We start from the raw sequence: 115,343 nt of genomic DNA, 5'->3' as shown, positions 1-115,343 counted from the left end.
GTATTTTAGTTAATCAAGTTTAGCCACTCATTTATAAAGGTGACATCCTAAGTGATGTCATCTTCAATAAGTGATCGTTTCAGTCATAGAAGTTTAGTTGGAGGAAGGGGATCATTCATGCGTAAGGTACAGAATATGACGATTGTAAGTCAACAATCAATTGCTAAAAATATTTATGAATTAGTTTTAAGTGGAGATTTAGTTCAAGCGATGTTACAACCTGGACAGTTTGTGAATATCAAAATTAATGAAGTGGCGTATCCTCTTTTAAGACGTCCTATCTCTATTTGTGACATTGATCATGAACGCAATCAATTTACGGTTATTTATCGTGCAGAAGGTGAGGGAACAACCCTTCTTTCTCAAAAACAGGCAGGTGAAACCGTCGATATTTTAGGACCACTTGGAACTGGATTTGATATTGAAGAAGTGAAAGCAAATGAAACAGTTGTACTAGTAGGTGGAGGAATTGGAGTGCCTCCAATGTATGAAATGGCGAAAAGATTACATGAAAAAGGTCATTCAGTTATTGCTGTTTTAGGATTTGCCTCCGCTTGTGATGTTTTTTATGAAGAAGAATTTAAAGCTTATGCAGATGTACATATCGCAACAATGGATGGAAGCCATGGTTTCAAAGGGAATGTTGTGGAATTAATGAATGAAAAGCAATTAAACTTCGACTGGATTTACGGATGTGGACCAAAAGTGATGCTAAAAGTGATTGAACAACAATTTGGTCAAAGTAAAAAAGGATATTTATCATTTGAAGAACGTATGGCCTGTGGAATTGGGGCATGTTATGCCTGCGTTTGTCAATTAAATAATGGAAAAATGGCACGTGTTTGTAAAGAAGGACCGGTATTCAAGCTTGGGGAGGTTACATTATAATGAATCGTTTAGCAGTTAAATTACCAGGATTAGAACTTAAAAATCCAATTATTCCAGCATCAGGATGTTTTGGATTTGGACGTGAATTTGCAGAATATTATGATTTATCACGTCTAGGATCAATTATGATTAAGGCAACGACTGAAGAACCACGTGTAGGAAACAAAACACCACGCGTTGCTGAAACACCAGGTGGAATGTTAAATGCGATTGGATTACAAAATCCAGGTGTGGATGTCGTGATGGAACGAGAGTTACCTTTTTTAGAACAATACGATTTACCAATTATCGCGAACGTTGCAGGTAAAACATTAGAAGAATACGTTACAGTTGCTGAAAAAATTTCTAAAGCACCAAATGTTGCTGCATTAGAAATTAACATTTCATGTCCAAACGTTAAAGAAGGTGGAATTGCTTTTGGAACGGATGCTAAAGTAGCGGCGGAATTAACGAAAGCGATTAAAGAAGTTTCAAGTGTGCCGGTTTACATTAAGCTTTCTCCCAATGTCACTAATGTCGTAGAAATTGCGAAGGCAGTTGAAGCAGCGGGAGCAGATGGATTGACGATGATTAATACCTTACTTGGGATGCGTTTTGATTTAAAAACAGGAAAAACAATCTTAGCAAATGGAACAGGTGGATTATCAGGACCAGCTATTAAACCAGTCGCACTTCGTATGATTTATGATGTCTATAAAGCTGTTAACATTCCAATTATCGGGATGGGTGGCATTGAAACAGCAGAAGATGTTTTAGAGTTTTTATATGCAGGAGCAAGTGCGGTAGCAGTAGGAACAGCTAACTTTATTAATCCATATGTTTGTGTTGATATTATCGATCGTTTACCAGAAGTTTTAGACAAGTATGGATTTGAAACATTAAGTGATGCGATTGGACATGCACATAAGTAAATCAATCAAAAGAGAGGGAGAAATTGCTCTAATCCTCTTTTGCTTTTACAAGTTATGTTGAGTATGGATAATTTTTGAATTAACTAATTTGAATAGTTGACAAAAAATAGGGTATCTTCTATAATTACTTGAGAAAGCTTTAATTCGGTCCCGTGAGGCTGAGAAGAACACGTTTATATTAAAAATATTTCCTATCTGTTTTATGGAATTCGTGTATCCTCTTTTAGCATACGATCGGGCTAAAAGAGGATTTTTTTGTATAAGAGGCTGAAAGCTACGCTTAGATATTAGTACTCTTTCGAATTTTATAAACATCAGATGAGGTTACTAGAATTAAAGCAATGATTAAGGAGGAATTTTGATATGAATAAGGCAGTAATCATCGCGTTAGATTTTAAAAACTTTGAAGAGACAAAAGCATTTATCGATCAATTTGAAGAATCGTTATATGTTAAAGTTGGGATGGAGCTGTTTTATGCCGAAGGTCCTCAAATTATTAATTATTTAAAAGAAAAAAATCATAAAATTTTCTTAGATTTAAAATTGCATGACATTCCAAATACAGTAAAAAGTGCGATGAAAAACTTAGCGCGCTTAGGGGTGGATATGGTAAATGTTCACGCAGCAGGAACGGTACCAATGATGAAAGCGGCGATGGAAGGGTTAATTGAAGGAACGCCAGAAGGTAAACAACGTCCATTATGTATTGCCGTGACTCAATTAACTTCAACAACAGAAGAAATCATGAAAGAGCAAATTTTAATTCATGAAACATTGCCAAACACAGTTTTAAAATATGCACAGTTAACAAAAGAAGCTGGGTTAGACGGAATTGTCTGTTCAGCATTAGAAACAAAAGAAATTCATGAAAAATTAGGATTAGATTTTGTCACATGTACACCTGGAATTCGTCAGGCAAGCGACAGTACGGATGATCAAAAACGTGTCGTCACACCAGAAAAGGCGCGTGAATTAGGATCAGATTATATTGTTGTTGGACGTTCAATTACAAAATCACCAAATCCAGTTGAAACTTATCGATTAATTAACAAGCAATTTTTAGGATAAAAAATTTGATTATATATAAAGGGAGAATCGTTATGAAACAAACAATCGCTAAACATTTATTAAATATCAATGCAGTCTTATTACGTCCGGAAAATCCATTTACATGGACATCAGGAATTAAATCACCAATTTATTGTGATAATCGTTTAACGTTATCATATCCAGAAGTTCGCCGTGATATTGAAGCGGGATTATGTGAGATCGTTAAAAAACATTATCCAGAATGTGAAATGTTAATGGGAACAGCAACAGCAGGAATTCCTCATGCAGCAATTATGGCTGATCAATTAGACTTACCAATGGGATATGTTCGTTCATCAGCTAAAAAACATGGACGTGGAAACCAAGTAGAAGGTTTAGTTAAAGAAGGAATGAAAGTTGTTGTTGTTGAAGATTTAATTTCAACAGGAAAATCTTCAATTGAAGCAGTTGAAGTTTTACGTGAATTAGGATGTGAAGTATTAGGAATTGTTTCAATTTTCTCTTATGAATTAGAAACAGGATTAAAAAACTTAGAAGCTGCATCATGCAAAAATGTTTCATTATGTAACTATCAAACATTAGTTGAAGTAGCAGCTGAAATCGGAAAAATCTCACCAGAATCAATTGCAAAATTATCAGCATGGCGTCAAAATCCAAGTGATGAAAGCTGGTTAACAAAATAATCTAAAACTTAAAAGGAATCGACTTTTTGCGGTTCCTTTTGTTATATATATAAGTCCAGATAAGTTTTTCATATGGGAAAACTTTTAGCTGGACTATAGGATGCCTTAATATTAAAGCGGCTTACCAACTAAGACTGGTGTAGCATTATAAAATACATTTCTGTTTATATATAGGAGATGAAATGTAAATTTCTATTTTTTTACATTTTTGATTGTTTGAAATATTGACAAATAAAGTGTTTGACGGCATTATAATGATGAGTAAGTTATTTTGAAATGGGATTTAATTGTCAGAATATGAGATAACAATAAACTTACTGTGAGAAAATGTAAATTGTTTGTAGGGTGAGAAAAGGGTGGATTTATGGGAGATCGTGTTATTATTGCGTCGCAATCAGATAAGTTAGTATCATCAATTAGATCTCAAGTCATGAATAGTGGTTATGAAATCGTTGGGATATCAACAGATGGATATGACTTAATTCGGCGGTCAAAGGCGTTATCACCCGAAGTTGTGATTGTAGATGAAGATTTACCAGGCATGAGTATCGTGTCCTTGGTGGAGACGTTAATTCATGAACGACAAGCCGTTTTATTAGTTGGGAAGTCTTATCAGAAGTTTTATTATCGTCAAGACCCGTATTTTGAATTTTGTGAGAAACCTGTTCAGTCCATTGTATTAACAACGATGTTGCATGTCTTAAGTAAATATGGACAAACGGTTCGTCAGCTTGAGTCAAAAGTTAATCAACTAGAAAAAGAAAAAATGAATGAAAAAACAATCCGCTTAGCTAAACGTGCGTTACAACAACACGAAAAGATGACTGAAGATGAAGCACACCGTTACATTCAAAAACGAAGCATGGAGTTACGTATTAGTAAGTTAGAGCTTTCAGAAAGAATTATTAAAAGCTATAAAAAATAGTTGATTTTTAATAAAAAATAACATATAATGGAAATATAGACAACGGCGTCTTTATAAAATAATAATTTAACGATTCGATGTGAACAATGGGGTTCATTAAACAGCGTGTTAAGTTTAACACTTGTTTAATGAGCCTTTTTTTGATTTGATCTTTGTAGATTTAATTAAAAAAAGGAAGATAGGCATCGATTCATCAGAGAAATATCATTCATTGTGAATGATGAGGAGGAGTGTCATGATGGTAAACTTAACAAAAGAGGAAATCTTACGTAATGCACATGAAGAAGGGGTAAACTTTATTCGTTTAATGTTTACGGACTTATTTGGGGTTGTTAAAAATGTTGAAATTCCTTTATCTCAATTAGAAAAAGCATTAAATAATCAAATGATGTTTGATGGATCATCAATTGAAGGATTTACGCGTATTCAAGAAAGTGATATGCATTTATATCCAGACTTAAGCACATGGTTAATCTTCCCTTGGACACCAGGAGAAGCGAAAATTGCACGCTTAATTTGTGATGTTTATAATGTTGATGGAACACCATTTGCTGGGGATCCACGCTCTAATTTACGCCGTGTTTTAGGAGAAATGAAAGAGTTAGGATTTGCTAAGTTTAACTTAGGGCCAGAGGCTGAATTCTTCTTATTTAAATTAGATGAAAACGGAATGCCAACAAGAGAATTAAATGATCATGGTGGATACTTTGATTTTGCACCATTAGACTTAGCAGAAAACTGCCGTCGTGATATTGTCATTGAACTTGAAAGATTAGGATTTGAAATCGAGGCATCTCACCATGAAGTTGCTCCAGGTCAACATGAAATTGACTTCAAATATGATGATGTATTAGCGGCATGTGATAAAATCCAAACATTTAAATTAGTTGTAAAATCAATTGCACGTAAACATGGATTATATGCAACATTTATGCCAAAACCAATTGCAGGAATTAATGGTTCAGGAATGCACTGTAATGTCTCTTTATTTAACGAAGATGGATCAAATGCGTTCTATGATCCTGAGGGAGAATTAAAATTAAGTGAAACAGCTTATCATTTCATGGCGGGAATTTTAAAACATGTTCGTCATTTTACAGCAATCTCTAATCCAACAGTTAACTCTTATAAACGTTTAACACCAGGTTATGAGGCACCAGTTTACGTGGCATGGTCACCATCTAATCGTTCACCATTAGTACGTGTACCGGCATCTCGTGGAATGGGAACCCGCTTAGAAGTACGTTCAGTTGATCCATCAGCGAATCCATACTTAGCATTAGCTGCTATTTTATCAGCAGGACTTGATGGAATTAAAAATAAATTAACGCCTCCTGCATCAGTTGAGGAAAATATTTTTGAAATGACTCAAGAAGAATTAGATGCACATTCAATTACAGCTTTACCAGGAACATTATCAGAAGCTTTAATGTTATTAGAACAAGATGAAGTCATTAAAAATGCGTTAGGAAATCATATTTTTGAAAAATTTGTTGAAGCTAAACATGCAGAATACGATGAGTATCGTTTAGCTGTTCATGATTGGGAATTAAAACGTTACATGAGCTTGTTATAATTTGTATATATAATTAATTAGACAGTTAGGGAGTATAACATAAAGTCTGTTACTCTTCTGAGGGGAAGCAGAAGAGTGAGTTAATAAAAAAGATGGATAACCTAAAAATAGGAGTATCCATCTTTTTTTGTATAAATGAAAACCACCTGCTATGCGGGTGGTTCTAAAAAGCTTTTAGCGTGGTAATAAATATAAAAAAACCTCCTAATGTATAAGATAAAAAAGGTTTCCCGACCACTTTATTAATACATTAGGAGGTTTATCCATGAAGGACAACAACAGTTTAGCACATACAACTTGGAATTGTAAATATCATCTAGTGTTTGCGCCAAAATATAGAAGACAAGCTATTTATGGAAAATATAAAGCGAGTATTGGACAAATCATTAGAGAACTCTGTCAAAGAAAAGGTGTAGAAATTATCGAAGCAAATGCATGTCGTGATCATATTCATAGGTTAATAAGTATTCCTCAAAAATTGAGTGTATCGGCATTTATGGGCTATTTAAAAGGAAAAAGTAGCTTAATGATTTTTGATAGACATGCCCATTTAAAGTATCGATATGGAAATCGAAAATTTTGGTACCGAGGATATTATGTCGATACAGTAGGCAGGAATAGACAGAGAATAGAACAATACATCAGAGATCAACTTCGAGAAGATCAGATAGCAGATCAGTTAACATTATTTGAAGAATATGATCCATTTACAGGACAAAAAAATCCAAAGAAAAAATAAGAGATCCTTTTAGGATCGGTGAGTAAAAGTGGTGCAGAAGGGAAACCGATTCAGAGGGCCTTTGGCCCTGGCCGGTAACAAAGGCTTTCAGCCGCAGAGAAAACCACCAGTTCTACTGGGGTTTTTTTTTTTATGATTCTTTAAATGACTAAAATATTAGGCTTTTTTCTTAAAAAAGAGTAAATCATCAGGACTTCTTGTTATAATAAAGATAGACATAAAATAGGGAGTGAAATCGATGAAATTAATGTTTGCCTCAGATATTCATGGATCAGCTTATTGGGCTAAAAAAGTGTTAGAACGTTTTGAAGAAGAGAAAGCTGATTATTTAGTGTTACTTGGAGATTTATTGTATCATGGACCAAGAAATCCACTGCCACAAGATTATAATCCACAGATTGTAATTAAGTTATTAAACAGCGTGAAAGATAAAATTATTGCCATTCGTGGAAACTGTGATAGTGAAGTCGATCAAATGGTACTAGAATTTCCTATGATGGCTGACTATAATATCATTCCATTAAAAAATAGAAAGCTAATGGTATCTCACGGTCATCTTTATAATGATGCAAAACTTCCGAGTTCGCTAGTCGAAGGTGATGTATTTATTTTTGGTCATATTCATGTACCGGTATTAAAACAGCAAGACGGAGTCTACATGTTAAATCCAGGATCAACAACTTTACCTAAAGAAAATCATCCGAACTCATATGGAGTGATAGATCATGATTCATTCAAAGTAAAAACTTTTGATGGAAAAGTTTACAAAGAGATTAACTTAAAATAAAAGCTCGTCAATTAGACGAGCTTTTATTATGATAAGAATAAATTAGGGGTTGAGTTTAGTAAAATTGAAGTAGAATCAAAATCATCATTTAATTCTCTACTAATGAGATTAAAAGGCTATTAATCAGTGATTCGTTTCAATGGTTTAAATTTTAATCCATAGATACATAACGTATACCCAAGATATGTACCAAGGGTGTTCATAATAATATCGTCAATTTGAACAAATCGTCCAGTAAACGTTTGAAGGAATTCAATTAGAGACGTAAATAAAAGACCTATTAAAATACCGTAAATCCACTTTGTTTGACTTCTTTTAAAGACAATAGCAGAAAGAAATCCAAATGGAATGAATAAGATAATATTTAAAATAGTAGCCGTACTTAATCCTTCTGCTAAGAAATCAAAGCTAATAACAGCAGTACCTTCTATCAAAGAAGTAGTTCCGAATTGGCCACCGAGGATTCCTGTAATCGAAAGAATAGATAGAACAATTGCCACCCAAGCTACCTCAGCGATCGTATTTAAAGGTGTAATAGAATTCTTTTTACCCAGTAGAATCTTTACTCCTAAAAATAACGGAATCATCACTATGGCGAGTATAATACCATAAAAAAAAGTTGGAAAGCCTCTGTCTAAATAATTAGCTAACACAAATAGTTCCTCCTTTTTTGTAAGATTATTTATATTTTATATCAAAAGGGAATTTTTAACGATTATTGCCGCGGAAATACCTTGCATCCTCGCTATTACTTAGAAGAGATTAGAACAATGAATTATTTTTAAAGCATCAAGTATAATACTATAAATAGCTTTTACAACAAAAAAATGCAGTTTATAATAACTGCATTTTTTATTGTAATTTTAATAACTATTCTACTTTAACAAGTAATAGATATTTTATTAAAATTTTATAAGTAAAAAATGATGTAATTTACTTTTTTTCATTCTAAAACTGAAACTAATGCGAATTATCGTATTGCTTTTCTTCTTATTAAAAAACTTTTCATAGATATAAGATAAGAAAATCTTATGCTAAGCGAGATACGCCAGTTTTCTTTGCAATCTCTTTGACTGCATCTGCCACACGTTCAGCTACTTTTGGATCAAATGGTGAAGGAATAATGAAATCTGCACGTAGTTCTTCTTCAGGAACACATGAAGCGATTGCCATAGCTGCCGCTAATTTCATTTCTTCATTAATTTTCGTTGCACGGGCATCTAAAGCGCCTCTAAAAATACCTGGGAATGCTAACACGTTATTAATTTGATTTGGAAAATCAGAGCGTCCCGTTCCAACGACTAAAGCCCCACCTTCCAAAGCATCTTCTGGCATAATCTCTGGATTTGGATTAGCCATCGCAAAGATGAATGGATCTTTATTCATTGAACGAACCATCTCTTGAGTCACAATGTTTGCAACCGAAACTCCGATAAATACATCAGCTCCAACTAAAGCAGAGGCTAGAGTATCGTCTCCAATGAAGTTATCCGGATTTGTCATTTCAACTAATTCTTTTGTTAAGAAATCATAACGTTCCATTTTGTCGCGATGAACAATTCCATCAATATTATATCCGATAATATTTTTAACACCTAATTGATTTAACATTTTAATAATCGAACTTCCCGCTGCACCGGTTCCACTAACTACTATCTTTAAATCTTCTAGTTTACGATCCGTTAATTTACAAGCATTGATTAAAGCTGCACTGACTACGATAGCTGTTCCGTGTTGATCGTCATGAAAAACTGGAATATCCATCTCTTCAATGAGACGACGTTCAATTTCAACACAGCGAGGAGCTGAGATATCTTCTAAATTAATTCCACCAAGAGATGGGGCTAACAATTTACAAGTTTGAATAATAAGTTCAGGATCTTGAGTATCTAAACAAAGGGGGAAAGAGTCCACTCCTGCAAATTGTTTTAATAAGATAGATTTTCCTTCCATAACAGGTAAAGCAGCTTTAGGACCAATGTTTCCAAGTCCTAATACAGCAGAACCGTCAGTAATAACAGCGACCATGTTTCCTTTACTTGTGTAAGTGTATACGTCGTCTTCATTAGAAGCAATGGCACGACAAGGCTCTGCAACTCCAGGAGAGTAAGCTAAGCTTAAATCTTCTTTTGACTCTACTTTAACTTTAGAATGAATCTCGATTTTTCCACGAGCCTTTGCGTGTAACTCTAATGATTGTTCAAAAACATCCATAATCTATCCTCCAAATAGTTTTACAATTAGTTTTGAGTTGAATAAAGACTGTTACCATGACAATCCGTTGCGACGATAACAGGAAAATCTTCTACAACTAAGCGGCGAATCGCTTCAGTTCCTAAATCATCAAATGCAATAACTTCTGCTTCTTTAATGTGTAACGCAAGAAGTGCTGCTGCACCACCAACAGCGGCAAAATAAACAGCATCGTTACGTTTCATAGCATCAATAACAAGTGAATTTCGAGGCCCTTTACCAATCATCCCTCTTAAACCTAAGTCTAAAAGTGTAGGAGTATAGGCGTCCATTCGATAACTCGTCGTTGGTCCTGCTGATCCAATGACAGCACCTGGTTTTTCAGGGGTTGGTCCAACGTAATAAATGATACTATCCTTTAAATCAAATGGTAAGGGTTCATTAGCTTCAAGACGTTCAATTAATCGTTTGTGAGCGGCATCGCGTGCTGTATAAATAACCCCAGATAATTTAATCAAATTCCCAGCTTTTAATGTTTTTGCGATTTCTTTCGTTAACGGTAAGTTAATTTTCATCATCTTCATCCTTTATCCTTAAAAAATTTCTGTCACATGTCGTGAAGCATGACATTGAATATTAACAGCTACAGGTAAAGAAGCAATATGACATGGATAGGCATTCACTTTAACCGCAAGAGCAGTTGTTTGTCCGCCAAATCCCATTGGTCCAATATTTAAGTTATTGATTTCAGTTAATAATTCTTTTTCAAGACGAGCACAGATGTCATCGGATGAGACATCGTCTATTGGGCGCATTAAAGCTTGCTTTGAAAGAAGGGCGCATTTTTCAAAGTTCCCGCCGATACCGACACCGACAATAATCGGTGGACAAGGATTTCCTCCCGCTTTTAAGATCGTATCTAAGACGAATTTTTTTACACCATCATAACCATCTGAAGGTTTTAACATACTAACAGCACTTACGTTTTCACTTCCCGCACCTTTAGGCGCAAGCGTAATCTTAAGTTGATCTCCCTCAGTCCATTGATAATGAATAATAGCAGGTGTATTATCTTTTGTGTTAACACGATTCAGTGGATGCTTTACGACTGATTTTCTTAAATAACCTTTTTCATAACCGCGTCGAATTCCTTCATGAATTGCTTCTTCTAGATTTCCGATGAGTTGAAGATTAGATCCGATTTCAACAAAAACAACAGCAATTCCAGTATCTTGACACATTGGAACTTGTGATTGTTTAGCAATTTCATCATTTTTAATGATTTGGCTTAAAATATTTTTTCCAAGTACAGATGTTTCACTATTTTGTGCTTGTTTTAACGTGTCCATTAATGTCGGACTGACATTATAGTTTGCATCAATACACATGGCTTCAATCTTAGAGATTAGACTTGATACTTCAAGTTTTCGCATGAATGAACTCCCTCCTAACATCTAATATTTTACAGTAAATGACAATAGATGAAAAGAAAAAGCCGATTGAAGTTATAATTGGTAAAAATGGATGTTGTGTTTTAAGATAAATTAGAGATTATTGTAATTGAAAATTATTTTATTATTTAAAGCTGATTTACTGATAGATAAAATATTGAAAATAAAAAGCGATTTCGTGTCGAATGGGGCAAAAATAATTAATTATTATAAGAATTTGAAAAATTTGCGTATTAAGCACTATAAAAGGTAAAAATATCTTTAACAACTTAGGCTAAAGTTTGATATAATACAATAGGTATTGCTGTAAAACAGAAAGGAAGAGCGTCGATGGAAGTGATTAAAATAGAAGGAGGACGTCCATTAAATGGAACTGTCCGAATTGATAGTGCTAAAAATAGTACAGTTGCTTTAATTCCTGCGGCCATTTTAGCTGATTCTTCAGTTATTTTAGAAGGTGTTCCACAAATTGTTGATGTTGAGCATCTAGGTATGATGATTGAGCAATTAAATGGTACATATGAAATAGATAATGACGAGTTAATTATAGATCCTACAAACTTAATCAATACACCGTTAGTAGAAGGTGCTGTTAATAAATTACGTGCTTCATATTACTTTATGGGAGCACTACTTGGAAAATTCAAAGAAGCAGTCATTGGAATGCCAGGAGGATGTTACTTAGGTCCACGTCCCATTGATTTACATTTAAAAGGATTTGAAGCGTTAGGAGCAACGATTACACAAGAAGCAGGGGCTATTCGCTTAAAAGCTGAACAATTAAAAGGTGCTAAAATTTATTTAGATTTTGCCTCTGTAGGAGCTACCATTAATATTATGTTAGCTGCTGTTAAAGCCGAAGGAACAACTGTGATTGAAAATGCGGCTAAAGAACCAGAAATCATTGATTTAGCGAATCTTTTAAATAGTATGGGAGCTAAAATCAAAGGAGCAGGGACGGGTGAAATCCGTATTCAAGGAGTGTCATCACTTCATGGAACACGTCATGCGATTATTCCTGATCGTATTGAAGCGGGAACATACATTACTTTAGCCGCAGTAGCGGGTGAAGAAGTCAAAATTGATAATATTATCCCTCATCATTTAGAAGCGTTAATTGCAAAATTACGTGAGATGGGTGTAGATATTGAGGTGCATGCGGATCATGTGATTGTACGTGGTCGCAAAGAAATGAAAGCTGTTGATTTTAAAACAAGTACATATCCAGGACTTGCAACAGATTTACAACAACCATTAGTGACTTTATTAACACAAGCAACAGGTGTTGGAATGGTAACCGATACAATTTATACTGATCGTTTTAAAAACTGCTTTGAGTTAAATAAAATGGGAGCTAACATTAAAGTTCAAGCAAATTCTGCTATTATTCAAGGACCTACGAAATTACATGCAGCTCGCGTTCAAGCAACTGATTTACGTGCAGGTGCGTCATTAGTCATCGCTGGTTTAATTGCAGAAGGTATAACTGAAATCGGAAATACATATCATATTGATCGTGGTTACTCAAATATTGAAGAAAAACTAAATAATATTGGTGCTAAAGTTTGGCGTGAAACGGTAACTGAATAATAAAAACTCAAATCATAAAATACGTCATATATTTAACTAATTTTATATGAAATGTTAAATTTTAATTTGATGATTCCGAAAGTTTTTATTGCACGAGTAGTTTAAATTTAGTATAATTCTATTGTTATATATAGACTTTCTCTGATTAAAGAACTAATCAGGGCCGAAGGAGTGAACTAGAATGAAACAAGGAATCCATCCAGAATACAACCGTATTAACGTAGTATGTACAACTTGTGGAAACGAATTCGAAAGCGGATCTGTTAAGAAAGAAATTCGTGTTGACACTTGCTCAAACTGTCATCCATTCTACACAGGACGTCAAAAATTCGCTCAAGCTGATGGACGTATCGAACGCTTCAACAAAAAATACGGAATCAACACTAAATAGTTTTGATTTTAAAACACCACCTTATGTGTGGTGTTTTTTTTATTCTTTTTAAGTGAATTATTTAATAAGCACCTGAATTTAGTATATATAGGAACAAAATGTATAAAATAAAACTATTATATTAGAAAGCTTATTAAAAATAGTTCATGAACATTGAAAGGAATAAAAAAATGAAAAATATTACAAAAACAATCAAATCATTAATTGAACAGGATGAGTTAGAGATTGCTGTTGATCGTTTAGTTGATGATTCAAAAAATATAGAACAGTTAGTCTTATCTTATATATGGTCAAAACAACGTCTTCAACAGTTGATTTTAAATAAATCAATCGAAACTTTTATGCATTGGAATTCTTCATATGATCTTATAGCGAATGTAGAAAATATAAACGCTGATTGGTTTTATCGAGATGAAGAGGGAAGTTTTTATAATGTAAATAGCGATCACTTAAATGAGTTATTAATTAGGATTGAACTTATGACACAAAGTGAATAATTAGCGATCCTATTAATTACAAGTATTCTTTAATAAAATGGAATTCTTTTATCTTTTTTCAAAATGTTAAGATAATAAACTTATCCACATCATTTATATTGATGATGAATAAGTATCCAATGATACTCACTTATTATCTAGTTCAATAAAAAAACTGTCCTTTACTTAAAGGGCAGTTTTTTTAAAAATTAGGATTGACTTTTACGTTACGTTAATGAGTAAGATAAACAGGTAAGGGGTGATGACCTTGGAATATACGATTCAAAAATTGGCTCACCTAGCGGGAGTTAGTACGCGAACATTACGTTATTATGATGAAGTGGGTATCTTAAAGCCTAAACGTCTAAGTTCATCAGGCTATCGAATTTATGGATCAAAAGAAGTTGACCGATTACAACAGATTTTATTTTATCGAACGCTTGATTTAGGAATTGATGAAATTAAGCAGATTTTATTCGATCCATCTTATGATGAACTAAACGCTTTAACAAATCATTATCATAAATTGCTTGAAAAAAGAGCGCAATTAGATTTAGTTATCGAAACGATTAAATTAACCATTTCTTCTAAAAAAGGAGAGAAACAAATGAGTAATGAAGAAAAATTTAAAGGTCTAAAACAACAAATGATTCAAGAAAATGAAGAAAAATACGGAGATGAACTTCGCCAATCTTATGGTGATGAAAGGATAGAAGCAGCTAATAAAAAATTTTATCATCTAAGCGAAGAAACATTCCAGGAAATGAACGAACTTGGAGAAAATATTTTAAATCAATTAAGTGTAGCGATGAAAAGTCATGATCCCCAAGGGGAGTTAGCGCAAGAAGTGGCTAAAATGCATCATCGTTGGTTAATGTATACGTGGCCAAGCTATAGCAAAGAAGCTCATGCAGGCTTAGCGCAAATGTATGTTGCTGATGAGCGATTTACCGCCTATTATGATGATGCAATTGGTAAAGGAGCAGCTCAGTTTTTATGTGATGCTATTTTATTCTATACTTCTTATGAGAAATAAAGACCTGATGTTAAATACTATAACTAAAAAGAAGGCTAAATAGTTTGAGAAAGAGTAGAAAATCTTAACGATTTTCTACTCTTTTATGTTATGAGGGAGAAAAATATCTTGTTGACTATACATTTTTTAAAGCACTACTAGCATATAATGAACTATCTTATGAGATAGGAGGATTAAAGATGTATCAAAGAGTGCAAGAGATGGTAGAAAAGATTTATCCACAACTTGTAAGTATTCGACGAGATTTACATCAACATCCTGAACTTGGTTTAGAAGAATATCGAACATCAGCTTTAGTTTTAGATTTTTTAAAGCAGTGGAATATAGAGGTAACACAACGAATTGGAGAGACGGCAATTGTTGGATTGATTAAGGGACAACAAGGAAATAAAACGATCGGATTAAGAGCGGATATGGATGCTCTTCCGATTGAAGAAAAAACAGGGGTTCCGTATGCTTCGGTGTATGCTGGAAAAATGCATGCTTGTGGACATGATGTTCATACGACTATTTTACTCGGAGCCGCCTATATCTTAAAACAACTAGCAAATGAGTATAACGGGAATGTTAAGTTATTCTTTCAACCAGCAGAAGAAACTGTGGGTGGAGCAAAACCGATGATTGAAGCGGGGTGCATGGAAAACCCAAAAGTTGATCATGTTTTAGGACTTCATGTTCGTCCAACGTTAAGTGTTGGTGAGGTCGGATTTCACTACGGGAAGTGTCATGCAGCTAGTGACACTATTACACTAACGATTCATGGAAAACAAGCACACGGGGCCTATCCACAAGATGGAATAGATGCTATTTTGATTGCCTCTCATACAATTACAGCGTTACAAAGTTTAGTGAGTAGAAACTTATCACCTTTTCAATCAGCGGTCTTAAGCTTAGGAATGATTGAGGGGGGAAGTGCAGGGAATGTGATTTGTAATCAAGTGACCGTTCGAGGAACATTAAGAACACTTGATCAAGAAACACGTACCTTTATGAAAAAAAGAATCGTTGAGGTTGTAGAAAATACAGCTAAAGCATTTGGGGGAAATGCTCAAGTAACGATTGAAGAAGGATATGCACCACTGATAAATGATCGTGTGATTACTGATTCTGTGATTGAGACAGCAACGAAACTTTTAGGTGAAGACAAAATTGTTATTTTAGAACACCCAAGTTTAGGAGTTGAAGATTTTGCTTATTTTGCACAGGCAGTACCTTCTTGTTTTTATAACCTAGGAACGGCTAACTTAGAGAATGGAATACAAGCTAGTTTACATGAAGACACTTTTAATGTTGACGAAGAAGCAATAAAAATTGGTGTCTGTTTACAAGTGTTAGCGACACTTCAGTTATTACAACAATAATCGGGGGGAAGAGAGCATGATTGAACCAAAACCATTAAAAAGGGGAGGAAAGATTGCGATTGTTGCACCTTCAGGCCCTTTAGAAAGTGAAACAGTATTTAAAGGGGAAGAGCTATTAAAAGAAATGGGTTTTGATGTCATTATTGCTCCAAGTTGCTTTGAAGGCCAGGAATATTTAGCAGGATTATCCGATCAACAGCGGGCAGAAGACATTATGATGATGTTTGCTGATGATGAAGTAGAGGCCATTTTATGTATGCGAGGAGGATATGGTTGTAATCGAATTATCCCTCATTTTAAAAATTTTAAATTTTCAAATTATCCAAAACCTCTGATAGGATATAGTGATGTGACTTATCTTCATTTATTTTTAAATCAATATCATCATCTAATCACTTATCATGGACCGATGATTAAAGATTTACTTTTAAAAAATGAAACAACAACGAATCATTTTTTAGAAACGTTGATGGGAGAAACAGAATTTGATTTGATTGATGTCCCTTATTATAATAAAGATGCTTGCCAAGCCTCAGGGATTTTAGTGGGTGGAAATTTAACGATTATCTGCTCAACACTTGGAACACCTTATGAGATTGATACACGCGGAAAAATCTTATTTATTGAAGAAGTCAATGAACCCGTTTATGCAGTTGATCGCTTACTCACTCAACTCATTTATAGTGGAAAGGTGAGTGATGCAGCGGGAATCATTCTAGGAGATTTCAACGTCTATGATAAACATGAAACGAATAAATTACTAAAACGCACGTTTAGAGATTGTACTAAACCTGTGGCATATAATATTCCTAGTGGACACTGCAATCCAATTATCACTTTGCCATTAGGGGCTTATGTGACTTTAGATTCAAGTACCAATAGCTTATCCATTCAACAAGGATGTAGTCGAAAAAACGAAAAGACGATTCAATCGTAACTGATTTTATCGTCTTTTTTTACGTGGTTTAGAAAACATTTAGAAAATAAAATGTTCGCTTGAATCCTTAAATAATTATCTGTTATAATTATCAAGCTGTTCAAATTTTGCTAGATAAAATAGATAAATGTCAGATAGACTGAAAGGTGGGTTCATAGAATGTATGATGTTCGACAAGAAGGTTGGGTAGAAGCAATTTGTGGTAGTATGTATGCAGGGAAAACCGAGGAATTAATCCGCCGTTTAAAAAGATTAGATTTTGCTCGACGTCCATATTTTTTATTCAAACCAGTTATTGATAATCGCTATAGTGAAGATGAAGTCGTATCACATAGTGGATTAAAAATGCCATCAATCCCAATTGAACACCCAGTTGAAATTTTAGATTATATTAAAGAAGATACATACGCAGTTGCCATCGATGAAGTTCAATTCTTTGAAGAAAACATTGTTGATGTCGTTGAGTATTTAGCTGATAAAGGAATTCGTGTCATTGTTGCGGGTCTAGATAAAGATTTCCGTGGAGAACCATTTGGAACGATGCCGACCTTATTAACAAAAGCAGAATTTGTGACGAAGTTAACTTCGATTTGTAGTGTTTGTGGAGCACCTGCAACACGTTCACAACGTTTAATTAATGGACAACCCGCTTCATATTTTGATCCAATTATTCAAGTAGGAGCGAAAGAGGCTTACGAGCCACGTTGTCGTCACTGTCATGAAATTAAAGATCGTCCAGACCATTTAGGATTAAGAAAATAAAAAAATTTTAAAATATCATTGACAATATAGTTATAAATCGATATAATCTATATTGTTGATACGGAGGAATACCCAAGTCCGGCTGAAGGGATCGGTCTTGAAAACCGACAGGGCGTGAAAGCGTCGCGGGGGTTCGAATCCCTCTTCCTCCGCCATAACAAGATAATAATTCACACATTACGTGTGATTTTTTTTTATTGTTTGTAAAAAAATATCGTGATAATAGTAGGGTACAAAAAAGGGCTTCAGAAGAAGCCTTTTTTTATTTGAAATGAATAACTGTGGATAAGTTTTCATTGATTTGCTATTAGAAGGAGACAATCGATCAAAGTATAAAAGTTGAATGTAAGAAGTAAACTATGATAAGATGAAAGAAATACTGAATATAGGTTTGCACTAGAAGTAATGTCGTTTCGTTTAATAGACGTTTGATGAAATAAATTAACGATTCATCAATTTAAATACGTGTAAATCGTCAAGACTTTTAATCATTGTTATTTATTGATTTTCTTTGAAACAATATAGTTTTAAAAGTATGGTTTGTTTTGGGGATGACGATCGTGGTTAAACTAGAGATAATAATGATAGATTTAAATTTTGAGATTGGGTGGGTATATGAAATTACAAGAGTCGGGTGAAAATTACTTAGAAACAATATTAATTTTGAATAGAAAAAATGGTTTTGTTCGTTCGATTGATATCGCTAATGAATTGAACTATTCAAAACCAAGCGTTAGTCGAGCGATGGGGATTTTAAAAAAAGCGGGATTGATTACGATTGAAAAAAATGGTCAAATTGAATTGACTGAAATGGGTCATAATCAAGCAACGGCTATTTATGAACGTCATTGTCTCATTAAACAATTTTTAATTCAAACGCTACAAATCGATGAACAATTAGCGGATAAAGATGCTTGCCGCATTGAACATGTCATTAGTATGGAAACATTTGAAAGAATGAAAGAAATGTTAAAAAACTAAAGTGAATGCTTAAGATACAATCTTTGGGCATTTTATTGATAAAAATATTTACGATCAATAAAAAAAGAGATTATCTGTGGATAATCTCTTTTAAATTAAGAAAAATAAGTCATTATAAAATATGAAAAATAGTGAAACTTGTTAAAAGATCGCTTTAACGAACAGTATAACCTAAGTGGTTGAATGCATCTAAAATATATTTCGGGGAACCAATCCCTTCATTATAATGAACAGAAACTAATTTTAAAGAAAGATTGATATCTAACTTTTCCACACCCTCTAAATTTGTTTCAAAATAAGATTTAATTTTTTCGATATCTTCATTTGAACTTAAATTCTCCACATTTAGCATAAATGTTTTAGCCATCATCCTCACCTCAGACTTCCTTTATTTAGTCTTGATAACAAACTTATTTTATCATAGAATAAATTAAAAAAGAATAAATAACGGGTGATTATTATGGAGCACATCTTATTTATGCAAAAAGCCATCGAAGAAGCTAATAAAGCTAAAGCAATTGGAGAGGTGCCCATTGGTGCTGTGATTGTCAAAGATGGACAAATTATCGCAAAAGCTCACAATTTAAGAGAAAAAATTCAACTTTCAAATGCTCATGCCGAAATGCTTGCGATTACAAAAGCAAATGAAGTGATTGGATCTTGGCGATTAGAAGATTGTATCATGTATGTCACGCTCGAACCTTGTCCAATGTGTGCTGGAGCAATCGTTCAATCTCGAATTCCAACAGTTGTTTATGGAGCAAAAGATCCTAAAGGTGGATGCTGTGGAACAATTTATAATTTACTTAATGAATCACAGTTTAATCATCAATGTGAGGTTATTTCAGGTGTTTTAGAAGAAGAGTGTGGTAAGTTATTATCAGATTTTTTTAGAGAGTTAAGACAGAAAAAAAAAGCAACAGCGTCTTGACAATCAAGGGTGAAATTGATATACTGAACGTGTATCAATTGAAACTCTCTTTTGGTACCCTTATTCAATAGGACGGTGTGAACCAGGTCAGGACAGGAATGTAGCAGCCTTAAGCATTTAGTTTTATGTGAGTAAGGGTACCAAAGGGGAGTTTTTTTATTTCTATCGATAGTCATTAACAAAAAATTAACAGAAGCGATAAGAGGATTATGATAAAATAAACATAATTACATTTGATTTTGGTGGTGTTAGTTGATGGGAAAAAAAGTATTAGTGGTAGAAGATGAAATTTCTATTCAACGTATTTTACAATATGACTTAATGCAATCAGGATTTTCAGTCGATCTAGCTTCTGATGGAGAAGAAGGATTACAAAAAGCATTAGCAAATCAATATGATGTGATGCTGCTTGATATCATGTTGCCAAAGCGTGATGGATTTTCAGTGTGTAAAGAATTACGTCAACATGGAAATTCCACTTATATTGTCATGTTATCAGCACGTGATGATGAACTCGATCGTGTGCTTGGCTTAGATGTGGGGGCCGATGACTATATGACGAAACCTTTTTCCTCAAGGGAAGTGGTTTCTAAAGTTAAAGCGATTATTAGACGTAAAGATGTTTTATCAGCTAAAGAGAATAAAATGTATTTAAGTTATCAACAAATTAAATTAGATAGCAGTCGTTTTGAGGTGTTAGTTGATGAGCAAGTGGTTGACTTTACCTTAAAAGAATATGAATTGCTCGAATTTTTAATTAAAAATAAAGGTAAGGCTCTTTCTCGAGATATTTTACTTGATCAATTATGGGGATTTGAATATGACGGGGATACACGTATTGTTGATGTTCATATTTTTAAAATTAGAGATAAGTTAAAACCATATGGCATTAAAATTAAGACAATTCGTGGAGTTGGATATATGTTAGAGGACGAAACAAATGATAGATAGCCGACATGAACTCATCTCGTTTTATATTGTTTTTACTCTTTTATTAGTGGCTAATCTTTATAGTCAACAAGATAGTGAAGTGACTCTTTTATTTTTATTTATCTTACTTATTTTAATGACGATGCAGTATAAACGTTCGTTAACTTATTTAAATCAATTGAAGCGTTATGATGAAGTAGCTGCTAGTATTCAAGAGCATAAAGACTGGAGTCATATTGCTCCACTTGTTATTGAACAACAAGAGATTTTAGGAATTCAATACAATAAATTAATGAGATTTATTCAAAAACAAGAATTTAGAAATCGTCGAAATATGCAAATTATTAGTATTATTACAAATAGTATTCAAGATCCGATGGTTATTTTAAATATTAATGGAGAGCTTGAATATGCGAACAATCGGTTCAAAGAATGGGTCAATATGTCAGCTTTAAAAAAGATTACGTTTCAAGATGTTAAAAATGAACCGTTACGTAAAATTCTTGAAGATGCACTTATTTGTGAATCCACCAGAAAAAAACAACTAGAAATTAATCAAAAATATTACAATTCAACAGCTCATCCTATTTTTAATGAGAATGAAGATTTTAATGGGGCTGTTGTATTGTTTCATGATATAACGGAATTTAAAAAATATCAGATCTTACAAAAAGAGTTTTTTGGAAATGTTTCACATGAGCTTAAAACACCAATTAGCGCAATTAAAGGTTGTACGGAGATTTTAATTAACGGTGCCAAAAATGACTCACAGGCATGCGATGAGTTTTTAAATATCATTAAAGAAGAGAACAATCGGATGGAGCAACTTGTTAAAGATTTGCTTCTAATTAATCGTTATGAGTATGATCAAATCAAACACAACACGGATCAGATTTGCTTAAATGAATTATTAACAGATTGTATTGTTCAAACATTAAATATTGCAAATTTAAAAAATCAAAAAATAACGCTTGAAGCATCAGGAACGTGTTATGTCCAGGGGGATTATATTAGATTGCAACACTGCTTTCTTAATTTAATGACTAATGCCATTCATTATTCAGGTGAGAAAACGACTATTACAATCAAACTGAGGCAGCGTAGTTCAATAATTGAGGTTGAAGTCATCGATCAAGGGATTGGGATTCCTAAAGCAGATATTCCGCATATTTTCGAGCGCTTTTATCGAGTGGATAAAGCAAGATCACGACACACGGGTGGAACAGGACTTGGATTATCTATCGTGTTATCAATAATTGAGGCGCATGGAGGAAGTATAAAGGTTAAAAGTGAACTTAATCAGGGAAGTCGATTTATTGTCACATTACCCGAAAAACAAAAGAAGTAAGCTAAGCTTACTTCTTTTTTGTATAAAATGGTTGATGAATTGCAAGCTAATATTAATCATAATTTAACTGTTTCTTAACAGAAAATTAATATTCAAATCATTCATTTATATTAAAATTAGTTTATCAAGAAGACAGAGGAAGTCATGGAGGAATGAAGATTATGAAAAAATTATTAAGTTTAGCTGCAGTAGCAGCAGTGACATTTTCAATGACAGCTTGTGGATCAAGCAATCAAAATTCAGAGCAAACCAATCAAACGGAGGTCGTTCAAGGGGCGATTGACGTCGTTAGTCGCGAGGCGAGTTCCGGAACACGTTCAGCATTTGAAGAAATCATCGGATTTAATGGAGAAGACCAAGAACCATTAACAGCTAATGCGACGATCAAAGATGGAAATGGCGTGGTAGCCACTTACGTAGCGGGAAATGATGCTTCAATTGGATACGTTTCGTTTGTAACCTTAGAAGAAAATCATGATAAAATTAAAGGATTAACGGTTGAAGGGGTAGAACCAACGGCTCAAAATGTTTTAGATGGAACATACGCTGTCTCACGTCCATTTGAAATGGTGTATATGGAAGAAAATATAACAGATGTTGAACGAGCATTTATTGAGTTTACTTCATCATTAGATGGATTAGAAATCTTAGAATCAAAAGGAACGATCGTTGATACAGAAAATGCTGAAGTTTTTGATGTGACAAAATATGAAAACTTATCTGGAAATATTATTATGGGAGGTTCAACTTCAACAGAAGAGGCTGTTAAAGAATTAGCAAAAGAATTTACAGCTTTATTCCCGAATGTTACTTATACATATGATGCAACGGGTTCAGGAACAGGAGTAAAAAATGCCATTGATGGAACTTATACACTAGGATTTGCTTCTCGTGAAATTAAAGAGTCTGAATTAGAGTCAGGACTAGAAGTAACAACATTATGTAAAGATGGAATTGCAGTCGTAGTCAATCCATCAAATGAGGTTTCAGATATTACTAAAGATCAAATTAAAAATATTTATACTGGAAATATTAATGAGTGGTCAGAATTAGATCAATAAAGATAAAAAAATCATCAACTATGTTGGTGATTTTTTTATGTAAAGAACAGAGATGACATTAGTTTTTGGATGCTAAAAAAGAAATGTTAAGAAATTGTTAACAACCGTTAATTTTCTGTTAATAAACCAGTGTTTTTCAAGTTGAGGTGCTACAATGACGATATAACGAAATAGTATTGATCAATTTGAAATAAAACGAGGTGTTTGGTATGAAAAAAGACATGACGCTCAATCGTAAACGCGTGTTTTTAGAGAAATTTTTTCATGGGTTATTTCTAATGGCGGCACTTTTTGCTGTTCTTAGTGTCTCATTAATTATTATTTTTATTTTTGGAAAAGGATTATCACCCTTTATTCCAAGTAATCAATTCGGAACGTATCCTTTATTAGATTTTCTGACCGGATTAAAGTGGACCCCTCAAAGCGGAGAGTACGGAATTGGGTATATGATTATTAGCTCGATTTTAGCGACACTTGGAGCTATTTTAATTGGAGTTCCAATTGCGATTTTAACTTCTGTATTTATTGCAGAAGTGGCCCCTAAACCATTAGCCAATCTTGTTCGTCCAGCTATTGAATTATTAGCAGCGATTCCATCCGTTTTATACGGAGTTTTTGGTTTTGCTGTTATTACACCGTTAGTTAAGCAAATTTCACCTTATCCGTCGGGAGATTCATTGTTAGCCGTCATCATCGTCTTAACCATTATGATTTTACCGACGATTGTAGCGGTTGTTGAAACAGCTATTCGTGCTGTTCCCAAAAGCTATAAAGAGGGGTCATTAGCTTTAGGAGCATCAAAAATGCAAACGATCTTTAAAGTTGTTTTACCAGCAGCGAAATCAGGGATTTTAACTGGAGTGATTTTAGGGATTGGACGTGCGATTGGAGAAACAATGGCAGTTATTTTAGTAGCGGGGAATCCAGAGTCAGGACTTCCGAAAACGATTTTTGATCACGTCCGTTTATTAACAACAAATATTGCTTTAGAACAAGGATATGCAGCTGAACTTCATGAACAAATGTTATTTTCAACAGCTGTTGTTCTATTCATCTTTATTATGATCATTAATTTAGTCTTATCACGTATTCAAAAAAAGGCAGGTGATCGTTAATGTCTCGAAAATTAAAAGATAACTTATTAACAGGTCTTATTTGGCTATCAGCCGCTTTTTCCGTTGGAATTTTAATTATGATTATTGTCTTTATTTTTTCAAACGGATGGTCAAAAATTTCATGGGACTTTTTATTAAATAATTATGAGTCACAAACTCAATATGTCAATATTAGCAGTGATCAATCATATATCGCACCAAGTTCATTATCAAGTGATGCATTATTTTCAGAAAATTTAGGAATTGCGATTGAAGCAAATGAGGATGGCTACGAGGTCATTTGGATTGATGAAAATTCTCCTGTAAAGCTTGCAAAAAATAACGCAGGCGAAGCATTTCCAATTAAAAAAGGATATCAACTAGAACAAGTTAACAGTGATTCATCCAGGTTAAAAATTAATCATAAGACTAAAGGTAGCGAAATTATCGAAGTTTTAAATGAAAGTGATGATTTAACGATTAAAGTCGTTTCACCTGGTGGGGGGATTTTCCCAATGATTATTTCAACCTTAATGTTAATTTTAGTTGCTTTATTGTTCTCAGCACCGGTGGGGGTATTAGCAGCTATTTATCTAGTTGAATATGCGAAACCAGGAAAGTTAGTGAATATGATTCGCTTTGCTACTGAGGTTTTATCAGGAATTCCTTCCGTTGTCTATGGATTGTTTGGAATGTTAATCTTTGCAAATACACTAAAGCTTGGTATGTCTATTTTATCTGGGGGATTAACTTTAATGATTTTATTATTACCAACGATGATGCGTACAACAGAGGAAGCTTTAAAAGCAGTTCCTGTTAGCTATCGAGAAGCATCATATGGACTAGGTGCCAATAAAATTCAAACGTTATCTAAAGTGATTTTACCAAGCGCTATTCCAGGTATCTTAGTCGGAGTGATCTTATCCATTGGGCGTACGATTGGAGAATCTGCAGCCTTATTATTCACCGTTGGAACATTTGCTAAGCTACCGATTAATCCAACAAGTGGTAATTTATCGTTATTTGAAACAGGAACCTCATTAACAGTACGTGCCTATGTTGAAGTTAAAGAATCAGGTAACATTGAAATGGCAGCAGCGATCGGAATTGTTATTCTGATGATTGTTTTTACTTTAAATTTAATCTCACGTTTAATTTCTAAAAAATTCAGTAAAGCAAACTACTAGGAGAGTGAAACGGAATGCAACATAAATTCAACGTCACAGATTTAAATCTTTTTTATGGGAACTTCCAAGCCTTACATCACATCAATATAGAAATTCCACAGCGTCAAGTGACAGCTTTTATTGGACCATCAGGGTGTGGGAAATCAACGTTTTTACGTACATTAAATCGCATGAATGATCTAATTGAAACGGTCAAAATTACAGGAAGTGTCACATTAGATGGGGATGATATTTATTCAGACATTGATGTGATGAAATTACGTACACGTGTCGGAATGGTATTTCAAAAACCTAATCCTTTTCCGATGAGTATTTATGACAATATCGCTTACGGACCACGTTGCCAAGGAATTAAAGATAAGAAAAAATTAGATGAGATTGTGGAAAAGTCACTTCGTGGAGCGGCCTTATGGAATGAAGTCAAAGATCGTTTAAATAAATCAGCCATGGGATTATCAGGAGGACAACAGCAACGTTTATGCATCGCTCGTGCCATTGCCATGGAACCAGAAGTCATTCTTATGGATGAACCGACATCAGCCTTAGATCCAATTGCTACTCAAAAAGTTGAAGAGTTAATTCAACAATTAAAAGAAAAATACACAATTGTTATTGTCACTCACTCAATGCAACAAGCCGCACGTATCTCGGACAAAACGGCATTCTTCTTAATGGGAGAGCTCATTGAATTTGATGATACAGATAAAATATTCACTAATCCAAAAGATAAGCGAACAGAGGACTATATTACCGGTAGATTCGGATAGTATTGGAGGGGAATTGGAATGAAAAAGACAAAATTAGAAACCGATTATGAAGCCTTACTTCAAGGTGTGGAAAAATTATCAAACTTAACCGTTCAGTCTTATGAAAACACATTAAAAGCATTAAAAACATTAGACTTAGAAGTTGCTTTACAAATCATTAAACAAGATCAAGACATTGATGACTTACAAGAAGATATTACGGAAGAAGCTACAATTTTTATTATTCGTCAGCAACCAGTAGCAAGTGATTTACGTAAAATTTTAATGGTCATGCGACTAGCAACTGAGTACGAACGAATTGCTGATTACACCAAAAACTTAGCTGAATATATCATCTTAATTAAACAAAATGAATCACTTGAACACTATGAGAAAAACGTTGATAAACTTGTCCACATGTTAGAACTTGTGATTCAAATGTTAAAACTTGTGATGGAAGGCTTAAGAGAAGAAGATAAAACAAAAATTAAAGAGGCGGCTGACATGGATAAGCAAGTCGATGAAGTGTATAATGAACTTCTTGCGTCTTTAATTACTCACATTCAGGTAGTTGACGGAAAAGTTTTTGGAACGGCATATGCTATCTTAATTAATAAGTACATTGAACGAGCAGGAGATCACATCACAAATATTGCAGAAGAAATCTTATATGCTCTAAAAGGACGTCGCTATCACCTAAATTAAAATAAAACGCGTAGAATGATCTACGCGTTTTATTTTTGAATCCAATTAGTCTATATTAAAAAATTCAAGCTAGACTAATAATAAGTTTGTTTTTCTTCAAGATTTTTTAGATGATCAACAATCTAATTAAGGATAATATACATGACAGCTGTTAAACCTAAAAAGTAAGTAACATTAAGGATTAAACGAATAAAATCTTTCACTGTTTATAAATGGATTAAAACCAGGGGAACTAAAACAAGAAGATAAAAAAGTTTATTTGAATCATAAATATGTAACAAGTCGTCATACAAGGTCAATAATTATGATATAATCAAGGTAATTTTCAAACTAGAGAGTAGGAGTTTTCTTATGTCTTATCATGCATTATACCGCGCTCATCGTCCTCAAAAATTTAGTGATGTCGTAGGACAAAAACATATTGTAAGAACGATACAAAATGCTCTTAAACACGAGCGCTTATCACATGCATATTTATTCTGTGGGCCACGAGGAACAGGAAAAACGTCTATTGCAAAAATTATTGCAAAAGCTGTTAACTGTATAAATTACCCTACGGCTGAACCGTGTAATGAATGTGTAAACTGTACAACAATTACAAACGGATCCAATTCTGATGTTTTTGAAATTGACGCAGCAAGTAATAACGGCGTCGATGAAATCCGTGAAATTAGAGACAAAGTTAAATATGCTCCGACGATGGGGCGTTACAAAGTATATATTATAGATGAAGTCCATATGTTATCAACAGGTGCCTTCAATGCGCTGTTAAAAACATTAGAAGAACCGCCTAAGCATGTGATCTTTATCTTAGCTACAACAGAACCACATAAAATTCCCCCAACTATTATTTCTCGTTGTCAGCGATTTGATTTTAAACAAATATCAACTAAAGAAATTTATCAACATCTGATCGAGATTGTGAAACAACAAAATCTAGATTATGAAGAGGCGGCCATTCAACTCGTTTCAGAATTAGCTGAAGGTGGAATGCGTGATGCCTTAAGCTTACTTGATCAAGTTATTTCATATTCAGATGATAAAATCATATTAGATGATGTACATGCTTTAAGCGGGACGATTGCTAGTCATCAATTACTACAGATTATTAAAGGAATTGAGAACCTAGATTTTTCTAATGTCATTGATTTAATTAAGGATATGACAGAAAACGGAAAAGAGCCTAGTCGAATCATTGATGGACTCATTTCTGTTTATCGAGATTTACTTGTTTATCAAAAATCTAAAATTTTAAAATCAAACTTGTTAATGAATGATCCAATGTTTGAAGAGTTAGTTGAAAGTTTAAAATCAAATGATGTCATCAACTACTTATTTAAATTAAATAAATTGCAATCAGAACTTAGATATTCTAATCATCCTGAATTAATGCTTGAAGTTGGATTATTAAGCTTAGTAGATGGAAACGATGAATCAGCAAGTCATAAAGATTATGAAACAGAGATTAGCGACTTGAAACAAGAAGTGACCTTATTAAAACGACTCGTAAAAAAACTCGAACAAACACCGACAGTAAGAGTAGAAGAGCCTTCAATCACTAAAACAGACACGCAGTATAAAATGAATTTATTTAGTGAGCCAGAAGTAGTAGAGTTAAAACTACCAAAAGAACCGGAGCGTATTATCTTACCTGAACATGTAACAAAAGAAATGTTAACGATTGAACAAATCTTATCGAAGGCGACCAAAGAAGCTCGTGATCGTGTTTTAAGTAAATGGTCACAAATTAGCCCGCTTTCAATGCCAGAATATAAAGAAGTTGTTGCTTTATTACAGGATGGACAAGTGGTGGCAGCTTCAGATGAAGGATTCATTTTAACGTATAAACATGAACCTGGTTGTAAACGATTATTAAGAGAAGATAATCGTAAGGTTGCAGAACAAATTGTGGATTATTTATTTGATGCATCTTATCCGTTCACTGTAATGCCAGAAGCTTTTTGGTTAGAACAACGCCAAAGTTATCTTGAACAAAAAAAACGTGGAGAAGAACCACGCTTAAAACAATATAGTCAGGATATTAAAAATGTGATAAATTATAATGAGGAAAGCCAAACTAAGGATAATAGCTTTGTTAATAATATCGTAGAAATGTATGGAGCGGACTTAGTAAATATAATCGATGAATAGGAGTAGTGAAGAAGTATGAACCCAATGATGATGAAAAAAATTCAAAAAATGCAACGTGACATGGTGAAAGCACAACAAGAGATTGAACAATCAGTATTTACAGGAACTGCAGCTGGTGGAATGGTTACAGTTGAAGCAACAGGAACAAAACAAATTAATAAAATTAATATTAATCCATCTGTTGTTGATCCAGAAGATGTTGAAATGTTAGAAGACATTATTTTATTAGCTTTAAATGACGCATTACGTCAAGTTGATGAAAAAACTGAATCAACAATGGGTCAATTTACAAAAGGGATGAACATCCCAGGATTATTCTAAGGAGATATCATGCAATATCCACAACCAATTACAAAACTAATTGAAAGTTTTAGTAAACTACCTGGAATAGGAAATAAAACAGCCGAAAGATTAGCCTTTCATGTTATCAGTTCAATGAAAGAAGATGATGCTACTACATTTGCTAAAGCATTAATTGATAGTAAACGTCAGTTGTTTAAATGCCCGATTTGCGGTCATATTACAGATACTGATCCTTGTGGTATTTGTGCCGATCAACATAGAGATCGCTCAATCATCGCTGTGGTACAAGATCCTAAAGATGTTATCGCCATTGAACGTATGAGAGGATTTAAAGGATTATATCATGTGTTAAATGGTGTTCTTTCACCGCTAGATGGAATGGGACCAGAAGATATCGGGATTCCTGCATTAATTGAACGATTAAAAGATGAAAATATAAAAGAGTTAATTCTAGCATTAAGTGCAACGCTTGAAGGAGATGCTACGTCACAGTACATTGCTAAACTTTTAAAAAATACAGATGTTAAAGTGACGCGTATTGCACGCGGATTAGAAATGGGACGTTCAATCGAATATGCCGATGAAGTCACGTTAATTCGAGCGCTAGAAGGACGTAGAGAATTATTCTAGGAAAAAATAGTTACTGTATTAAGCAGTAACTATTTTTTTATTTTATTAACTATATTCTCCCGCTGATTTGAGTTATATCACGCCTTAGCCTTGCATATGATTTCAAATAGGAAGGGAGGTGACTTGTTATAAAGCATTGTGTTTTATAACAGCATTATGAAATTAATCGGATGGTTGATCAAACGTTTTATTATAGGAGTATTTGCGCTATATCTATTTAATATTGTAGGAGTTTACTTTAGTGCATCAGTTCCTCTCAATTACATTACTTCGTTTATAACAGGTACCTTAGGAATCCCAGGATTTATTTTGGTTTATGTTTTAACTAAAATAGTTTTAGTTTAAAGGGACTGTCTCAAAATAGATGGCCCTTGAATTAAAAATCTAAAAGATACAAAAAAAGGCAGTCCCATTCGGGACTGCTTTTTTGTATACTTTTTTTATGCGTAATCAAGAAAATATACATCAAGATTATACAACTTATTCAGCTGGATATCAACTCTCTTTAACGATGGATATTCAAGTTTATATTCCACCTCATGATCCTGTACGTTTGCTTAATCAATTATTGGAGGGATTAGATGATAAAAAATTATTAGGCACTTACTCTGATAAAGGGAGAAATTCTGTCGTACCACCGGTGATCATGTTTAAGATTTTAATTTACGCGTACATGAATCGCTCTTTTTCTTCACGAGAAATTCAGCGACTTTGTCAACGGGATATTCATTTCATCTGGTTATTAAATGGATATCCAGCGCCTAGCCATCATACGATTAATCGATTTAGAAAACATCATTTAAGCGATGGTGTCATGGAAGATTTATTTGATCAATTCATTGAGTGTCTTCACACCTTAGATGAAATTCATTTTAAGAACCTATTTATTGATGGAACAAAAGTTGAAGCCAATGCCAATCGCTATTCGTTTATTTGGTTAAAATCAGTGACTAAAAATGAAGCGAAGCTCCAGGTCAAAATAGAAAAACTCCTTCAACAAGTGAATGACAGCTATCTCACTTCCTATTCATTTGATGTTAAGAATCCATTACCTGTGTTAGAGGCTTGTTTATTGAATTTAAAAGAAAAAGTCATCGAACAATCTCTTGAATTTGTTTATGGGAAAGGGAAGCGAAAAACAGAGCTTCAACGTCAGATTGAAACACTTGAAGCATTCATAGAGAAACAAATCATTTACTTGGACTATCAAAAAATGATCGGTTCAACCCGCTCAAGTTGTTCAAAAACAGATCCGGATGCCACCTTCATGCGAATGAAAGAAGATCACATGAAAAATGGGCAACTCAAACCTGGGTATAATGTCCAGATTGGAGTTGAGGCCGAGTATATCGTAGGTGTGGGCGTTTTTCAGTCAGCTAACGATGTCCCCACACTCATTCCATTTTTAGATTCCCTGAAAGGTCGGCTTTCCAGAACGTTTAAACAAATCATTGCGGATGCTGGATATGAAAGTGAAGAAAATTATGCTTATTTGAAGGAAAACCATCAAAAAGGTTTCATTAAGCCCCTCAACTATGAAACCTCAAAAACAAGAAAATATAAAGCTCAACTGGGGAAACGAGAAAACATGACGTACGATGAACTCAACGATACCTATACGTGCGCAAATGGCAGAACGTTAAAACCGATCGAAGTTAAAATTCGAGAAAGTCAGACCGGTTATCGAAAAGAAGTCACGATTTATGAATGTGAAACCTGCCAAGATTGTCCTTTGCGTTTAAAATGTACAAAAGCGAAAGAAGGAAACTCAAAACGATTGGAAGTGTCTAAAAAAATGCTTTCGCTAAGAACAGAGTCCCTTAAAAATATCCAAAGTGAAGAAGGGATTCTGTTAAGAAAGAATCGTTCGATTCAAGTCGAAGGTGCTTTTGGCGTGTTAAAACAAGATTACGGCTTCAGAAAATTTTTAACCCGTGGAAAAATTCAGGTCACAGTCGAACTATTGCTTCTATGTTTTGGATATAATGTACAAAAATTACATAACAAAATTCAAAGCCATCGTTGCGGACAACAACTTCATCCAGGGAAAGTGGCTTAAAAAATCAGAATAGACTGTCGTTTTGAAGGAAAGAAACGTCCTTCTTTTCGTCGTGCTTAAAATTAAGTCTAACCCATAAAATTAAATTTACAGACTGATTTTTTTACGATGAATAGCCAAAAAAAGGAGCATGTCGCTCCATGACTATAAAATTTTAGTCATTTTGATACAGCCCCTTTTTCTATATAAAGAACCAAAAATTGATTATTCATATCCTTTAGTGATGATGATATAATCAAGAAGTAAATAATGAAAAATTCAAGGTTAAAAGATAAAGTAATTATTTTAAGTTTAATATCGAAAGTTGAGATTAAATTGTCTAGAAAAAAGAATAATTATTTCTAAAAACACTTGAAAAAAGTAAGACTATGGGGTAAAATATCTAACGGTACATTTTCTTTATTTTCACAAGAAAATTTGAGCCCCAGCGAATTTTCATATGAAAAATAACTTAAGCGAAAGAAGTAGGAGGCAGGACAATGCGTACAACATTTATGCAAAAATCTCATGAAGTAGATCGTAAATGGTTTGTTGTAGACGCTGCAGATAAAACTTTAGGACGTTTATCTACAGAAGTTGCAACACTTTTACGTGGAAAACATAAACCAACTTTCACACCACACGTTGATTGTGGAGACTATGTGATCGTTATCAATGCTGATAAAATCACTTTAACAGGAAATAAATTAGAAAACAAATTATACTACCGTCACTCAGGATACCAAGGTGGATTAACAGTTCGTACTGCAAAACAAATGCGCGAAAATACACCAGAGCGTATGTTAGAGTTATCTATCAAAGGTATGTTACCAAAAGGACGTTTAGGACGTGCAATGGGTAAAAAATTATTTGTTTATGCTGGATCTGAGCATCCACATGCAGCACAAAAACCTGAAGTTTACGAACTTCGTGGATAATTAAGAGGGAGGTAACACTATATGACAGTACAATACTTAGGAACTGGTCGTCGTAAAAGCTCAGTTGCACGTGTACGTTTAGTACCTGGAACTGGAAAAGTAATTATCAACGGTCGCGAATTTGAAGATTATATTCCTTCTGCAGCAACTCGTTTAGATATCATGCAACCATTAACATTAACTGAAACAACTAATCAATATGATGTATTAGTAAACGTTAACGGTGGAGGTTTAACAGGACAAGCTGGAGCTATCCGTTTAGGAATCTCTCGTGCATTATTAGAAGTTGACGCTGAATACCGTGCAACTTTAAAACCTATGGGATTATTAACTCGTGATTCACGTGCTAAAGAACGTAAAAAATACGGACTTAAAGCTGCTCGTCGTGCACCACAGTTCTCAAAACGTTAATTTTATTATTGGAACCACATTTGTGGTTCCTTTTTTTTATTATCGAAAGTGCCTGTAAAGTTAGATGGTGTAATGAAATATCGGTAAGAACTAAGAGAGATAAATTCTAATTTAGTGATATATGTTTTTGAGGTTTGAATTAGCCCCTACATAGAGGTTTATAATTAACATAGAGTAATCTTAAGAGAAGTAGTAATGGGGAATGGCCGGTTAGAAGTAAATTTAATCTTAATATAAGCATTAAAATGAGAAAGATAAACATATTCGTTGATCTAGTAATAAAAAAAATTCAATGAAGTGTAAAAAAATAAAAATAACTGTTGACGATGAAAAAATGTAATGATATTATATTTAAGTCGCCAAGAGCGATAAATAAAAAATAACAGAAATCGAAAAGATTTCAAAAAAAAGTTTAAAAAGTGTTTGACAGAAAAAGTGAGACATGATAAACTAATAAAGTCGCCAAGAGCGATAAACAAAAACAATAGAAATCAAAAAGATTTTTAAAAAAAGTTTAAAAAAGTGTTTGACAGAAAAAGTGAGACATGATAAACTAATAAAGTCGCCAAAACAAGGTGATGAGAAGTTCTTTGAAAACTAAACAGAACGTCAAGAAACATTTACTTTTAAGATAAAGTTTCGAACAGAAGCTTAGGATAAAAACAAACATTTAATATGGAGAGTTTGATCCTGGCTCAGGATGAACGCTGGCGGCGTGCCTAATACATGCAAGTCGAGCGAACCACTTCGGTGGTGAGCGGCGAACGGGTGAGTAACACGTAGGTCATCTGCCCATCAGACGGGGACAACGATTGGAAACGATCGCTAATACCGGATAGGACGAAAGTTTAAAGGTGCTCCTGGCACCGCTGATGGATGAGCCTGCGGCGCATTAGCTAGTTGGTAGGGTAACGGCCTACCAAGGCGACGATGCGTAGCCGACCTGAGAGGGTGAACGGCCACACTGGGACTGAGACACGGCCCAGACTCCTACGGGAGGCAGCAGTAGGGAATCTTCGGCAATGGGCGAAAGCCTGACCGAGCAACGCCGCGTGAATGATGAAGGCCTTCGGGTTGTAAAATTCTGTTATAAGGGAAGAACGACTTTAGTAGGAAATGGCTAGAGTGTGACGGTACCTTATGAGAAAGCCACGGCTAACTACGTGCCAGCAGCCGCGGTAATACGTAGGTGGCGAGCGTTATCCGGAATTATTGGGCGTAAAGAGCGCGCAGGTGGTTGATTAAGTCTGATGTGAAAGCCCACGGCTTAACCGTGGAGGGTCATTGGAAACTGGTCAACTTGAGTGCAGAAGAGGGAAGTGGAATTCCATGTGTAGCGGTGAAATGCGTAGAGATATGGAGGAACACCAGTGGCGAAGGCGGCTTCCTGGTCTGTAACTGACACTGAGGCGCGAAAGCGTGGGGAGCAAACAGGATTAGATACCCTGGTAGTCCACGCCGTAAACGATGAGTGCTAAGTGTTGGGGGTCGAACCTCAGTGCTGAAGTTAACGCATTAAGCACTCCGCCTGGGGAGTACGGTCGCAAGACTGAAACTCAAAGGAATTGACGGGGACCCGCACAAGCGGTGGAGCATGTGGTTTAATTCGAAGCAACGCGAAGAACCTTACCAGGTCTTGACATACCGTTGACCGTCCTAGAGATAGGATTTTCCCTTCGGGGACAATGGATACAGGTGGTGCATGGTTGTCGTCAGCTCGTGTCGTGAGATGTTGGGTTAAGTCCCGCAACGAGCGCAACCCCTGTCGTTAGTTGCCAGCATTCAGTTGGGGACTCTAACGAGACTGCCAGTGACAAACTGGAGGAAGGTGGGGATGACGTCAAATCATCATGCCCCTTATGACCTGGGCTACACACGTGCTACAATGGTTGGTACAAAGAGAAGCGAAGCGGTGACGTGGAGCAAACCTCATAAAGCCAATCTCAGTTCGGATTGTAGGCTGCAACTCGCCTACATGAAGTTGGAATCGCTAGTAATCGCGAATCAGAATGTCGCGGTGAATACGTTCCCGGGTCTTGTACACACCGCCCGTCACACCACGAGAGTTTACAACACCCGAAGTCAGTGGCCTAACCGCAAGGAGGGAGCTGCCTAAGGTGGGGTAGATGATTGGGGTGAAGTCGTAACAAGGTATCCCTACCGGAAGGTGGGGATGGATCACCTCCTTTCTATGGAGAAAGCGACGTTCTGTTTAGTTTTGGAAGAATTTCTTCCGATAAAAGAAACATGTATGGGCCTATAGCTCAGCTGGTTAGAGCGCACGCCTGATAAGCGTGAGGTCGATGGTTCGAGTCCATTTAGGCCCACCATACATGGGGACTTAGCTCAGCTGGGAGAGCGCCTGCCTTGCACGCAGGAGGTCAGGGGTTCGATCCCCCTAGTCTCCACCAAAAACGTTGATCTTTGAAAACTAGATATCTTCATTCAGAAGAAACAATCAATAGATTTAAAATAGGTTAAGTGAATAAGGGCGCACGGAGGATGCCTTGGCACTAGGAGTCGACGAAGGACGCGACAAACGGCGAAACGCCTCGGGGAGCTGTAAGTGAGCATTGATCCGGGGATATCCGAATGGGGAAACCCGCTAGTGGTGATACGCTAGCACCATCTGGTGAATACATAGCCAGATTGGAGACAGACCCAGGGAACTGAAACATCTAAGTACCTGGAGGAAAAGAAAGAAAGATCGATTCCCGTAGTAGCGGCGAGCGAAGTGGGAAGAGCCCAAACCGGACTTGTCCGGGGTTGTAGGACCTTCAGAATTGACAAATCATGATAGCCGAATGGTCTGGGAAGGCCAACCGTAGGGGGTGAGAGTCCCGTAGGTGAAATTGTGAAATGCATGGAAGGAATCCTGAGTACGGCGGGACACGTGGAATCCCGTCGGAATCAACGAGGACCATCTCGTAAGGCTAAATACTACCTAGTGACCGATAGTGAACCAGTACCGTGAGGGAAAGGTGAAAAGAACCCCGGAAGGGGAGTGAAAGAGAACCTGAAACCGTGTGCCTACAACTAGTCAGAGCCCGTTCATGGGTGATGGCGTGCCTTTTGTAGAATGAACCGGCGAGTTACGATATCGTGCGAGGTTAAGCAGAAGATGCGGAGCCGTAGCGAAAGCGAGTCTGAATAGGGCGATGAGTACGATGTTGTAGACCCGAAACCGTGTGAGCTAGCCATGAGCAGGCTGAAGGTCAGGTAACACTGACTGGAGGGCCGAACCAGGGCACGTTGAAAAGTGCTTGGATGACTTGTGGCTAGGGGTGAAATTCCAATCGAACACGGATATAGCTGGTTCTCTCCGAAATAGCTTTAGGGCTAGCCTCGATGTTAAGTCTACTGGAGGTAGAGCACTGAATGGGTGATGGCCCCACCTCGGGGTACTGATCTCAATCAAACTCCGAATGCCAGATAGATATCATCGGGAGTCAGACTGTGGGTGATAAGGTCCATGGTCAAAAGGGAAAGAGCCCAGACCGCCAGCTAAGGCCCCCAAGTGTCCGTTAAGTGGAAAAGGATGTGGAGATGCACAGACAACTAGGAGGTTGGCTTAGAAGCAGCCATCCTTTAAAGAGTGCGTAATAGCTCACTAGTCGAGTGACTCTGCGCCGAAAATGTACCGGGGCTAAACGGACCGCCGAAGCTGCGGATTGACTTTAGAGTCAGTGGTAGGAGAGCGTTCTAACAGCGGAGAAGCAGTACCGGAAGGAGCTGTGGAGCGGTTAGAAGTGAGAATGCCGGTGTGAGTAGCGAAAGATAGGTGAGAATCCTATCCATCGAAAGCCTAAGGTTTCCAGGGGAAGGCTCGTCCGCCCTGGGTAAGTCGGGACCTAAGGTGAGGCCGAAAGGCGTAGCCGATGGACAACAGGTTGATATTCCTGTACCACTTATTAAACTGATGGAGTGACGGAGAAGGCTAAGTTGAGCGTGTGAATGGATTCACGTGTAAGCAGTGAGGTGGTCATGTAGGCAAATCCGCATGGCATAACATTGAGCTGTGATGCCGAAGCCAATAGGCGAAGTCAACTGACGTCACGCTTCCAAGAAAAGCTTCTAGGGTTAATTTAGTAAGTGCCCGTACCGATAACCGACACAGGTAGGCGAGGAGAGAATCCTAAGATGAGCGAGAGAACTCTTGTTAAGGAACTCGGCAAAATGACCCCGTAACTTCGGGAGAAGGGGTGCTTGTGAAAGCAAGCCGCAGTGAATAGGCCCAGGCGACTGTTTATCAAAAACACAGGTCTCTGCTAAACCGCAAGGTGATGTATAGGGGCTGACGCCTGCCCGGTGCTGGAAGGTTAAGAGGAGAGGTTAGCGCAAGCGAAGCTTTGAATTGAAGCCCCAGTAAACGGCGGCCGTAACTATAACGGTCCTAAGGTAGCGAAATTCCTTGTCGGGTAAGTTCCGACCCGCACGAAAGGCGTAACGATCTGGGCGCTGTCTCAACAAGAGACTCGGTGAAATCATAGTACCTGTGAAGATGCAGGTTACCCGCGACAGGACGGAAAGACCCCGTGGAGCTTTACTGTAGCTTGATATTGAGCACTGGTGGCACATGTACAGGATAGGTAGGAGACGAAGAAACCAGGACGCCAGTCTTGGTGGAGTCGCTGTTGGGATACTACCCTTGTGTTACTGGGGTTCTAACCCGTGGCCCTCATCGGGTCAGGGAACAGTGTCAGGTGGGCAGTTTGACTGGGGCGGTCGCCTCCCAAAGAGTAACGGAGGCGCCCAAAGGTTCCCTCAGAATGGTTGGAAATCATTCGAAGAGTGTAAAGGCAGAAGGGAGCTTGACTGCGAGACCTACAAGTCGAGCAGGGACGAAAGTCGGGCTTAGTGATCCGGCGGTACCGAATGGAAGGGCCGTCGCTCAACGGATAAAAGCTACCCCGGGGATAACAGGCTGATCTCCCCCAAGAGTTCACATCGACGGGGAGGTTTGGCACCTCGATGTCGGCTCATCGCATCCTGGGGCTGTAGTCGGTCCCAAGGGTTGGGCTGTTCGCCCATTAAAGCGGTACGCGAGCTGGGTTCAGAACGTCGTGAGACAGTTCGGTCCCTATCCGTCGTGGGCGTAGGAAATTTGAGAGGAGCTGTCCTTAGTACGAGAGGACCGGGATGGACACACCGCTGGTGTACCAGTTGTTCTGCCAGGAGCATCGCTGGGTAGCTACGTGTGGACGGGATAAACGCTGAAAGCATCTAAGCGTGAAGCCCCCCTCAAGATGAGATTTCCCATTCGAAAGAAGTAAGATCCCTTGAAGACGACGAGGTGGATAGGTCAGGAGTGGAAGTGTGGTGACACATGGAGCGGACTGATACTAATCGATCGAGGACTTAACCAACGAAACTGAAGAAGATATCTAGTTTTGGAAGATTAACGAATCTTTCAGAGGTCTAGTGATGATGGCAAGGAGGGCACACCTGTTCCCATACCGAACACAGCAGTTAAGCTCCTTAGCGCCGAGGGTAGTACGCAAGTGCGAGAGTAGGACGTCGCTGGGCCGAATAAATGCCTCAATAGCTCAGTTGGTTAGAGCACTTGACTGTTAATCAAGGGGTCCTAGGTTCGAGTCCTAGTTGGGGCGCCATTAAATAAACTTAATGGCCCGTTGGTGAAGCGGTTTAACACACATGCCTTTCACGCATGCATACACGGGTTCGAATCCCGTACGGGTCACCATTAAGTGGAGGATTAGCTCAGCTGGGAGAGCATCTGCCTTACAAGCAGAGGGTCGGCGGTTCGAGCCCGTCATCCTCCACCATAATTAAATAACAGCCGGAATAGCTCAATTGGTAGAGCAACTGACTTGTAATCAGTAGGTTGCGGGTTCAAGTCCTGCTTCCGGCACCAGTTGGTGGGGTAGCGAAGTGGCTAAACGCGGCGGACTGTAAATCCGCTCTCTCCGAGTTCGGCGGTTCGAATCCGTCCCCCACCACCACTTAAATGATGGGCTATAGCCAAGCGGTAAGGCAACGGACTTTGACTCCGTCATGCGCTGGTTCGAATCCAGCTAGCCCAGCCAATGATGTCCTGCTAGCTCAGTTGGTAGAGCATCTGACTTTTAATCAGAGGGTCAGAGGTTCGAGTCCTCTGCAGGACACCATTTTTATGAAAAGATAAGGTGCGTGCCTTGAAATAAAAAATGCCTGGGTGGCGGAACTGGTAGACGCACAGGACTTAAAATCCTGCGGGTGGTGACACCCGTGCCGGTTCGATTCCGGCCCTAGGCACCAACTTAAAAAGCGCCCATAGCTCAATTGGATAGAGCGTTTGACTACGGATCAAAAGGTTAGGGGTTCGACTCCTCTTGGGCGCGCCATAAAACGGGAAGTGGCTCAGCTTGGTAGAGCACCTGGTTTGGGACCAGGGGGTCGCAGGTTCGAATCCTGTCTTCCCGACCATTAAAATAATATCATGGGGACTTAGCTCAGCTGGGAGAGCGCCTGCCTTGCACGCAGGAGGTCAGGGGTTCGATCCCCCTAGTCTCCACCAATTAAATTGAATAAAAGCAAACAAATCAGGCGGAGTAGCTCAACTGGCTAGAGCGTACGGTTCATACCCGTGAGGTTGGGGGTTCGAGTCCCTCCTCCGCTACCATGAGAAAGACCCGGACCCTTAGCTCAGTTGGTTAGAGCTATCGGCTCATAACCGATCGGTCGTAGGTTCGAGTCCTACAGGGTCCACCAGTTTGCTAAAAGATATACGGAGGAATACCCAAGTCCGGCTGAAGGGATCGGTCTTGAAAACCGACAGGGCGTGAAAGCGTCGCGGGGGTTCGAATCCCTCTTCCTCCGCCATATATATCAAAAAACATCGCGGGGTGGAGCAGTTGGTAGCTCGTCGGGCTCATAACCCGAAGGTCGCAGGTTCAAGTCCTGTCCCCGCAACCAAAAAGGTCCAGTGGTGTAGCGGTTAACATGCCTGCCTGTCACGCAGGAGATCGCGGGTTCGATTCCCGTCTGGACCGCCATTTAAGAAGGCTTGGTAGCTCAGTCGGTAGAGCAAAGGACTGAAAATCCTTGTGTCGGCGGTTCGATTCCGTCCCAAGCCACCATCAAGTGGAGGATTAGCTCAGCTGGGAGAGCATCTGCCTTACAAGCAGAGGGTCGGCGGTTCGAGCCCGTCATCCTCCACCATAAAAGTCCTGCTAGCTCAGTTGGTAGAGCATCTGACTTTTAATCAGAGGGTCAGAGGTTCGAGTCCTCTGCAGGACACCATTTTATGCGGGTGTGGCGGAATTGGCAGACGCGCTAGATTTAGGCTCTAGTACCTTTGGTGTGCAGGTTCAACTCCTGTCACCCGCACCATTTATTTAAATAAACTTAGGTAAGATTTTTATAAGTTTTATCTTTTTTTATTTTCAGAAAAAAATATACCATTGCATATTAAAGAAACCAGTTATATTTAAATAACTGGTTTTTTTATATTATTTTAGTAGATTAATAAGATCTATTTGACACACAATCTAAGACATCAATCGTTTTTCTTGTGTTTACGAGATAATGATTGATGTCTTTTTTATTTAGGATATAAACTAAGTGAATTATTAGAAGTTTATCTGTTGACTTTATATTGAAAGAAATATATAATAACAATATCGATAATGATTACTATATATGAGGAGGAAATAATTATGTCATTAATCAATACTGAAGTTAAAGAGTTTGCTGTTCAAGCATATCATAATGGAGATTTCAAAGAGGTTACTTTAGAATCAGTCAAAGGAAAATGGTCTGTATTCTTTTTCTATCCAGCAGACTTTACATTTGTTTGTCCAACTGAATTAGGAGATTTAGCTGATAACTATGCTAAATTCCAAGAAATTGGGTGTGAGTTATATTCTGTATCTACAGATACTCACTTCGTTCACAAAGCATGGGCAGATGCTTCTGAAACAATCGCAAAAATTCAATATCCAATGTTAGCTGATCCAACTGGTAAGTTAACTCGTGATTTTGAAGTGATGATTGAAGAAGAAGGTTTAGCATTACGCGGAACATTCATTGTAAATCCAGAAGGAAAAATTAAAGCATATGAAATCCATGATAATGGAATTGGACGTAATGCTGAAGAGTTATTACGTAAGGTACAAGCTGCACAATTCGTTGCTGAGCATGGAGATCAAGTATGCCCAGCTAAGTGGCAACCAGGTGCTGAAACATTAACACCAAGCTTAGACTTAGTAGGTAAATTATAAGATAACTGATAAAAAAGAGAAGGTATTCTTCTCTTTTTTTATTTGCTTTTTAATAATAAATAATTGTGTTAACTGATGCTAATTAACTAATAACCTATCATATACAGATATGGAATTCAGTTTTTCTGTAAATTCTCAAGTTAGAAGATGTAGGATAATACTAAGATTTTAGAAGTAAATAATAGGATGTATTTATTTAATTAGACAATTTACATACAATAATAAAGTTATCATCATAGTGCTTAATAAATTTTATAGTTAGTATGGTATCTATTACTTGTGATACTCTTATTTTAATAGGAAATTATTTCTTATCAGTCAATGTATATATTTTTCCAAAATTATGTGTACTTCAATTGGATTTTCATGACAAGTAATTAAAAATCTTGTTATAATGTTAAGGTATAAAAAGTAAAGTTGACGTTGGAGGAATTTGTATATGAAACGTTTTGATATGTATGTTATCATAGCTGTAGTTGTCATCACTGGTCTTTTATTTACAACCTTCGCTTTACAGTCAAAAGATCATCCTGAAGTTGTTATTTCTTTAAAGGGAGAAGAATATGCTCGTGTTCCATTAGATGGGAAGGAACATGTGTATGAAGTTGCGACTGAACTAGGTTATAATAAGATTATTGTTGATCATAGTGGGGTTCGTATTGAGGAAGCGGACTGTCCAGATCATGACTGTATCGCCATTGGGACATTAAATCGTGTGGGGCAAAGTGTTATTTGTGCTCCTCATTATTTAGTGATTGAAATTGTAGGTAGTAATCAAGCGGAATTAGACGGCATGGCTATTTAATTGATTGATTAAGTTTATTTCATAAAAAAGTTAAATTGAAGAGGGTGGTGGAGACTTATGTCAGAGATGATTCGATTAGAAAATGTTACATTTGGTTATGAAGAAAATCAATCTGTCTTAAAAGACTATAGTTTATCGATTAAATCAGGCGAGTTTGTGACTATTTTAGGGCATAATGGTTCTGGGAAGTCAACGTTATCTAAGTTACTCGTTGGATTAGTAGAAGCTCAAGGTGGAAGCATCATTGTGGATAATCAGTTATTAACTGAGGATACTGTTTTTGATATTCGACAAAAAATCGGGATTGTCTTTCAAAATCCTGATAATCAGTTTGTTGGAAGTACAGTGCGAGATGATATTGCATTTGGACTAGAAAATAAGTGTGTCGATTATGATGAGATGAATCGTTTAGTCGAAGAATATGCACAGAAGGTAGGAATGACACGCTTTTTAGATCGAGAACCTCACCGTTTAAGTGGTGGAGAAAAACAGCGTGTAGCTATTGCCGGAGTATTAGCACTTGGTGCAAAGATTATCATTTTAGATGAAGCAACAGCGATGCTTGATCCACAAGGTCGACAAGATATCATGGAATTAATTCATGAGTTAGCTAAAGATAAGGATAAAACGATTATTATGATTACCCATCATTTAGACGAAGCGGTTCAAAGTGATCGTATTATTGTTATGAATGCGGGTGAGATTATTTTAGAAGGAACACCCAAAGAAGTTTTTGCACAAAAAGAGCAATTAGAATCGGTGAAATTAGATGTTCCTTTTGCAGTCAAGGCATCTTATGATTTAAAGAAAAAAGGAATTTTAAGTGATATTTGTACAAGTGATGAGGAGTTGATGAGTGAGTTATGCAAATTAAGTTTGAATCGGTAAATCATATTTATAATGCGAATACTCCAATGGAACAACGCGCACTGTATGATATTAACTTTGATATTGAAGCTGGGCAATTTTTAGCTATTGTTGGTCATACAGGTTCCGGGAAATCAACACTAATTCAACATATGAATGGCTTATTAAAGCCAAGTAGTGGATGTATTTGTATTGGTGAGAAAGTTATTAAATCAGATGAAAAAAATAAAGGTCTGAAAGAAGTTCGCCAGTACGTCGGTTTAGTTTTTCAGTTTCCTGAGTATCAGTTATTCGAAGAAACCGTTGAAAAAGATATTATGTTTGGACCAATGAATTATGGCGTATCAGAAGAAGAGTCTCGTCAGCGAGCACATGATGTCATAAGGTTAGTCGGATTAGATGAGGAAGTTTTACAGAAATCTCCGTTTAATTTAAGTGGTGGACAGATGCGCCGCGTCGCGATTGCAGGAATTTTAGCAATGAATCCGGATGTCTTAGTTTTAGATGAACCAACCGCCGGATTAGATCCACAAGGTCAACATGAAATGATGGAAATGTTTAAAACTTTACATCAAGAATATGGAAAAACCATTGTTTTAGTCACACATGACATGAATTTAGTTGCCGAGTATGCACAAGAAATGATAGTTATGCATCGTGGAGTCATGAAGTTAAAAGGAACCCCACAACAGGTGTTTAAAGAGGTTAATATCCTAAACGAATGTGGAATTACACTTCCAATTGCGGCTCAAAATTATTACGAGTTGGCGAAAAGATGTAATCTATCGCTAAGTGATTTACCGTTAACAACCGATGAATTTGTCAGTCAAATTGAATCATTAATAGGGAGGGAATAAGAGGTGAATGGAATTGTTATTGGTCAGTATTTACCTGGACAATCGTTTTGGCATCGACTAGATCCTCGTGCTAAGATTTTAGCAACCTCACTATTTGTTGTTTCAAGTTTTATGATTAATAGTTGGTTGTTTATGGGATTACTTGTTGTTGCAGAGCTAGTCGCTATGAGATTAACTAAAATCCCATTAGATTACTTCATGAGAAGTTTAAAACCAGTTTTTTTCTTTGTTATTTTAACGTTCTTTTTACAAGTCATTTTTAATAGACAAGGTGAAGTTATTTTTTATTTAGGTCCAATTGGAATTTATGATCAAGGATTAAATCTAGGTTTTTTTATGAGTATCCGTTTAGTCATCATTGTATTAATCTCAACTCTTCTAACGTTGACAACGAAACCATCTGATTTAACGTTAGCTTTAGAATCATTATTTAATCCATTTAAGAAGATAGGATTACCAGTCTCTGAGCTTGCCCTGATGATTTCAATTGCACTTCGATTTGTGCCGACCTTATTTGAAGAGACGCAAAAGATTTTAAAGGCGCAAGCGTCACGTGGTGTAGATATTAGTGAAGGAAAGTTTAAAGATAAGATCATGCAGTTAATTTCATTGCTTGTTCCGTTGTTCATCTTATCGTTTAAACGTGCGGATGAGCTTGCCAATGCAATGGAAGTCCGAGGTTATGTCCCGGGACGAGCGAGAACGAGCATTAACCGTTTATGTTGGAAATTATCAGATACTTTTTTAGTTTTAGTCTGTGGATCTCTTTTAGTGGGAGCAATTATTTTTTAAGGTGGCGAATTATGAAAAGAATTATGTGTAGGGTGGCGTATGACGGAACGTTATTTAACGGTTATCAACGTCAACCAGGTCAACGTACAGTTCAAGGTGAGATTGAAGCAGCATTAGAGAAGATTTGTAAAGTACCAATTACTATTCATAGTTCAGGACGTACAGATACAGGCGTTCATGCGTATGGACAAGTGTTTCATTTTGATAGTGACAATAAAATGGATGGAACACGTTATGTAAGAGCACTTAATTCAATGTTACCAGAAGATATATATGTGCTTGATAGCCAAGAAGTTCATCCAGAATTTCATTCACGCTATCATGGTAAGATTAAAGAATACCGCTATAAGTTATCATTAAATACGTACAATCCGATGAAAAGAAATTATGTGTATTATCATCGTCGCCCACTTAATGTGGAAAAGATGCAAGAAGCGATGACTTATTTATTAGGAACGCATGATTTTACTTCTTTTTGTGGAAACTTAGATGAAATCAATAAAGAACGTACTATTTACCAAGCCAAGTTACTTGATGAAGAAGGTGAGTTAACCTTTGTTTTTGTTGGAAATGGATTTTTACGCTACATGATTCGAATCATGGTTGGAACGTTAATTCAAGTCGGTGAAGGTCGAAAACAGCCAGAGGATATAAAAAAGATACTAGAAATGAAGGATCGTCGAGCAGCGGGACATACTGCAAAACCACAAGGGCTTTATTTACAACGTGTCGAATATCCTGATAGCGTCTTACAACCGTTGATAGATATTGAAGAGTAGCTTAGAGATTTGTCAGTTGCTGTCTTTTAAGAACTTAGATAAAGAAAAATGAAAATATAATTATAAGGTCTTTGTTTGTTTATCAAAGAGTTTGTGTTATAATTTATAGTAGATAGGGTGATTAAGGGGAGCAACGAGTTATTTGTTGAATTATACAGGAGGCAAATATGGCACTAAAATTCATAAATAAATTATTTAGTCGGCAAGATCAACCGACGCAGAGCATGATTCAACCTAATGACGCTTTAAATCTTGAAAATCTTTCAAAATATACTCAAGTCATTACAAATAAAGAAACTTCAGGGTATAAAGGGTTAAAGCGTGCGTTTGATGATAAATTACCAGTTGAAATTACAGTACAAGATGAAAATGGTGAATCGAATGTTGTATCAGGAACTATTTCTCACTATGATGAGCATTATGAACAACTTTTAGTGATTACAGATTCAAGCTTAAAACGTGTAGTATTTAGTCAAATTATTGATGTTAAAATCGAAGAAGAAACAGTAGAAGAATAGTTTTTGAATAGAGTAGTAAAAAGGCCATCTAACAATGGCTTTTTTTGTTTCAAAAGTAAAGAGTGTAGATATAAATGTTATTGATCTTTTAGTGTAAATCTTAGTTCATGACTGCATAAATAATAAAAAATAGTGCTTAGCTAAAAGTTTTCCACAGATAATAAAATGATCACTCAAGTGATGAAACGATATTTTATATTTTTCATCAATTATATATATAAGTCCAGATAAGTTTTTCATATCGGAAAACTTTTAGCTGGACTATAGTCTGCCTCAGTATTAAAGTAATTGCTTAACTAAGACTGATATACAATGATAAAATACATTTCTGTTTCTACATAGACCATCACGCCTGGAGGGCACCACAATAAACGAAAATAAACGGTGCATTGAATGTTATTTTTAGAATCGTCCACAATACGTTGTACAATCAAGGACGATGTTTCTTGGATCGAATAGACCGATATATAGACTGTCCTGACAACTTCTCTTTGAACCACATTTTGTCCCTGAGGACGCATAGTAGAATAACAATCATGAAGTTGATATTGTACGTCAATTATATTCAAAGGAGAATTTAAACGATGGATGTTGTTTACCAAACGTGTTGTGGGATTGATGTGCACAAGATGAAATGGGTGGCTTGTTTGTGTAAAGGCCATAAGCAAGAAATCAAGGAGTTTAGTGCCAAAACAAAAGATATCAAAGCGATGGTTGATTGGCTTGAAGGAAACAAATGTGAAATGGTTGCGATGGAGTCGACTTCTGTTTATTGGAAACCTCTTGTCAATATTTTTGAAATGCGCGGATTAAAGTATATGGTTGTTAATGCCAAAGACTTTAAAGCTGTTCCTGGCCGAAAGACAGATGTATTGGATAGTGCTTGGTTAGCTGATTTACTCCGTCACGGTTTACTTAAATCAAGTTTTATCCCAAGTCGTGAACAACGCGAATTAAGAGAAGCGACACGTTATCGGAAGGCAATAACTGAAGAAAGAGCCCGCGCCCTTAACAGGCTTCAAAAAATGTTAGAAGGTGCCAATATTAAAATCAGTTCGATTCTTTCAACGATAACAGGTAAAACAACCATGAATCTATTAGATTATGTTTTAAACAATGATGAAATGATGGATGAAAAAACAGCTGAAACCTTAATAATCAGTCGGATATCAGCTTCTGTTAAAGAGGTGACAGAGGCGATGGAAGGAATAATAACCCCTTTTCAAAAAACGATGATGAAACAAGTTCTCACACATCTTCGCGAATGATCCGAAAGAATTGAAGAGATGGACATCATCATTGATACGTATATGGCAGAGTATTGGGAAGCCATTAAGAAACTTGAACAAATTCCTGGCATCGGAAAGAAGAGTGCAGAAATTATTTTAGCTGAAATTGGATTGGATATGAATCAGTTTCCCAGTGCAGGACATCTCGCTTCATGGGCAGGTGTAGCTCCTGGAAATAATGAAAGTGCGGGCAAAAGAAAAAGCGGGAAAACCCGTAAAGGAAACAAGATACTGAAATCGACACTCGCTCAAGTTGCGAAATCAGCCTCTAAAAATAAAAATAGCTTTTTTCATGCCCAATATCAACGAATCGCTGTCAAAAGAGGAAAAAATAGAGCCACCTTAGCGGTCGCTCATTCTATTTTAATAGCCATCTATCATATGTCGAAAGATGGCCAGGAATTTATTGATTTAGGATCCGACTACTACCATCAATTTAATACCGAGAAAAAAATTAACTCATACCTGAAAAAGTTAGCTGCTTTAGGATATAGAGTTGATGAACATTCAACGGTAAAGTGAGTCGGATAATTTATTATCGTAAAAAATAAGGAATTTAAAACAGCTAAAGACAAACAAATATTGTCGAAGGTCGCCTTTCTTTTGACGGTATTTTATGATAAGATTCGAGGCCTACAAGGGAGGTCTTTTCAAAGCTGCCTTCGTGGAGGGAGTTTGTATTTATTTTCATAGTAGAATGAAGAAATTCATAAAACTTCTTTTTAAACCATAAGTAGGTGAAGACAATTTACTTTAAAATAGAAGTTATTTGTGAGATAATGTTGTTTGATATTTGATTTTTTAATGAAGGAGTTAGGACGATGAGTGGAGGACTATTTATTACATTAGAAGGCGGAGAAGGAGCCGGTAAAACGACAATCGCAAACGAGGTGATAAAGAAGTTACAAACACTCGGAATCGAGACACTTTATACCCGTGAACCAGGTGGGATTAAAATTGCCGAGAAAATTCGTGAAGTCATTTTAGATCGTGATCATACGGAGATGGACGGTCGTACCGAAGCCTTACTTTACGCTGCTGCCCGTCGTCAACATTTAGTTGAGAAGGTAAAGCCAGCAATGGATGAAGGTCGTGTCGTGTTATGCGATCGCTTTGTGGATAGTTCAATTGTCTATCAGGGCTATGCTCGTGGAATTGGAATGGATGAAGTACGAGAGATTAATCAATTTGCAATTGAAGGATTTATGCCAGATTTAACAATTTTTTTCGATATTAAACCAGAGTTAGGATTAGCTCGTATTGCAGCTAATAAATCTCGTGAAGTTAATCGTTTAGATTTAGAAGGATTAGCTTTTCATGAGTCAGTTTATGAAGGTTATAAAATACAAGCGGTACATCATCCAAATCGCATTGTAACAGTCGATGCAACCCAATCAATTGAAGAATTATCTGAAACCATTTGTTCACTTATTTTAGCTAAGTTAAAAAAATAATGAGTGAGGATTTGAAAGGAGGTGACGTGCGTGCGCGGATGGGAGCAAATTAAGACAAGACAATCTGAAGTTGTCCGATTTTTAGTGAATAGTTATCGTAAAAACCGTTTAGTTCATGCATACATCTTAGAAGGGGCTAAAGGTGTTGGAAAGTTGTCGGTGGCTAAGAATTTTGCTAAAATGTTATTATGCGAATCTGAGGATAAAATTTGTGGAACTTGTCGTAGTTGCCAAATGATTGATCAAGAAGGACATGTTAATGTCTATGTGATTCGTAAAGAAGGAAATAATATTAAAAAGGAACAGATTCAAACGTTGCAATCTGAGTTTTCAAAGATGGCAGCGGAAGACTCTGCTAAGATTTATATCATTGAAGATGCTGATAAGATGTCGGTGAGTGCAGCCAATAGTTTATTAAAGTTTTTAGAGGAGCCGATGAAAAATACATACGCTCTTTTATTAACAGAAAATAAGCAAATGTTACTACCAACTATTCGTTCACGTGCAGTCGTCCTTTCTTTTAAATCGTTATCTCAAGAAGAATTAATTAACCAATATGTTGAAGCAGGAATTCATCAATATGCTTCGATTGTAGCAGCATTAACACAAAATTTAGAGGAAGGAATACTGCTTGCTCAATCAAAACGTTTGGCATCATTAGTTGATTTGGTTTTAAAAACGGAAGATTGTTTTGTTAAGACAAAGCTTGATCCTTCCATTTTACTGATGCAATATCAAGAGTTATTTAAGGAAAAAGAGTCTCAGTTTTTATATTTAAAATTATTGATGATTTATTATGAGGATGTACTCAAGTTGAAGCTAGGTCAGACGGATCAACTTGCTTTTAGAGTTTATTCGTCTTCACTTTCAGCAAGTGAGCAATGTAATACAATGACGTCATGTTTAAATAAGTTACGCGCGATGCTAGAGGCAGAGAAGCGCCTGATAGCTAATGCAAATTTAATGCTTTGTTTCGATCAGTTATTTTTACAGATGAGAGGAGGAATTTAAGTATGCAGTATGAAGTAGTAGGGGTTCAGTTCAAACACGTTGGAAAGAAATACTTTTTTGATCCAAGTGGATTTGAACTTAAAGTTGGCGATTATGTTTTAGTTGAGACCATTCGTGGGATGGAGTTTGGGACGGTTGTCATTGCTCCTAAACTAGTAGGTGAAGAGAATGTGTTCTTGCCATTAAAACCGGTGATGCGAATCGCGACGGAAGAGGATGTACAAAAGCATCGTCAAAATAAAGAGGATGAAGCTCATGCCATGGAGGTTTGTGAGCAATTGATTGTTAAAAATAAATTAGACATGCAATTACTTGGATGTGAATATACGTTTGATCGTACGAAATTAATTTTTTATTTTACGGCAGAAGAGCGTGTCGATTTCAGACAATTAGTTAAAGATTTAGCGTATACCTTCCGTCTTCGTATCGAGCTTCGTCAAATTGGGGTTCGAGATGCGGCTAAGATGATTGGTGGATTAGGGCCATGTGGTCGTGTGTTATGCTGTACGTCATTTTTAGGCGAGTTTGCGACGGTGACAATTAAAATGGCTAAAAATCAGCAACTATCATTAAATCCTTCAAAAATTTCAGGGATTTGTGGAAAACTATTATGCTGTTTGAAATATGAAAATGAAACGTACGTTGAGTTAATGAAACGATTACCTGATGTAGGAAATCGTGTTTTAACTGAAGTAGGTGAGGGACGTGTTCGTTCAATTAATATGATTTCTGAAACGTTAATGGTTGAGTATAAAGATACGATTCGTAAACATGAAGCCTCAGAAATTCTTAAAATTATTGATCGCAAAGTTAAAAAGGAAGACATCCCAATTGATCCAGAATTAAAACAACTTATTGACTAAATGATTTAGTGAACGACTCTATACATTTAAATATTAAAATGTCCTTCATCATGATGAAGGACATTGTCTTAGGAAGATTCTATTATTGGATGGTGCTTGATTTGTTAGAAAAAGAAAAGTTTTTAAAAGAAAATGAAGTTTTAAATGATTTACTCGGTTATGATGGATTAAAAATTATTCAAAATCCAGAAATGTTTAATTTCTCATTAGACTCGACTTTACTAGGTGACTATGCGACGTTAAATAAAAATGCTAAGTCAATCGTTGATTTATGCACAGGAAATGCGCCCGTTCCTTTATTTTTATCACTTCGTAGTGAAAAAGCTCAAATCATAGGGGTTGAAATTCAAGATAAGTCGTATGATTTAGCGACTCGTAATGTTGCTGTGAATAACCTTGAAGATCGTATTACGATTGTACAAGGAGACTTAAAAGGAATTCATGAAAAAATCGGAAAATTCGCTCATGATGTGGTAACATGTAATCCACCGTATTTTAAAGTGAATCCAGATAGCAATTTAAATAAAAATGATTATTTAACGATTGCGCGTCATGAAGTATTAGCGACCCTTGATGATGTGGTAAAAGAGGCATCGTTACTATTAAAACAAGGTGGTCGTTTTACGATGGTTCACCGACCTGATCGTTTAGTTGATATTATAGAAACTTTTAGAAAATATAAAATTGAGCCTAAACGTATGCGACTTGTTTATCCACGAATTAATCGTGAAGCCAATGTTCTTTTAATTGAAGGAATTAAAGGTGGTAATCCTGGTAATCTTCGTGTTGAAAATCCGCTGTTTGTTTATGAAAACGAAAAGAGCTTAAATTATAGTGAAGAAATTTTAGAGTTATTTATGCTTGGTAAAAAAGAGGAATAGCAAAAGGCGTTGAATGAGATTCAGCGCTTTTTTCATAGTGGTTAGGCGGTGGATAAGTTAAAAGATTAGTTATAAAGACTTAAATCGATGGACAGACTAGTTTTAGGTGATTCAGATGAAGAAGTCAATCGTAATTGTTGTACTAGCTATTTTAACGTTAGTTGTTTATTTTTCAAGTATTATTTATTCAACCTTTATCGATAGTGTTGCCATTGCTACTGGAAGTTTAATTTATATTGGATTATCAATTGTTTCAATTTTGCTATGGCTGATTATTTTTATTTACTCCAATTCCAAAAATAAATTACCTTGGCTTTTTATTATTGCACTGTTTCCTGTTGTTGGACTCATTTTATACATGATGATTGGAAATGGATTTAGAGAAACATTTCGTTATCGCCGTCGGATGAAGCAGTTAGGTCCTAATTATCAAGTCCCTGTTCATCATTATGATCATTATGAAGTTAAAACTGAACTGATTTCTGAGTCTAGACGATTAGTTAAATTGAATCAAACGACTTGTCAAAACGATGTCACTTTTAAAACGAAAACACGTATTTTAACGAATGGAGAACAAAAATTTCCCGCTTTAATTGAAGCTATCCAAAATGCAGAAGAATTTATTTTATTAGAATATTATATTTTCCATAGCGATGAGATGGGAATGAGAATTATTGATGCTTTAATTGAACGGTCTCAAGCTGGAGTAGAGGTTAGAGTTTTAATCGATGCGATGGGATCAAATAAACGGATGGCAAAAGCGGCTATTTCAAAAATGAAACAAGCAGGTATTATATTTGCTGAATTCGATAAAGTTTGGATTCCGTTTTTATCAAATAAAATTAATCACCGAAATCATCGAAAAATTGTTATTGTGGATGGAAAAGTCGGCATTACAGGTGGTATCAACATTGGAGATGAATATATTCATCGTTCCGTGAAGTTTGGATTTTGGCGAGATACGTCTATTTTGTTACAAGGAGAAGGAGTTCATGATTTAGCTGTCTTATTTGCGAGCGATTGGTTTTTTGCAACAGGTGAACAATTAAGCCATCCTAAATACTATCAAACGATAAAATGTGAAGAAGATGGCGGTGTTCAAATCATTCAGGCAGGACCTGAATCAAGTATTGCTCCGATTAAACAATCAATTTTTCGTATGATCATGGATGCTACTCACAGTATTTACATTATTACTCCTTATTTAATTCCCGATTTTGATATGATTGTTGCTTTAAGAAATGCGGCTCTTTCAGGAATTGACGTTAGAATCATTGTTCCAGGACGTCCGGATAAAAAATTTGTTTATCATGCTACCCAGTCTTATTTTGAACAGTTATTAGCGGTTGGTGTTCGAATTTACACTTATGATGGTGTTTTTTGTCACTCTAAAGTGATAATGATTGATGAACAGATTGCAACGATTGGAACGACGAACATGGATATTCGAAGTTTTTATTTGAATTTTGAAGTCAACGTGATGCTTTATCAAACAACATCCGTTCAACAATTACTTGATGATTTTAATTTAGATTTTTCACGATCAACTGAAGTTCAATATGATGATTGGAAAAACCGATCACTCATGACGCGTTTTGTTCAGTCATTTGCTCAATTATTTTCAGCGATTATGTAGAGAGGATGGTGAATTGATGATTGCAAATACACATCGACTAGTAGGGGAGTTTCTTTATACTCAGCTATCACCCTTTTATCAACAATTCATCCACAAAAAACATTTTGTTTATGGAAATGTGAAACCTGACATTGCTAAAGAGTACCGACAAATGAGTCATTATCATCGCGATAATGCGGAACTCATCTTTCAGATGCTCGATCAGTTACTGACGAAGGAGACGACAAAAGAACAGTTTTCTGAAAATTTAGGAGTTTTGATTCATTTTTTTTGTGACTACACGTGTATTTATCATGCGAATGATTACTTACACGAAAATCATTCTATTATGAAACACATGAAGTATGAGATGATGTTGCATCGTTATGCAGCTAAAAAAATTCAACAGTTAAACCTCATTGGGATCATTCCATTTAAAAGTGTTCATGAAATTAAAGATTATGTGAGTGACTTAACGTTTCGTCTGAATCAAGTTCCTTTAACGAGAAGTGTGGCACAAGACTTTGATGAAATGATGCTACTATCTCATTCTGTCTTAAAGTACATTCTAAATCAGTGTGAATTTGATCAATTACTAATAAGTCATCACAAACGCTGACCGTAAAATCTGTTATAATAGAGGGTATCAATAGTAGATGGAGTGACAAAAATGCAAATTCAAAAAAGTTTTAAGCAAGATTTAGCGTGTTTATATTTAGTGGCAACCCCCATTGGAAATTTAGGTGATATGACACCACGTTGTATAGAAGTTTTAAAATCAGTTGATTTAATTGCAGCAGAAGATACAAGACATACGAAAAAGTTATGTCATGTTTTTGAAATTGAAACGCCGTTAACAAGTTATCATGAGCATAACAAAGAATCAAAAGGTGACTACATTATTGAATTATTAAGCGAAGGTAAAAATATTGCATTAGTGAGTGATGCAGGATTACCATGTATTTCAGATCCAGGATATGAAGTCGTTGCAGCAGCCATTGAAGCGGGATATGCTGTGATTCCAGTTCCCGGTGCAAATGCTGCTTTATCAGCGTTAATTGCTTCTGGATTAGTGCCGCAACCATTCTTATTTTATGGATTTTTAAATCGTGTGAAGTCTAAGAAGAAAAAAGAATTAGAAGATTTAAAATATCAACCTTTTACAACGATCTATTATGAGTCTCCACACCGCATTAAAGAGACATTACAGGCAATGCTTGAGGTATTAGGAAATCGTCGTCTTGTCATTGCACGTGAATTGACGAAACAATATGAAGAGTTTGTTCGCGGAACGATTGAAGAAGTATTAGAGATGGTGGATGAGTTACGTGGAGAAATGGTTGTGATTGTTGAAGGATCCACTGAAAAGAAAGAAGATACTTTATGGTGGGAAAATCTTGATGTGATTGAGCATGTGGAACACTATGTTGAGGAAGGTTATAGTACTAATGAAAGTATTAAACGTGTCGCAAAAGAGCGTAAGATACCTAAAAATGAAGTTTACCGTGCGTATCATGTGAATTAAAAGGCGAAAAGAGGTTTGAGAGTATGCAAGAGTATTATCGTGATACATGGGCAGAAATTGATTTAGATGCCATTGAACATAATGTCAAACAAATTAAGGCGTTACATCCAACGAAAGAAATTTTCGCTGTGGTGAAGGCTAATGGCTATGGACATGGTGATGTAGAAGTTTCTAAAGTTGCCATTGAAGCGGGAGTTAGTTGTTTAGCAGTAAGTGGACTTGAAGAAGCCTTATGTCTTCGCAAGTCTGACATTGATGTTCCTATTTTAGTTTTAGGAATGACGCGTCTTTGCGATGTATCACTTGCTGCAAAATATGATATTTCATTAACAGCTCATGACGAAATGTGGATTAAAGAATTGGTTTCATTACCTCTTGAAAAATCGGTAAAAGTGCATTTAAAGATCGATAGTGGGATGCATCGTTTGGGTTTAATGAATGAAGAGCAAATCCAAACAAATTTTGCATTGTTAAAGTCAGCCCCAATGGTAAACTTAGAAGGAATATTTACTCACATGGCAACAGCTGATTGTGATAAAGATTACTTATCACATCAAATCAAGACGTTTAAACGTTTAATTGCTAAGCTAGATTTAAGTGAAGTGAAGTATATTCATTTAGAAAATACAGCAACCTTACTTCAAAAAGAGTTCGATTTTGATCATGGGATCCGTTTAGGACTTGGATTATATGGAATCAATCCAGATGCTAAATTTATTCCAATTGATTTTGAATTAAAACCAGCCTTAAAATTACTGTCTAATTTAGTACAAGTGAAACAAATTAAAAAAGGTGACAAAGTAGGATATGGAGCGACTTATACAGCACAAGAAGATGAATGGATTGGTGTTGTTCCCATAGGTTATGCTGATGGATGGACTCGTTCTCATCAAGGGCGACATGTGATTGTAGAAGGTCATGAATGTGAGATTATTGGCCGTGTTTGCATGGATCAAATGATGATTCGTTTGCCAAAATCATTTCCAATGGGGACAAAAGTCACACTAATTGGGGATAAGATGCCGGTTGAACGTGTGGCTGAAGAAATTGGAACGATTAGCTATGAAATTTTATGCCTCATTAGTGACCGCGTTCCACGCGTTTACAAAAGAGGTGGAAAAACAACCAACATCAAAAAAATGAGATTTGAGTAGGGGGACCCCTACGCTATGTGGCTGCTCCAAAGGAGCAGATCATAGCAATCCTCAACGGGTAGGGCAAGGACCCCTACGCTATGTGGCTGCTCCAAAGGAGCAGATCATAGCTATCCTCAACAGGTAGGGCAAGGACCCCTACGCTATGTGACTGCTCCAAAGAGTGATTGCATAGCAATCTTAACAAGTAGGATTAATGTTTTAATTATTTTATTTTTAGTTGGAGATAATGGAGGAGTGAGAAGGTGTTTTTACAGGGGATTTTGTTAGTATTAGTAGGGACGTTTATGATCGTTAAACCGGATTGGTTTTGGTTAATAACAGAGTCATGGAAATCGTCTCATTCATCTGAACCTTCTTTAGTGTATCGGTGGTCCACTAAATTAGGAGGAATGATCTTTTTGATTATCGGTATTAGTGGTATCATTGGATCTTTTGTACAGTAATAAATTCTTTACATAAAAATAGTGAATAAGTCTTTTAAGAGGGTCTTAATTTTAAGATCCTCTTTTTTGTTGTGGATAAGATGATAAAAATTCATAGAAATAACGCTAGTTTAGTTTTATTTCATAGAATCATTTCGTATATTGTAAAGAAAACGTTTTTTGTAGAGGGGGCTTAATGAGATGAAAAGTTCCGTAAGAGCGGTAATTGTTGAAGATGGTAAACTACTTTGTATCAAATTAGCTGATTGTTTAGATGAAGGACGAAATCATTATTATTTATTACCAGGTGGAGAAGTTAAAACGATAGAAAATATGTTTGATGCCCTCAGACGTCATTGTTTAGATACATTAAATCTAAAGATTAAAGTTCATGATCTATTGTTTGTGAGAGATTATAAATCTTATCAACAAAGTGGTGATGAGTCATATTTGATTCGGGAGATAGAACATATATTTTTATGTCATGTTGTTGAGAACCCAGACAATCTCATTCGTCCACAGTTAGATTGTCATCAAATTGGAGTAGAATGGATTCCTATTCGAAACTTAATGGATTATTCATTTTATCCCAAACAGCTGAGTGATGCGCTGTGGTCATTTTGCCTTGGAGATGATGTGGATATTTATTTAAGAGAATAATAAAAAACACCGATTTCTCGGTGTTTTTTATTGAAGTGATAGACGTTTATAAACTTGTGGGAGATTTTCAAGTGTAGCACTAATTTTATAGAATTCTTCATTTTTATGGATGGTCGCCGTCAGTAAGTCATCTTTAAACTGATAGGACTCAATTTCAAATCCACATAACCGAATATCATATAATAAAATACTAAGTGGATAGTTTTTTAAATCATTTTTATCCGTATAGTAAACATAAGGTTGATTAACAATTAATCGTTCAGTGCGTTTAAGATAGTTGAGTCTATGAATTGTGGTCAATCTTCGTTGGGCGATATATTTATTAGGATAAAAAAGTGTAGCTGCAATATCGCTACTGATCGGTAAGTGTGCTAAACAATATTCAATTAAAGTCATATCTCGCTTAGTCAATTGACCTTTCACCTGTTTCATTAGTCGTTCCCCCTTAGCAAATACTTTAGCAAAGCTTCAATGTCGAAGCATCGAAAAATAAGAAATTCGTATGTATACCTTAATGGATAGTCAAATTTATACATATAATTTTTGTCTAATAAAAAAGAAGCCTGTTGATTTGACGAATATTTGGATCCTTTGAAATAAGCAGGAGATGATCATTGGAAAAATAATTTAAATTCATTTTGACTCCTAGCTTTTTTTCATGTCTAAAGGTGTCTGAAATATGCTATAATAAATTCATTATGAATTTGAATGAGGTGAATTTGAGTGACTAAGCCAACGTTTTATATTACAACTCCAATTTACTATCCAAGTGGGAAATTCCACATCGGGACAGCTTATACAACAGTAGCGTCTGATGCGATGGCTCGTTATAAACGTGCTCGTGGTTTCGATGTTCGTTTCTTAACTGGGATGGATGAGCATGGACAAAAGATTCAAGAAAAAGCCCAAGAAGCTGGAAAAGACCCACAAGCTTATGTGGATGAAATTGCCGATGCAGCGAAAAAGTTATGGGCGATGATGGATATTACAAATGATGATTTCATTCGTACAACTGAAAAACGTCATGAAGAAATGGTTGAAAAAATCTTCGCTAAATTTATGGAAAACGGAGATATTTATAAAGGGCATTATGAGGGATTATATTGTACACCTTGTGAGTCATACTACACAGAAACCCAATTAGTAGATGGAAAATGTCCAGATTGTGGACGTGATGTGAAAGTCGTAAAAGAAGAATCTTATTTCTTTAACATGAAAAAATACGCGGATCGTTTAATGGAATATTATAATGCGAATCCTGAGTTTATCTTACCAGAATCACGTAAAAATGAGATGGTCAATAACTTCATCAAACCAGGATTAGAAGACTTATCAGTTTCTCGTACAACATTTGACTGGGGAGTTAAAGTACCAGGAGATCCTAAGCATGTCATTTATGTTTGGGTAGATGCCTTATCTAACTACATTACTTCATTAGGATATGGATCAGATAATGAAGAGTTATTTAATAAATACTGGCCAGCTGACGTACATGTCGTTGGTAAAGATATCGTTCGTTTCCATACGATCTATTGGCCAATTTTCTTAATGGCATTAGACTTACCATTACCTAAGAAAATTTTTGCTCATGGATTTATCATGATGAAAGATGGAAAAATGTCTAAATCAAAAGGAAATGTTGTTTATCCAGAAATGTTAATTGAACGTTATGGACTTGACGCGGTGCGTTACTTCTTATTACGTGAATTACCATTTGGACAAGATGGAGTCTTCTCACCAGAATCATTCGTTGAGCGTGTAAACTTCGATTTAGCTAACGACTTAGGAAACTTATTAAACCGTACCGTTTCGATGATCAACAAATACTTTGGTGGAGTCATTCCAGCTTACGCAGGTCAAGTGACTGAATTTGATCAAACGTTAGAAGATTTCATTAAAATGACAGTTGAAAAAGTTGAGAAAAACTTTGAAGAGATGCAATTTAGTATTGTTTTATCTGATATTTGGGCATTAGTAGCTCGTACAAACAAATACATCGATGAAACAGCTCCTTGGGTATTAGCAAAAGATGAAGCAAACAAAGATCAATTAGCGTCAGTTATGAACCATTTAGCAGAAAGCTTACGTCAAATTGCGATTATGATTGAGCCGTTCATGCCTCGTACAACGCCACAAATCTTTGCTCAATTAGGAATTGAAAATGAAGCATCTAAAGTATGGGATAGCTTAACGAAATTTGATACATTAGCAGAAAAAACAAAAGTGGTTGAAAAAGGAACACCTATTTTCCCACGTCTGGAGGTAGAAGTAGAAGTGGAATACATTAAAGATCAAATGTCACAATCAGTTAAACCAACGACTGAAGAACCTAAAAAAGAAGAAAAAATCGAAGAAGTTGAAACAACACCATTAATCGGAATCGATGATTTCATGAAAGTAGAAATCAAAGTTGGTCAAATCAAAGAATGTAAACAACACCCAAAAGCAGACCGCTTATTAGTTTCTCAAATCGATTTAGGTTCAGAAGTTCGTCAAATCGTTTCTGGAATCGCAGAACACTATCAACCTGAACAATTAGTTGGACGTAAAGTATTAGTCGTAACAAACTTAAAACCAGTAAAATTACGTGGTGAGTTATCAGAAGGGATGGTTTTAGCTGCATCTAACGATGGAGTATTAACATTACCTACAATCATTGATGAATTACCAAACGGATCAAAAGTAAAATAATAAAAAATCTGTGCCTTTGCACAGATTTTTTTGTTCATAGGAGCATGTTTCAATAGAAATCTAGATGTTAATCTCAATTAATCACAACTTCATTTCTTGTAAAACAGGATAATATTCATAAATAATAGAATCGTGTGATTACAGGGATTATAGGATATCTTAGATGTTGAATAACTTATCTCATCTTAAAGAGAAAATTTTTACAGATTTAAGAAATTTTAAATAGAGAGTTAATGATAGAGTTAAATTATCTTTATAAAATAAGGAAGTGCTTTTTATTCGACAAAATTATTAGTTATTCGATATAATTCTAGATATTTTGCAACAAGATATTTTTAATGAAAGGATGTGTTTGACATCAAAAAGTATTTCAACTTAGCTCTGCTTGGAATCACTGCACTTTTAAATATCAATCATCATTCGGTTCAGGCAGCGAATGCTTATTATAGCGAAACAAATGCTCCTGAATTTTATGGAACGACACAAATCACCTTAAAAGTAGGAGATTCACTAGATTTACAGGAAGCTAAATATCGAATTTATGCGAGAGATTTTGAAGATGGGGATTTAACTCAACACATTCAAGTGAAATCTGAGAATGTGGATGAAACAACGGCTGGAACGTATGCTGTCGTTTATACGGTCACGGATTCACATCAGAATACGACAGAAATCACAGTACCTGTCATTGTCTCGGATGATTCAAACGTGAATCCTAGTATTCAACGCACACTTTATGATTTACCCTCGGTTTGGAATATGAGTTTAGTTGGGACTCATCGAGCGAACTCAGGGGATCGTCAACACTTAGGCGTGTTCTTACCCCAAGGTTCCAATGTAAAAGTGAAAATGATTAGTGGAGATTTAAATATTCAGCTCCAAGGGTTAAATAATGATGCGGATACCGAACAATCCACTCAACTAAATAAAGATAAAACCGAACAACTTGTGACAGCTAATCATGATATTGTCTTATTTGCCCGTACAGCCGTGGGAGAAAACATTGAAAAACAGATCATTGAAATTGAATTTGTTGACCCGGCTGTTAAGTCGGTTCAGTATTATCATGATGGGGATGATGAAGCTAACTTTATGTCGGAGTGGGAAAAAGACAGTGGAAACTATGCGGTCATTGAAAATGAAGTGATTACGGTTTTAGTGCCGTATGCAGATCGAACGAAAATTACGGCTCCTACTTACTTTGGAAATGCGTTTAATACGTTAGATGAATTTTTATATTACTGGCAGGAAGCGGTTGATTTCTTTGATGAGTGCTTAGGGTTAGAGTTTAATCCAGAAGAAGCGATTGACCAAAACGTTCGAAGTCGATATACGATTAAGGCAGATAAAGATAGTGCCGGAGCGGCTTACTATTCCATCAGTCATGTGGCGATTAACTCGGCTAGCGTGGCATCGTTTTTCCAAAGAAACTGGGGAGGATTACATGAGATTGCCCACGGTTACCAAGGATCGCTCGGTTCAAACGGTATGGCATTAGGAGAAGTCTCAAACAATATTTTAGGTTGGTTTTTTCAGTATTACAGTTTAAATACCGATCGATTCTCTCAAAATTATGATTTTTATGGGAACTTAGGTGGAGTCGGAATGCTTGACCAAACGGAGCATAAGTATAATTTGAATCGATTATCAGGAGAAACGTTTTCCCAATTGGATGTGTATTATCGACTCTATGCCTTGTTAAATCTTTTAGAAAGTTTTGATTCGTATCACACGTATGCCAACATTAATCAATGGTATCGACGTTATGTTAATGACAAGGGAGCCATTAAAAATCAAGACGCTTATACGTTAGCGATTGCCGAAAATTATGGGTATAACGTCGTGCCTTACTTTGAGGCTTGGGGAGTGGACATCTCGGATCAAACGAAATCGACCTTAGATGTTGGAAACTATCAGTATGTCAGTATTTTAAGTGACTTAGTGAGTGAAGCGATGGCAACAGAAATTAAGATAAAAGAAAATCTTCATGGTGAATTTGCCTTAGTTTCAAATGAATTGTTGAGTAAATACGGCTTAAAAGGATCGCTAGACTTAACGATTCAGATTCAAAATTTAGATGATGTTATCGGAAAATATATCTACTTAATGGATGGAGAAACATCAGTTGCTAAAGTGAAGATAACAAGTGAAACAGTGGTGTTCGATGACCTTCCAGTGGGAACCTACACGCTTCAAATGCCAATTCCAAATGGGGATTATGTCTATGATCCGCAATATGTCATCATTAAAGAAGGACAAAATGAAGCGACATTTGATTATCGAAGTACGGATACGAGTCAACAAGAGACGTGCATGTGGTTAGGAATTAAAGGTATTTATAATACCTATGGGTTTAAAATGGAGTTAAATTCAACAAATGAAGCAACCATCACACTGGGTGGGGCTGATTTAGGAAATCGAAATGCCTCGTGGGCCAATCGTCCGGATGAGGTTTATACAAGCATTAAGATTTTAGATCCTCAAGGACAAGAAGTCTATTATAAAGAAGCGAAAGGAAATAATTATTTAAGTTTAACGACAGTGACAGAAAAACTCACCGTTGATTCAAACTATGTCGTCGAGATTTATCATGATAATCCTCAAAATTATGTGAAGGTCTTTAGTCAGGTAACGGGCAATGAAATTGAAAATTACCGTACCACGGAAAAAAACACGCGTTATGTCATTAAAAATTGTGGATTTGTGAAAGAAAACATGACCGATGAAGAATTTGATCAAATTAATTATGAGGTTCTGGCCTCTCAGTTAAAAGAAATGATTGATGACTATCAACGTCACGTCTCTGAAGCGGAACTACAAAATAAAAAAATCAATAGCGCTAAAAAAAGTCAAATTCTTGCCGCGATTAATCAGTTAAGGGATGAAGATAAAGCGCCTTATTTAGACTTATATCACCAAATCAAAACAGGAGGAATTCCCGTTTTACAAGCTGAGGAGTCGTATACCTTTAAAGTTGGAGATGTAATCGATCTATATGATTTAGTTTCAGCAACGGATAACGAAGATGGCGAGATTTCACTGGATCAAGAAAACACGATCATTGAAACAAAACTTGATCCTAACGTACCAGGAACGTATCGAGTCAAGTACACGGTATTAGACTCTGATCAAAACAAAGCTGAAAAAGAAATTACAGTGACTATCGTCCAACCCGTAGAACCCGAACAGCCAGTGGAACCCGAGCAACCCGTAGAACCCGAACAGCCAGTGGAACCCGAACAGCCAGTGGATCCAGAACAGCCAGTGGAACCGGAACAACCGGTAGAACCGGAACAACCGGTAGAACCCGAACAACCAGTGGAACCCGAACAACCCGTAGAACCCGAACAACCAGTGGAACCGGAACAACCGGTAGAACCCGAACAACCCGAACAACCAGAACAATCAAATGAGCTAGATGATCCAGAACATGTCATTCACCAACCGGAAACTGGCTTTTCAGGATTATTAGGATTGTTTGGCTTTATTGGGATATTAACAGGTGTTTTATGTATTAAGAAAAAGAAGAATTAACAGCTAATAATAAGTTCTAACACCCTTTTTTCTCAACTTAATTTATATTTTTAGATAGTATGTGAAAGATCATTTAGTATAAAAAGATTAGTCTTCACCAAGTAGTCATCTACTGGTTGGGGATTAATCTTTTTTAGTTTAATGAATATAATGATTGTAAAAATTAAGATAAAATAATCTTAATTTTCTTAATAATTTTTTACATTTTTAATTTTTACATTCGTTTTCATAGTATGAGGTCTTCTTTCGTTTCATAGGATTTATTAAACTTCAAAAAGTGAGTATGATAGTTTTTGTCATAATAATGAAGTTATTTTATTAAAAAGGGGGGATTATCATGAAGAAATATGCAAAATTCTTGATGATTTTTGTGTTTTCTGTCATGACCTTGACGGCTTGTTCAGGCAATTCTGACTCAAGTGATGGAAAGTTCTTAAAAGTAGCAAAAGATGTGGAAATATCTTCAATGGATCATCATGTCGCATCAGATGGATTATCATTTGAGGTCATTGCGGCAACGATTGAAGGACTGTATACGTTAGATGCAGATGGAAATGCAGTTCCTGCACTTGCAAAGAGTCATGAAGAGTCAGAAGATGGATTGACTCATACATTTGTTTTAAGAGAAGATGCGAACTGGAATAATGGTGAGCCTGTCACAGCAGCTGATTTTGTGTATGCCTGGCGTCGCTTAGTAAATCCAGAGACAGCGAGTGAATATGGATTTATTGCAGATGTTGCTGGAATTACAAATGCAGCAGCTGTTAATGCTGGGGAGTTGCCTCTTGAAGAGTTAGGTGTAAAAGCAATAGATGACAAAACGTTAGAGGTATCATTAGAGTTACCAGTTCCATACTTCTTACAATTGATGGCTTTTCCATCATTCTATCCATTAAACGAAGCGTTCGTGACAGAAAAAGGTGCGGATTATGCCCAAAGTCCTGAAGGATTATTAGCGAATGGGCCTTTCAAAATGACAGAATGGACGCAAGGTCATAGCTTCAAAGTAGAGAAAAATGAGACTTACTATGATAAAGATAAGGTAGAGCTTGCTGGAATCGAATATAAAATCATGAAAGATTCCCAAACAGCAGCACTTGAGTTTGAATCAGGAAATTTAGATGTTGTTCGTTTAGCTGGAGAAATTGTTGACTTATATAAAACAAACGAAGCTTTCACGTTAATTCATGAAGGGTACTTATGGTATATGTCTCCAAACCAAGAGGTTGAGGAATTAAGTAATGTTAACTTACGTAAAGCATTAGGACATGGAATTAATAAAGAACAGTTAACACAAGCTGTCTTAAATGATGGTTCAACTGTTGCGGACTTTATTGTTCCGGTTAGTTTAGCAACAGGACCAGATGGAAAAGACTTCCGTGAAACAGCTGGGACTTATTTAGAGTATGATGTGAAAAAAGCACAAGAGTACTGGGAAAAAGTAAAATCTGAATTAGGTGTGGATAGTTTAACTTTTGAATTATTATTTGAAGATACGGATTCAATTAAAAAATGTGCCGAGTTCATTCAATCAGAATTACAAACCAACTTACCAGGTTTAACAATTGAGTTAAAATCACAACCGAAAAAACAACGTGTTGAATTAATGCGTACGGGGGCTTATGAACTTGGATTAACACGATGGGGACCAGATTATGCAGATCCAACGACTTATTTAGATATGTTTATCACAGGAAATGATAACAATATGCCTAATTATTCAAGTGAAGATTACGACACATTAATGGGACGTATCGATAAAGGGGATTTAGTCTATGATGTAGAAGCGCGTTGGGAAGCAATGAAAGAGGCAGAAGCCTTGTTAATTGGTGAAGATGCAGCAGTTGCTCCACTTTATCAACAAGGAAATACCTATTTAATTAATCCAAAAGTAAGTGGAATTGAAACACATTCAGTAGGAGTTCCATTCATTTATAAAAATGTAAAAATTTCGGAATAGAACAAAAACGAAGATATTACAGGGCCATTTACCCTGTAATATTTTTATATCACCATATAGGGGGTGTGAAATATGTGGAAATATATTTTAAAGCGACTAGCTATTTCAGTCGTGACAATCTTTTTAATTTTATTGTTTTTATTTTTAATGCTTGAATTTATGCCAGGGACACCGTTTAATGATGAAAAGTTAACGGATGCTCAACGAGCATTACTTGAAGCAAAATATGGGCTCGATCAACCAATTTTCATTCGTTTCTTTAACTATTTAAAATTAGCCTTATTTGAAGGGGATTTTGGTGTTTCATATGCGATTCAAAAAGATGTACCCGTGAGTACATTGATTGGTGGTCGCGTTATGATTACGATTCGTATTGGATTACAAGCGATTGTGTTAGGAACAGTGATTGGTTTATTACTTGGACTAGTGGCTGCGCTTCGTCGTAATACGTGGGTTGATACTGGAGCTACTGTTATTTCAGTGATTGGAGTCAGTGTGCCATCGTATGTGTTTGCGTTAGGACTTTGTTTCTTTTTAGGTTATAAATTTAAATGGTTCCCAATTACGTATAATCTTGATAAGTCATTTTTATCAACGATTTTACCGACCATTGCACTTTCGATGTTTGTTATTGCGAACGTGGCACGCTTCTTGCGTTCAGAAATGATTGAGGTTTTACAATCGGACTTTATGTTGCTCGTTAAAGCAAAAGGAGTTAAAAAGAAAAATTTAATTTTAAAACATGCGATGAGAAATGCCCTAATTCCGGTTATCACAGTCGTTGCACCATTAATGGTCAGTTTAATGACGGGAAGCTTAGTGGTAGAGAAAATCTTTGCGATTCCTGGTATGGGGAGTTTATTGGTGACAGCGATTCAAGTGAATGACTACAATGTCATCATTGCCTTATCGTTTATTTACAGTATTTTGTTCATCGGAACAATGTTAGTTGTGGATATTTTATATGGAGTCATTGATCCAAGAATCCGTTTATCGAAAGAAGGTGGAAGTCATGAGTCATAATCAAGATTTTTTACAAAATGATTTTGAGTTAGTCTTTCAAGATGAAAAAATCCAAACTGATGTCGTGTATCAAGGGCAATCGTTTTGGAAAGATGTCTGGCAGCGATTTATTCAAAATAAAGGAGCATTAGTTGGATTTGTTTTTATTGTTTTTTTAGTGTTAATGGCGATTTTTGCACCGATGTTTAGTTCACATACGTATGATTCGGTCATTATGGAACATGTTAATTTACCACCACGTATTCCGGGGCTTGAAAAGTTAGGAATTTTTAATGGAACTCATAATGGTGTCAATGTTTATGAACAACGTGGACTAGATGAGGTGTATTACTTTTTTGGAACAGATACGCTCGGGCGTGATATTTGGACGCGAGTTTGGATGGGAACGCGAGTTTCTTTATATATTGCAGCATTAGCGGTTGTGATTGATATGGTGCTTGGGATGACATATGGAATGATTTCTGGTTATCTTGGTGGACGTGTAGATATTTATATGCAACGTTTTATTGAGATACTAAGTGGGATTCCGAATTTAGTGATTGTGACGCTACTGGTTATTGTGATGAAACCAGGGATTATGTCTATTACGATTGCTTTGTTAATTACAGGCTGGATTGGGATGAGCCGTGTGGTCAGATCGCAAGTCTTGAAGTTAAAGGAACTTGATTACATTTTAGCCTCTCGAACATTAGGAGTTAAAACCCCAGGTATTATTAAGCAGGATATTTTGCCGAATATTTTCGGACAAGTCATTATTATGTCGATGTTTTCAATTCCAAATGCGATTTTTTATGAGTCATTTTTAGCGTTTATCGGACTTGGATTACAGCCACCGATGGCTTCACTAGGAGTATTAATTAGTGATGGATTTAAGTCGTTACTTGCTTATCCACATATGTTGTTATTTCCAGTTGTTGTATTAGCGATTTTAATGTTGAGTTTTAATATGTTAGCAGATGGACTGCGTGATGCATTTGATCCAAAAATGAAAGAGATGTAAGGAGGGGGACTATGGAGAGAAAAAAGGTTTTAGCGATACGTGATTTAGAAATTTCATTTTCAACGTCTTCTGGTCCTGTAAGTGCGATTCGTGGCGTTCGTTTAGATTTATTCCAAGGAGAAACGGTCGCTATTGTTGGCGAGAGTGGGAGTGGAAAGTCTGTCACAACAAAAGCTGTTTTAGGGATTTTAAGTGAGAATGGGAAGATTGAAAAAGGAAGTATTCAGTTTACGTATGACCGCGATGGAGAAGAAGTGACGCGTGATTTAACGAAGTTAAGTGATCAAGAGATGCAACGTCATATTCGTGGAAAACGAATTGCGATGGTGTTTCAAGATCCGATGACGTCACTTGACCCAACGATGACGATTGGGAGTCAAATTATTGAAGGGATGCAGGAGCATTATCGTACGTCGTTTCATGAAGCGAAAGAAAAAGCGATTGAATTATTAGAACTTGTTGGAATTACCGATCCTGAGAAACGATTTAAACAATATCCACATCAACTTTCAGGTGGGATGCGTCAACGTGTTGTGATTGCGATTGCGTTAGCATGTGAACCAGAAATTTTAATTTGTGATGAACCAACAACTGCCCTTGATGTGACGATTCAAGCGAAAATTTTACGTTTATTAAAAGAGATTCAACAAAAAACAAATGTTGCGATTATCTTTATTACGCATGATTTAGGGGTCGTTGCGAATATTGCAGATTATGTGGCTGTGATGTATGCAGGTAAAATTATTGAAAAAGGATCTGTTGAAGAGATTTTCTATGATCCAAGACACCCTTATACTTGGGGACTTTTATCTTCAATTCCAGATTTAGAGTCAGATGATGAGTATTTATACACCATTCCGGGAACACCGCCGAATTTATTAAATGAGGTTAAAGGGGATGCATTTGCTCCTCGTAATGTTATGGCTTTGAATATTGATTATCGAGTAGACCCACCCATGTTTAATGTCGGCGGAAAACATCGTGTGGCGACTTGGTTAGCGGATGAACGTGCTCCAAAAGTTGAGATGCCAGAGGCATTAAAACGACGTATTGAAAAAATGAAGAAAGGAGGTTGTTTCTAATGGAACCCTTATTAAAGGTTGAGAACCTAACGCAGCATTTTAAAATGAATAAGCATTATACAGTTAAGGCGGTTAATGGATTAGATTTTGAAATTTATCCGGGTGAGACTTTTGGTCTTGTAGGAGAAAGTGGATCTGGAAAATCAACAACAGGTCGATCGATTATTCGTTTGTATGATCCAACGGATGGAACGATTACGTTTGATGGCGTTGAGATTTCAGGGAAGTTAAATGCAGAGACTGAACGCCATTTACGTACGAACATGCAAATGATTTTTCAAGATCCTATGGCTTCACTAAATCCACGTAAGAAAGTCTTAGATTTAATTGCTCAAGGAATTGATGTCCACAAGCTTTATGATTCAAAAGAAGAGCGAAATGAATTAGTGTTTAAAATGTTAGAACGAGTTGGGTTATCTCGTGATCATGCGTACCGTTATCCACACCAATTTTCTGGAGGACAACGTCAACGGATTGGAATTGCCCGTGCGTTAATTATGAATCCTAAACTAATCATCGCGGATGAAGCGATTAGTGCTTTAGATGTTTCGATTCAAGCGCAAGTAGTCAACCTCATGAAGCGAATTCAAAAAGAAACAGGAATTGCTTATTTATTTATTGCACACGATTTATCTATGGTTAAATATATTTCTAATCGGATTGGGGTCATGCACTTAGGTCACTTAGTAGAAGTTGGTACTCGTGAGGAAATCTTTAATAATCCGATTCATCCGTATACAAAATCTTTACTTTCAGCTATTCCAAATCCTGATCCAATTTATGAAAAAACACGTGAGATCTTAACCTACGATGCTTCAAGTGTCGATTATGAAAAGGGAATTCGTCATCAAATCAGTGAGACACATTCTGTCTTAGCAACCCCTGATGAATTTAAACGTTGGATGCAAGATTAAATAGTAAAAAACCTTCTAAATTAGAAGGTTTTTTACTATTTAAGAACAAAGATAAATATGACATATTTATTTATGTTGATCGTCTAGTTATAATAGTTGTGAGAGCTTATATAAGATAGGAAATTAACTGATCACCCAAAAGGGTGAAATTTTAAATGAATTTAAGATTGTTTTAAGTTAAAAATGGCATAATAAAGATAAAGCGAGTAGGATAATTTGGAAATTAAGTCTTATTTTTTAGTCATTTAAATCAATTTCATCCTAATTTTGTTATAATGAAAATAACATTCGTTTTTTACAACTTTTCTAAAACAATATCATAAAATGTCCGATATTTTAAGGTATGATAAAATTGGAAATGGTTGAAAATAAAGTGAGTGATTCTCTTTGAAAAAGGTGATAACATGCTTTTTGATACTCATGTACATTTAAATGATAAGAAATATGATGAAGATTTATTAGAAGTGATGGAACGTGCTAAAAATGAAGGTGTGACTCGTATGCTTGTTGTTGGGTATGATCAACGTTCTAATCGACGCGCAATTGAACTTGCAGAGCAATATGATTTCATTTATGCTGCGGTAGGATGGCACCCCGTAGATTCCATTTATTTAACGGAAGCTTTATTTTTAGAGTTAGTTGAACAAGTCAAACATCCGAAAGTCGTAGCTGTTGGTGAGTGTGGATTAGATTATCATTGGGATACGTCACCGGTTGATGTCCAAAAAGAAGTGTTTGTCAGGCAAATTAAATTAGCTCAAGAAGTGAGTAAGCCACTGATCATACACACGCGCGAATCCATTGCAGATACACTAGAAATTTTAACAAACCATGATGCGAAAACTGTAGGTGGCGTTATGCATTGTTATAGTGGAAGTGTTGAAATGGCAAGGCAATTTATTAATTTAAACTTTAAAATTTCACTTGGTGGTCCCGTTACTTTTACAAATGGGCGTCGTCCACAGGCGGTAGCCACAGAGATTCCGCTAGAAGAATTACTAGTTGAAACAGATGCACCATACTTAACACCACATCCACATCGTGGAACACGAAATGAACCTTTTTATGTGTCACTAGTCGCAAAAAAAATTGCTGAACTGAAAAACGTGCCCTATGAAACGGTCTGTGAACAGACAACGGCAAATGCTTGTGCCTTATTTAAGGTAGGATAAAATAATGAAAGGTGGATGATGAAATGAAGAATTTTAATTCGGGTAAAATAATCTATACTTTATTAGTTGTTTTAGTGACAGCTTGGAGTGTTTTCTTTATTGCTAATTATTATCATGATAAGAAAGATAATAACATTATTTCTGGAATTGTTGAAACGACAGATGAGGATGGAAATACTCAAATTGTTCAAGAAGTTGTCGAACGTGAAGTGGTAACACAAGAAGAAGCACGTATTGATGCAATTAATACTGTTTCTCCTGCTATTGTTGGGGTTGTCAACTTCTCAAGAAATACAACGCAAGGTGAAGGATCTGGAATTGTTTATAAAACAGACGGAAAAGATGCTTACATCGTAACCAATCAACATGTTATTGATAGCGGGGATTACTTTGAGGTTGTATTCTCTAATGGAAATCGCGCGGAAGCAACGTTAATTGGTAGTGATATTTATACGGATTTAGCTGTTTTAAAAGTGAGCGACGTTGAAGTAGAGGCTGTTGCCGAGTTTGGAAATACAGAAGACTTACAAATTGGACAAACGGTCATTGCCATTGGAAATCCATTAGGACTTGATTTTGCGGGATCAGCAACATCAGGAATTGTATCTGGTAAAGATCGCGTCATTTCAGTAGATTTAAATGGAGACAATTATGATGATTGGGAAATGACTGTTTTACAAACTGATACTGCCATTAATCCAGGGAATAGTGGTGGAGCTTTGATTAATTTAGATGGAAAAGTGGTTGGAATTAATTCGATGAAAATTGCGACAAGTTCTGTTGAGGGGATGTCATTCTCTATCCCAACTTATGTCGCTCTTCCAATCATCAACGATTTAGAGACATACGGAGAAGTTCACCGTCCACAATTAGGGGTATATATTCAAGAAATGAGTATGATCCCAGATCGTCTGAAAGAAATTTTAAATATTCCAACCGATCAAAAAACGGGTGTCTTCATTTATGAGGTATTTGAAGGTGGAGTAGCTGAGAAAATGGGACTTAAAGCTGGGGATATTATTACAGCAGTCAATGGTGAAGAAGTTGAAGATACAATGGCATTTAGAAAGAAATTATACTCAATGCGTGAAGGTGATAATCTTGAATTAACTGTGATTCAAGATGGTGAAACAAAAAATTTATCAACAACCATTGAGCCAGCCGACTCAAATAGTCTTTAATTAAAGGAATGTATTGAATTTCATTTTGAGCTAGAGAATTTTTTCTCTAGCTTTTTTTAAAAAAGACTTAGTTAATCAGTTATTTTTGATATAATGATAACTTTGATGTAAGGTGAGTGTTACAATTAAATTGATAAAAGAGGTTCTTTTTTTATTAATGATATGATAAGGGGAAGTTTGCAATGTTAATTCATGATGAGTTATATGGATGTTTTGAAATTGCACCTGTCTTAGATGAATTAGTTCAGTGTAAGGCTATTCAGCGTTTGAAAAAGATTCATCAAGGAGGAGCTACTTTTTTAGTTGATTCGAGATGGAGTGGAACCCGATATGATCACTCCATTGGGGTGATGCTTTTAATTAGGCTATGTTAGCTAACTTTGTGATTAATTATATCTAAAATAGGCTATAATATAGGTATAGACTATATTTCAACTAATTTACAGAAAGGATACCTAATATTATGTCAAAAATAGATATAAAAGCTATGATAAAAGATTTAAAAAAGAATGAACTTACAGAGTTAATTTCAGTAGCACAAGAAGTATTAAGTACTTTATTTAATTCTTCTGAAATTAGAGATAATGTTAAAGAAAGTAGATTTTCTAAAGGATACGAGTGCCCAAAATGTCAATGTAAAGATGTAAATAAAAATGGGAAATCTAATGGAAGACAAAGATATATATGTAAACGTTGTCGTACAAGTTTTGATGAGTTTACTATGTCCCCATTCTCTAATACAAAATTAGGGTTAGATAAATGGATAAAATACTGCGAATTAATGATATTAGGACTTTCTATAAGAAAATGTGCTGAAGAAGTAGGAGTAGGTGTTAAAACGTCTTTTTACATGCGTCATAGGATACTTGATGTAATCAATTTATCATTAAAAAATGATAAAGTTGAAGGTATAGTTGAAGTAGATGAATGCTTTATTAAGGAGTCTTTTAAAGGGAATCATTCTAAAAGTACTACATTTGTAATGCCTAGAAATCCTAGAAAAAGAGGTAAAGGTAAAAATGATAAGAAGAAAAGAGGAATATCAAAAGAGCAGATTTGCATAGAGACAGCAATTGATAGAAAAGGAAATATCCTTATGAGTGCTGTTTGTAATGGCAGAATTACAACAAATCAAATAATTAACTTCTTTGACAATAAAATATGTGAAGATGCTACTTTTTGCGTAGATTCACATAAATCATATATGGCAATAAAGGATAAGTTGAATATAGAGTTAAAGCAAGTTCCTAGGGGAAAATCAATGATAGATAGTGTTTATCATTTACAGCATATAAATGCTCTTCACAGTAGCTTTAAGAGATGGTTAATGACTTTTAATGGTGTATCCACAAAATATATCAATAATTATTTGGCTTGGTTTAAATTTCTACAACTAAGTAAGAAAAATAAAAAGAATGACCGAATTAAAGATATGCTAGTGAATGTAGCTACTAAGGATACTTATGTAACTAGAGCCACTATTAGAAATAGATTCATTGAGTTAATATAAAATAAGGAACTTTACTTAGAATTAATGAAACCATTTTATAATTGGAAAATAATTGAATACTTTGTATAATATAATTAAGTTCACAATTGTTATATAATGTGAAGTGAAGATATTATTAATATTATATATAAATAGAAATTTCTAGAGGTGATAAAGTGATTGGAATAAATGATGCTTGTGAAATATTGAGTTGGGCATATAATAATAATATAGAAATATGGTTAGATGGTGGTTGGGGTGTAGATGCTTTACTTGGAAAAGAAACACGTCAGCATAATGACATTGATTTATTTGTAGAAGAAAAAAACTATAATAAATTTATTGAAATAATTAAAAATAAAGGATTTAATGAAATTGTAGTGGAGTATACAAGTGAAGTGCATACTATTTGGTCTGATAATAAATTACGAATTATTGATTTACACATGTTTAAAGATAACTGTGATGGAACCATATGTTATGAAGGCGAAGTTTTTCAAAAAAATATATTCGATGGTGTTGGAAAAATAGGAAATATTATGGTTTCTTGTATAAATGCTAAAAATCAAGTCTTATTTCACTTAGGGTATGAATTTGGAGAAAGTGATATTCATGATGTAAAATTATTATGTAAAGAATTTAACATTCCGATACCTAAAGAATATGAAAATTTTTAAATTAGCGATAAATTATAATCTTTAGATTTAATAATATTACTATATCACGAAGAATTTATAATAAGTCATAAAAACAACCACATCTTATAATTCAATGTATTGAAAAATCTAAGGCGTGGTTGTTTTTATGTCATATCTATCACGAAGATAGCTAACATAGCCTTTAATTAAATTATTAGGCGGTGGTATTGAAGAACAGATTCTAGGATTACTTCATGATGTCTCACACACTGCCTTTTCTCATGTGATTGATTATGTATTAGAAGATGAGTTAGAAGATTTTCATGAGACACTATATGAAGAAATGGTTATGACGTCTGAAATTCCAACTATCTTAAGTCAGTATGGATACAACTATAAAACGATTTTAAATATGAATAGTTCCCGCTTAGAAGCATCTCTTCCATCATTGTGTGCGGATCGAATTGATTATACGCTTCGAGATTTGTATCACTGTGGATATGTATCTTTACAAGAGATTAAGAGTTTTATTCAAGATTTATCTTTTGTAGATAATCAAATAGTCATTCAGTCATTAGACATGGCCGAGTGGTTTACTAAAGCTTACTATCATGAAGTGATTGATTTTTTCATGCATCCATTGAATATTTATGCTAATCATCAGTTGACACAAGTACTAAAGGAAGCTCTTGATGAAAAGATAATCACATTAGAAGATTTTAAGCAAGATGATGAATTTTTACTAAATCACATTCGAAATAGTGAAAATGACTCTTTAATTCAGGCGTTAAATCAGATTCATAGTGAGGTAATTTTAGTCGAAGATAAGGCTCATAATGATATTCATAAAAAACTAAAACCAAGAATGGTAAATCCTATTGTTTGTTTTGAAGGTGATTTTAAAAAGCTCAGTGACATATCCACAAGTGCTAATACACTTATTCAAACGGGCATAGAAAAATTACAAAAAGGAATTTATTTGCGAATTGAGAGTAAATAAAAACTTCAAGAAAATGAGAGACGATCCTCTTCTTTTCTTGAAGTTTTTTATGTTAGTCATTAATTATATCGTCATTGTCTACGAGTGCACTTTTATGATGATGTCCACTACAAGCAACGGTTGGAACATTGTTAATTTCATAATAAAGGGTAACCTTTTTTTTACAGCTATCTGAGGCTAAGTATCCGGTAATCGGATCAATACTAACGGCAACGACATCATCAGGTGCTTCAAACCACTGTGATCCTGACTCTTTGAGTGAGTTTTCCATCACATCAGCCCAAATATTTTTGGCGTATCGGTTAACTTCAACACCATCAAGTGTTCGTCCTTGATCATAACCGGTCCAAACAGTTGTTACTAGTTCAGGGGTATAACCAATCATCCATGAATCTGTATTGGTTGATCCACTTTTTCCAGCATACTGATGTGTTAAGTTTGGGATGATTGAAAGCCCTGTGACTGAAAGATGATTATTATTTTGCATATTAAACATGCCAGTCATTAGTTCGTTCATGACATAGGTCTTTGTTGAATCTAAAACTTGTTGATCTTCTTTGATCGTATCAGAGTAGACTAGAAATTCACGATCATCAGTAATTTTAGTAATAAAGGTTCGATTAACCTCTTTTCCGTTATTTGCAAAGATACTGTACGCTTCTGCCATTTCCATAATATTAATCGGTTCTACACCAAGAGCTGCTGATGGAAGCTGTGGAATCTCTGCACTTATTCCAAAACGTTTGGTTGTTTCAGGTAAAACATTCAGTCCTAAAAACGTATGAGTTTTGACTGCATAAATATTATCAGAAACAGCAATTGCATTAGCCATGGAGATACTATCGTATGAATAAGCATTAGAATAGTTACTTGGGGTATAAGTATCCTTTCCATCGTTATAAGGGAAAGTCGTTGGCTCATTCATAAAGGTCGTGGATGGACTGAATCCATACTCTAGCGCTGCATAATAAAGAAAGGGTTTCATTAACGATCCAATTTGACGCTTACTATAAAGCGCACGATTATATTGTGAAACTTCATAATCCGTTCCACCACTGAGTGCTTTCACATAACCGGTTGAAGGTTCAATCACAATGACAGCTGTTTGAACCTCTTGATCAGTGATTGTTTCTTCAATGGCTTCATTCACATAGTTTTGAATGTCGCGATCAAGTGTTGTATAAATATTTAAATTTCGATAAGAATTTGCTTGTTCACCTAAAAGAGCATCGACTTCTGCTAAAACGGCATCGACATAATAAGGGGCATCAAAATCAATGCCTTCGGGATATTCTCCAATAACAACGGGCTCACTGGCTAAGGCTTCATCATATTCATCTTTGGTGATATAGTTTTCAGTTAGCATTGAACTCAGCACGACTTTTTGACGTTTTTGTGAGTTTTCTTTGTGACTAATTGGAGAATAGTAACTCGGACCTTTTGGAATTCCCACAAGAATCGAGGCTTCTGCTAGTGTCAATTCACTGGCGTGTTTTCCAAAGTAGTAAAGAGAGGCATCTTCAATGCCGTAGTTTCCATGACCGAAATTAATTGTATTTAAATAGCCTTCTAAAATCGTATCTTTATCATAGTTTAATTCAAGACGAAGCGTATAAAAGGCTTCTTTAATCTTTCGAGACCATGTTTTTTCAAAACTTAAATAAAGGTTACGAGCATATTGTTGAGAGATGGTTGAAGCCCCTTGAGAACGAGTTCCCTTCATGACATTTGTCACCATTGCCTTTGCGATACGTAAAGGATCGAATCCAAAATGATCGTAAAAGTTACGATCTTCGGTTGCAATAAATCCGTCAATCACATAAGGAGAAATCTCATTAAGACTAACCCAGTGTTGATCTTTAGGATACGTCTTTTCTAAAAAAACTTCACCGTCTGCATCATAAAATGTAATGGATGTATTTAAATGAATATCAGGAGCCGGCAAGTATTTAAAATACTGATAAGTCGTTAAACCCAAAATGGCAACAAGCTCAAGACAAATAATTGTGACAACACGCGTATGTTTAGAACTAAAGAAAGTGGATAAATTCTCACGTAATCTCATAACTTCACCTCAAAAATTAGTTTATCCACAAATGATTAGAATATTTACAAAATGAGGTAAAAATTAAAATAAAAGGAATATTATAAATCGAAATTAGAAAATCTTATGTTCTACATCAATCTACATATGTTTTCCATCGTTAAACACTTTACCTTCTATGAGTCATGAATTTAAACATATAACTGGTAATATATAGATAAAAATGGGAAATAAATTGACATAAAATAGATAAAACAGTATAATTTTAGATTATATTAAATAATTTTTAAAAGCTCTAACAATGAAAAATAAGCAGGGGACAGTAGTCAGTCCTTTTTTAAGTTAAAATGACAAAAAGGAGTTAATAATGTATTTAATTTGGTTATTAATCAGTGTTTTTTTTGGACTATTAATTGAAACAGTTGCATATGTATTAATCGGGGAAAAATTCATATCATGGCAATGTTTTTTAACAGTCGTTCATCAAATTCGTAAACGAGAGGGCCAAGTTCAATATATTGTGATGCAAACTCTTTTAACTGGATTAGTTTTATTCCTTCTTCATCAAAAGGGGATCAGTTTAGAGTTTTATAAGTTGATTTTCTTTACCATCATGATGATGCTCATTGGATATATTGATTTTAAAACCACTTTTGTGTATCGATGGACGACTTTTTTGACATTTATAGGGGGATTATTTTTTATCTCGGTTGAATCAATGCTATTAAAAGCATGGCCAATTGATTCTGTGATAGGTTTTTTCATTGGGTTTAGTGTGATCGGTCTCATTGTCTTTCTAACTCGTGGAATGGGAGAGGGAGATATCGAAATTGCCGCCTTATGTGGGTTATTTTTAGGTGTAATTGGAAGTTTTTTAACTTTATTCTTAGGAATTATTTTCGGAGGAGTTGCAGGGACTGTTTTACTGATCAGACGAAAAAAAGGATTAAAAGACGAAATGGCTTTTGGTCCTTATTTAGTGATGGGGGCGTTCATTGCTATGTTATGGGGAAATGAATTATTTCAATGGTACTTAGGGTTATTTTAGTGGGATATTTTGTATATTAATTGAATAATGATATGAATATAGGTATAATTTATTTAAAATTTAAAGTTTGGGAGAGTAGCGATGGCTTTAGTAGAAAAAAGACGATTAGGAGATATTTTAGTTCGTGCAGGAAAAATTAATCATTTTCAACTTCAAGAAGCGCTAAAAAGTCAAAAAATACTTGGCAAAAAATTAGGGGAAATTTTAGTCGAGCAAAATATTATGACGGAGCAAGATATTATTGAAGCAATTGAAGAACAAACAGGAATTCAACAGGTCAATTTAAATGAGATTATTTTTGATAAACGTGCGATTAAAACAGTCTCACAAAATTTATGTGAGAAATATGGATTAGTTCCTTTTGAGCTAGAAGTAGATAAGATTAAAGTGGCGATGGTTGATCCACTTAATATATTTGCCATTGATGATATTTCCATTGCAACGGCGCTAGAAGTTGAAGTGTACATTGCTCCTAAAAGTGATATTCATAAATTTATTAAAATTATTTATACGAGTGAAGAAGTTTCTAAAGCTGCCCAAGCCTTAACGCAAGAATCTTTACAAAACCGCTTAGTAACTGCTGATATTGAAGATTTAGAAGATGTCAAAAATGCACCTGTTGTTAAAATGGTTGACTTCTTATTTCGAAATTCAATCGAAATGCGTGCATCAGATATTCATATTGAACCTTTTGAACAAGAAATTCGCATTCGCTATCGTATTGATGGAGATTTACGTCTAATCAATACCTTAGGAATTGAATCACTCGCTCCACTTGTGACACGTATTAAAATTATGGCAGGGTTAAACATTGCTGAAAAGCGTACGCCTCAAGATGGACGAATTGTCATGCGAGTCGGGGGATATGATTTAGATTTACGTGTTTCTGTCTTACCGGTTGTCAGCGGAGAGAAGATTGTTATTCGTATTTTAAATCGTAGTTCTTATGAGTTTGGAAGAGATCGTCTAGGAATTAGTGCACATAATATTGAAAAACTCGAACGAATTCTAAGAAATCCACATGGGATTGTGTTAGTTACGGGGCCTACTGGTAGTGGGAAATCGACAACGCTTTATACGTTATTAAGTGATTTAAATTCTGAAAAAGTAAATATTGTTACGGTTGAAGATCCTGTTGAATATACACTCACAGGAATTAACCAGGTTAACGTAAATACTAAGTCAGGGGTAACCTTTGCAAGTGGACTAAGAAGTATTCTTCGTCAAGATCCCGATATCGTCATGATTGGAGAGATTCGTGATGAAGAAACAGCACAAATTGCAACACGTGCCGCTATTACCGGACATCTAGTTTTAAGCACTCTTCATACCAATGATGCACCAGCAACGATTACGCGTTTGATTGATATGGGGGTTGAGCCTTATTTAGTGGCGTCGTCTATTACTGGTGTCATTGCTCAGCGTTTAGTGAAGAAAATTTGTCCACATTGTAAAATAGCTTATGAAGCATCAGAACTTGAAAAGCATTTCTTATGTGTCGATATAAATCAACCATTGACGTTATATAAAGGAGTCGGTTGTGGACATTGTCAACAAACAGGGTATATTGGACGTACAGGAATTTATGAAGTCATGGAAATTACGAAAGAACATCGAGAAGCGATTTCTAAAAATGAAGGACTGTCAACAATTCGCCAATTATCTGAAAAACAAGGAATGACGTTACTAGCCGATGAGTGTCGTGATTTAGTTTTAAATGGGATGACAACGATTGAAGAGTTAGCCCATGTGAGCATTTCTAATCAGTAGAGGAGGGGAATAATGGCCAAGTTTAAATACCGTGCTTTAACGACGAGTAATGAAAAAGTTGAAGGAGTTTATGAAGCGAAATCAAAAGATGAGGTATTAGCCATTATTTCTTCTAATGGTTATTATCCATTAATGGTTGAAGAAATTATTGAGAGCCAACAAATCAACTTAGGATTTAGCAAAAAGGTTAAATTAAAAGATATGGCTGTATTCTGTCGTCAGTTTTATACGATGTTAGATGCAGGGGTTCAAATTGATCACTGTTTAAATATTTTATCAGAACAATTAACACATCCAGAATTGAAAAAGGCAATTGCTCAAGTTGAGGATGAAGTCAGACGTGGAGAGTCACTGTCAGAATCAATGAGCCAACATAACGAGGTTTTCCCGGAATTATTACTAAAAATGATTCAATCAGGAGAAGTCAGTGGGAATTTAGATACGATTATGTTAAGGATGTCGGCTTATTATGAAAAAGAAAGTAAAGTGAGCAGTAAAGTTAAAAATGCGATGATTTATCCCGCTATATTAGCCATTGTCGCAGCGGGAGCTGTCACTGTAATTCTAACCTTTGTCATGCCAACTTTCATTCAAATGTTTGATGAAAATGGAGTTGAACTTCCGTGGTTAACGAGAGCCTTACTTGCGACGAGTGATTTTATGACATCACAGTATCTATTAATCATCACCACGCTGTTTTTAGCGTTTTTTGGATATCGAATGTATGCGAAAACGGATCATGGAAAGTATACACTGAGTCAAATGAAGTTAGCCATTCCGATCCTCAAACCACTAAATCAAAAAATGATTGTCTCTCGCTTTACGAGAACTCTATCGACCTTACTATCAAGTGGAATCCCACTTGCCCAATCAATTCACATTGTATCAGAGGTTGTACAAAATAAGGTCGCCGAACAAGCGTTGCAATCGGTTCGTGAAGAACTCGTTAAAGGAGAGGGATTGAGTGGTCCGATTTTAGAGACGAAGATTTTCCCACCAATGTTATCGTCTATGATTCACATTGGTGAAGAGACGGGATCGCTTGATGATATTTTAGCAAAAACGGCTGACTTTTATGATGATGAATTAGAAGCTCAAATTCAAGCAACAACGGCTTTAATTGAGCCGTTACTGATTGTCGTCATGGGGATTATCATTGCAACCATTGTGTTAGCAATCATGATACCAATGTTTGAAATGTATACGCAAATTTAATGAACGTGTCCAAATCTAAAACTCATTCAAGTTTTAGTTGGAAATATAAAAAAGTATATATAGGGAGGAAAAAGTATGTTTAAAAAATTAATGTCAAAAAAACGTAACAAAAAACGTGGATTCACACTAATCGAGTTAATTATCGTTATCGCAATTATTGCAATTTTAGCAGCGATTGCAGTTCCAGCATTTGGTAAAATTCGTGAAAAAGCAAATGTGTCATCAGATTTAGGAACGGCACGTACAATTTACTCGGTAGTTACGGCTGCGATAGCTGATGAAAAGATTCTTCTACCAGCAGATAGAGCCACATTCACATATTATCCATTAAGTGCAGTAGGAGTGGTTCCAAGTGGTGGAACAGCATTTAGTGTTTTAACCGAAACACCTGGTGTTAAAACACCTAAAACTTATCAAAACTATAATTATTTTATAGGATTAAATAACAATGGAGATGTAGAAATTGTCGCTGCTTCTGGTACCAAAGCACCGACATCTAATGGTGATAGTGATACTGTTTATACCATCTATCCAAAGGGTGAAGATCGCTACGCACAATAGTATTTATTTTTAAAAAGTGTAAAGTTTCGGCTTTACACTTTTTAAAAATATGAGTATGAGTTGAGGTGATAAAAATGGAAGAGAAAAAGAAGTTTGATTTTAAGGCGCTTTTAACGGCAGATATTAATGATTTATTTAAGAAAAAAACAGCATCGTCTTCTAAACCATCCAAGATTAAAAAGCCAAAGTTAATGTTAAAACCGATTGTTTCTTTTGATTTTGGAAATGAGTTTATTAAAGTGGTAGAAGGTCGTTACATAAACAATCAATTAAAAATCACGAATTACTTTATGATTCCTACTCAAGGATTCATTGAAGATGGTCGTATTTTAGATGTTGCTCGTTTAAGTGAAGTCGTCAAAAAATCTTTAGAAGAAAACAATGTAAAAGCAAAGCATGCGGTTTGTACGTTAAACTCAACACAAATTATTAATCGTGAGTTATTCGTTCCAGTGGTTGAGGATGAGGAATTAGACACGGTCGTTCGTTATGAGATTCAACAGTTTTTACCGATTAACCTAGCTGATTATTTAATTCAATACGTCGTTTTAGAAGAAGTTGAAATTAGTGGGCAACCACGTCTGAAGTTAAATGTAGTGACATTCCCAGAAAAAATGGCATCATCTTATTATGAGTTATTCAAAGAAGTAGGATTAAAACCGTATGCACTTGATGTGAGTTATAATGCCTTAGGAAAGTTAGCTAATTATACACAGTTGGTAAAGGAAGTAACTGATTTAGAAGGTACGGTTGCTTTTGTTGATATAGGAGCTCAATCTATTGATTTAAATATTTTTAAAAATGGAAATATTCAGTTTACCCGTTTAATTAAATCTGGTGGAATTATCATCCATGAGAGATTGAATCAGCTGCCAGATATGTCAATAAAATCAGCGGCATCTTTAATCGAATCTGCTAATTTGACGGATGAAGATCCCGCTTCAAGAGTGTTAAGATTATGTGTCGATGAAATGATGTATGAACTCGAACGCGTCTTACAATTTTATCGAAATAAATCCGTTGGAAACCAAATTGATCACTTATTCATTCTAGGGGGACTTTCTCATCTAGAAGGCTTACCCACTTACATGAGTGATAAATTAAATATTCCTGTTTCATTATTAGATGAATTAAATCAAGTGAGTTTTGAAAAACCAGCCAATGAAATTTATCATTATATCAATGCCATTGGTGCAATGATTCGTTTGTAGGGGGTGTGACATGAGACAAGATATCAACTTTTTTAGTACTTATCTTAGTAAAAAAGAACAAAGTAAAAATCAGAATCGCTACGGTTACTTTTTAGGGGGAACAACACTTTTAATTATTTTAGGGGCGTTTATTACACAGTCTGTTCAGGAATTCCGATTATCTTCAAAAATTAATGAGTTAAATGAGGCGTTAAATTCTCCAGAAGTTCAAGAACAAATCGCTGAATCTGATCGCATCTATGAAATGTTAGAAATATTAAATCAATACGATCAAGAGTTAAATATTTTAGTTGATAATATTACATCTCGTGATTTGATTACTACGCAGTTACTCAATCAAATTAGTTCAACGATTCCTTCTGATGTTACATTTAGTGGTTTAAGTATTAATGATACAACCATTACGATGCAAGCGAGTTCACAGTCTCGAACAGCCATCGCTGAGGTACAATATAATTTGAAACAATTATCGTTTATTAAAGATGTTTATATTGGATCTATTTCAGCTGAATCACCGTATTCCTTTAGCTTAAGTTGTACGATCAATGGAGGTGCTCAGTCATGAAGATGAGTCAACGTGAAAAAAGTCTATTAATGATTGTTTCATGTGTGTTAGTAGCTGTTCTTTATTTTCAATTTATTTTTAGTCCTAAACAAAATAAAGTTAATCAGTTAGAAAATGAGTTGTTTGATGTTCAAACAAGATATGATCAAGTGATGGAGAATATTAGTTCACTTGAATCAAGAAAAGACAAAATAAAAAAAATAACAGCTTCAGTTAGTGAAACGACATCAGTATTATATCCAACCCTGATTCAAGAAAAAATTATTTTAGCTTTAGATGAACTAATCAATGAAACTGGTATTGCTGCAACCATCGGTTTCTCTCAAATCTCAGCACAAGCCGTTCAACCGTTTACCGGTGGGACGTATGAATTACCACAGAGTTCTTTATCAGTACTTACTAATCAATATTCAGGTTTAACAACTAATGAGCCTGTGGTAGAAGAGGCAATTGATAGTGATAGCGACTCAGCAATAACATCAAATTCAACAGCTGAGATCATGAGTATTGGCTTATCTTTTACAGGGACGTATGAAGTGGTTAAGGCCTTTATTGATGCTATTCAATCATGGGAATACAATTTAGTCTTAAGTAATTTATCGTTAACACCGCTAAACGAAAGTGAAGTTACAGGAAGTACAACACTAGAATTTTATGCGATTCCTAAACTAAGTAATCAAGATCAAGAATACTTAGAATGGACATTAGAAGATACTTATGGAAAAGAATTACCTTTTAGTAGTGGAGCAGCCAGTGGAGCTTATAGTTCAACCATTGAACAATTATTAGCATCAGGCGTAAAAGTTTATGACTTTATGATGTTAGTCCGTTCATCAGCTTCTGATTTACCAGCTGTGACAATTGGAAAAGCATTAGATGAAAGTAGAGACTCTTACTTATTCACAGATAAAAATGAAATTGAACCAATCACCGTGACATTTAAACAAGAGGGTGAGAAGTACTATTATCAATACGAAACAAGTGAAGGGGCTTATCCTTCTAGTGGAGAGTTAGGCGTAGAGTTTACCCCAGTTAATGATACAATCGAAATGCAAATTATGAGTGAGTCACGCTTAGAAGCAACTGATCAAGTTGGAGTTCAACTAAAAGTAAAAAATGAGACGGATTTAGTGGTAAATATTGAGATTAAAGATGATGATACAGAAGCACCACGTGTATCAGTTAATAGTGAAGGATTTACAGTGAATGTTAAAAATAAGTAGGTGAGTTTAATGGAAAACAACTTACAAAAAAGAACGAAAAAGCCAGGGCTTACGCTAATAGAAGTGATTATTAGTGTGGCCCTTTTGGCCATTTTATCTATTCCTATTTTTATAACGGTAAATACAAGTGTGAAACTAAGTCAAAAAACAGAACTAAGTCAACAGGCAACAGTCGTAGGACAGAGAATATTAGAGTACTTAGGATCTGTTAATCATATTACTTTATCGGATTCAACCGTTTTAAATTCAGTTGGTTTAGAATTAGCCTTTTCAAAAGATTCAGAATCTAACATGTTTGTTGCACATGGAAAAACGAAGCAAGAATTTGATATAACAATCGAATTAAAAAATCTAATTCAAAATGACTTAGATGAAGATAGTGGTTCAAGTTCAAATGATTTAATGAAAAATCCTCAATTTATAATTACTGAAAATAACAATCGATTAGTCGTAAATAATAGCGTCCTATTAAATCAACATAAGCTAACTATTGATTCTCAGTTAGTTGCTCAGATTTGTTCTGATGAGATGTCTTGTATAGAATCAGCTTATAATGAAGGGTTAGCGATTGAGGTAAAAGGTGAAATCAATAATAACTACGAGATTTCAGTTGAAAATCAGTCAAATCAATCAGTTAAAATTTATATTCAATTTGAAGAAAATCAACCTAAAAATATAAAGTTTAAAAGAGAAAAAGGGCAAGTAGAGGTTAGCTATTTAACTAAAATGCCTGCCTTAGAACTAGGTGATGGCGAGTTAACGGTTGAATCGATGAACGATTTATATGAAATTGAAGTGATAATTACAAGTGATAAGGTGGATGGAGCCTTATTTAAAGGAAATACAGTGAGTTCTTTAAATATATATGAAAAAGAATAGGAGGGAGAGTAGTGAAAAAGAAGAAAGGATCTTCATTGATAAGTGTTACTGTATTTACAGCTATTATTATTACGGTAGCAGTTACTTCTTTAAGTGTTGTTGCTAATGATTATAAGACGAAGGTGAATGAAAGTAAGAAAGTTGCTAATTTATATGGCGCAGAATCAGGTCTCAATATGGCTTATAACGTGCTAGTAAAAGTCTTTAATTATGCAGTTGATGTAGCGAATCATGAAGTTGAAACTCAATTTGATAGTGAATTGAATTTAGATGAATCTCAAGAACAAAATAACGAAATTTTTCAAGACACGTTTATTAAAGTTTTTGAATCATCATTATCGTCTGATAGTTCGCTAGAGATAGAGAATACAAATATAATAAATTATTGCTTAACTCATCAAGTTTATCCATTGTTCGATGAAAAAGAAGTTATATTTGAACCTTTTGATTTTACATCAAGTGATCAGTTAAGTATTCAGGTCGATCAGAAGAGAACAGATAATAAATTTACATTCACCTTTACTTCTGATTTTAGTTCATCAACTCAAAGTCAACAAAGCAATGAACGTCAAGTTAGTGTCAAATATCATATTTATGTACCGACTTATCAAGGTGTAATTAAAGAAAATATATCGGTTGTAACGATTGAGAATTTTCCAGTCGTTAGTGATAGTGTCGTTAATATTGATAAAAATGCGAGCTTAACTGGTAATATCCAAATTAAAGGGAATTTACGCGCAAAAGGTAGTGAGTTATTAGACAGTAATGATGTTGTTTACGGAAAGTATCAGAATGGTATTCAAATGAATAATGGAAGCTTAAGGATAGAGGGGAATATGGTTACAAATGAGACTCTGTCATTACATCAAAAAGCTAATGTTGAAATCACAGATGATATTCTAGCTAGAAATGTTTATATAGGAAAAAAACAAGTAGTCGAAGAGCCCACAGAGGCAAACTTATCAGTTAGTGGAAGTGTACTATTAGATAACGATTTAGTAGTTAATGTTCAACCTCAACCTAATGACAGCCAATCATCCACAGTTACATTGAAAAATTTATATGGGTTAAATGATAAAAATATTTATAGTGTAGAAAAAAGTCAACCTATTAAAGAGTCTAGTAGTTTAATTGTTAATAGTGAGGGAGCTAGTGTAACTGTAGAAGAAGAGACATATTTATCAGGTGTAGCTTATATTGATACAAAAGATGAACCTTATCAAACAGGTGAATCAGTAGCCATTCGAGGAAATTATCTCGTATATAGCGAAATTCTACCTGGATATGAAAGTAGAGTACAAATGAAATATTATAACCCTTTACTACTAGTTGAAAGTATTGATCGTGAATCCTCTATTGACAAAAAAGCCAGTTATTTTGTGGAAGCAAGTGAAAAAGGTCAACTAAAGTTAAGTGACGGAGGAGTTAGTTTAAATCCTGAACAGACTTACACTGTTGGTGCTGCGATTAGTAACGATCAAGTTATTAACTCTAATATGCCATTAGATCCAGACGATCCCAAAAGTAAGAATTTAGAAGCTAAGAAAGTTCAATATGCTTCTCATGTTTATAACATGGGAATGACAGCTACTAAAGATAATTATGAAAAAGGATCAGTGATAAAGACGGTAGCAAACCAAATCAACTTTAATCACACTACATTTTTAAAAGAAATATCTGATTTTAACCATGCATATGGCAATATTATTTTAAATAAAAATAAAGACATAGATATTTTAATTACTGCACAAGGCGACGGAACAAATAATATTACATATATTAAAAAATGGAATGAGGATAATAAAGAGAATAAAGAAAATGTCCAAACGATAGATGGAGTTACTAAAGCACTGATTATCACAAATGGTGATGTGAAGTTAGTCGGAAATGTTCAGTTAACAGGAAATATTATTTCAGCTGGCAACCTTGAAATTGATGAAAGTAATAAAGATAGCGGCAACATTGAATTAATTTTTGATAAGGAAGTCACTCAACAAATGATTGCTGCTAATTATAAAGACTTAGAGGGAATTTTTAAAGTAGATTCCGTTTTTTACGATACCACAAAAGTTGAAGTTGTTGACGGATTTGATCTCGGAGATATTCAAACGAATTATTATCCTGAAGACTATATTCGTGCCGGACGATGGCAGTTACTGAAATAGTGGTGGAAAATATGAAAAAGTTTAATAAAAAAAGAGGATTAACTCTTATTGAAATTATTATTGCAATGGCAATTATGGCTATTATCGGTGGAGTAGTTACAACCATGACCATAAGTAATAATAAAATTTTAAGTAAAGTAGATATGAAATCTGAACTTCAAATGGAAGGTCAAATCATTCAAACACAATTAACGAACGTTGCGTTAGAATCAAAGGGTATTTATGATGTTGATTTTATAGAAAATACTGATCAAATTCGTTCAATAATGCTTGATGATGGAGAATATCTACATGAATTTATCATTTCAGGTAATGAATTGATTTATCAAAAATTAAAAAATAATGATATTTTACAAAAGAGAATTCTTTCGTCAAATATCTCAACTATTCAAGTGATTCCATCAATAGAAGATGATTTAATAAAATCAGATCATATGGAGTTTAACATTAACTTAAGTATGAAGCGCGGAACAGAAATTGTTAATTATCATGTTGATAATTATATTGTTTTTAGAAACTTTAAGAAGGAGGGGGAAGGGTGAAACAACGTTATTTAACAATTCTTTTTAGCATATTAATGACAATATTATGTGTAGTCATTACTCCCGTTAAGGCAGATGAACAAATAAATAATACTAAAGATGTAAGTTCTTTAGAAAAACTTAAGCCTCACATTGATTTTACTTATTTAGGGATAACACCAAGTAATCCAATGGTCGGGCAAGAATTCACAGTACGATATAAATTGACACCACAACCATTTCAACATAACATTTCTAAACCGAAAGAGATTGTATTGGTATTAGATGGTTCAGGGAGTATGAGTGGAACAAAATTAGAAAATTTGAAGAATGCTGCGGAAGAATTCATTACTAAAATGAGAGAGGTAGATAATTTAAAAGTTGCTATTGTTGTTTTTTCAAGTAATGGAACCATAAATCCAATTAGTGTAAATGGAACAAAATCTTTGAAATCAGTGGATAGCTCACAACATAGTGTTCCAAATTATACTTCTTTTACAGATGAATACTTTTTAGATATTCAGGATCCTCGATTAATAACGATGATTGATAACATAAAGGCTCAAGGAGGGACTAATACTGGAGATGGATTAAGAAAAGCTGAGTATTTATTAGGTCAGAAAGGTGATTCAACAGCGAATAAAACTATCATTTTGATGTCAGATGGATTACCTACATTTTACTCTGGAAGTTCGCAAAGTGAAAAAAATTACTATACAGAATTTAAAGATGATAGTGTAGGTAATTTCAAAACAGATCGGAAGGGAAAAGTTACTTATTATTCTCCTTATTTAAAGGGAACAGGAACTGATAGTAATGAATCCAATGTTACCACATCTACTGAATATGCTAAAAAAATAGGAAACATTATTCGTAGTAATAATTATAATATTTTTTCTATAGGTTATGAATTAGGAGATAGCAATTCAATAGCAAATCAAAAACTTAAGGAAATTCACACTTCAATGGGAGGTATCGTAACCGGAGATAATAATACGTTTTTTGCTTCTGATGAGGGAGCTATTGATACTGTATTTACAAGGATTGCAGAACAATTAATCAAGAGCTACTCTTTTAATGATGCACAGTTAAATTTAGAATTACCGGACTCAGTGACATTGTTAGAAGAAACGGCTGTTGTTAATGGGATTAAAATTGATCCAATTGTTTATGAGCTAGGAGAAAATAATTGGTATCACGCCCCAGAGCAATTTATAGAATTTAAAATAAAAGTAGATGCTGTTGGAGATATAAAAATCTTTAATCCAGATACAAGGTTAACCTATACTGATATATCTGGAAATAAGCAGTCTATTCCTATCGAAAGTCCTACGATTACGATTGCACCCTTCGATGTTGATTCATCGAATAAACTTCAACTTGATTTTCAGTCCTTATCAAATGGATACTTAATTGGAGATACAGCGATAGCCCGTGTAACAGCTATTCGACCTAATGTTAATAATATTAAGTTTAATAGGTTGAACTTTACAGTTAATTCGATTCCAAGTAATTTACAATTAGTTGGGGAAGATGTAACACTGAATTTTGGTACGGTTACTCAAACGGCAAGTTTAGACTATAAATTCATTATTAATGATGACTCAAATATTACATATGAAAATTTGAAACAATATGAAGTAGATGGTTCATATAACTATGAGATTAAACAGGGAGATAGTAGTAAAACAGAGAGTGGAAGTGGTTCAACTATAATCAATGTAAAAAGGGGACAGATTAGAGTAAAAGTTATTGATGAAGCGGAAGCTAATATTTCCCAGTTATCTACAATTTCTATCAAAGGGTCTAACTATCAAGGTATTTATCAAGATGGATATATTATCTTTGATACAATTCCATCAGGAAATTATGAACTATTATTAGAACAATTACCCGAGGGATTACAAATTTCTGAAGAAAATCGTAATGCAAAAGTTATGATTAACTTTGATCGTAATATCGGTGAATATATATTCCAGGTAGAGGGAGTTTATGAGGAGGAACATCCAAGTGTTAGCCCTATTGTGAAGGACTCAATAAGTATATTAGAGATTCAGCCTGCGGATAGTTTCACGTTAACTACAAATTCTGATGGAAGTAAGATTAGAACCGGTAAAGAGGATGGCACGATAAAGGTAAATAATAATGAATATAAAGTTAGTATTACTCATACGTCGATGCCAGAGTTTATTGGTAAGGCAGAAAAGATAGATGGAAAGTACGATATTGTTGTATTAGGACGTTATGTCGATCCTAGTATTACTAACTCTAATGATGAGCTTAATCAATATAGATATCGTGACTACTATTATGATCGTGGCGATAATAATGAGGAAAATGATATTACAGTTCGAAAAGCTAATGAATTAATTGAGTTCATGAATAAGAATCAACTTGTCTATATTGACTCAAATATTATTAATAATACTACAAACTCAAATTCTGATTATATGAAGACCAACCTTTATAAAATATTCTCTACTGATCAAAATAGATCGCAAAAAAATTTAAAGACTAACTTTACAACTTCTAAGGAGTCAGGAGCCAATATCGTTACATTACAGCAAGTTATTAAAGATTATATTTCTCTAGATCCGAAAGAAAAAGGATTTACGATAAGTCTTATCGATCCAGTACCTAATGATATAACAACAGATGATATTAATGCAGTTGATGGAAAAGCAGAAAACCGTAATCGTTATTTAGATTTAACAGTCAGAAATGCTGATAATTCAAAAGAAAATGTAACTTTAAATCTTTACTTAGATTTAAATGGTGATGGGCTATACAGTGAAGATGAAATTGCAGTTAGTAGAGATCACCTAGCTTTACCCCTTGAAAATTATAAGTTAGATTTTTCTATTCATCCTGATTTTATAGGGTTATTAGAGTGGAAGTTGGAGGTTATACGAGAGGATACTAATCAAACAAAAACATATTTAACGGGAAGTAACTTTTTCCATAGGCTAACAGAAGAAAAAAAGAAAATCAATGTACTACAGATTACTGCTCAAGGTATTTATGATGAAGTAGATGGAGAAGGTAATACTGATGAGGATAAAAATTATCAAGTATTAAATCTAAAAAGTAATGATGATTTTACTAATCTGTTATCAGCAGTAGAATTAAAAGACTATGATATTACAATTGATATCATATATTATGAACAATATATTAAGTATTTAAATAGTTCAGATGATGAGCTAGATGAGTCTAAGCTAAAATTTAAGTATTTAAATGGATACTATGATATGGTTATTTGTGGTTTTCAAGACGTGTATGGTAGGAACGCATTTGGTGGCGACAATAATGATAAAGACAAAAGTAAATACTCAGATTCTCTAAAATTCGTAGATTCTCTAATTGAATTTGTCAGAACTGGGCAAGGGTTAATGTTGACACATGATACAATTGAAAAGAATAGTACTCCTATTATGTTTAATACATTTCGTGTTTTTTCAGGACAATCACGTTATCCAACTATTTCAGATGGAGAGATAGTTAATGATTTTAATGGTGATAAAATTAATTATGATCAAAATACTAAAGGTACTAATACTAATGGGCTAACTATTTGGGGATTAATGGGGGATAGTGAAGGTGCTACTAACTCAATGTCGACTGGTGTTTATCAAACGAATAATGCTTTAATTACAAGTTATCCATATGTTTTAACTGATGAAGAGGAAGAAGGACTATTACGAATTCGTCGAACACATGGACAGTATTATCAATTGAATTTAGAAGATGAGGAGGTAATTCCTTGGTATAGTTTCTCACCTAATAACAAAGGAGAAAATGGAGGAAGGCGCCCCCAGTTTAATACATGGATTAACAGTGTAAATCCTTACGATGTAAGAAATAATTATTATACGTATTCAAGAGGAAATATTACTTTTTCAGGGACGGGTGAACAACGAAGGGAGTATATTCATTATCCTAAATCTGAATTAAAACTATTTGTTAATACAATTATTAAAGCTGAACGTGGAGCCAATCATCGCCCGACTGTTGAAGTTCAAAATATAGAAAATGAACAACAAATCTCGTTATCTCAAAATAAAATTGAGTTCAATGTTATTCCACGTGATATTGATTTAGACTTAATGGATGTTACAATTGAGGTAAGTGCTTGTAAAGATAATAAATGCTCAGTAGTAGGAACTCCAATCATTTATAAAAATCAGAAAGATAATGAAAGTTTTCAAGTGACTTTAGATCAAGTTCTTTTATCTCAAGTCTCAACTGATACTAATCAATTAAAGATAAAAGTTTATGCTGTAGATGAGCATGAAGCTAAATCAGAAGAAGTTATTAAAACTTTAGAAATTGTTGATTTAGATTTATTAACCGTTTCATTATCACCTCAAGATGGAAATACTGGTTTTCTTGTAGGAGATACGATAGATTTAGTTGCTAACTTTTCAAAATCAGAAAACTATAATAGTAAGTATACGAGCTTAAATTATAATCTAAGTTTAATTCCAAGCTCTCTCCAATTAATTGGTGAATCTAATAGAAATCTAGGAGAATTAACAAATCAATTTGCTGAAACAATCTATAAACTAGTCATTAAAGAAAATTCAGCTTTTTCACCTTCAAATACTATTTCACTTAAAGTAGAAGGAAAGAGTAGTTATTGTATTAATTCATGTACTACCACTATTACTGGAGATCAATCCTTAACATTAGGGATAAAAAAAGGGCAAATTAGAATTAAACTTATATCAGAACAATTTAGTGAGCAATTGTTACAAACTAAATTAACCGTTCAAGGGAAAGATAACAATAAAGAATGGACAGTGAAACCTAATAGTGCTGGTGAATTTGTTGTTGATAATGTACCTACAGGTAAGTATTCATTGGAAGTTGAGTTACCGGATGGATTGAAAAACCTTGAAGTAATCCAACAAAGTGGAAATGAGAATAAAAATGTTGATTTGAAGAAAGGATTACAGTTTGAGATTAACTATGAAAAGAATATTTATGAAGGTAATTTTATTTTTATTGAACCACAAACAGATATTAATCACGGATTGTATGGTGGATTAGATGAAAGTAATAATCAATTTAAAATCATTCCATCAGAAGTTACACAATCTGGAGAAGATCTTCGTAAAGAGTTTGTAGGGGGCTCAACAGTTAATTTTGCTGGAATATTTACCTATAAATCTTCATTACAGTCTGTTCAGTTATTAGTCGATAAGGCATTTAATATTTCTGAAAATAATGTTAAAGCCTATAAAATTTTAACAACGAATAGTGGAGTAAAACTTGAAGAAATTCAAAATGTGGAGGTTTATTCCGCAAGACAGCAATCTAATGATCTAATTATGTTTAATTTTGTTAATAAAATTCCAATAAACACTCCAGTTTTAATACACTATAGTGTAAAAGTTCCTGATATTAACAACGGTATTTATACGAATACATTAAGAGTTGGAACTAAAGAGAAATCAACAAGTATTAAATCTATTAAACAAATTAATGAAGATAAGACTGAAAACTTACCATACTTATTCTAATTTAAAAAACTACGTCAGTTCATGACGTAGTTTTTCGTATGAAGGAAGGATAGAGAAATGAAAATTAATGATATTCTAACCGAAGCGATTCATTTAAAAGCTTCAGATATTCATATTACAGTAGGTTTACCTACGATGATTCGTTTGCGAGGAGAGCTAACGCCTTTAAATGATGAGGTGATGACACCTAGTTTAGTTAATCAATTAGTTAAAGAAATTATTCCCGATGAACATTTTAGTAAGTTCGAATCGGAGTTGCAGTTAGATTTTTCGCATAGTATTTCAGGCGTTTCTCGTTTTCGTGTGAATGCTTATCATCAACGAGGGCAATGTGCTTTAGCAATCCGACCTATTCCAAGTCAAATTCCAACCTTAGAAGAACTAGAATTACCGCTAGGACTCAAGGGATTGGTTGAAAAACCTAGAGGGTTAGTACTAGTAACAGGTCCAACAGGTTCCGGGAAATCTACGACATTAGCTGCTATGATTAATCATGTGAATCAAAATTTTCATAAGCACATTATTACACTCGAAGATCCGATTGAGTTTCAACATCGTCATCAAAAGTGTATGATTAATCAGCGGGAAATTGGTTCGGATGTTTATGATTTTAACCAAGCTTTACGAGTCGCTCTTCGTCAAGATCCAGACATTATTTTAGTTGGAGAAATGCGAGATTTAGAAACCATTCAAATTGCTTTAACAGCAGCGGAAACAGGACATCTTGTGATTGGAACGTTACATACGTCATCGGCCGCTTCAACGATTGAACGTATTATTGATGTTTTTCCAGCTGAAAAACAAAGCCAAATTCGGATGCAGTTAGCTGGAAGTTTAGTGGGAGTCGTGGCGCAACGTTTATTTAAACGTCAAGATGCAGATGGACGACGCGCTGCTTGCGAGATTATGATTAATACGCCAGCTATTGCTAATTTAATTCGTCAAGAAAAAGTTTATCAAATTCCAAGCGTCATTCAAACGAGTCGTGATGTTGGGATGCAAACGATGGAGATGGCCATTAATGAATTATTAATGTATGGGGTAATTAATGTTTCAGATGCAAAAGGTTATTTAGATTAAAAGAAACATTATCTACGATGCGTATTTACTTCATAGAAGGGAGCTTTATGAATGAGTTTGATTTATTTGTTAGTTTTTTTTATTGGAGCTTGTTTGGGATCCTTTTATCACGTCGTAGGGTATCGGATGCCGATTGGTGAGAACTGGGTGAGTGATCGTTCCCGCTGCCCAGGTTGTTCGCATGAGCTTCGTTTTTATGAGTTGATCCCGATTTTTTCTTATCTTTTTCAAAAAGGAAAATGTCGAAACTGTCAGATGAAAATTAAACCGATTTATTTATTATCTGAAATTTTTTCAGGTCTTTTATTTGTGTTTCCTGTTTGGTTTTATGGACTTGATGGGTTTCACTCAGGAGCCATTTATATTGCTTGGGCCTTCTTATCGATGTTAATCATTATTACGGTATCTGATCTTTACTATCAGTTGATTTTAGATAAAGTGCTACTATTTTTTGGAGCCGTACTCATCATTCTTTATGTCATTTATCCTGATTATCACTTAACTGATGGGTTAATAGGAGCGGGCGTTGGTTTTTTAACGTTATATGGTGTTGGTTTACTCGGACAATTTTTATTTAAGAAAGAGGCACTTGGTGGTGGAGACATTAAGTTATACGCAGTAGTCGGATTCGTGCTAGGAATTTCTAATACTTTTTTATCGATCTTTTTAGCAGCGATATTAGCTTTGATCTATCTATTATTTTTTGTCAAAGATAAAACAAAACCGATTGGATTTGGTCCTTTTATTGCGATCGCATCTTACATCTGCTTTTTTTATGGAACAAGTTTTTTAAATTGGTATTTTCATTTATTTATCTAACAAAAAGACGTGGTAAATTCCCACGTCTTTTTGTTAACCAATTTTCCCCTAGTGACAATTCATGCATAGACGGAGTATGTTATATAGAGTGTTCGACTGTATTCGACACTGAAAATGAAGCTTATTTTATGACATGAATTGACATAGAGAGGAAGTATGAAATGGAGACAGAGAAGATAAAGAATAAGCGATATTGGCTTATTTTTTATGTATTATTTTCAAGTATTTATTTTGTTTGGCGCATCTTTTTCACCCTTCCTATTGGCTACGGATGGTTTGCGTTTAGTTGTGGACTATTGCTATTAGTGATTGAGATTTTTGGAATGGGAGAGTTTTTTATTCACTTTTTAAACGTCACAAAACTCGTCGTTCCAGTGAAACCCGAGATAAAAGATGAGCGTTTATACCCAGATGTGGATATTTTCATTGCGACCTATAATGAGTCGGAAGAACTGCTTTATAAGACGATCATAGGGTGTAAAAATATGCGTTATCCTGATTTGAATAAAGTCCACATTTATTTATTAGATGATGGGCGTCGACCGACGATTAAGCAATTAGCTAAGAGACTCGGGGTTGGCTATTTAACGCGTGATAATAATGAACATGCCAAAGCAGGAAATTTAAATCATGCCCTGAGTCAAACGTCATCACCGTATATTGTGACACTGGATGCAGACATGATTCCGATGAAAAACTTTTTAATGGAGAGTTTGCCATTTTTCATTGAAAATGAAATAGGGCGTCAAAAGCTTCGTGAACAAGGGATTAAGGAAAAAGAGTTACCAAAACCTTTAGGATTTATTCAACTTCCACAGGTATTTTATAATGCGGATATTTTTCAGTATTATTTATACTCAGAAGATCGAATTCCAAATGAGCAGGATTATTTTTATAAAGATATCCAGCTCGGGAAAAATTCAAGTAACTCGGTGATTTATGGGGGATCAAATACGGTTTTATCTCGAAAAGCACTTGAAGACATTGGGGGATTTGTAACCGGAATTATTACAGAAGATATTGCGACAGGGATGCAAATTCAACGAGCAGGATATCTTTCGTACGCCATTGACTCGATTCAAGCGTCCGGACTTGCAGCTCACGATTTAGAAGGAATTTTAAAACAACGCAATCGTTGGGCACGAGGATGTATTCAAACGTTTCGTCGTTATTGTCCGTTATTTGTGAGTGGGTTGAGTTTTAAACAACGCCTGAATTATACAAACGCTATTTTTTATTGGTATAACAGTTTAAAACGATTCTGTTACTTGCTAGCCCCTATTTTATTTGCTGTTTTTAATGTGTTAGTCGTCAAAGCAACCTTGATCCAAGTACTTATCTTTTGGCTACCGATGTATGTCATTACCCTTATGACACTGCGCCGTTTTTCAAGAAATGTTCGCACGATGAAGTGGACGAATGTGTATGAAACGATTTTAATGCCATCACTGCTGCCTGCTATTTTACTTGAAAGCATCGGAATTAGTATGAAAAAATTTGAAGTGACACGTAAAGATAAAACGATGGTTCATAAAAATTCTGATGTCTTAAAGTTAGCCGTTCCTCATTTGATTTTAATGGTCTTAACGGTAATCGGAATGATGCGCTGTATTTATTATCTATTCACACCCGATTGGAGTAGCTATGTCGTTGTGCTTCTTTGGTTAAGTATGAATAGCTACTGCTTATTGATGGCGATTTTCTTTATTTTAGGACGTCCGATGCAACGATTAAGTGATCGATTTAAAATGGAAGCAACTGTAACAATCCATGTTGATGATGAAATTTATATGTTTGATGTGTATGATGTGTCAGAACATGGGGTTTGTCTACTTTCAACGTTTCCCTATTATATATCCGAGGAAAAAGCGCATCAGCTGACCTTAAAGCGAGATGAATACACCGTAAATTTTGAAGCAGAATTACTTCGTGTGGATTCATCACATGATTATCGATATGTCTTTAAAATAAAACGAATGACAGAAAAAAATTATCAAGAATTTATTAAACTGTTATATGACCGTGTCCCACACTTACCGGATCGCATTTTAGATTCAAGTATTATTAATGACATCAAGCTCAACATTTTTGAACGTCAAAAAACATCGAAGGAGTTTTTAAGAAAGCGACCACGTGTTGCTTTATCAAAAACATTTGTCACAAAGACAGGTGAACAAGTGAAAGCGATTAATTTTAACTATCAATACTTCTTATTTGATTTAGATGAAGAATTACCAGAAGTAGAGATTCCTTTATTCACTCATCCACAGATCACGCTTAAATGTGAGGCGATTCAGACAATCACGCGTGAAGATGGAACGTACTATTTATATGAAATAAAAAATGCTAAAGACATTCCTTCAGTCATTTGGCATCAAGAAGTGTCTTACTGGTTAAAATCATAAAAAATCCCAGTTAAACTGGGATTTTTTATATCGCATGAAGATTTAAATCAGCAATGGGTTGTGCAAGTGAAGGCGTCAGTAAAGGAACAGACTCTTCACTTAAAGGTAACCACTTATAGTAATCATGTTCAGAAGATAACGTAATGTCACCTTTTATCACTTCACATAAGTAGATGACCCCCATAATTAAGTAATCATCGTTAATAAAGTCCCAATGATGTAAAAGTCGGACGGGTTTAATGACAAGAGAGGTTTCTTCTAATACTTCACGACATAATGCTTCTTCGGCACTTTCGTTAACTTTCATTTTTCCTCCAGGAAGATCAAAATATTCACAGTGAGCACTCACTTTATGAAGAGCCAAAAATTCATGATTTTTAATGATTAAACCTTTAACTGAAAAATTAATTTGTGTCATCATCCCACATCCTTTCTTTAACGTTAAACACAGTATATGCAGTTTGTCAGAAAAAAATGTCAGAATGTGAGTTCATTTTGCTAAAGTCATAAAAATAGTGTAAAATAGATACGAATCAGTAAATTTTGGACACAAACGTTCGATTGAACAAATAGGTGTCTAAATAGGCAGAAACTTTTGCTAGGTCGCTGGTATCAGTGACGATATTTGATAATAAAAGGACGTGAAGACATTGGCATTAACAGCTGGAATCGTTGGTTTACCGAACGTCGGAAAATCGACATTATTCAATGCAATTACTCAAGCTGGAATCGAAGCAGCTAACTATCCATTCGCGACAATCGACCCAAACGTAGGTGTCGTTGAAGTTCCGGATGAGCGTTTAAATAAATTAACAGAATTAGTCAAACCTAAAAAAACTGTTCCAACAACATTTGAATTTACAGATATTGCAGGTCTTGTACGTGGAGCAAGTAACGGAGAAGGATTAGGAAATAAATTCTTAGCTAACATTCGTGAAGTAGACGCGATCACACAAGTCGTGCGTTGTTTTGAAGATGGAAATATCATTCACGTTGAAGGATCAGTGGATCCAATTCGTGACGTTGAAGTCATTAACTTAGAGTTAATCTTAGCTGATATGGAGCAAGTGGATCGTCGTTTAGGACGTTTAGCTAAACAAGCGAAATCAGGAGATAAAGCAGCAAAAGCTGAACAAGCTGTTTTAGAGAAAGTGAAAGAAGGATTCGATCAAGAATTACCGGCTCGTGCGTTAGAGTTAGACGAAGATGAATTACAAGCCATTAAACATTTACAATTATTAACGTTAAAACCGATTTTATATGTGGCTAACGTCGGTGAAGATGATTTAATGGCTGGAGAAGATAACGATTATGTAAAAGCTTTACAAGAGTATGCTGATCGTGAAGGTGCAAAAGTGATTAAAGTTTGTGCACGTATCGAAGAAGAAATTTCTCAATTAGAAGACGAAGAAAAAGCAGCGTTCTTAGAGGAATTAGGAATCAAAGAAAGCGGATTAGATCAATTAATTCGTGAGGCTTATGACTTATTAGGATTAGCGACATACTTTACAGCTGGTGTTCAAGAAGTTCGCGCATGGACATTCATTAAAGGAATGACAGCTCCACAATGTGCTGGAATTATCCATAGTGACTTTGAACGAGGATTTATTCGCGCTGAAACGGTATCTTATGATGATTTATTAAAATACGGTTCAGAACAAGCGGCACGTGAAGCGGGACGCTATCGTTTAGAAGGAAAACAATACATCGTGCAAGATGGAGATGTTATGTTATTCCGTTTTAATGTTTAAAAAATTGTTTCATTGAATAAATTTTAAGTGATTGAAACAATAATAAATAGGATTCATCATTAATAACAATTAAAATTTGTCATGATATCCACAACTAGATGTTGATGATGAAGTCAGATAGGCACGTTTGAGAATGTGCCTATTTTTATACATCATACACACTACAAATTGTTACAAGATAAATTTATTTTGTCTTGCTATGATGGTTTATGATGTGCTATAATATATGACTGTGAGTAATAAGACTATTACTCCTTGCCCATAGATGGGCCGTCTAGACCAAGAGGAGGTGCAATATAATGAGAAAATACGAAATTATGTACATCGTTCGTCCTAACTTAGAAGAAGAAGGACGCAAAGCAGTAATCGAAAACTTCAAAAACATGTTCACTAACATGGGAGCTGAAATCGTTGAATTAAAAGAGTGGGGTATGCGTGAATTAGCATACGCTATCGAAGATTTCACAAAAGGTTACTACGTAGTAATGACAGTTAACTCTTCAATCGAAGCTAAAAACGAATTCGATCGTTTAGCTGGAATCAGCGAAGATGTTATCCGTTACATCGCTATCAAAGAAGAAGAATAATATTTTAAGTACTAAGTGAGGGTGGTATAAATGATTAATCGCGTTGTTTTAGTAGGGCGATTAACTCGTGATCCAGAACTAAAGTATACAACTAACGGTATCGCTAATTTGCGATTCAGTATTGCGGTTAATCGCACTTTCACTAGTCAAAATGGAGAACGTCAAGCAGATTTTATCAACTGTGTTGCATGGCGCGGTCAAGCTGAGAACATGGCTAAGTTTTTACGTAAAGGATCTCTTATCGGAGTGGAAGGACGTATTGAAACAGGTAGCTATCAAGCTCAGGATGGCTCAATGCGCTACACAACAGATGTTGTTTGCGATAGTGTGCAGTTCTTAGAACCACGCTCTGCATCTGCTGATCGAGGAAACTTTGGAGCACAACCATCACAAGACTTCGGTGGAGGTTTTGGAGGAGGATACGGTGGAACACCATCATTCCAACCTCAAGCACCTGCATCAAATCCTTTTGGTGGAAATCCATTTGGAGGAGCGCCAAGTCCAGATCAAGGCTTCACAAATCCATCTCAATCATTTAATAATGAGCCTGATTTTAGCTCAACTATTAATATTTCTGATGATGATTTACCATTTTAATTTTTAGATAAAAGATAAATAAACAATTTTAAAAGATGTTAGGAGGAACTATCATGGCTCAATTCCGTCGTGGAGGACGTCGTCGTCGTAAAGTTTGCTATTTCACAACAAACAAAATTACGAAAATCGACTATAAAGATGTAGATTTATTAAAACGTTTCGTATCTGATCGTGGAAAAATCTTACCTCGTCGTGTAACAGGAACAAGCGCTAAATACCAACGTGAATTAACAGTTGCTATTAAACGTGCTCGTCACATGGCATTATTACCATTCTCTGCTGAATAGTAATAACACTTGTTTACAGAGTGGCGCGGGCTTCGCGCCATTTTTTTATAAAATATTAGCTAACCTTTATTATTCGTCAGGTGATGTAAAAGAAACTTTCGTTTCTTCTGACGAATCTCGCAACAGAGATATTTGCATCAGGGCCCAATTTTTAAGTTTTAACCAAGGTTGTCTCGCTTGAGACAGCCTTTTTTTTATTTTCTTAATGAATTATTATTAAGTATTATTCACAGCTGGAATGTTTAAATTCATTTGTTCATTGGTAATACCGTTTTAATTGTCTGATTATGTAAGAGATGATATGCGATATCATTAAAATTTATTAAAAGTTTTAATTTTTTTTTTGAATTCATTAAAAAATAAGGTGATAAAGAGCAACGTTAGTCTATATTATTAATCATGCGTAGAAATATCCTAAACTATTCATTAGGATGTAAATTTGACTATACAGACGAAAATGATTTCTGATTTTGAAAGTTGGGTGTTCATTAGGGTGTACATTCGAATGTGAAAACATTTCTGTTTCCATATAAAGAGTTTAGGTCATATAAAAAAGAACAGGAGATTTCCTGTTCTAATTCATTATTTTTCTTCTTCAGTGTTTTCTTGAACATCAGCAATAACTTCACATGGTTCAACTTTCATTGTTGAACGATCTAATAAATAAGTATCTGTGCAGCAGCTCATATCTTCTGTTAAGTGTGCATCACTTAATAAACGAAATGGATTATAGCTATTATTTTTTTCCATATGTCTCACTCCTATTAAAACATTATAATCAAATAGTTACAATTTAATTATATACCGATAATAAAAAAAATTAAGTCTTTTTTTAAAACTTTTATAAATTGTGGATAAGGAAAAGGAACCGATTAGGTTCCTTTTTTGATTTATGAAAAAGATAAATAATAAATGCTAGCTAAGTTATTTATATTAAAATGTGATAGAAAGCAAGAGTTAAGTGAAAGGATGAAGGGTTATAGGTAAAGGTTATTATGATAGTGGATATGAAAATAAATAACTTAGAATATAAAGGTCTGAATATTTGATGTAAAATGATCGTTGAATTGAGTTGGATGAATGAGATAAGAGTACTTTAAAAATGGTACGTGTCTAGTTTGGTAGTAGTCGTTGTGTGGTTTAGATAACTCGAAATACTTTAGGATCTAGTAGAGTAATGATATAAAATAGTTTTAATGATTATTGTAGTATTGTTGTGTATAAAAATGGATGGATGTAGTGAGAAAAATGCTAGATAGAGTGCTGTCGATTTTATTATGAGTCACTTCATGTTATAACGTTAGTTAGTTTAGGAGTAGTGTGTGTTAGTTAATATGTAAAGGAAGGTTAGTGGATGGATATGCTATCTTTTGGTGTGTGAAGTAGAGTGATGTGATTGGATAGTTATTACAAAGTTAGTAGAAAGACTGGAAGGGGGATGGGATAGTTTTAAAGCGTGTAGTAAGATATAAAATTCAAAGATAGAGTAATTAGGATAAGAAATATTAAATGTATTGGAGGAAGTATGAAGTTTATTTTAAAAGAATTAGTATTAGAATAAGAGTGAGTGTAGGAGGATGTTAGTGTGAAAGTGATAGGATGTGAAATGTTAGATATAGTGGAAAAATGATTAGTATTAGGATAAGAGTGAGAGAGTTAGTAAGTAGTAGATGTATGATAGAGGTTGTACTGGAATAAAAAGTGCAAGGATAGAGTGATTGTAGAAGGATGTTAGTGTCAAAGTGATAGGATTTAAAGGATTAGTATAGTCGAGGAATTATGCGATTTATTTTAAAGTAAATAGTGTCAGAATGAACGTGGGATAGTTAGTAAAGCAGTAGGTGTGTGATAGAGGTTGTAGTGGAATAAAAGTTCAGGTATAGAGTGAGTGTAGGAGGATGTTAGAAAGTGATAGGATATGAAGTGTTAGATGTAGTGGAAGGTGTTTGTAGTATATCTTAAAATGATTAGTATTAGGATAAGAGTGAGAGAGTTAGTAAAATAGTAGGTGTGTGATAGAGGTTGTAGTGGGATAAAGGGTTCAGGTATAGAGCGAGTGTAGGAGGATGGTAGTAATTGATAGGATATGAAATGTTAGATGTATTGGAGGAAGTATGGGTTTTATTTTAAAAGGAGTAGTATTAAGATAAGAGTAAGATAGTTAGTCAAGTAGTAGATGCGTGATAGAGATTGTAGTGGGATAAAGGGTTCAGGTATAGAGCGAGTGTAAGAGGATGTTAGTATGAAGTTAGAACTTTTGTTTTTGAGTAGACGGTGTTTAGTGCGATAAAAGTTGCGCTATAATAAAGAGTAAAGATGTTAGGTCTCAAATATTCAGATGTCTTGATCAAGTTGATAGATGTTAAAGATCGTTAGAAAAAGGAATGAATGATGATGTCTAAATGAAGGAATGTTAAGTTAGTTATGTCAAATGAATAGGATATAAGACAAAGTGATAATAGAAAGAAGTTAGATGGAGGATTATTATTTGCTATGGGAATATCTTTAAGTGTTTGATCAAGAAGCTGCTAGAGTTATGAATGATTGCTTCATTATTTTTTGCATAAGATAAAGTGATGATTTTTATATGGATGGTTAGTTCTAACAGCTGAGAGGAAGATTTGTTTATCAAACCCTCATCTCAATAATAGTTTATTCAGATGAATCTTTTTTGAATGAGCAAATGTAATAGTTGCTAAAAAAAGATGATAATTTTTTTAAAACCCTTTTACGGACACTAAGACAATATATATTATTGGATAAATTGTGGTATAATAAAAATGTTGATTGCCATTTGTAAAGGGGGTCTTTTAGATGAAGACGAGGTCGCTTGTTAATGCGGCAATTATGTTAGCCATTTATATGGTCTTTTTTGTTTTGTATTATATTGGAATCTTACCGACGATCATGTCGATTTTATTACCTATTCCACTCATTATTTACTCTGTCATGACAGAAAAGGTCAGTGATATGATTTGGCTACTAGTTGGATGCTTTATTGGAACTGGATTGTTAGGATCGGTTTATGGATTAGTAGCGACATTAAATTATGGTGTTATGGGAGCAATCATAGGAATTGGAATGTTAAAAAAGTGGCCGTATTGGCAACGACTTTTAAATGCATCGATTATCTCAGTTATTGCTTATCCTTTAATGATTTATGTGTTAAGTGGAATTGGTCTTCAAGAATCTATGACGCAAATGATTCAAGAAGTTTTTGCACAAGTTCAATCGATGGCAGTCTTGCCTGAAGAGAGCTTAACGATGTTAACAACGATGGAGCAATCGATGTTAACTATGTTCACAACGTTATTACCGACGTTACTATTACTTATAGGATTATTAAATGCGTTTGTAACAGATAAGATATCGATTTTTATTCTTAAACGAATGAATTATAAATTACCGACTAGCGGAAATATTCAAAAGTTTCAGTTAGGCGCAACGTTAGCTACTGTTTATATTGGGAGTCAATTCCTTAGTCTATTTGTTTCAAATCACATTATAAATGTCATTTTAATGAATATCATTATGCTTTTAAATACGTTATTCTTAGTACAAGGGCTTGTTGTCGCGATGACGTATTTTAAATCACGTAATCAAAAAGGATTTGGGATATTCATGATCTTTTTAGCGTTAATGTCTAGTTTATCGATGTATATTTCAATTTTAGGAGTCACAGATGCATGGTTTGATTATCGTGAACGTTTTGCTGTTAAAAGGTCATAATGAAAGGTAGGTGGTAGGAATGAAAAAGCTTAGGAATTGGCTAGAGGAGTATCAACAATATTTAGGGTACATTGTTATTTCAGCAATTTTTCTGGTGGTAACAGGGGGGTATGCCTATATCCAATCAGACGTTATTTCCTTAATCATCTTCTTATACTTCGTAGGAGATATAATCTATCGTGTGAATTCTTACTTTCGACATCAAGCAAAGATGTTAAAAAAGATAGAGTCGATTACATATCGCGTCAAGCATGCAGGAGAAACTGCATTTAATCAATTACCCTTAGGGATTTTACTTTATGATGAAACAGGTGAAATTATTTGGTTTAATGGATGCTTAAAACGTATTTTCAATCAAGATTTACATCATAAAACATTAAAAGACTTAAGCGAACAGTTGTATAATCGTTCATTAAATGATGAAGGATTATTTAAAATTAATGTAGATACAAAAACTTATCAAGTGTTACATAAAAAAGACGAACGCTTAATGTATTTTACAGATGATACAGAATACACAGACTTATCACAAAAATATTTAAATGAACAACCAGTTGTTGGCGTATTAGTAATCGATAATTACGATGAAGTGTTTAATAATTTAAATGAACAAGCAAAAAGTGAATTCTACGGTAAAATTGTTTCAATTATCATGCAGTGGGCTGATCAACATCAAATCTATATTCGTACCACAGCAAATGATCGTTTCATTTTAATGATGCCACACGAAGTGTTACAACAACTTCGTGAAACGAAATTTACGATTATTGACAAGGTGCGAGAAGCAGCTAAAGAGCGAGATACTATGCTAACGATTAGTATCGGATTAGCGACAGGATATGATAGTTTTTCTGAGCTTGGACAACGTGCAAATTATATGTTAGATTTAGCGCTAAGTCGAGGTGGCGATCAGGTAGCTGTTAAGATTGCGAGTGAAGATAAGTTTTTATTTTATGGTGGAAAAACAAATCCAGTTGAAAAACGAAATCGTGTGCGTGCTCGTGTCAATGCGCAAGCTTATGAGCGTTTAGTTCGAGATAGTGAACGTGTGATTATTATGGGACATCGATATCCTGATGTGGATGCGATTGGAGCGAGTATTGGCTTGCTTCGTATGGGGCTTGCTTCAAATAAAGAGGCTTATATTGTTTTAAAACAAGAAGAATTAGATAAGACCGCAAAGAATTTCGTAGATGCGATTTTAAAAGATGATAAATTGAAACAGTATTTTATCTCTAGTGAGATGGCGATTGAATTAATGACCAAAAATACGTTACTTGTTGTTGCTGATACACAAGATCCAAAAATGGTGATTGAACCTGCTTTATTACCACGCGCTAAAAAAGTAGCGGTATTTGATCATCATCGACGTGGAGTTAATGTGATTGATTCGGTTTTATCGTTTGCAGAACCTTATGCTTCATCAACAGTGGAGCTTGTTGTGGATATGTTCGATTACTATTCACAAAAAATTAAAATGACGCCGCTTGAGGCCTCGATTATGTTAGCGGGAATTATTGTAGATACGCGACGATTCTCATATCATACAGGAAGACGAACATATGAAACAGCTGCTATTTTAAAGCAAAAAGGGGCGGAAGAGAAATTAGTTCAACAACTGTTAAGAACACCGCTTGAAAACTACTATAGTAGAGCTCATTTAATTGAACGTGCAGAAATTTTTAAAGATGAATTTATCATTGCATCCGCTGATGATGATTTCGTTCTTGAAAAAGTTCAAATCGCTCAAACAGCTGATGAACTATTGAATGTTCAAAATATTAAAGCATCGTTTGTCATTTCGCGTATTGATGAACAACATATCGGAATTAGTGCTCGTTCACTTGGAGATGTCAATGTTCAGTTATTAATGGAACAACTAGGTGGCGGTGGCCATTTAAATAATGCTGCAACGCAGATGCGTAGTCATAGTACGCAAGATGTAGTCTTACAACTAAAAGAAGTTATTGTTAAAGAATTAGAAGAAAGTGGTGAATCTCAATGAAAGTAATTATGTTAGAAGATGTTAAAGGTAAAGGTAAAAAAGGAGAAGTTAAAGATTTCCCGAATGGGTTCGCAAACTTTTTAATTAAACAAAATAAAGCAATGGATGCAACACCAGCTAATATGAATAAGTTAAAACTTCAGCAAGCAGAAGAAGCAAAACAAGCAGAGTTACGTTTAGAAGAAGCGAAAAAGTTAAAAGTAGAATTAGAGCAAAAAACAGTGGTTGTTAAAGTAAAAGCTGGAGATAATGGACGTGTTTTTGGTTCAGTTAGTACAAAAGCAATCGCTGAAGAATTTGAAAAACAATTTGGAATCAAACTCGATAAACGTAAAATGGGGTTAGAAGAACCAATTCGTGGACTTGGAATGGCTCGTATTCCAATTCAATTACATCCAGAAGTTGTTGCAACGATCTCTGTTCAAATTAAAGAAAAATAAGAGGTATGAATATTTAAAGTAGAAAGTTGGGTATCTCATGTTAGAGTCGCCAAATCGTCAAATGCCTCACAGCACCGATGCTGAACAAGCGATTCTTGGGGCGATGTTGCTCGATGAAAAGGTGTGTGAGGATGTTAAATTAAGATTACAGCCTGATGATTTTTATCATCATCGTCATCGTATTATTTATGAAACAATGCTCACCCTATTAGAACAAAATATCGGGGTTGATGTGACGACGGTTACTGCTTATCTTCAAGATCATAAACGTATTGCTGAAGTTGGTGGAGTTGAATACATTTTAACAATCTATGAAAGTGTCGCTACGACCGCACATACTGATCACTATATTGAAATGGTGTTGGAAAAATCGGTCTCACGTTTAATTATTAACCGAGCTCAAAGTTTGATTGAACAAGGTTATGATCCTGAAACGTCAACACAAGATTTAATTGATACGGCGGAACAACAATTTTCAGGCTTAGCACGATTAAATCAAGGATCTGATTTTAAACAAATTGATAATGTCATTGTGGATTTTATCAAAAACGTTGAGCGATTATCCCAGTCAACAGGAGAGGTAACAGGATTAACAACTGGTTTTACAGCACTTGATCATATGACCTCAGGTCTTCAAAATAATGATTTAATCATTGTAGCCGCTCGTCCTGCGATGGGAAAAACGGCATTTGCCTTAAATATTGCACAAAACGTCGCTAAATTAAATCATGTTAATGTCGCGATTTTCAGTTTAGAGATGGGGGCCGATCAGCTTGTTTCTCGTTTAGTGAGTGCGGAAGGTCGAATTGAAGCCCATCGTTTAAAAACAGGAAATTTAGAAGGACCCGATTGGCGTTCGTTAAAAATTGCAACTGATGTTTTAAGTAATTTAGGAATTTACATTGACGATACACCAGGGATTCGTGTTGGAGAATTACGAGCAAAATGCCGTCAACTTCATCAACAAAAAGGTCTTGGATTAGTGATGATTGACTATCTACAATTACTATCAGGTAGCAAAGCTAATGGTGGAAATCGTCAACAGGAGGTTTCTGAAATTTCTCGTATGTTAAAAGAGATGGCTCGTGAATTGAAAATACCGGTTATTGCTTTATCTCAGTTATCACGTCAAGTAGAAAACCGTGAAGATAAACGTCCGATGATGTCTGATTTACGTGAATCGGGAAGTATCGAGCAGGATGCTGATATCGTTACGTTCTTATATCGTGAAGATTACTATAAAAAAGATCCTGAGTTGAATGATAATATTGTTGAAGTTATCTTTGCGAAGCATCGTAGCGGAGCAGTAGGAACCGTTAAACTTGCTTTTAGAAAAGAAATTAGCCGATTTGAGAATTTAGTGAATGTTCCTGAGTCAACTCATATTCCAGACGTCTAAAAAACATCATTAATTTCGGTTTGTTTTACATAAAACACATTTTGACGACACGTTTGACTTATATTATAATAAGGAATGAACAATTAGAGGAGGATTCGACTATGTTTGAACGTTTAGAGGCAATCTTAGAGCGTTATGAAAAAATTAACGAAATGATGGCTGATCCTGCAATCGTGACTGATATTAAAAAATTAACTGAATTATCAAAAGAACAACGCGGTCTTGAAGAGACAGTTAATGTGTATAATGAATATAAAGAAATTGCAGCTTCAATTGAAGATTTAAAAGAAATGGCAAAAGATTCAGATCCAGAAATCAGTGAAATGGCTGAAATGGAATTAGAAGAATTAAGACCACGTCTTCCAGAATTAGAAGAACGCTTAGAAATTTTATTAATTCCTAAAGATCCAAATGATGATAAAAACGTAATCGTTGAAATTCGTGGAGCAGCGGGTGGAGATGAGGCAAACATCTTTGCAGCAGACTTATACCGTATGTACACAAAATATGCTGAAACAAAAGGATGGAAAATCCAAGTGATGAACGTTGACTACTCTGAATCTGGAGGAATGTCACAAGTTGAGTTCATGGTTTCAGGAGAAAGTGTTTATTCACATATGAAATATGAATCAGGTGCACACCGTGTACAACGTGTTCCTGCAACAGAATCTCAAGGACGTATTCATACATCAACAGCAACGGTATTAGTCATGCCTGAAGCAGAAGATGTTGATGTTGAAGTAAGTATGAATGATATCCGTGTAGATACATTCTGTTCATCAGGTCCTGGAGGACAATCAGTAAATACGACTAAATCAGCGGTTCGTTTAACACACGTTCCAACGGGAATTGTTGTATCATGTCAGGATGGAAAATCACAACATGAAAATAAAGCAAATGCCCTAAAAGTATTAAAAGCTCGTATTTATGACTCAATTTTACAAGAGCGTTTAGAGGCTGAAGGTGAAGAACGTCGTTCTAAAATCGGAACAGGTGAACGTTCTGAAAAAATCCGTACTTACAACTATCCACAAAACCGTGTCACAGATCACCGTATCGGATTTACGATTCAACAGTTAGATCGTGTCATGGAAGGTAAATTAGAACCAGTGGTTGAAGCATTAATTACAGAAGAACAAAAACGTAAATTAGCAGCTCAAGACTAATCATAAAAAAATCTAACGTTCAAAGGACGTTAGATTTTTTTATGATGAGACTATTACTTTTTGATAAGGTTAACAAACTTATTTAGAAATCTTTTACACATTAATCTTAGAAGTTTAAAGATTTTTATAAATAAGATTTAATTTTTTGAAAACAGAAAAAAAGCGCCCGGGGGAAGGCGCTTTTTTAATTGGGGATAACTGTAAAGGGGGGGATCTTCACAGTTATCATTTCGATAATCATTCAATGGGGGGAGTGAATGATTATCTTTCCCTCGAGTCTCTCTTGGGGGGAAGAGAGTTAGGATCAGAAAAAGTCTTCACCATAATCGAGGGATTAAAGTATTAAATACTTTGGGAGAGAATTATAAGGAGAGAGTATGAAAAATAAAACTTTAAAAAATTGGGGAGAGAAATGAGTAATGAAATAAAGTTTTATATGGGGGGGAAGAGTATGCCCGTAAGTTCTCGTCTTACGGACAATTATATTATGAACCAGTACTATGAATTTTAAACGTAATTTATGTAAAAAAGTTAATATTATTTATTGAAAAAGTTGTATGACCTGAAATATTAACTGACTTTTACGCTTAAGTACTAATTTCCTTGCTGCATCTAATGTAGTATATGACTATTTAATCATAGGGTGACAGTAAAGGGCGAGAAGATTTAAATTGTAAAGAGAAAGAATGATATAAGTGTGGATCAGCTTCCTGTATTGTGAAAGTTTTAGTATTAAATTAATGAATCGACTAACGTTTATATTAAGTATATAGAACTCTAAGTCTTAGGAGTAGTAGATATATTTTCTATGAAAAGGATAGGTATCCTGCAGCTCCTTAGTTTAGTGATAAGTTAAAAAGCGTGAAAGATATTTCTGTTTATATATAAGTCCAGATAAGTTTTTCATATCGGAAAACTTTTAAGCCCTACTAACGGTAGATACATTTTCTTAGAAAATGGTAGGTGACCTGTGCCCTACTAAAGGAGGAGACATGCTGCGCATGGTAGGTGACCCGTGCCCTACCAAAGGAGGAGACATGCTGCGCATGGTAGGTGACCCCTGGACGATAGTCTGCCTCATTATTAAAGTAATTGTTCAACTAAGACTGACATACAATGATGAAATACATTTCTGTTTCTATATAAATAAATAAAGAATTGAATGTTTCGTGAGGTAATCATCCAAAATAAATCGTAAAAATTTTATTTGCAACTTTTATGATTTTAGAGTAAAATGATGTTGATTTTAAGAAGACGGTGATAAAAATGAAAACAATGCGTGAATTGTTAAAGTGGGCTGAGGATTATGCCCTTGAAAATGGTAAAGAAGATTCGGCTGTTAAATTATTATTAATGCATGTCACTCAAAAAGAGAGTTATGAAATTTTAGCCGATATGAATATGGTAGTTCCAACAGAACAAGTTGAAGAATTTGAACGTTGTGTTGAAACTTATGTAAAAGAAAACATTCCAGTTCAACATATTATGGGATATGAAACATTCTTTGGTCATAAATTTGTCGTGAATGACGATGTTTTAATTCCTCGTTTTGAAACAGAAGAATTAGTAGCCAACGTGTTATCAACATATGACGATGTATTTGAAGGAGCAGCTGTAAAAGTTGTTGATGTTGGAACAGGTAGTGGAGCTATTGGCGTGACGTTAGCTGTTGAAGAACCAAACATGGAAGTAACAGTCACTGAGTTATCAGAAGCTGCCCTTGAAGTTGCGAAACAAAATGCTAAAAATTTAGGAGCAAATGTGACTTTTTATCAAGGAGATATGTTACAACCTTTAATCGAGCGTGGATTAAAATTTGATATTTTAGTATCAAATCCTCCATATATTCCGCTAACAGAAGATGTGGATCCATTAGTTAAAGATAATGAACCACATTTAGCTTTATTCGGTGGAGAAGATGGATTAAAATTTTATCGTCAAATTTTAAAGGATGCTCATAAAGTTGTTAATGAAAAAAATATTATTGCCTTTGAACATGCGTATAATCATAAAGAAGCGATGGCAGAGTTAGTGATGCAACATTTCCCTAACGCTAAGTTTGAGACGTTAAAGGATTTAAATGGGAAAGATCGTATGACGATTATTATTAATAACTAATTATAAAAAGCATCAGTCTTTTTAATATAGAATTGAAGTGGGGATGTCCAGTGACATCCTCCTTTTCATATCACCTATTATAGTGGATAAGATTTACATTTAGTTTAAAACCCTTTAATACTGGTTTATTTATGATTAGAAAGGATTTGTAAAGTTATGATTTATAAGGGCTGTGAAGTTAGTGAAGTATTAGCAAAAATTGATCAAGACGATGTTCTTGTTTTTCCAACCGATACAGTGTATGGAATTGGGGCAAGTATTCATTCTCCTAAAGCATTAGATCGAATTTTTGAAATTAAAAATCGTCCAACAGAAAAATCTTTAATTATTTTATGTGCTGATGAAAAGCAATTAGAAGAAATCGTTGGTTCTTTATCGTTGGAGGTTAGAAAGATAATTGATGCCTTTTTACCTGGAGGATTGACACTCATTTTAAATTGTTATCAATCACTTCCAAATGAAATTACACGTGGAAAGAAAACCATTGGTGTTCGAATTCCAAATCATGAAGTAGCTTTGAAATTATTAAGAGCATTAGGACCCCTAGCGACAACAAGTGCAAATCTTTCAGGAGAGCCTAGTCCAACAGAAGTAGAGGATGATAATCCTGTTATTCATCGTGTTGATTACGTGTTTGATGATGGTCCAACAAAAGGACAAGTCCCGTCGACTATTTTAGATTGTACAAGTGAGGAATTTGTCATTTTACGCGAAGGAGCGATTACATTCGAAGAGATTCAAAAAGTTTTGAATAAAAAATAATTTTTGTAGAATACTATGAATATTTTTTAAAAAACTATCCATAATGAGTTATCAGGTGAAAGGGATGGTGTTTAAAATGAATAAAAAAACAATGATTATCGTAGTATTAACATTAATTATGATGGTAACTGTTTACCAAATTGGAAAAGCAGAGCCACAATCAGATAGTGCACAAGTTGTTGTGAATGATACAGCTATTCGAATTCGTATTATTCCCAATTCAAATAAATATGAAGATCAACAAGCTAAAAAAATGGTTCGTTATGCGATTGATGAGTATTTAGCAGCGAATAAATCATCATTTGAAAGCATTAGTTCAACACGTGAATTTATCATGAAAAATATCGGTGAAATTGAATCAAAAGTAGGTCACGTACTAGATGCTATTAATTACGACTTAGACTTCGAAGTTAGTTACGGGGCGCATTTATTCCCAGAAAAACAATATAATGGTGAAACATATGAAGAAGGATATTATGAAAGCTTAGTGATTACGATTGGTGAAGGAATGGGAAATAACTGGTGGTGCTTCATGAATCCAGATCTTTGCTTAGGACCAAGTGCGACTTCTAATCAAGAAGATGAAAGTAACTGGAATGTTCAATATGAGGCGATGGAAAATACTCAAGAAGCATTCCAAACACAAAATTTCAAATCTTATATTGGTGAAGTCGTTGACACGTTATTTGGAAGTAGAGAAAATGAAGCTGAAAGTTATGTTTCAGCTGATACAAGTGCAAAAGCAAATTGGTATTTATATGAGGATGAATACTAATCGTTAATATATATAAATCATCCTCCCTTTCTCACTTTCTTTTAAAAAAAGATAATATTTTATCCCTCTTCAACATATGATGGCGTTGAAGGGGGATTTTTTTATGATAACAGGAAAAGAAGTAAAACGTTATGAAGCAGCAGACTATGATCATGTTTTAGATTTTATGAAAAGAGTAACAACACTTGAAACAGTCAACGATGGAATTATTGAACAATCAATCCTCATTAAAGAATCTGATAAGGTCACTGGAATGGTTTCTTTTGAATCATTTGATCAAATTGGAATGATTCGATATTTTATTTATGACCAACATATTGTGCCTGATCTATTAGTGAATATGTTTTTTGAATTGTATCGATGTGCTAAAGAAAAAGAAATTAATCAACTCGTTGCTATTGCTTCACATCCGTATGCACGCCAACTCTTTGAAGTGTTAGGATTTGTAGAGATCAAAAAAACAACGGATATTAACGTTCCCGACTTATTAAAAGATGAAGAGGTTCAGTTGATGAGCATTAAATTTTAATTAACGAGTGTATGTCATATGAATTAAAAATTAGATTGAGTCAATAAATGAGTGAATGATATAAAATAAATATTATATGTTATAAAAAGAACTAAAATTGAGGAAATACTTTAATCTTAGTTCTTTTTTATTTGATTAAGATTAAATGGTGGTAGATGAAGTCGTATCTTTTCATACCATTAATACAGTTGTTTAGAAAAAAATATGTTATAATAATTAAGTTAGAATAATTTTACAAGATAAAGGAGCGTTTTTCATGAAGGTAGCTGTTGCATGTGACCATGGTGGTTTTGAATTAAAACAAGAAATCTTAAATCTTCTTAAAGAGATGAATATAGAGCACGAAGATTTTGGAAGCTACGAAAGTTGTGCAGTTGATTATCCTGATTATGCTTTTAAAGTATCAGAGGCTGTAGCAGCGGGACAATTCGATCGTGGAATTTTAATCTGTGGAACTGGAATTGGAATCAGTATCGCAGCTAATAAAGTTAAAGGAATTCGTTGTGCCTTAGTTCATGACTTATTCTCAGCAAAAGCAACACGCGAACATAATGATTCAAATGTTTTAGCAATGGGTGGGCGTGTAATTGGTCCAGGATTAGCACGAGAAATCGTATCAGTATGGTTAACAACTGACTTTATGGGAGCACATCATACTGCACGTATTGAAAAAATATCCAAATATGAAAACGCTTAAGAAATCCTCTTTTAAGGATTTCTTTTTTCATTAAATAGAAAATCTCAAAGTCGTTAATAATGAAAGAGATAAAAGAAGAGGTCTATTTCATAAAGCGTTTTTAAAGATATATTTTTTAATATGTAGAATAATCAGGTGTTGATTGCTTTTTGTGGTAATTATACATTGAAATGCGATTAAAAAAGTTGTAGAATTACTAAAAGAATTATATCAAGTATGAGGTGAGCGACGTGATCAAAGTTAATATTTTAGATCATCCATTAATTCAACATAAGTTGACACAAATTCGTCAAAAAGACACATCAACGACGCAATTTCGTCAAATCATTAATGAAATTGGTGGATTAATGGTATATGAGATTACACGTGATTTACCATTAGAACAAATTGAAATTGAAACACCAGTTGCCAAAACAAAAGCAAATGTCATTGCAGGTAAGAAGATGGTTGTTGTTCCAATCTTACGTGCGGGATTAGGAATGGTTGATGGAATTTTACAAATGATTCCTTCAGCGCGTATTGGACATATTGGAATTTTCCGTGATGAGGAAACATTACAACCCGTTGAATATTTCGCAAAATTTCCGGATGGATTAGATCAACGTGATATTTTCATCGTCGATCCAATGCTTGCAACAGGTGGATCTGCCATTGCAGCCATTAATTCAATCAAAGAACGTGGAGCTAAAAATATTAAACTTGTTTGTTTAGTAGGAGCACCAGAAGGGGTAAAAGCTATTAATGACGCACACCCTGATGTTACTGTTTACTTAGCATCATTAGATGAAAAGTTAAATGAAAAAGGATATATTGTTCCAGGATTAGGTGATGCTGGAGATCGTATCTTTGGAACAAAATA

The 115,343-nt window shown here is 35.0% G+C and carries 101 protein-coding genes, 23 tRNA genes, 3 rRNA genes and 1 other RNA gene (1 of these 128 running past the window's edge); 119 read left to right on the top strand and 9 right to left on the bottom strand.

The annotated features are described in order from the left end of the window. Positions 1-117 precede the first annotated feature (117 nt). The 8 genes from JRC48_RS08955 (at position 118) to yfcE (ending at position 7,559) form a co-directional block, all read left to right on the top strand. On the top strand, positions 118-888 hold the full coding sequence (locus JRC48_RS08955; protein ID WP_235069228.1) for a dihydroorotate dehydrogenase electron transfer subunit: 771 nt from the start codon (positions 118-120) through the stop codon (positions 886-888). Then, positions 888-1,799, top strand: a complete 912-nt coding sequence (locus JRC48_RS08950; RefSeq protein WP_235069227.1) for a dihydroorotate dehydrogenase — start codon at positions 888-890, stop codon at positions 1,797-1,799. Before JRC48_RS08955 ends, JRC48_RS08950 begins: the two co-directional genes overlap by 1 nt. Before the next feature lie 363 nt (positions 1,800-2,162). Then, complete coding sequence (gene pyrF, locus JRC48_RS08945; protein WP_235069226.1) at positions 2,163-2,867, top strand: orotidine-5'-phosphate decarboxylase; 705 nt, start codon at positions 2,163-2,165, stop codon at positions 2,865-2,867. Between the two features lie 32 nt (positions 2,868-2,899). After that, a complete protein-coding gene (pyrE, locus tag JRC48_RS08940) occupies positions 2,900-3,532 on the top strand; it encodes an orotate phosphoribosyltransferase (RefSeq protein WP_235069225.1) in 633 nt (210 codons plus the stop codon). 364 nt (positions 3,533-3,896) lie between these two features. After that, positions 3,897-4,457 (top strand): ANTAR domain-containing response regulator, encoded by a 561-nt coding sequence (locus JRC48_RS08935; RefSeq protein WP_235069224.1) that lies wholly within the window; start codon positions 3,897-3,899, stop codon positions 4,455-4,457. Between the two features lie 235 nt (positions 4,458-4,692). After that, entirely contained in the window at positions 4,693-6,033 is a 1,341-nt protein-coding gene (gene glnA, locus JRC48_RS08930) for a type I glutamate--ammonia ligase (RefSeq protein ID WP_255703586.1), read from the top strand. A 265-nt stretch (positions 6,034-6,298) separates the two neighbouring features. Continuing rightward, positions 6,299-6,772, top strand: a complete 474-nt coding sequence (gene tnpA / locus JRC48_RS08925) for an IS200/IS605 family transposase (protein ID WP_235069223.1) — start codon at positions 6,299-6,301, stop codon at positions 6,770-6,772. Positions 6,773-7,010: 238 nt separating this feature from the next. Further along, the gene (gene yfcE, locus JRC48_RS08920; protein WP_235069222.1) at positions 7,011-7,559 is read left to right on the top strand and encodes a phosphodiesterase; all 549 of its coding nucleotides are present in this window, start codon (positions 7,011-7,013) and stop codon (positions 7,557-7,559) included. A gap of 119 nt (positions 7,560-7,678) precedes the next feature. Here the strand turns inward: yfcE and JRC48_RS08915 are convergent, their stop codons facing one another. From JRC48_RS08915 to JRC48_RS08900, 4 genes are all read right to left on the bottom strand, one after another. Next, the gene (locus JRC48_RS08915) at positions 7,679-8,059 is read right to left on the bottom strand and encodes a VanZ family protein (RefSeq protein ID WP_235069221.1); all 381 of its coding nucleotides are present in this window, start codon (positions 8,057-8,059) and stop codon (positions 7,679-7,681) included. A gap of 529 nt (positions 8,060-8,588) precedes the next feature. Further along, the gene (locus JRC48_RS08910; protein WP_235069220.1) at positions 8,589-9,773 is read right to left on the bottom strand and encodes an NADP-dependent malic enzyme; all 1,185 of its coding nucleotides are present in this window, start codon (positions 9,771-9,773) and stop codon (positions 8,589-8,591) included. A 26-nt stretch (positions 9,774-9,799) separates the two neighbouring features. Next, entirely contained in the window at positions 9,800-10,330 is a 531-nt protein-coding gene (locus tag JRC48_RS08905) for a Fe-S-containing hydro-lyase (protein ID WP_235071023.1), read from the bottom strand. A gap of 15 nt (positions 10,331-10,345) precedes the next feature. Beyond that, positions 10,346-11,185 carry a fumarate hydratase gene (locus tag JRC48_RS08900; protein WP_235069219.1) on the bottom strand — a complete coding sequence of 280 codons (840 nt, stop codon included), beginning with the start codon at positions 11,183-11,185 and terminating at the stop codon, positions 10,346-10,348. Between the two features lie 348 nt (positions 11,186-11,533). Here JRC48_RS08900 and JRC48_RS08895 point away from each other — a divergent pair, with 348 nt between their 5' ends. From JRC48_RS08895 to JRC48_RS08855, 9 genes are all read left to right on the top strand, one after another. Then, complete coding sequence (locus JRC48_RS08895) at positions 11,534-12,793, top strand: UDP-N-acetylglucosamine 1-carboxyvinyltransferase (protein ID WP_235069218.1); 1,260 nt, start codon at positions 11,534-11,536, stop codon at positions 12,791-12,793. Between the two features lie 181 nt (positions 12,794-12,974). Further along, positions 12,975-13,184 carry a 50S ribosomal protein L31 gene (rpmE, locus tag JRC48_RS08890; protein ID WP_055244798.1) on the top strand — a complete coding sequence of 70 codons (210 nt, stop codon included), beginning with the start codon at positions 12,975-12,977 and terminating at the stop codon, positions 13,182-13,184. Positions 13,185-13,354: 170 nt separating this feature from the next. Continuing rightward, positions 13,355-13,681, top strand: coding sequence for a hypothetical protein (locus JRC48_RS08885; RefSeq protein WP_235069217.1), 327 nt, complete (start codon positions 13,355-13,357; stop codon positions 13,679-13,681). Positions 13,682-13,928: 247 nt separating this feature from the next. Next, positions 13,929-14,696, top strand: a complete 768-nt coding sequence (locus JRC48_RS08880; protein ID WP_235069216.1) for a MerR family transcriptional regulator — start codon at positions 13,929-13,931, stop codon at positions 14,694-14,696. Between the two features lie 179 nt (positions 14,697-14,875). Beyond that, positions 14,876-16,057: a M20 family metallopeptidase gene (locus JRC48_RS08875; RefSeq protein ID WP_235069215.1), complete on the top strand. Its 1,182-nt coding sequence runs from the start codon at positions 14,876-14,878 to the stop codon at positions 16,055-16,057. Positions 16,058-16,073: 16 nt separating this feature from the next. Then, the gene (locus JRC48_RS08870; protein ID WP_235069214.1) at positions 16,074-16,994 is read left to right on the top strand and encodes an LD-carboxypeptidase; all 921 of its coding nucleotides are present in this window, start codon (positions 16,074-16,076) and stop codon (positions 16,992-16,994) included. Positions 16,995-17,153: 159 nt separating this feature from the next. Further along, positions 17,154-17,756, top strand: coding sequence for a thymidine kinase (locus JRC48_RS08865; RefSeq protein WP_235069213.1), 603 nt, complete (start codon positions 17,154-17,156; stop codon positions 17,754-17,756). 62 nt (positions 17,757-17,818) lie between these two features. Further along, positions 17,819-17,911: transfer RNA gene (locus JRC48_RS08860), tRNA-Ser, on the top strand. Positions 17,912-18,371: 460 nt separating this feature from the next. Then, the gene (locus JRC48_RS08855; protein WP_235069212.1) at positions 18,372-18,737 is read left to right on the top strand and encodes a metal-dependent transcriptional regulator; all 366 of its coding nucleotides are present in this window, start codon (positions 18,372-18,374) and stop codon (positions 18,735-18,737) included. A gap of 154 nt (positions 18,738-18,891) precedes the next feature. On the opposite strand, the gene JRC48_RS08850 is transcribed toward JRC48_RS08855, so the two are convergent. Beyond that, entirely contained in the window at positions 18,892-19,104 is a 213-nt protein-coding gene (locus JRC48_RS08850) for a heavy-metal-associated domain-containing protein (RefSeq protein WP_235069211.1), read from the bottom strand. A 93-nt stretch (positions 19,105-19,197) separates the two neighbouring features. On the opposite strand from JRC48_RS08850, the gene tadA reads away from it, so the two are divergent. The 60 genes from tadA to JRC48_RS08560 all read left to right on the top strand — a co-directional run bounded on the left by tadA (position 19,198) and on the right by JRC48_RS08560 (position 56,927). Continuing rightward, complete coding sequence (gene tadA / locus JRC48_RS08845) at positions 19,198-19,668, top strand: tRNA adenosine(34) deaminase TadA (protein ID WP_235069210.1); 471 nt, start codon at positions 19,198-19,200, stop codon at positions 19,666-19,668. A gap of 51 nt (positions 19,669-19,719) precedes the next feature. After that, positions 19,720-19,815, top strand: an RNA gene (ffs, locus tag JRC48_RS08840) — signal recognition particle sRNA small type. Positions 19,816-19,923: 108 nt separating this feature from the next. Continuing rightward, positions 19,924-20,619, top strand: coding sequence for a response regulator transcription factor (locus JRC48_RS08835; RefSeq protein WP_235069209.1), 696 nt, complete (start codon positions 19,924-19,926; stop codon positions 20,617-20,619). Further along, positions 20,609-21,946 carry a cell wall metabolism sensor histidine kinase WalK gene (locus JRC48_RS08830; RefSeq protein WP_235069208.1) on the top strand — a complete coding sequence of 446 codons (1,338 nt, stop codon included), beginning with the start codon at positions 20,609-20,611 and terminating at the stop codon, positions 21,944-21,946. Before JRC48_RS08835 ends, JRC48_RS08830 begins: the two co-directional genes overlap by 11 nt. Positions 21,947-22,107: 161 nt before the next feature. Beyond that, on the top strand, positions 22,108-23,007 hold the full coding sequence (locus JRC48_RS08825) for a substrate-binding domain-containing protein (RefSeq protein ID WP_235069207.1): 900 nt from the start codon (positions 22,108-22,110) through the stop codon (positions 23,005-23,007). Between the two features lie 209 nt (positions 23,008-23,216). Then, positions 23,217-24,122, top strand: a complete 906-nt coding sequence (pstC, locus tag JRC48_RS08820) for a phosphate ABC transporter permease subunit PstC (protein ID WP_235069206.1) — start codon at positions 23,217-23,219, stop codon at positions 24,120-24,122. Next, complete coding sequence (pstA, locus tag JRC48_RS08815; RefSeq protein WP_235069205.1) at positions 24,122-25,288, top strand: phosphate ABC transporter permease PstA; 1,167 nt, start codon at positions 24,122-24,124, stop codon at positions 25,286-25,288. Before pstC ends, pstA begins: the two co-directional genes overlap by 1 nt. 14 nt (positions 25,289-25,302) lie before the next feature. Then, complete coding sequence (gene pstB, locus JRC48_RS08810) at positions 25,303-26,055, top strand: phosphate ABC transporter ATP-binding protein PstB (protein WP_235069204.1); 753 nt, start codon at positions 25,303-25,305, stop codon at positions 26,053-26,055. Between the two features lie 18 nt (positions 26,056-26,073). Next, the gene (gene phoU, locus JRC48_RS08805) at positions 26,074-26,739 is read left to right on the top strand and encodes a phosphate signaling complex protein PhoU (protein WP_235069203.1); all 666 of its coding nucleotides are present in this window, start codon (positions 26,074-26,076) and stop codon (positions 26,737-26,739) included. Between the two features lie 351 nt (positions 26,740-27,090). Beyond that, positions 27,091-28,890, top strand: coding sequence for a DNA polymerase III subunit gamma/tau (gene dnaX / locus JRC48_RS08800; protein ID WP_235069202.1), 1,800 nt, complete (start codon positions 27,091-27,093; stop codon positions 28,888-28,890). A 15-nt stretch (positions 28,891-28,905) separates the two neighbouring features. Then, complete coding sequence (locus JRC48_RS08795) at positions 28,906-29,211, top strand: YbaB/EbfC family nucleoid-associated protein (protein WP_235069201.1); 306 nt, start codon at positions 28,906-28,908, stop codon at positions 29,209-29,211. A gap of 9 nt (positions 29,212-29,220) precedes the next feature. Next, positions 29,221-29,823, top strand: coding sequence for a recombination mediator RecR (gene recR, locus JRC48_RS08790; protein WP_235069200.1), 603 nt, complete (start codon positions 29,221-29,223; stop codon positions 29,821-29,823). A gap of 156 nt (positions 29,824-29,979) precedes the next feature. Further along, positions 29,980-30,168: a pro-sigmaK processing inhibitor BofA family protein gene (locus tag JRC48_RS12785; protein WP_370630364.1), complete on the top strand. Its 189-nt coding sequence runs from the start codon at positions 29,980-29,982 to the stop codon at positions 30,166-30,168. 97 nt (positions 30,169-30,265) lie between these two features. Further along, positions 30,266-31,882: an IS1182 family transposase gene (locus JRC48_RS08785; protein WP_235069199.1), complete on the top strand. Its 1,617-nt coding sequence runs from the start codon at positions 30,266-30,268 to the stop codon at positions 31,880-31,882. Between the two features lie 479 nt (positions 31,883-32,361). After that, a complete protein-coding gene (rplM, locus tag JRC48_RS08780) occupies positions 32,362-32,799 on the top strand; it encodes a 50S ribosomal protein L13 (protein ID WP_235069198.1) in 438 nt (145 codons plus the stop codon). A gap of 21 nt (positions 32,800-32,820) precedes the next feature. After that, complete coding sequence (gene rpsI / locus JRC48_RS08775; RefSeq protein ID WP_235069197.1) at positions 32,821-33,210, top strand: 30S ribosomal protein S9; 390 nt, start codon at positions 32,821-32,823, stop codon at positions 33,208-33,210. Between the two features lie 672 nt (positions 33,211-33,882). Continuing rightward, a 16S ribosomal RNA gene (locus JRC48_RS08770) occupies positions 33,883-35,399 on the top strand. Between the two features lie 64 nt (positions 35,400-35,463). Further along, positions 35,464-35,540: transfer RNA gene (locus JRC48_RS08765), tRNA-Ile, on the top strand. A 5-nt stretch (positions 35,541-35,545) separates the two neighbouring features. Next, positions 35,546-35,621: transfer RNA gene (locus tag JRC48_RS08760), tRNA-Ala, on the top strand. 64 nt (positions 35,622-35,685) lie between these two features. After that, positions 35,686-38,576: ribosomal RNA gene (locus tag JRC48_RS08755) — 23S ribosomal RNA — on the top strand. A gap of 51 nt (positions 38,577-38,627) precedes the next feature. Beyond that, a 5S ribosomal RNA gene (rrf, locus tag JRC48_RS08750) occupies positions 38,628-38,736 on the top strand. Together the 16S, 23S and 5S rRNA genes with 22 tRNA genes alongside form the textbook arrangement of a ribosomal RNA operon. A gap of 9 nt (positions 38,737-38,745) precedes the next feature. Then, positions 38,746-38,822 (top strand) — tRNA-Asn (locus tag JRC48_RS08745). A gap of 15 nt (positions 38,823-38,837) precedes the next feature. Beyond that, positions 38,838-38,914 (top strand) — tRNA-Glu (locus JRC48_RS08740). Positions 38,915-38,920: 6 nt separating this feature from the next. After that, positions 38,921-38,996, top strand: a tRNA-Val gene (locus JRC48_RS08735). Between the two features lie 13 nt (positions 38,997-39,009). Further along, positions 39,010-39,085, top strand: a tRNA-Thr gene (locus JRC48_RS08730). Positions 39,086-39,088: 3 nt separating this feature from the next. Beyond that, a tRNA-Tyr gene (locus JRC48_RS08725) sits at positions 39,089-39,173 on the top strand. Between the two features lie 9 nt (positions 39,174-39,182). Beyond that, positions 39,183-39,257: transfer RNA gene (locus JRC48_RS08720), tRNA-Gln, on the top strand. Between the two features lie 5 nt (positions 39,258-39,262). Next, positions 39,263-39,338, top strand: a tRNA-Lys gene (locus JRC48_RS08715). A gap of 41 nt (positions 39,339-39,379) precedes the next feature. After that, a tRNA-Leu gene (locus tag JRC48_RS08710) sits at positions 39,380-39,468 on the top strand. Between the two features lie 9 nt (positions 39,469-39,477). Next, a tRNA-Arg gene (locus JRC48_RS08705) sits at positions 39,478-39,554 on the top strand. Positions 39,555-39,559: 5 nt separating this feature from the next. After that, positions 39,560-39,636: transfer RNA gene (locus JRC48_RS08700), tRNA-Pro, on the top strand. Positions 39,637-39,651: 15 nt separating this feature from the next. After that, positions 39,652-39,727: transfer RNA gene (locus JRC48_RS08695), tRNA-Ala, on the top strand. A gap of 28 nt (positions 39,728-39,755) precedes the next feature. Continuing rightward, positions 39,756-39,832, top strand: a tRNA-Met gene (locus tag JRC48_RS08690). Positions 39,833-39,844: 12 nt separating this feature from the next. Then, positions 39,845-39,921 (top strand) — tRNA-Ile (locus JRC48_RS08685). An 18-nt stretch (positions 39,922-39,939) separates the two neighbouring features. After that, a tRNA-Ser gene (locus JRC48_RS08680) sits at positions 39,940-40,032 on the top strand. A 17-nt stretch (positions 40,033-40,049) separates the two neighbouring features. Continuing rightward, positions 40,050-40,125 (top strand) — tRNA-Met (locus tag JRC48_RS08675). Between the two features lie 4 nt (positions 40,126-40,129). Further along, positions 40,130-40,205, top strand: a tRNA-Asp gene (locus JRC48_RS08670). A gap of 8 nt (positions 40,206-40,213) precedes the next feature. Further along, positions 40,214-40,289: transfer RNA gene (locus JRC48_RS08665), tRNA-Phe, on the top strand. Between the two features lie 6 nt (positions 40,290-40,295). Next, positions 40,296-40,371: transfer RNA gene (locus tag JRC48_RS08660), tRNA-Val, on the top strand. Positions 40,372-40,376: 5 nt separating this feature from the next. After that, a tRNA-Lys gene (locus JRC48_RS08655) sits at positions 40,377-40,452 on the top strand. 6 nt (positions 40,453-40,458) lie between these two features. Beyond that, positions 40,459-40,542: transfer RNA gene (locus JRC48_RS08650), tRNA-Leu, on the top strand. Between the two features lie 326 nt (positions 40,543-40,868). Next, on the top strand, positions 40,869-41,432 hold the full coding sequence (ahpC, locus tag JRC48_RS08645) for an alkyl hydroperoxide reductase subunit C (protein ID WP_235069196.1): 564 nt from the start codon (positions 40,869-40,871) through the stop codon (positions 41,430-41,432). Positions 41,433-41,871: 439 nt separating this feature from the next. Beyond that, positions 41,872-42,237 (top strand): NusG domain II-containing protein, encoded by a 366-nt coding sequence (locus JRC48_RS08640; protein WP_235069195.1) that lies wholly within the window; start codon positions 41,872-41,874, stop codon positions 42,235-42,237. Positions 42,238-42,294: 57 nt separating this feature from the next. Next, a complete protein-coding gene (locus JRC48_RS08635) occupies positions 42,295-43,125 on the top strand; it encodes an energy-coupling factor transporter ATPase (RefSeq protein WP_235069194.1) in 831 nt (276 codons plus the stop codon). Then, positions 43,101-43,961: an energy-coupling factor ABC transporter ATP-binding protein gene (locus JRC48_RS08630; protein WP_235069193.1), complete on the top strand. Its 861-nt coding sequence runs from the start codon at positions 43,101-43,103 to the stop codon at positions 43,959-43,961. The genes JRC48_RS08635 and JRC48_RS08630 overlap by 25 nt, the downstream gene beginning before the upstream one ends. Positions 43,962-43,964: 3 nt before the next feature. Further along, positions 43,965-44,753, top strand: coding sequence for an energy-coupling factor transporter transmembrane protein EcfT (locus JRC48_RS08625; RefSeq protein WP_235069192.1), 789 nt, complete (start codon positions 43,965-43,967; stop codon positions 44,751-44,753). An 11-nt stretch (positions 44,754-44,764) separates the two neighbouring features. Then, positions 44,765-45,532, top strand: a complete 768-nt coding sequence (truA, locus tag JRC48_RS08620) for a tRNA pseudouridine(38-40) synthase TruA (RefSeq protein WP_235069191.1) — start codon at positions 44,765-44,767, stop codon at positions 45,530-45,532. Between the two features lie 167 nt (positions 45,533-45,699). Then, positions 45,700-46,050 (top strand): YolD-like family protein, encoded by a 351-nt coding sequence (locus JRC48_RS08615; protein WP_235069190.1) that lies wholly within the window; start codon positions 45,700-45,702, stop codon positions 46,048-46,050. Between the two features lie 584 nt (positions 46,051-46,634). Further along, a complete protein-coding gene (locus JRC48_RS08610) occupies positions 46,635-47,318 on the top strand; it encodes an IS110 family transposase (protein ID WP_235069189.1) in 684 nt (227 codons plus the stop codon). An 18-nt stretch (positions 47,319-47,336) separates the two neighbouring features. Next, complete coding sequence (locus tag JRC48_RS08605; protein ID WP_235069188.1) at positions 47,337-47,861, top strand: transposase; 525 nt, start codon at positions 47,337-47,339, stop codon at positions 47,859-47,861. A gap of 299 nt (positions 47,862-48,160) precedes the next feature. Then, on the top strand, positions 48,161-48,793 hold the full coding sequence (gene tmk, locus JRC48_RS08600) for a dTMP kinase (protein ID WP_235069187.1): 633 nt from the start codon (positions 48,161-48,163) through the stop codon (positions 48,791-48,793). Between the two features lie 30 nt (positions 48,794-48,823). Further along, complete coding sequence (holB, locus tag JRC48_RS08595; protein WP_235069186.1) at positions 48,824-49,804, top strand: DNA polymerase III subunit delta'; 981 nt, start codon at positions 48,824-48,826, stop codon at positions 49,802-49,804. 2 nt (positions 49,805-49,806) lie between these two features. After that, the gene (locus tag JRC48_RS08590; RefSeq protein WP_235069185.1) at positions 49,807-50,667 is read left to right on the top strand and encodes a stage 0 sporulation family protein; all 861 of its coding nucleotides are present in this window, start codon (positions 49,807-49,809) and stop codon (positions 50,665-50,667) included. 101 nt (positions 50,668-50,768) lie between these two features. After that, the gene (locus tag JRC48_RS08585; RefSeq protein WP_235069184.1) at positions 50,769-51,548 is read left to right on the top strand and encodes a tRNA1(Val) (adenine(37)-N6)-methyltransferase; all 780 of its coding nucleotides are present in this window, start codon (positions 50,769-50,771) and stop codon (positions 51,546-51,548) included. 115 nt (positions 51,549-51,663) lie between these two features. Further along, positions 51,664-53,184, top strand: a complete 1,521-nt coding sequence (gene cls / locus JRC48_RS08580; protein WP_235069183.1) for a cardiolipin synthase — start codon at positions 51,664-51,666, stop codon at positions 53,182-53,184. 16 nt (positions 53,185-53,200) lie between these two features. Next, complete coding sequence (locus JRC48_RS08575; RefSeq protein ID WP_235069182.1) at positions 53,201-53,782, top strand: zinc dependent phospholipase C family protein; 582 nt, start codon at positions 53,201-53,203, stop codon at positions 53,780-53,782. Positions 53,783-53,833: 51 nt separating this feature from the next. Next, on the top strand, positions 53,834-54,688 hold the full coding sequence (gene rsmI / locus JRC48_RS08570; protein ID WP_235069181.1) for a 16S rRNA (cytidine(1402)-2'-O)-methyltransferase: 855 nt from the start codon (positions 53,834-53,836) through the stop codon (positions 54,686-54,688). Positions 54,689-54,711: 23 nt separating this feature from the next. Continuing rightward, the gene (gene alr / locus JRC48_RS08565) at positions 54,712-55,842 is read left to right on the top strand and encodes an alanine racemase (RefSeq protein ID WP_235069180.1); all 1,131 of its coding nucleotides are present in this window, start codon (positions 54,712-54,714) and stop codon (positions 55,840-55,842) included. Positions 55,843-56,129: 287 nt separating this feature from the next. Continuing rightward, positions 56,130-56,288, top strand: coding sequence for a DUF6199 family natural product biosynthesis protein (locus tag JRC48_RS12780; RefSeq protein WP_370630400.1), 159 nt, complete (start codon positions 56,130-56,132; stop codon positions 56,286-56,288). Between the two features lie 180 nt (positions 56,289-56,468). Beyond that, the gene (locus JRC48_RS08560; RefSeq protein WP_235069179.1) at positions 56,469-56,927 is read left to right on the top strand and encodes an NUDIX domain-containing protein; all 459 of its coding nucleotides are present in this window, start codon (positions 56,469-56,471) and stop codon (positions 56,925-56,927) included. 27 nt (positions 56,928-56,954) lie between these two features. On the opposite strand, the gene JRC48_RS08555 is transcribed toward JRC48_RS08560, so the two are convergent. Beyond that, on the bottom strand, positions 56,955-57,359 hold the full coding sequence (locus JRC48_RS08555) for a hypothetical protein (protein ID WP_235069178.1): 405 nt from the start codon (positions 57,357-57,359) through the stop codon (positions 56,955-56,957). Positions 57,360-57,650: 291 nt separating this feature from the next. Between JRC48_RS08555 and metG the strand changes: the two genes are divergently transcribed. The 13 genes from metG to JRC48_RS08490 all read left to right on the top strand — a co-directional run bounded on the left by metG (position 57,651) and on the right by JRC48_RS08490 (position 74,611). Beyond that, on the top strand, positions 57,651-59,618 hold the full coding sequence (metG, locus tag JRC48_RS08550) for a methionine--tRNA ligase (protein WP_235069177.1): 1,968 nt from the start codon (positions 57,651-57,653) through the stop codon (positions 59,616-59,618). Between the two features lie 348 nt (positions 59,619-59,966). Continuing rightward, a complete protein-coding gene (locus JRC48_RS08545; RefSeq protein WP_235069176.1) occupies positions 59,967-63,152 on the top strand; it encodes a M60 family metallopeptidase in 3,186 nt (1,061 codons plus the stop codon). A gap of 337 nt (positions 63,153-63,489) precedes the next feature. After that, positions 63,490-65,112: a peptide ABC transporter substrate-binding protein gene (locus tag JRC48_RS08540; RefSeq protein WP_235069175.1), complete on the top strand. Its 1,623-nt coding sequence runs from the start codon at positions 63,490-63,492 to the stop codon at positions 65,110-65,112. Positions 65,113-65,184: 72 nt separating this feature from the next. After that, positions 65,185-66,135, top strand: a complete 951-nt coding sequence (locus tag JRC48_RS08535; RefSeq protein WP_235069174.1) for an ABC transporter permease — start codon at positions 65,185-65,187, stop codon at positions 66,133-66,135. After that, positions 66,125-67,135 (top strand): oligopeptide ABC transporter permease, encoded by a 1,011-nt coding sequence (gene opp3C / locus JRC48_RS08530; protein WP_235069173.1) that lies wholly within the window; start codon positions 66,125-66,127, stop codon positions 67,133-67,135. The genes JRC48_RS08535 and opp3C overlap by 11 nt, the downstream gene beginning before the upstream one ends. An 11-nt stretch (positions 67,136-67,146) precedes the next feature. Continuing rightward, a complete protein-coding gene (locus JRC48_RS08525; protein WP_235069172.1) occupies positions 67,147-68,217 on the top strand; it encodes an ABC transporter ATP-binding protein in 1,071 nt (356 codons plus the stop codon). Continuing rightward, positions 68,217-69,131: an ABC transporter ATP-binding protein gene (locus JRC48_RS08520; RefSeq protein WP_235069171.1), complete on the top strand. Its 915-nt coding sequence runs from the start codon at positions 68,217-68,219 to the stop codon at positions 69,129-69,131. The genes JRC48_RS08525 and JRC48_RS08520 overlap by 1 nt, the downstream gene beginning before the upstream one ends. 404 nt (positions 69,132-69,535) lie before the next feature. Then, complete coding sequence (locus JRC48_RS08515; protein ID WP_235069170.1) at positions 69,536-70,303, top strand: TatD family hydrolase; 768 nt, start codon at positions 69,536-69,538, stop codon at positions 70,301-70,303. Positions 70,304-70,326: 23 nt separating this feature from the next. After that, positions 70,327-71,484: a S1C family serine protease gene (locus JRC48_RS08510; RefSeq protein WP_235069169.1), complete on the top strand. Its 1,158-nt coding sequence runs from the start codon at positions 70,327-70,329 to the stop codon at positions 71,482-71,484. A 182-nt stretch (positions 71,485-71,666) separates the two neighbouring features. Next, on the top strand, positions 71,667-71,858 hold the full coding sequence (locus tag JRC48_RS08505) for a hypothetical protein (RefSeq protein WP_235069168.1): 192 nt from the start codon (positions 71,667-71,669) through the stop codon (positions 71,856-71,858). A gap of 89 nt (positions 71,859-71,947) precedes the next feature. Further along, entirely contained in the window at positions 71,948-72,994 is a 1,047-nt protein-coding gene (locus JRC48_RS08500) for an IS1595-like element ISCpe8 family transposase (RefSeq protein WP_032492483.1), read from the top strand. A gap of 155 nt (positions 72,995-73,149) precedes the next feature. After that, complete coding sequence (lnu(P), locus tag JRC48_RS08495) at positions 73,150-73,650, top strand: lincosamide nucleotidyltransferase Lnu(P) (protein ID WP_022071788.1); 501 nt, start codon at positions 73,150-73,152, stop codon at positions 73,648-73,650. 244 nt (positions 73,651-73,894) lie between these two features. Then, entirely contained in the window at positions 73,895-74,611 is a 717-nt protein-coding gene (locus tag JRC48_RS08490) for a hypothetical protein (protein WP_235069167.1), read from the top strand. A 52-nt stretch (positions 74,612-74,663) separates the two neighbouring features. Here JRC48_RS08490 and JRC48_RS08485 read toward each other — a convergent pair whose 3' ends face one another. Continuing rightward, positions 74,664-76,676: a transglycosylase domain-containing protein gene (locus JRC48_RS08485; RefSeq protein WP_235069166.1), complete on the bottom strand. Its 2,013-nt coding sequence runs from the start codon at positions 76,674-76,676 to the stop codon at positions 74,664-74,666. 346 nt (positions 76,677-77,022) lie between these two features. Here JRC48_RS08485 and JRC48_RS08480 point away from each other — a divergent pair, with 346 nt between their 5' ends. From JRC48_RS08480 to JRC48_RS08415, 14 genes are all read left to right on the top strand, one after another. Next, complete coding sequence (locus JRC48_RS08480; RefSeq protein ID WP_235069165.1) at positions 77,023-77,703, top strand: A24 family peptidase; 681 nt, start codon at positions 77,023-77,025, stop codon at positions 77,701-77,703. A gap of 81 nt (positions 77,704-77,784) precedes the next feature. Then, positions 77,785-79,473 (top strand): GspE/PulE family protein, encoded by a 1,689-nt coding sequence (locus tag JRC48_RS08475; RefSeq protein WP_235069164.1) that lies wholly within the window; start codon positions 77,785-77,787, stop codon positions 79,471-79,473. 12 nt (positions 79,474-79,485) lie between these two features. Further along, entirely contained in the window at positions 79,486-80,688 is a 1,203-nt protein-coding gene (locus JRC48_RS08470) for a type II secretion system F family protein (RefSeq protein ID WP_235069163.1), read from the top strand. Between the two features lie 75 nt (positions 80,689-80,763). After that, complete coding sequence (locus JRC48_RS12775) at positions 80,764-81,249, top strand: prepilin-type N-terminal cleavage/methylation domain-containing protein (protein WP_370630363.1); 486 nt, start codon at positions 80,764-80,766, stop codon at positions 81,247-81,249. A 74-nt stretch (positions 81,250-81,323) separates the two neighbouring features. Then, on the top strand, positions 81,324-82,460 hold the full coding sequence (gene pilM / locus JRC48_RS08460; RefSeq protein ID WP_235069162.1) for a type IV pilus assembly protein PilM: 1,137 nt from the start codon (positions 81,324-81,326) through the stop codon (positions 82,458-82,460). Positions 82,461-82,470: 10 nt separating this feature from the next. Continuing rightward, complete coding sequence (locus tag JRC48_RS08455) at positions 82,471-83,025, top strand: PilN domain-containing protein (protein WP_235069161.1); 555 nt, start codon at positions 82,471-82,473, stop codon at positions 83,023-83,025. Beyond that, positions 83,022-84,248 carry a type II secretion system protein GspM gene (gspM, locus tag JRC48_RS08450; protein WP_235069160.1) on the top strand — a complete coding sequence of 409 codons (1,227 nt, stop codon included), beginning with the start codon at positions 83,022-83,024 and terminating at the stop codon, positions 84,246-84,248. Before JRC48_RS08455 ends, gspM begins: the two co-directional genes overlap by 4 nt. Positions 84,249-84,257: 9 nt before the next feature. Beyond that, on the top strand, positions 84,258-85,127 hold the full coding sequence (locus JRC48_RS08445) for a type II secretion system protein (RefSeq protein ID WP_235069159.1): 870 nt from the start codon (positions 84,258-84,260) through the stop codon (positions 85,125-85,127). An 11-nt stretch (positions 85,128-85,138) separates the two neighbouring features. Beyond that, the gene (locus JRC48_RS08440) at positions 85,139-87,292 is read left to right on the top strand and encodes a DUF2572 family protein (protein WP_235069158.1); all 2,154 of its coding nucleotides are present in this window, start codon (positions 85,139-85,141) and stop codon (positions 87,290-87,292) included. Positions 87,293-87,303: 11 nt separating this feature from the next. Next, on the top strand, positions 87,304-87,834 hold the full coding sequence (locus JRC48_RS08435; protein ID WP_235069157.1) for a prepilin-type N-terminal cleavage/methylation domain-containing protein: 531 nt from the start codon (positions 87,304-87,306) through the stop codon (positions 87,832-87,834). Continuing rightward, on the top strand, positions 87,831-93,338 hold the full coding sequence (locus tag JRC48_RS08430) for a DUF5057 domain-containing protein (RefSeq protein WP_235069156.1): 5,508 nt from the start codon (positions 87,831-87,833) through the stop codon (positions 93,336-93,338). The genes JRC48_RS08435 and JRC48_RS08430 overlap by 4 nt, the downstream gene beginning before the upstream one ends. A gap of 57 nt (positions 93,339-93,395) precedes the next feature. After that, positions 93,396-94,418 carry a type IV pilus twitching motility protein PilT gene (locus JRC48_RS08425; protein ID WP_235069155.1) on the top strand — a complete coding sequence of 341 codons (1,023 nt, stop codon included), beginning with the start codon at positions 93,396-93,398 and terminating at the stop codon, positions 94,416-94,418. A 51-nt stretch (positions 94,419-94,469) separates the two neighbouring features. Next, positions 94,470-95,237 carry an A24 family peptidase gene (locus JRC48_RS08420; protein ID WP_235069154.1) on the top strand — a complete coding sequence of 256 codons (768 nt, stop codon included), beginning with the start codon at positions 94,470-94,472 and terminating at the stop codon, positions 95,235-95,237. 161 nt (positions 95,238-95,398) lie between these two features. Continuing rightward, entirely contained in the window at positions 95,399-97,642 is a 2,244-nt protein-coding gene (locus JRC48_RS08415; protein ID WP_235069153.1) for a glycosyltransferase, read from the top strand. A gap of 25 nt (positions 97,643-97,667) precedes the next feature. Here the strand turns inward: JRC48_RS08415 and JRC48_RS08410 are convergent, their stop codons facing one another. Further along, positions 97,668-98,060 (bottom strand): NUDIX domain-containing protein, encoded by a 393-nt coding sequence (locus tag JRC48_RS08410; protein ID WP_235069152.1) that lies wholly within the window; start codon positions 98,058-98,060, stop codon positions 97,668-97,670. Positions 98,061-98,292: 232 nt separating this feature from the next. Between JRC48_RS08410 and ychF the strand changes: the two genes are divergently transcribed. The 4 genes from ychF to rpsR all read left to right on the top strand — a co-directional run bounded on the left by ychF (position 98,293) and on the right by rpsR (position 100,864). Then, positions 98,293-99,393, top strand: coding sequence for a redox-regulated ATPase YchF (gene ychF / locus JRC48_RS08405; protein ID WP_235069151.1), 1,101 nt, complete (start codon positions 98,293-98,295; stop codon positions 99,391-99,393). A 299-nt stretch (positions 99,394-99,692) separates the two neighbouring features. After that, positions 99,693-99,980, top strand: coding sequence for a 30S ribosomal protein S6 (gene rpsF, locus JRC48_RS08400; protein ID WP_235069150.1), 288 nt, complete (start codon positions 99,693-99,695; stop codon positions 99,978-99,980). Between the two features lie 30 nt (positions 99,981-100,010). After that, entirely contained in the window at positions 100,011-100,577 is a 567-nt protein-coding gene (locus JRC48_RS08395; RefSeq protein ID WP_235069149.1) for a single-stranded DNA-binding protein, read from the top strand. Positions 100,578-100,630: 53 nt separating this feature from the next. Then, a complete protein-coding gene (rpsR, locus tag JRC48_RS08390) occupies positions 100,631-100,864 on the top strand; it encodes a 30S ribosomal protein S18 (protein WP_006784586.1) in 234 nt (77 codons plus the stop codon). 582 nt (positions 100,865-101,446) lie between these two features. On the opposite strand, the gene JRC48_RS08385 is transcribed toward rpsR, so the two are convergent. Continuing rightward, positions 101,447-101,614, bottom strand: coding sequence for a hypothetical protein (locus tag JRC48_RS08385; RefSeq protein ID WP_235069148.1), 168 nt, complete (start codon positions 101,612-101,614; stop codon positions 101,447-101,449). 2,064 nt (positions 101,615-103,678) lie between these two features. Here JRC48_RS08385 and JRC48_RS08380 point away from each other — a divergent pair. From JRC48_RS08380 to upp, 11 genes are all read left to right on the top strand, one after another. After that, positions 103,679-104,593 carry a DUF2232 domain-containing protein gene (locus tag JRC48_RS08380; protein ID WP_235069147.1) on the top strand — a complete coding sequence of 305 codons (915 nt, stop codon included), beginning with the start codon at positions 103,679-103,681 and terminating at the stop codon, positions 104,591-104,593. 19 nt (positions 104,594-104,612) lie between these two features. Beyond that, positions 104,613-106,598, top strand: coding sequence for a DHH family phosphoesterase (locus JRC48_RS08375; RefSeq protein ID WP_235069146.1), 1,986 nt, complete (start codon positions 104,613-104,615; stop codon positions 106,596-106,598). Further along, positions 106,595-107,038, top strand: a complete 444-nt coding sequence (gene rplI, locus JRC48_RS08370) for a 50S ribosomal protein L9 (protein WP_235069145.1) — start codon at positions 106,595-106,597, stop codon at positions 107,036-107,038. Before JRC48_RS08375 ends, rplI begins: the two co-directional genes overlap by 4 nt. Positions 107,039-107,075: 37 nt before the next feature. Beyond that, positions 107,076-108,437, top strand: coding sequence for a replicative DNA helicase (gene dnaB, locus JRC48_RS08365; RefSeq protein WP_235069144.1), 1,362 nt, complete (start codon positions 107,076-107,078; stop codon positions 108,435-108,437). Positions 108,438-108,538: 101 nt separating this feature from the next. Further along, complete coding sequence (gene prfA / locus JRC48_RS08360; RefSeq protein WP_235069143.1) at positions 108,539-109,603, top strand: peptide chain release factor 1; 1,065 nt, start codon at positions 108,539-108,541, stop codon at positions 109,601-109,603. 1,266 nt (positions 109,604-110,869) lie between these two features. Further along, a complete protein-coding gene (gene prmC / locus JRC48_RS08355) occupies positions 110,870-111,721 on the top strand; it encodes a peptide chain release factor N(5)-glutamine methyltransferase (protein ID WP_235069142.1) in 852 nt (283 codons plus the stop codon). Between the two features lie 156 nt (positions 111,722-111,877). Then, the gene (locus JRC48_RS08350) at positions 111,878-112,483 is read left to right on the top strand and encodes an L-threonylcarbamoyladenylate synthase (protein ID WP_235069141.1); all 606 of its coding nucleotides are present in this window, start codon (positions 111,878-111,880) and stop codon (positions 112,481-112,483) included. Between the two features lie 76 nt (positions 112,484-112,559). Further along, positions 112,560-113,258 (top strand): stage II sporulation protein R, encoded by a 699-nt coding sequence (locus JRC48_RS08345; RefSeq protein ID WP_235069140.1) that lies wholly within the window; start codon positions 112,560-112,562, stop codon positions 113,256-113,258. A gap of 103 nt (positions 113,259-113,361) precedes the next feature. After that, the gene (locus tag JRC48_RS08340) at positions 113,362-113,787 is read left to right on the top strand and encodes a hypothetical protein (protein WP_235069139.1); all 426 of its coding nucleotides are present in this window, start codon (positions 113,362-113,364) and stop codon (positions 113,785-113,787) included. Positions 113,788-114,043: 256 nt separating this feature from the next. After that, complete coding sequence (gene rpiB / locus JRC48_RS08335; RefSeq protein ID WP_235069138.1) at positions 114,044-114,484, top strand: ribose 5-phosphate isomerase B; 441 nt, start codon at positions 114,044-114,046, stop codon at positions 114,482-114,484. Between the two features lie 230 nt (positions 114,485-114,714). Beyond that, positions 114,715-115,343 carry the 5' portion of a uracil phosphoribosyltransferase gene (upp, locus tag JRC48_RS08330; RefSeq protein ID WP_235069137.1) on the top strand. Its footprint extends 1 nt past the window's final position, so the window shows 629 of its 630 coding nt (coding positions 1-629); the start codon lies at positions 114,715-114,717; only part of the stop codon is in view: it crosses the right edge, with 2 bases visible at positions 115,342-115,343.

It is taken from the genome of Turicibacter sp. TJ11, assembly GCF_021497505.1.
Classification (GTDB): domain Bacteria; phylum Bacillota_I; class Bacilli_A; order MOL361; family Turicibacteraceae; genus Turicibacter.
The sequence above is the reverse complement of the archived record's forward strand: the minus strand, read 5'-3'. Positions and strand labels throughout refer to the sequence as shown.

Coding starts and splice junctions, on each gene's coding strand:
- JRC48_RS08835 (WP_235069209.1), top strand. CDS start 19,924: ATGGGAAAAAAAGTATTAGTGGTAGAAGATGAAATTTCTATTCAACGT.
- pstA (WP_235069205.1), top strand. CDS start 24,122: ATGTCTCGAAAATTAAAAGATAACTTATTAACAGGTCTTATTTGGCTA.
- tadA (WP_235069210.1), top strand. CDS start 19,198: ATGGAGCACATCTTATTTATGCAAAAAGCCATCGAAGAAGCTAATAAA.
- JRC48_RS08615 (WP_235069190.1), top strand. CDS start 45,700: ATGGCACTAAAATTCATAAATAAATTATTTAGTCGGCAAGATCAACCG.
- rpsI (WP_235069197.1), top strand. CDS start 32,821: ATGACAGTACAATACTTAGGAACTGGTCGTCGTAAAAGCTCAGTTGCA.
- JRC48_RS08375 (WP_235069146.1), top strand. CDS start 104,613: ATGAAAAAGCTTAGGAATTGGCTAGAGGAGTATCAACAATATTTAGGG.
- JRC48_RS08485 (WP_235069166.1), bottom strand. CDS start 76,676: ATGAGATTACGTGAGAATTTATCCACTTTCTTTAGTTCTAAACATACG.
- JRC48_RS08415 (WP_235069153.1), top strand. CDS start 95,399: ATGGAGACAGAGAAGATAAAGAATAAGCGATATTGGCTTATTTTTTAT.
- JRC48_RS08560 (WP_235069179.1), top strand. CDS start 56,469: ATGAAAAGTTCCGTAAGAGCGGTAATTGTTGAAGATGGTAAACTACTT.
- JRC48_RS08950 (WP_235069227.1), top strand. CDS start 888: ATGAATCGTTTAGCAGTTAAATTACCAGGATTAGAACTTAAAAATCCA.
- JRC48_RS08515 (WP_235069170.1), top strand. CDS start 69,536: ATGCTTTTTGATACTCATGTACATTTAAATGATAAGAAATATGATGAA.
- JRC48_RS08955 (WP_235069228.1), top strand. CDS start 118: ATGCGTAAGGTACAGAATATGACGATTGTAAGTCAACAATCAATTGCT.
- pyrF (WP_235069226.1), top strand. CDS start 2,163: ATGAATAAGGCAGTAATCATCGCGTTAGATTTTAAAAACTTTGAAGAG.
- rplM (WP_235069198.1), top strand. CDS start 32,362: ATGCGTACAACATTTATGCAAAAATCTCATGAAGTAGATCGTAAATGG.
- JRC48_RS08475 (WP_235069164.1), top strand. CDS start 77,785: ATGGCTTTAGTAGAAAAAAGACGATTAGGAGATATTTTAGTTCGTGCA.
- JRC48_RS08435 (WP_235069157.1), top strand. CDS start 87,304: ATGAAAAAGTTTAATAAAAAAAGAGGATTAACTCTTATTGAAATTATT.
- JRC48_RS08395 (WP_235069149.1), top strand. CDS start 100,011: ATGATTAATCGCGTTGTTTTAGTAGGGCGATTAACTCGTGATCCAGAA.
- JRC48_RS08830 (WP_235069208.1), top strand. CDS start 20,609: ATGATAGATAGCCGACATGAACTCATCTCGTTTTATATTGTTTTTACT.
- JRC48_RS08445 (WP_235069159.1), top strand. CDS start 84,258: ATGGAAAACAACTTACAAAAAAGAACGAAAAAGCCAGGGCTTACGCTA.
- JRC48_RS08870 (WP_235069214.1), top strand. CDS start 16,074: ATGATTGAACCAAAACCATTAAAAAGGGGAGGAAAGATTGCGATTGTT.
- JRC48_RS12785 (WP_370630364.1), top strand. CDS start 29,980: ATGAAATTAATCGGATGGTTGATCAAACGTTTTATTATAGGAGTATTT.
- JRC48_RS08590 (WP_235069185.1), top strand. CDS start 49,807: ATGCAGTATGAAGTAGTAGGGGTTCAGTTCAAACACGTTGGAAAGAAA.
- pstC (WP_235069206.1), top strand. CDS start 23,217: ATGAAAAAAGACATGACGCTCAATCGTAAACGCGTGTTTTTAGAGAAA.
- JRC48_RS12780 (WP_370630400.1), top strand. CDS start 56,130: ATGATCGTTAAACCGGATTGGTTTTGGTTAATAACAGAGTCATGGAAA.
- JRC48_RS08630 (WP_235069193.1), top strand. CDS start 43,101: ATGCAAATTAAGTTTGAATCGGTAAATCATATTTATAATGCGAATACT.
- JRC48_RS08540 (WP_235069175.1), top strand. CDS start 63,490: ATGAAGAAATATGCAAAATTCTTGATGATTTTTGTGTTTTCTGTCATG.
- JRC48_RS08480 (WP_235069165.1), top strand. CDS start 77,023: ATGTATTTAATTTGGTTATTAATCAGTGTTTTTTTTGGACTATTAATT.
- rpsR (WP_006784586.1), top strand. CDS start 100,631: ATGGCTCAATTCCGTCGTGGAGGACGTCGTCGTCGTAAAGTTTGCTAT.
- JRC48_RS08855 (WP_235069212.1), top strand. CDS start 18,372: ATGAAATTACAAGAGTCGGGTGAAAATTACTTAGAAACAATATTAATT.
- JRC48_RS08825 (WP_235069207.1), top strand. CDS start 22,108: ATGAAAAAATTATTAAGTTTAGCTGCAGTAGCAGCAGTGACATTTTCA.
- alr (WP_235069180.1), top strand. CDS start 54,712: ATGCAAGAGTATTATCGTGATACATGGGCAGAAATTGATTTAGATGCC.
- rsmI (WP_235069181.1), top strand. CDS start 53,834: ATGCAAATTCAAAAAAGTTTTAAGCAAGATTTAGCGTGTTTATATTTA.
- tmk (WP_235069187.1), top strand. CDS start 48,161: ATGAGTGGAGGACTATTTATTACATTAGAAGGCGGAGAAGGAGCCGGT.
- rpsF (WP_235069150.1), top strand. CDS start 99,693: ATGAGAAAATACGAAATTATGTACATCGTTCGTCCTAACTTAGAAGAA.
- JRC48_RS08795 (WP_235069201.1), top strand. CDS start 28,906: ATGAACCCAATGATGATGAAAAAAATTCAAAAAATGCAACGTGACATG.
- JRC48_RS08470 (WP_235069163.1), top strand. CDS start 79,486: ATGGCCAAGTTTAAATACCGTGCTTTAACGACGAGTAATGAAAAAGTT.
- rpiB (WP_235069138.1), top strand. CDS start 114,044: ATGAAGGTAGCTGTTGCATGTGACCATGGTGGTTTTGAATTAAAACAA.
- JRC48_RS08935 (WP_235069224.1), top strand. CDS start 3,897: ATGGGAGATCGTGTTATTATTGCGTCGCAATCAGATAAGTTAGTATCA.
- JRC48_RS08635 (WP_235069194.1), top strand. CDS start 42,295: ATGTCAGAGATGATTCGATTAGAAAATGTTACATTTGGTTATGAAGAA.
- JRC48_RS08520 (WP_235069171.1), top strand. CDS start 68,217: ATGGAACCCTTATTAAAGGTTGAGAACCTAACGCAGCATTTTAAAATG.
- JRC48_RS08785 (WP_235069199.1), top strand. CDS start 30,266: ATGCGTAATCAAGAAAATATACATCAAGATTATACAACTTATTCAGCT.
- JRC48_RS08425 (WP_235069155.1), top strand. CDS start 93,396: ATGAAAATTAATGATATTCTAACCGAAGCGATTCATTTAAAAGCTTCA.
- gspM (WP_235069160.1), top strand. CDS start 83,022: ATGAAGATGAGTCAACGTGAAAAAAGTCTATTAATGATTGTTTCATGT.
- prfA (WP_235069143.1), top strand. CDS start 108,539: ATGTTTGAACGTTTAGAGGCAATCTTAGAGCGTTATGAAAAAATTAAC.
- JRC48_RS08510 (WP_235069169.1), top strand. CDS start 70,327: ATGAAGAATTTTAATTCGGGTAAAATAATCTATACTTTATTAGTTGTT.
- JRC48_RS08875 (WP_235069215.1), top strand. CDS start 14,876: ATGTATCAAAGAGTGCAAGAGATGGTAGAAAAGATTTATCCACAACTT.
- JRC48_RS08910 (WP_235069220.1), bottom strand. CDS start 9,773: ATGGATGTTTTTGAACAATCATTAGAGTTACACGCAAAGGCTCGTGGA.
- opp3C (WP_235069173.1), top strand. CDS start 66,125: ATGAGTCATAATCAAGATTTTTTACAAAATGATTTTGAGTTAGTCTTT.
- JRC48_RS08575 (WP_235069182.1), top strand. CDS start 53,201: ATGATTGCAAATACACATCGACTAGTAGGGGAGTTTCTTTATACTCAG.
- yfcE (WP_235069222.1), top strand. CDS start 7,011: ATGAAATTAATGTTTGCCTCAGATATTCATGGATCAGCTTATTGGGCT.
- JRC48_RS08535 (WP_235069174.1), top strand. CDS start 65,185: ATGTGGAAATATATTTTAAAGCGACTAGCTATTTCAGTCGTGACAATC.
- JRC48_RS08850 (WP_235069211.1), bottom strand. CDS start 19,104: ATGGCTAAAACATTTATGCTAAATGTGGAGAATTTAAGTTCAAATGAA.
- pstB (WP_235069204.1), top strand. CDS start 25,303: ATGCAACATAAATTCAACGTCACAGATTTAAATCTTTTTTATGGGAAC.
- JRC48_RS08555 (WP_235069178.1), bottom strand. CDS start 57,359: ATGAAACAGGTGAAAGGTCAATTGACTAAGCGAGATATGACTTTAATT.
- rplI (WP_235069145.1), top strand. CDS start 106,595: ATGAAAGTAATTATGTTAGAAGATGTTAAAGGTAAAGGTAAAAAAGGA.
- JRC48_RS08410 (WP_235069152.1), bottom strand. CDS start 98,060: ATGACACAAATTAATTTTTCAGTTAAAGGTTTAATCATTAAAAATCAT.
- pyrE (WP_235069225.1), top strand. CDS start 2,900: ATGAAACAAACAATCGCTAAACATTTATTAAATATCAATGCAGTCTTA.
- JRC48_RS08385 (WP_235069148.1), bottom strand. CDS start 101,614: ATGGAAAAAAATAATAGCTATAATCCATTTCGTTTATTAAGTGATGCA.
- tnpA (WP_235069223.1), top strand. CDS start 6,299: ATGAAGGACAACAACAGTTTAGCACATACAACTTGGAATTGTAAATAT.
- truA (WP_235069191.1), top strand. CDS start 44,765: ATGAAAAGAATTATGTGTAGGGTGGCGTATGACGGAACGTTATTTAAC.
- JRC48_RS08380 (WP_235069147.1), top strand. CDS start 103,679: ATGAAGACGAGGTCGCTTGTTAATGCGGCAATTATGTTAGCCATTTAT.
- ahpC (WP_235069196.1), top strand. CDS start 40,869: ATGTCATTAATCAATACTGAAGTTAAAGAGTTTGCTGTTCAAGCATAT.
- JRC48_RS08605 (WP_235069188.1), top strand. CDS start 47,337: ATGGACATCATCATTGATACGTATATGGCAGAGTATTGGGAAGCCATT.
- JRC48_RS08505 (WP_235069168.1), top strand. CDS start 71,667: ATGTTAATTCATGATGAGTTATATGGATGTTTTGAAATTGCACCTGTC.
- JRC48_RS08885 (WP_235069217.1), top strand. CDS start 13,355: ATGAAAAATATTACAAAAACAATCAAATCATTAATTGAACAGGATGAG.
- JRC48_RS08345 (WP_235069140.1), top strand. CDS start 112,560: ATGAATAAAAAAACAATGATTATCGTAGTATTAACATTAATTATGATG.
- JRC48_RS08500 (WP_032492483.1), top strand. CDS start 71,948: ATGTCAAAAATAGATATAAAAGCTATGATAAAAGATTTAAAAAAGAAT.
- JRC48_RS12775 (WP_370630363.1), top strand. CDS start 80,764: ATGTTTAAAAAATTAATGTCAAAAAAACGTAACAAAAAACGTGGATTC.
- JRC48_RS08895 (WP_235069218.1), top strand. CDS start 11,534: ATGGAAGTGATTAAAATAGAAGGAGGACGTCCATTAAATGGAACTGTC.
- JRC48_RS08350 (WP_235069141.1), top strand. CDS start 111,878: ATGATTTATAAGGGCTGTGAAGTTAGTGAAGTATTAGCAAAAATTGAT.
- glnA (WP_255703586.1), top strand. CDS start 4,693: ATGATGGTAAACTTAACAAAAGAGGAAATCTTACGTAATGCACATGAA.
- JRC48_RS08865 (WP_235069213.1), top strand. CDS start 17,154: ATGTATGATGTTCGACAAGAAGGTTGGGTAGAAGCAATTTGTGGTAGT.
- pilM (WP_235069162.1), top strand. CDS start 81,324: ATGGAAGAGAAAAAGAAGTTTGATTTTAAGGCGCTTTTAACGGCAGAT.
- JRC48_RS08905 (WP_235071023.1), bottom strand. CDS start 10,330: ATGATGAAAATTAACTTACCGTTAACGAAAGAAATCGCAAAAACATTA.
- rpmE (WP_055244798.1), top strand. CDS start 12,975: ATGAAACAAGGAATCCATCCAGAATACAACCGTATTAACGTAGTATGT.
- dnaX (WP_235069202.1), top strand. CDS start 27,091: ATGTCTTATCATGCATTATACCGCGCTCATCGTCCTCAAAAATTTAGT.
- dnaB (WP_235069144.1), top strand. CDS start 107,076: ATGTTAGAGTCGCCAAATCGTCAAATGCCTCACAGCACCGATGCTGAA.
- JRC48_RS08340 (WP_235069139.1), top strand. CDS start 113,362: ATGATAACAGGAAAAGAAGTAAAACGTTATGAAGCAGCAGACTATGAT.
- JRC48_RS08610 (WP_235069189.1), top strand. CDS start 46,635: ATGGATGTTGTTTACCAAACGTGTTGTGGGATTGATGTGCACAAGATG.
- prmC (WP_235069142.1), top strand. CDS start 110,870: ATGAAAACAATGCGTGAATTGTTAAAGTGGGCTGAGGATTATGCCCTT.
- JRC48_RS08900 (WP_235069219.1), bottom strand. CDS start 11,185: ATGCGAAAACTTGAAGTATCAAGTCTAATCTCTAAGATTGAAGCCATG.
- JRC48_RS08640 (WP_235069195.1), top strand. CDS start 41,872: ATGAAACGTTTTGATATGTATGTTATCATAGCTGTAGTTGTCATCACT.
- cls (WP_235069183.1), top strand. CDS start 51,664: ATGAAGAAGTCAATCGTAATTGTTGTACTAGCTATTTTAACGTTAGTT.
- phoU (WP_235069203.1), top strand. CDS start 26,074: ATGAAAAAGACAAAATTAGAAACCGATTATGAAGCCTTACTTCAAGGT.
- JRC48_RS08525 (WP_235069172.1), top strand. CDS start 67,147: ATGGAGAGAAAAAAGGTTTTAGCGATACGTGATTTAGAAATTTCATTT.
- recR (WP_235069200.1), top strand. CDS start 29,221: ATGCAATATCCACAACCAATTACAAAACTAATTGAAAGTTTTAGTAAA.
- JRC48_RS08420 (WP_235069154.1), top strand. CDS start 94,470: ATGAGTTTGATTTATTTGTTAGTTTTTTTTATTGGAGCTTGTTTGGGA.
- JRC48_RS08455 (WP_235069161.1), top strand. CDS start 82,471: ATGAGACAAGATATCAACTTTTTTAGTACTTATCTTAGTAAAAAAGAA.